The 115,343-nt window shown below is 30.8% G+C and carries 98 protein-coding genes and 1 tRNA gene (2 of these 99 only partly in view); 47 read left to right on the forward strand and 52 right to left on the reverse strand.

All coding sequences use genetic code 11. The features are described 5' to 3' along the window. Together MED152_RS08050 and MED152_RS08055 are read right to left on the reverse strand one after the other, a co-directional pair. Positions 1–1,033: the 5' portion of a DEAD/DEAH box helicase gene (locus MED152_RS08050; RefSeq protein ID WP_015481368.1), read on the reverse strand. The gene continues 284 nt to the left of window position 1, outside the view; the window shows 1,033 of its 1,317 coding nt (coding positions 1–1,033); the start codon lies at positions 1,031–1,033; its stop codon lies off the left edge, out of view. 165 nt (positions 1,034–1,198) lie between these two features. Continuing rightward, positions 1,199–1,465 (reverse strand): GlsB/YeaQ/YmgE family stress response membrane protein, encoded by a 267-nt coding sequence (locus tag MED152_RS08055; protein WP_015481369.1) that lies wholly within the window; start codon positions 1,463–1,465, stop codon positions 1,199–1,201. A 158-nt stretch (positions 1,466–1,623) separates the two neighbouring features. Between MED152_RS08055 and MED152_RS08060 the strand changes: the two genes are divergently transcribed. The 5 genes from MED152_RS08060 to MED152_RS08080 all read left to right on the forward strand — a co-directional run bounded on the left by MED152_RS08060 (position 1,624) and on the right by MED152_RS08080 (position 8,665). Further along, positions 1,624–4,455 (forward strand): glycosyl hydrolase, encoded by a 2,832-nt coding sequence (locus MED152_RS08060; RefSeq protein WP_015481370.1) that lies wholly within the window; start codon positions 1,624–1,626, stop codon positions 4,453–4,455. A gap of 47 nt (positions 4,456–4,502) precedes the next feature. Next, on the forward strand, positions 4,503–5,123 hold the full coding sequence (locus tag MED152_RS08065) for a hypothetical protein (protein ID WP_015481371.1): 621 nt from the start codon (positions 4,503–4,505) through the stop codon (positions 5,121–5,123). A gap of 106 nt (positions 5,124–5,229) precedes the next feature. After that, positions 5,230–5,904: a succinate dehydrogenase cytochrome b subunit gene (locus tag MED152_RS08070; RefSeq protein WP_041383497.1), complete on the forward strand. Its 675-nt coding sequence runs from the start codon at positions 5,230–5,232 to the stop codon at positions 5,902–5,904. A 12-nt stretch (positions 5,905–5,916) separates the two neighbouring features. Continuing rightward, on the forward strand, positions 5,917–7,914 hold the full coding sequence (locus MED152_RS08075) for a fumarate reductase/succinate dehydrogenase flavoprotein subunit (RefSeq protein ID WP_015481373.1): 1,998 nt from the start codon (positions 5,917–5,919) through the stop codon (positions 7,912–7,914). A gap of 10 nt (positions 7,915–7,924) precedes the next feature. After that, positions 7,925–8,665: a succinate dehydrogenase/fumarate reductase iron-sulfur subunit gene (locus MED152_RS08080; RefSeq protein WP_015481374.1), complete on the forward strand. Its 741-nt coding sequence runs from the start codon at positions 7,925–7,927 to the stop codon at positions 8,663–8,665. Positions 8,666–8,752: 87 nt separating this feature from the next. Here MED152_RS08080 and MED152_RS08085 read toward each other — a convergent pair whose 3' ends face one another. Continuing rightward, on the reverse strand, positions 8,753–9,040 hold the full coding sequence (locus MED152_RS08085; protein WP_041383500.1) for a helix-turn-helix domain-containing protein: 288 nt from the start codon (positions 9,038–9,040) through the stop codon (positions 8,753–8,755). An 827-nt stretch (positions 9,041–9,867) separates the two neighbouring features. Between MED152_RS08085 and MED152_RS08090 the strand changes: the two genes are divergently transcribed. From MED152_RS08090 to MED152_RS08100, 3 genes are all read left to right on the forward strand, one after another. Beyond that, positions 9,868–10,602: a GLPGLI family protein gene (locus MED152_RS08090; protein ID WP_015481376.1), complete on the forward strand. Its 735-nt coding sequence runs from the start codon at positions 9,868–9,870 to the stop codon at positions 10,600–10,602. A gap of 66 nt (positions 10,603–10,668) precedes the next feature. Beyond that, positions 10,669–11,397 (forward strand): GLPGLI family protein, encoded by a 729-nt coding sequence (locus tag MED152_RS08095; RefSeq protein WP_015481377.1) that lies wholly within the window; start codon positions 10,669–10,671, stop codon positions 11,395–11,397. A 10-nt stretch (positions 11,398–11,407) separates the two neighbouring features. Continuing rightward, positions 11,408–14,056 carry a carboxypeptidase-like regulatory domain-containing protein gene (locus tag MED152_RS08100; protein ID WP_015481378.1) on the forward strand — a complete coding sequence of 883 codons (2,649 nt, stop codon included), beginning with the start codon at positions 11,408–11,410 and terminating at the stop codon, positions 14,054–14,056. 4 nt (positions 14,057–14,060) lie between these two features. On the opposite strand, the gene MED152_RS08105 is transcribed toward MED152_RS08100, so the two are convergent. The 3 genes from MED152_RS08105 to purN all read right to left on the reverse strand — a co-directional run bounded on the left by MED152_RS08105 (position 14,061) and on the right by purN (position 18,576). Beyond that, positions 14,061–17,303, reverse strand: a complete 3,243-nt coding sequence (locus MED152_RS08105; protein ID WP_015481379.1) for a VCBS repeat-containing protein — start codon at positions 17,301–17,303, stop codon at positions 14,061–14,063. Positions 17,304–17,375: 72 nt separating this feature from the next. Continuing rightward, positions 17,376–18,011, reverse strand: a complete 636-nt coding sequence (locus MED152_RS08110) for a viroplasmin family protein (RefSeq protein ID WP_015481380.1) — start codon at positions 18,009–18,011, stop codon at positions 17,376–17,378. Continuing rightward, positions 18,004–18,576 carry a phosphoribosylglycinamide formyltransferase gene (gene purN / locus MED152_RS08115; protein WP_015481381.1) on the reverse strand — a complete coding sequence of 191 codons (573 nt, stop codon included), beginning with the start codon at positions 18,574–18,576 and terminating at the stop codon, positions 18,004–18,006. The genes MED152_RS08110 and purN overlap by 8 nt, the downstream gene beginning before the upstream one ends. A 173-nt stretch (positions 18,577–18,749) precedes the next feature. On the opposite strand from purN, the gene MED152_RS08120 reads away from it, so the two are divergent. The 6 genes from MED152_RS08120 (at position 18,750) to MED152_RS08145 (ending at position 24,048) form a co-directional block, all read left to right on the forward strand. Further along, positions 18,750–18,986 carry an acyl carrier protein gene (locus tag MED152_RS08120; RefSeq protein ID WP_004569249.1) on the forward strand — a complete coding sequence of 79 codons (237 nt, stop codon included), beginning with the start codon at positions 18,750–18,752 and terminating at the stop codon, positions 18,984–18,986. Between the two features lie 7 nt (positions 18,987–18,993). Continuing rightward, positions 18,994–20,247, forward strand: a complete 1,254-nt coding sequence (gene fabF, locus MED152_RS08125; RefSeq protein ID WP_015481382.1) for a beta-ketoacyl-ACP synthase II — start codon at positions 18,994–18,996, stop codon at positions 20,245–20,247. Between the two features lie 3 nt (positions 20,248–20,250). Next, positions 20,251–20,988, forward strand: a complete 738-nt coding sequence (rnc, locus tag MED152_RS08130; protein WP_015481383.1) for a ribonuclease III — start codon at positions 20,251–20,253, stop codon at positions 20,986–20,988. Between the two features lie 93 nt (positions 20,989–21,081). Beyond that, positions 21,082–21,549, forward strand: coding sequence for an IPExxxVDY family protein (locus MED152_RS08135; protein ID WP_041383504.1), 468 nt, complete (start codon positions 21,082–21,084; stop codon positions 21,547–21,549). Between the two features lie 3 nt (positions 21,550–21,552). Beyond that, positions 21,553–22,980: a pyruvate kinase gene (gene pyk / locus MED152_RS08140; protein WP_015481385.1), complete on the forward strand. Its 1,428-nt coding sequence runs from the start codon at positions 21,553–21,555 to the stop codon at positions 22,978–22,980. 27 nt (positions 22,981–23,007) lie between these two features. Then, complete coding sequence (locus MED152_RS08145) at positions 23,008–24,048, forward strand: aldo/keto reductase (RefSeq protein ID WP_015481386.1); 1,041 nt, start codon at positions 23,008–23,010, stop codon at positions 24,046–24,048. Between the two features lie 42 nt (positions 24,049–24,090). Here the strand turns inward: MED152_RS08145 and MED152_RS08150 are convergent, their stop codons facing one another. From MED152_RS08150 to MED152_RS08160, 3 genes are all read right to left on the reverse strand, one after another. Next, entirely contained in the window at positions 24,091–24,663 is a 573-nt protein-coding gene (locus MED152_RS08150) for an acyltransferase (RefSeq protein WP_015481387.1), read from the reverse strand. 94 nt (positions 24,664–24,757) lie between these two features. Next, positions 24,758–25,504, reverse strand: a complete 747-nt coding sequence (locus MED152_RS08155; RefSeq protein WP_015481388.1) for an energy transducer TonB — start codon at positions 25,502–25,504, stop codon at positions 24,758–24,760. A gap of 73 nt (positions 25,505–25,577) precedes the next feature. Further along, positions 25,578–26,150 (reverse strand): DUF3109 family protein, encoded by a 573-nt coding sequence (locus MED152_RS08160; protein WP_015481389.1) that lies wholly within the window; start codon positions 26,148–26,150, stop codon positions 25,578–25,580. A gap of 90 nt (positions 26,151–26,240) precedes the next feature. Between MED152_RS08160 and MED152_RS08165 the strand changes: the two genes are divergently transcribed. After that, entirely contained in the window at positions 26,241–26,825 is a 585-nt protein-coding gene (locus tag MED152_RS08165; RefSeq protein ID WP_041383507.1) for a MarC family protein, read from the forward strand. A gap of 1 nt (position 26,826) precedes the next feature. After that, the gene (locus MED152_RS08170; RefSeq protein ID WP_041383509.1) at positions 26,827–27,432 is read left to right on the forward strand and encodes an FAD-dependent oxidoreductase; all 606 of its coding nucleotides are present in this window, start codon (positions 26,827–26,829) and stop codon (positions 27,430–27,432) included. Positions 27,433–27,489: 57 nt separating this feature from the next. Here the strand turns inward: MED152_RS08170 and glmS are convergent, their stop codons facing one another. The 3 genes from glmS to MED152_RS08185 are packed head-to-tail and all read right to left on the reverse strand — an operon-like array spanning position 27,490 to position 31,758. Continuing rightward, a complete protein-coding gene (gene glmS / locus MED152_RS08175) occupies positions 27,490–29,346 on the reverse strand; it encodes a glutamine--fructose-6-phosphate transaminase (isomerizing) (protein WP_015481392.1) in 1,857 nt (618 codons plus the stop codon). A gap of 28 nt (positions 29,347–29,374) precedes the next feature. After that, on the reverse strand, positions 29,375–30,937 hold the full coding sequence (locus tag MED152_RS08180) for a DUF4270 domain-containing protein (protein WP_015481393.1): 1,563 nt from the start codon (positions 30,935–30,937) through the stop codon (positions 29,375–29,377). Positions 30,938–30,945: 8 nt separating this feature from the next. Further along, positions 30,946–31,758 carry a glycogen/starch synthase gene (locus MED152_RS08185; protein WP_015481394.1) on the reverse strand — a complete coding sequence of 271 codons (813 nt, stop codon included), beginning with the start codon at positions 31,756–31,758 and terminating at the stop codon, positions 30,946–30,948. Between the two features lie 97 nt (positions 31,759–31,855). On the opposite strand from MED152_RS08185, the gene panC reads away from it, so the two are divergent. From panC to radA, 4 genes are all read left to right on the forward strand, one after another. Next, positions 31,856–32,707, forward strand: a complete 852-nt coding sequence (gene panC / locus MED152_RS08190; RefSeq protein ID WP_015481395.1) for a pantoate--beta-alanine ligase — start codon at positions 31,856–31,858, stop codon at positions 32,705–32,707. A gap of 24 nt (positions 32,708–32,731) precedes the next feature. Next, positions 32,732–33,082 carry an aspartate 1-decarboxylase gene (panD, locus tag MED152_RS08195; RefSeq protein ID WP_015481396.1) on the forward strand — a complete coding sequence of 117 codons (351 nt, stop codon included), beginning with the start codon at positions 32,732–32,734 and terminating at the stop codon, positions 33,080–33,082. A gap of 5 nt (positions 33,083–33,087) precedes the next feature. Next, entirely contained in the window at positions 33,088–34,029 is a 942-nt protein-coding gene (locus tag MED152_RS08200) for a lysylphosphatidylglycerol synthase transmembrane domain-containing protein (RefSeq protein ID WP_041383512.1), read from the forward strand. A gap of 179 nt (positions 34,030–34,208) precedes the next feature. After that, positions 34,209–35,570 carry a DNA repair protein RadA gene (gene radA / locus MED152_RS08205; protein ID WP_015481398.1) on the forward strand — a complete coding sequence of 454 codons (1,362 nt, stop codon included), beginning with the start codon at positions 34,209–34,211 and terminating at the stop codon, positions 35,568–35,570. A gap of 47 nt (positions 35,571–35,617) precedes the next feature. On the opposite strand, the gene MED152_RS08210 is transcribed toward radA, so the two are convergent. Together MED152_RS08210 and MED152_RS08215 are read right to left on the reverse strand one after the other, a co-directional pair. Beyond that, positions 35,618–36,364 (reverse strand): uroporphyrinogen-III synthase, encoded by a 747-nt coding sequence (locus MED152_RS08210; protein ID WP_015481399.1) that lies wholly within the window; start codon positions 36,362–36,364, stop codon positions 35,618–35,620. A gap of 18 nt (positions 36,365–36,382) precedes the next feature. Beyond that, positions 36,383–36,949 carry a DUF4271 domain-containing protein gene (locus tag MED152_RS08215; protein WP_238559170.1) on the reverse strand — a complete coding sequence of 189 codons (567 nt, stop codon included), beginning with the start codon at positions 36,947–36,949 and terminating at the stop codon, positions 36,383–36,385. A 157-nt stretch (positions 36,950–37,106) separates the two neighbouring features. Here MED152_RS08215 and MED152_RS08220 point away from each other — a divergent pair, with 157 nt between their 5' ends. Genes MED152_RS08220 through MED152_RS08230 form a run of 3 tightly spaced genes read left to right on the forward strand, consistent with a single transcriptional unit; the run spans position 37,107 to position 39,637 of the window. Next, positions 37,107–37,826 (forward strand): polyprenol monophosphomannose synthase, encoded by a 720-nt coding sequence (locus MED152_RS08220; protein ID WP_015481401.1) that lies wholly within the window; start codon positions 37,107–37,109, stop codon positions 37,824–37,826. A gap of 7 nt (positions 37,827–37,833) precedes the next feature. Continuing rightward, a complete protein-coding gene (locus MED152_RS08225) occupies positions 37,834–39,171 on the forward strand; it encodes a dihydroorotase (RefSeq protein ID WP_015481402.1) in 1,338 nt (445 codons plus the stop codon). A gap of 1 nt (position 39,172) precedes the next feature. Further along, positions 39,173–39,637, forward strand: a complete 465-nt coding sequence (locus MED152_RS08230) for a DUF4296 domain-containing protein (RefSeq protein WP_015481403.1) — start codon at positions 39,173–39,175, stop codon at positions 39,635–39,637. Here the strand turns inward: MED152_RS08230 and MED152_RS08235 are convergent. Then, complete coding sequence (locus MED152_RS08235) at positions 39,627–40,628, reverse strand: SDR family oxidoreductase (RefSeq protein ID WP_015481404.1); 1,002 nt, start codon at positions 40,626–40,628, stop codon at positions 39,627–39,629. The genes MED152_RS08230 and MED152_RS08235 overlap by 11 nt on opposite strands. Positions 40,629–40,690: 62 nt before the next feature. Between MED152_RS08235 and tyrS the strand changes: the two genes are divergently transcribed. Next, on the forward strand, positions 40,691–41,983 hold the full coding sequence (tyrS, locus tag MED152_RS08240; RefSeq protein ID WP_015481405.1) for a tyrosine--tRNA ligase: 1,293 nt from the start codon (positions 40,691–40,693) through the stop codon (positions 41,981–41,983). 62 nt (positions 41,984–42,045) lie between these two features. Here tyrS and MED152_RS08245 read toward each other — a convergent pair whose 3' ends face one another. The 3 genes from MED152_RS08245 to MED152_RS08255 form a co-directional block, all read right to left on the reverse strand. After that, positions 42,046–42,495, reverse strand: coding sequence for a YHS domain-containing (seleno)protein (locus MED152_RS08245; protein WP_041383515.1), 450 nt, complete (start codon positions 42,493–42,495; stop codon positions 42,046–42,048). 115 nt (positions 42,496–42,610) lie between these two features. Next, positions 42,611–43,066, reverse strand: a complete 456-nt coding sequence (gene mscL / locus MED152_RS08250) for a large conductance mechanosensitive channel protein MscL (RefSeq protein WP_015481407.1) — start codon at positions 43,064–43,066, stop codon at positions 42,611–42,613. A 7-nt stretch (positions 43,067–43,073) separates the two neighbouring features. Beyond that, positions 43,074–44,048 carry an acyltransferase gene (locus MED152_RS08255; protein WP_015481408.1) on the reverse strand — a complete coding sequence of 325 codons (975 nt, stop codon included), beginning with the start codon at positions 44,046–44,048 and terminating at the stop codon, positions 43,074–43,076. 73 nt (positions 44,049–44,121) lie between these two features. On the opposite strand from MED152_RS08255, the gene MED152_RS08260 reads away from it, so the two are divergent. Together MED152_RS08260 and MED152_RS08265 are read left to right on the forward strand one after the other, a co-directional pair. Beyond that, the gene (locus MED152_RS08260) at positions 44,122–44,517 is read left to right on the forward strand and encodes a hypothetical protein (protein ID WP_015481409.1); all 396 of its coding nucleotides are present in this window, start codon (positions 44,122–44,124) and stop codon (positions 44,515–44,517) included. A gap of 77 nt (positions 44,518–44,594) precedes the next feature. Continuing rightward, positions 44,595–44,939: a hypothetical protein gene (locus MED152_RS08265; RefSeq protein WP_015481410.1), complete on the forward strand. Its 345-nt coding sequence runs from the start codon at positions 44,595–44,597 to the stop codon at positions 44,937–44,939. Here the strand turns inward: MED152_RS08265 and MED152_RS08270 are convergent. Next, a complete protein-coding gene (locus MED152_RS08270; RefSeq protein WP_015481411.1) occupies positions 44,927–46,003 on the reverse strand; it encodes an isoaspartyl peptidase/L-asparaginase family protein in 1,077 nt (358 codons plus the stop codon). The two genes, MED152_RS08265 and MED152_RS08270, sit on opposite strands and share 13 nt — an antisense overlap. Before the next feature lie 110 nt (positions 46,004–46,113). On the opposite strand from MED152_RS08270, the gene MED152_RS08275 reads away from it, so the two are divergent. Next, a complete protein-coding gene (locus MED152_RS08275; RefSeq protein WP_015481412.1) occupies positions 46,114–47,655 on the forward strand; it encodes an aldehyde dehydrogenase family protein in 1,542 nt (513 codons plus the stop codon). 67 nt (positions 47,656–47,722) lie between these two features. Here MED152_RS08275 and MED152_RS08280 read toward each other — a convergent pair whose 3' ends face one another. From MED152_RS08280 to trxA, 22 genes are all read right to left on the reverse strand, one after another. Further along, a complete protein-coding gene (locus MED152_RS08280) occupies positions 47,723–48,865 on the reverse strand; it encodes an ATP-binding protein (protein ID WP_015481413.1) in 1,143 nt (380 codons plus the stop codon). Positions 48,866–48,867: 2 nt separating this feature from the next. Further along, on the reverse strand, positions 48,868–49,734 hold the full coding sequence (locus MED152_RS08285; RefSeq protein ID WP_041383518.1) for an aldo/keto reductase family oxidoreductase: 867 nt from the start codon (positions 49,732–49,734) through the stop codon (positions 48,868–48,870). Between the two features lies 1 nt (position 49,735). Further along, positions 49,736–50,485, reverse strand: coding sequence for an SDR family NAD(P)-dependent oxidoreductase (locus MED152_RS08290; RefSeq protein ID WP_015481415.1), 750 nt, complete (start codon positions 50,483–50,485; stop codon positions 49,736–49,738). Positions 50,486–50,657: 172 nt separating this feature from the next. After that, a complete protein-coding gene (locus MED152_RS08295) occupies positions 50,658–51,584 on the reverse strand; it encodes a hypothetical protein (protein WP_015481416.1) in 927 nt (308 codons plus the stop codon). Between the two features lie 248 nt (positions 51,585–51,832). Next, positions 51,833–52,699, reverse strand: coding sequence for an ATP synthase F1 subunit gamma (gene atpG / locus MED152_RS08300; protein WP_015481417.1), 867 nt, complete (start codon positions 52,697–52,699; stop codon positions 51,833–51,835). Positions 52,700–52,766: 67 nt separating this feature from the next. After that, entirely contained in the window at positions 52,767–54,344 is a 1,578-nt protein-coding gene (atpA, locus tag MED152_RS08305) for a F0F1 ATP synthase subunit alpha (RefSeq protein ID WP_015481418.1), read from the reverse strand. 21 nt (positions 54,345–54,365) lie between these two features. Continuing rightward, complete coding sequence (gene atpH / locus MED152_RS08310) at positions 54,366–54,923, reverse strand: ATP synthase F1 subunit delta (protein WP_015481419.1); 558 nt, start codon at positions 54,921–54,923, stop codon at positions 54,366–54,368. Between the two features lie 4 nt (positions 54,924–54,927). Beyond that, positions 54,928–55,428 carry a F0F1 ATP synthase subunit B gene (locus MED152_RS08315; RefSeq protein WP_015481420.1) on the reverse strand — a complete coding sequence of 167 codons (501 nt, stop codon included), beginning with the start codon at positions 55,426–55,428 and terminating at the stop codon, positions 54,928–54,930. A 93-nt stretch (positions 55,429–55,521) separates the two neighbouring features. Next, positions 55,522–55,713, reverse strand: a complete 192-nt coding sequence (atpE, locus tag MED152_RS08320; RefSeq protein ID WP_015481421.1) for an ATP synthase F0 subunit C — start codon at positions 55,711–55,713, stop codon at positions 55,522–55,524. A gap of 35 nt (positions 55,714–55,748) precedes the next feature. Continuing rightward, positions 55,749–56,885, reverse strand: coding sequence for a F0F1 ATP synthase subunit A (gene atpB / locus MED152_RS08325; protein ID WP_015481422.1), 1,137 nt, complete (start codon positions 56,883–56,885; stop codon positions 55,749–55,751). Between the two features lie 65 nt (positions 56,886–56,950). Further along, positions 56,951–57,355, reverse strand: coding sequence for a DUF6168 family protein (locus MED152_RS08330; protein WP_015481423.1), 405 nt, complete (start codon positions 57,353–57,355; stop codon positions 56,951–56,953). Beyond that, the gene (locus MED152_RS08335) at positions 57,348–57,590 is read right to left on the reverse strand and encodes an AtpZ/AtpI family protein (RefSeq protein ID WP_015481424.1); all 243 of its coding nucleotides are present in this window, start codon (positions 57,588–57,590) and stop codon (positions 57,348–57,350) included. The genes MED152_RS08330 and MED152_RS08335 overlap by 8 nt, the downstream gene beginning before the upstream one ends. Further along, positions 57,529–57,927, reverse strand: coding sequence for a polymer-forming cytoskeletal protein (locus tag MED152_RS08340; protein ID WP_015481425.1), 399 nt, complete (start codon positions 57,925–57,927; stop codon positions 57,529–57,531). The genes MED152_RS08335 and MED152_RS08340 overlap by 62 nt, the downstream gene beginning before the upstream one ends. 43 nt (positions 57,928–57,970) lie before the next feature. Further along, on the reverse strand, positions 57,971–60,187 hold the full coding sequence (locus MED152_RS08345) for a hypothetical protein (protein WP_041383521.1): 2,217 nt from the start codon (positions 60,185–60,187) through the stop codon (positions 57,971–57,973). A gap of 121 nt (positions 60,188–60,308) precedes the next feature. Beyond that, positions 60,309–61,004, reverse strand: a complete 696-nt coding sequence (locus MED152_RS08350) for an ABC transporter ATP-binding protein (protein WP_015481427.1) — start codon at positions 61,002–61,004, stop codon at positions 60,309–60,311. A gap of 8 nt (positions 61,005–61,012) precedes the next feature. Next, a complete protein-coding gene (locus MED152_RS08355; RefSeq protein ID WP_015481428.1) occupies positions 61,013–62,479 on the reverse strand; it encodes a DUF5687 family protein in 1,467 nt (488 codons plus the stop codon). A gap of 48 nt (positions 62,480–62,527) precedes the next feature. Further along, positions 62,528–63,235 carry a hypothetical protein gene (locus MED152_RS08360; protein WP_015481429.1) on the reverse strand — a complete coding sequence of 236 codons (708 nt, stop codon included), beginning with the start codon at positions 63,233–63,235 and terminating at the stop codon, positions 62,528–62,530. A gap of 12 nt (positions 63,236–63,247) precedes the next feature. Then, the gene (locus MED152_RS08365) at positions 63,248–63,946 is read right to left on the reverse strand and encodes a hypothetical protein (protein ID WP_015481430.1); all 699 of its coding nucleotides are present in this window, start codon (positions 63,944–63,946) and stop codon (positions 63,248–63,250) included. Beyond that, a complete protein-coding gene (locus tag MED152_RS08370; RefSeq protein ID WP_015481431.1) occupies positions 63,943–64,599 on the reverse strand; it encodes a hypothetical protein in 657 nt (218 codons plus the stop codon). Before MED152_RS08370 ends, MED152_RS08365 begins: the two co-directional genes overlap by 4 nt. A 1-nt stretch (position 64,600) precedes the next feature. Beyond that, positions 64,601–65,269, reverse strand: coding sequence for a hypothetical protein (locus MED152_RS08375; protein WP_015481432.1), 669 nt, complete (start codon positions 65,267–65,269; stop codon positions 64,601–64,603). Positions 65,270–65,280: 11 nt separating this feature from the next. Next, on the reverse strand, positions 65,281–65,619 hold the full coding sequence (locus tag MED152_RS08380; protein WP_015481433.1) for a PadR family transcriptional regulator: 339 nt from the start codon (positions 65,617–65,619) through the stop codon (positions 65,281–65,283). Positions 65,620–65,755: 136 nt separating this feature from the next. Next, positions 65,756–66,115 (reverse strand): thioredoxin, encoded by a 360-nt coding sequence (gene trxA / locus MED152_RS08385; RefSeq protein ID WP_015481434.1) that lies wholly within the window; start codon positions 66,113–66,115, stop codon positions 65,756–65,758. 142 nt (positions 66,116–66,257) lie between these two features. Here trxA and MED152_RS08390 point away from each other — a divergent pair, with 142 nt between their 5' ends. From MED152_RS08390 to MED152_RS08410, 5 genes are all read left to right on the forward strand, one after another. Then, positions 66,258–68,336, forward strand: a complete 2,079-nt coding sequence (locus MED152_RS08390) for a M13 family metallopeptidase (protein ID WP_015481435.1) — start codon at positions 66,258–66,260, stop codon at positions 68,334–68,336. A gap of 187 nt (positions 68,337–68,523) precedes the next feature. Continuing rightward, on the forward strand, positions 68,524–72,228 hold the full coding sequence (locus MED152_RS08395; protein WP_015481436.1) for a gliding motility-associated C-terminal domain-containing protein: 3,705 nt from the start codon (positions 68,524–68,526) through the stop codon (positions 72,226–72,228). Beyond that, positions 72,229–73,881: a type IX secretion system membrane protein PorP/SprF gene (locus MED152_RS08400; protein ID WP_015481437.1), complete on the forward strand. Its 1,653-nt coding sequence runs from the start codon at positions 72,229–72,231 to the stop codon at positions 73,879–73,881. A 21-nt stretch (positions 73,882–73,902) separates the two neighbouring features. Next, the gene (locus tag MED152_RS08405; protein ID WP_015481438.1) at positions 73,903–85,014 is read left to right on the forward strand and encodes a T9SS type B sorting domain-containing protein; all 11,112 of its coding nucleotides are present in this window, start codon (positions 73,903–73,905) and stop codon (positions 85,012–85,014) included. Positions 85,015–85,018: 4 nt separating this feature from the next. After that, on the forward strand, positions 85,019–85,975 hold the full coding sequence (locus MED152_RS08410; protein ID WP_015481439.1) for a type IX secretion system membrane protein PorP/SprF: 957 nt from the start codon (positions 85,019–85,021) through the stop codon (positions 85,973–85,975). 1 nt (position 85,976) lies between these two features. Here MED152_RS08410 and MED152_RS08415 read toward each other — a convergent pair whose 3' ends face one another. The 4 genes from MED152_RS08415 to MED152_RS08430 form a co-directional block, all read right to left on the reverse strand. Beyond that, positions 85,977–86,864: an aldose 1-epimerase gene (locus MED152_RS08415; RefSeq protein WP_015481440.1), complete on the reverse strand. Its 888-nt coding sequence runs from the start codon at positions 86,862–86,864 to the stop codon at positions 85,977–85,979. 109 nt (positions 86,865–86,973) lie between these two features. Further along, a complete protein-coding gene (locus MED152_RS08420; protein ID WP_015481441.1) occupies positions 86,974–88,296 on the reverse strand; it encodes a sugar MFS transporter in 1,323 nt (440 codons plus the stop codon). Between the two features lie 36 nt (positions 88,297–88,332). Continuing rightward, positions 88,333–89,055, reverse strand: a complete 723-nt coding sequence (locus MED152_RS08425) for a LytTR family DNA-binding domain-containing protein (protein WP_015481442.1) — start codon at positions 89,053–89,055, stop codon at positions 88,333–88,335. Next, complete coding sequence (locus MED152_RS08430) at positions 89,052–90,044, reverse strand: sensor histidine kinase (RefSeq protein WP_015481443.1); 993 nt, start codon at positions 90,042–90,044, stop codon at positions 89,052–89,054. The genes MED152_RS08425 and MED152_RS08430 overlap by 4 nt, the downstream gene beginning before the upstream one ends. A gap of 283 nt (positions 90,045–90,327) precedes the next feature. On the opposite strand from MED152_RS08430, the gene MED152_RS08435 reads away from it, so the two are divergent. From MED152_RS08435 to MED152_RS08460, 6 genes are all read left to right on the forward strand, one after another. Then, the gene (locus tag MED152_RS08435) at positions 90,328–93,456 is read left to right on the forward strand and encodes a SusC/RagA family TonB-linked outer membrane protein (protein ID WP_015481444.1); all 3,129 of its coding nucleotides are present in this window, start codon (positions 90,328–90,330) and stop codon (positions 93,454–93,456) included. 12 nt (positions 93,457–93,468) lie between these two features. Beyond that, positions 93,469–94,995, forward strand: a complete 1,527-nt coding sequence (locus MED152_RS08440; RefSeq protein WP_015481445.1) for a SusD/RagB family nutrient-binding outer membrane lipoprotein — start codon at positions 93,469–93,471, stop codon at positions 94,993–94,995. Between the two features lie 90 nt (positions 94,996–95,085). Then, on the forward strand, positions 95,086–97,014 hold the full coding sequence (gene nagB, locus MED152_RS08445) for a glucosamine-6-phosphate deaminase (protein WP_041383530.1): 1,929 nt from the start codon (positions 95,086–95,088) through the stop codon (positions 97,012–97,014). Between the two features lie 183 nt (positions 97,015–97,197). Beyond that, positions 97,198–99,246 (forward strand): beta-N-acetylhexosaminidase, encoded by a 2,049-nt coding sequence (locus tag MED152_RS08450; RefSeq protein WP_015481447.1) that lies wholly within the window; start codon positions 97,198–97,200, stop codon positions 99,244–99,246. Positions 99,247–99,251: 5 nt separating this feature from the next. Continuing rightward, complete coding sequence (locus MED152_RS08455; protein WP_015481448.1) at positions 99,252–100,100, forward strand: N-acetylglucosamine kinase; 849 nt, start codon at positions 99,252–99,254, stop codon at positions 100,098–100,100. Further along, the gene (locus MED152_RS08460) at positions 100,097–100,390 is read left to right on the forward strand and encodes a hypothetical protein (RefSeq protein WP_015481449.1); all 294 of its coding nucleotides are present in this window, start codon (positions 100,097–100,099) and stop codon (positions 100,388–100,390) included. The genes MED152_RS08455 and MED152_RS08460 overlap by 4 nt, the downstream gene beginning before the upstream one ends. 68 nt (positions 100,391–100,458) lie before the next feature. Here the strand turns inward: MED152_RS08460 and MED152_RS08465 are convergent, their stop codons facing one another. The 3 genes from MED152_RS08465 to MED152_RS08475 form a co-directional block, all read right to left on the reverse strand. Then, on the reverse strand, positions 100,459–100,779 hold the full coding sequence (locus MED152_RS08465; protein ID WP_015481450.1) for a DUF2834 domain-containing protein: 321 nt from the start codon (positions 100,777–100,779) through the stop codon (positions 100,459–100,461). A gap of 279 nt (positions 100,780–101,058) precedes the next feature. Continuing rightward, a tRNA-Ile gene (locus MED152_RS08470) sits at positions 101,059–101,132 on the reverse strand. 63 nt (positions 101,133–101,195) lie between these two features. After that, a complete protein-coding gene (locus MED152_RS08475) occupies positions 101,196–102,167 on the reverse strand; it encodes a polyprenyl synthetase family protein (protein ID WP_015481451.1) in 972 nt (323 codons plus the stop codon). Between the two features lie 129 nt (positions 102,168–102,296). Here MED152_RS08475 and MED152_RS08480 point away from each other — a divergent pair, with 129 nt between their 5' ends. From MED152_RS08480 to MED152_RS08495, 4 genes are read left to right on the forward strand one after another with little or no spacing between them, the layout of a single operon-like run. Then, the gene (locus tag MED152_RS08480; protein WP_015481452.1) at positions 102,297–102,911 is read left to right on the forward strand and encodes a TetR/AcrR family transcriptional regulator; all 615 of its coding nucleotides are present in this window, start codon (positions 102,297–102,299) and stop codon (positions 102,909–102,911) included. Then, on the forward strand, positions 102,904–104,235 hold the full coding sequence (locus MED152_RS08485) for a TolC family protein (protein WP_015481453.1): 1,332 nt from the start codon (positions 102,904–102,906) through the stop codon (positions 104,233–104,235). The genes MED152_RS08480 and MED152_RS08485 overlap by 8 nt, the downstream gene beginning before the upstream one ends. A gap of 9 nt (positions 104,236–104,244) precedes the next feature. Continuing rightward, positions 104,245–105,414, forward strand: coding sequence for an efflux RND transporter periplasmic adaptor subunit (locus tag MED152_RS08490; RefSeq protein WP_015481454.1), 1,170 nt, complete (start codon positions 104,245–104,247; stop codon positions 105,412–105,414). An 11-nt stretch (positions 105,415–105,425) separates the two neighbouring features. Then, positions 105,426–108,962: an efflux RND transporter permease subunit gene (locus MED152_RS08495; RefSeq protein WP_015481455.1), complete on the forward strand. Its 3,537-nt coding sequence runs from the start codon at positions 105,426–105,428 to the stop codon at positions 108,960–108,962. Between the two features lie 51 nt (positions 108,963–109,013). Here the strand turns inward: MED152_RS08495 and MED152_RS08500 are convergent, their stop codons facing one another. Next, positions 109,014–109,661 (reverse strand): hypothetical protein, encoded by a 648-nt coding sequence (locus tag MED152_RS08500; protein ID WP_015481456.1) that lies wholly within the window; start codon positions 109,659–109,661, stop codon positions 109,014–109,016. Positions 109,662–109,743: 82 nt separating this feature from the next. Between MED152_RS08500 and MED152_RS08505 the strand changes: the two genes are divergently transcribed. Further along, positions 109,744–110,232 carry a regulatory protein RecX gene (locus MED152_RS08505; RefSeq protein ID WP_015481457.1) on the forward strand — a complete coding sequence of 163 codons (489 nt, stop codon included), beginning with the start codon at positions 109,744–109,746 and terminating at the stop codon, positions 110,230–110,232. Here MED152_RS08505 and MED152_RS08510 read toward each other — a convergent pair. After that, positions 110,225–110,746 carry a nuclear transport factor 2 family protein gene (locus tag MED152_RS08510; protein WP_015481458.1) on the reverse strand — a complete coding sequence of 174 codons (522 nt, stop codon included), beginning with the start codon at positions 110,744–110,746 and terminating at the stop codon, positions 110,225–110,227. The genes MED152_RS08505 and MED152_RS08510 overlap by 8 nt on opposite strands. Continuing rightward, complete coding sequence (locus MED152_RS08515; protein WP_015481459.1) at positions 110,743–111,348, reverse strand: hypothetical protein; 606 nt, start codon at positions 111,346–111,348, stop codon at positions 110,743–110,745. Before MED152_RS08515 ends, MED152_RS08510 begins: the two co-directional genes overlap by 4 nt. 177 nt (positions 111,349–111,525) lie before the next feature. On the opposite strand from MED152_RS08515, the gene MED152_RS08520 reads away from it, so the two are divergent. The 4 genes from MED152_RS08520 (at position 111,526) to MED152_RS08535 (ending at position 114,656) form a co-directional block, all read left to right on the forward strand. Next, complete coding sequence (locus MED152_RS08520) at positions 111,526–112,470, forward strand: NAD-dependent epimerase/dehydratase family protein (protein ID WP_015481460.1); 945 nt, start codon at positions 111,526–111,528, stop codon at positions 112,468–112,470. Between the two features lie 61 nt (positions 112,471–112,531). After that, the gene (locus MED152_RS08525; RefSeq protein ID WP_015481461.1) at positions 112,532–113,143 is read left to right on the forward strand and encodes a thioredoxin family protein; all 612 of its coding nucleotides are present in this window, start codon (positions 112,532–112,534) and stop codon (positions 113,141–113,143) included. Positions 113,144–113,217: 74 nt separating this feature from the next. Further along, complete coding sequence (locus MED152_RS08530) at positions 113,218–113,700, forward strand: hypothetical protein (RefSeq protein WP_015481462.1); 483 nt, start codon at positions 113,218–113,220, stop codon at positions 113,698–113,700. 5 nt (positions 113,701–113,705) lie between these two features. Beyond that, positions 113,706–114,656 carry an ABC transporter ATP-binding protein gene (locus MED152_RS08535; protein WP_015481463.1) on the forward strand — a complete coding sequence of 317 codons (951 nt, stop codon included), beginning with the start codon at positions 113,706–113,708 and terminating at the stop codon, positions 114,654–114,656. A gap of 163 nt (positions 114,657–114,819) precedes the next feature. Here MED152_RS08535 and MED152_RS08540 read toward each other — a convergent pair whose 3' ends face one another. Beyond that, positions 114,820–115,343 carry the 3' portion of an AraC family transcriptional regulator gene (locus MED152_RS08540; protein WP_015481464.1) on the reverse strand. Its footprint extends 349 nt past the window's final position, so only the last 524 of its 873 coding nucleotides appear in the window; its start codon lies off the right edge, out of view; its stop codon occupies positions 114,820–114,822.

Consider the following 115,343-nt stretch of genomic DNA (forward strand, 5'->3'; position numbering starts at 1 on the left):
AAATGGCTTCACCTTTTGCACCTGCTCTACCAGTTCTACCAATTCTATGTACATAATCTTCGGGTACATTTGGCAACTCATAATTTATTACATAAGGCAATAAAGGTATGTCTAAACCACGAGCTGCAATATCTGTAGCCACCAAAACTTTAATGGTATTGTCTTTAAAGTTTTTTAACGCTTTTGTTCTAGCACCCTGACTTTTATTACCATGAATAGCTGCTGCAGAAATTTTAGATTTAATTAAATTCTGAGTTAATCTATTTGCTCCATGTTTGGTTCTTGTAAAAATTAAAACCTGATTCCAATTATTGTCTTTAATCAACTTTATTGTGAATTCAGTTTTCTTCTTTTTATCAATTTGATAAACTTTATGCGATACTTTTTTAGCGGTAGAATTTTGGGGTGCAGTTTCTACTTCTACAGGATTTTTTAGAATACCACTAGCTAGCTTTTTAATTTCTTTAGAAAACGTAGCAGAAAACATCAAGTTTTGACGTTTTGCAGGCATATAACTAATAATTTTGTTAATGTCTCTAACAAAACCCATATCTAACATTCTGTCTGCTTCATCTAAGATAAAAACGTCAATTCGTTTAAATGAAACTGCTTTTTGGTCATGTAAATCAAGTAATCTTCCTGGTGTTGCCACTAGTATATCTACACCCCTTTTTAAGGTTGCAATTTGAGAAGCTGCTTTTACACCTCCAAAAACCACTGCAGATTTTATATTTACATATTTGCTATATTCTCTAACATTATCATGCACTTGAGCAGCCAATTCTCTAGTTGGTGTTAAAACCAAAGCTCTAATTGGCCTATATTTTGGGTGTTTCGTTTCTGATAAATATTGCAAAACTGGTAGTGTAAAACCTGCTGTTTTACCTGTACCTGTTTGTGCAGAAGCTAACACATCTTTACCTTCTAAGATATGAGGTATTGCTTTTTCTTGTATTGGAGATGGCTTTGTATATCCTTTTTCTTCCACTGCTTTTACAAAAGCATCTGATAAGCCTAATGATTTAAATGACATAGTTGTTGTTTAAGAAACAACTAGTTGTTGTTGGTTCTAAATTGCTACAAAGGTACACTGATTACTCTACTAAACGCAATTATTAGGTGCATATTTCATAAATAGAATATCAAATAAAAAAAGATGCTTAACAGCATCTTTTTATTTATATTTTTATCATAAAAATTACCTTCTTCTAGCCCTAGTTCCTCTAAGAACTCCTACTAAAAATAAAATAATAATTGCACCTGTTGCACCAACAACAATATCTTCTAACCAATAAGGATTAATGTTTAATTTTATACCCAATTCTCCATAAAGCCAGTCACCTACAAAACTTCCTGCAATACCTATAATAATATTAACAATAAGACCAAACCCATTGTCTCTCATTAAAACATCAGCTATATAACCACAAATGGCACCAATGATAATTGTGTACAAAATACCCATAATAATAATTTTTTATTGTTTAATTGATTTCTAGCTAAAATAAAAAAAATTAACAATATTTTACTAAAGGATATATTTTAAAACCAATATTTTAGTAAATTAATTCAATAATTAGCAATATTAATCGCAATTCAACATCAACAAATAACCTAACTATTATGAAAAAATTTATCTTTTTTTTCTTCTTATCAACCTCATTTTTATGTTTTGGCCAGCAAAGCGCAACAAGCGCTTCTAAAGTGGCTGAATCTCTAAAAATTAAAGAACAACTAGCTCAAAATTCTTTAGTTAAAAATGTAAGTTTTACAAATATTGGGCCAACAGTAATGAGTGGTAGAGTTGCAGATTTAGCTGTAAACCCTAACAATACTACAGAATTTTATGTGGGTTATGCTTCAGGTGGTTTATGGTATACAAATAATAATGGTACCACATTTACTCCAATTTTAGACAATTCTCCAACACAAAATATTGGTGATATTGCTGTAGACTGGAACTCAGGTACAATTTGGGTAGGTACAGGAGAAAAAAACTCTTCTAGATCTAGTTATGCAGGTATTGGTTTATTAAAATCTACAGACCAAGGTAAAACTTGGCAAAATATGGGTTTAACAGATTCTCATCATGTTAGTAGAATAGTTATAAATCCAAATAATGTTAACGAAGTTGTGGTTGGTGTTATAGGTCATTTGTATTCTTCAAATGCAGAAAGAGGAATTTTTAAAACTACAGATGGTGGTAAAACTTGGGCAAAAACGCTATTTGTAAATAATGATACTGGTATTATTGATGTAGCATTTGCACCAGAAAATTTTAATACTATGTATGCTGCATCTTGGGAAAGAGAACGTAAAGCCTGGAACTTTGATGGTGATGGCTCTAATTCTGCCATTTATAAAAGTACAGATGCAGGTAATACCTGGACTAAAGTTTCAGACAATTCTGGTTTTCCTACAGGAAATGGAGTGGGTAGAATTGGTTTAGCTGTGTTTAATGAAAACACAGTATATGCTTTGCATGACAGCCAATTTAGAAGACCAAAAGGCGCTGCAAGAAAAGCTTCTGATGCACTTACCAAAGAAGATTTTAAAACAATGTCTAATGCAGAATTTTTAAAATTAGACGATAAAAAAATAAATACATTTTTAAAAAATAACGGTTTTCAAGAAAAGTACAGAGCAGAAAATGTAAAACAAATGGTTAGAGTTGGTACAGTAAAACCAGCAGATTTAGCTAGTTACTTAGAAGACGCAAATGCTATGTTGTTTGATACTCAAGTTGTAGGTGCAGAAGTATTTAAAACTACCAATGGAGGAAAATCTTGGAAAAAAACACACAATAATTTCTTAGATGGTGTTTACAGTTCTTACGGTTATTATTTTGGTGAAATACGTGTTGACTTGCAAGATGAAAAAGCAATCTATGTTTTGGGTGTACCTATCATTAAATCGAAAGATGGTGGTAAAACCTTTACCTCAATTAGTAAAGAAAATGTGCATTCAGATCATCAAGCATTATGGGTAAATCCAAAAAAATCTGGTCATATTTTAAATGGTAATGATGGTGGTTTAAACCTTTCTTATGATGATGGTGCAAGCTGGATTAAATTAAATGATCCTGCAGTTGGACAATTCTACTCTGTATATGCAGACACTCAAAAGAATTATAAAGTTTATGGTGGTTTACAAGACAATGGTGTTTGGGTAGCTGCGAATAATGCAAGGGTAGATAAACGTTGGCAACAATCAGGTCAAAATCCTTACGAATCAATTATGGGTGGAGATGGTATGCAAGTACAAGTTGATGAAAGAAATCAAAATATTGTGTATACAGGTTATCAATTTGGAAATTATTTTAGAATTGATAGAGAAAAAGGCAAGCAAACTTATATTCAGCCAAAGCACACATTAGGTGAAACTCCTTATCGATTTAATTGGCAAACACCAATTTTATTGTCAAAACACAATCAAGATATTTTATATTTAGGAGGTAATAAATTACACAGATCTTTAAATCAGGGTGATGATTGGGAAACGATTTCTGACGATTTAACCACAGGTGGTAAAAAAGGTAATGTAGCTTATGGTACTTTAACCTCAATTTCAGAAAGTCCGTTTCAATTCGGATTAATTTATGTTGGTTCAGATGATGGTTACATCAACCTTACCAAAAACGGAGGTGGAAATTGGACACGTATTTCTAATAACTTACCCCAAAATTTATGGGTGTCTAGAGTTATAGCATCTGCACATAAAAAAGAGCGTGTTTACGCAACTTTAAACGGTTATAGATTTGATGATTTTACAACTTATGTTTACATGTCTAATGATTATGGACAAAGTTGGACAAACATTGGTAAAAACATACCAACTTCTGCTGTAAATGTGATTAAAGAAGATCCAGAAAACGAAAATATACTGTATTTAGGTACAGATAATGGTTTGTATATTTCTTTTAATCAAGGTACATCTTGGGAAGCATTTAGTAATAACTTACCAAATGTTGCAGTGCACGATTTGGTAATACAGCCAACTGCAAAGCATTTAATTGTTGCCACTCATGGGCGTAGTTTATACAAAGCAGATATTTCTGCCTTACAAAACATGAATTCTGATGTAATTGCTAAATCTACTCACATTTTCAAAGTAAATAACATTAGAAAAAACAGAAACTGGGGTCGTTCTTGGAGTCAGTGGAGAGATGCTTATGAACCAGAAATTACCATTCCTTTTTATGCTAATGCAAACAGAAAAAGTACACTTGCCATTTACCATGGAGATGCAAAAGTAAACGAAATGGAAATAGCTTCTTCTAAGGGTTATAATGAAGTAGATTTTGACTTAACTTTTTCTAAGAAAGGATTAAAAACTTATGAGAAAGCAAATAAAAATTCGAAAATTAGAGCTGCACAAAATGGCGTAAACTATCTACCAAAAGGTAAGTACACTATTAAAATTGATGATGAAACAAGCAGTTTCGAAATAAAATAATTGTAAAAAAGGGGCTTTAAAAGTCCCTTTTTTTATGACAAATATTTATGAAAAAAACACTATTTCTATTATTTTTTAGTCTTGTAAGTATTTCAAATGCGCAATCGAAATACACTGGTTTTTTTGAGCTTTCTACACCAAAAAAAGTCTGGGTAATTTTTCATCCTTTTAAGGCTAAAAAGGCATTTAGAATTTCTGAAGAAGCAAATAAAGTTTCAGACTCTATTAAAAAGACGAATGTCTTAGACAAAGACGCTTCAGGAGGCCAAGTTGATGCTTTTAGACATGCTTTTTGGATGGCACGTTTAAGACAGGAGTTAGGAAAATCGGCTGCACGTTCGTTAGGTAAAGCACATGAAAGAGAAAACTACAAAACCTTTAAAAAAAGAAAACTAGAAGATGGTAGTGTACCTGATGAAATATCTTCTATAATGGATTTGCATAACAATGAACAAGGTTTGGCACTAGTTGTTAAAGACGAAAAAGTATCGCAGAAAGAATTAATTATTAGAATAATTAATGCAATAAAAAGTGGTAAAATGAAAATTATCAAGAAAGATTCAAAAGGTAATTTTTTAACTTGTGAGGGTATTGTTATTTCACCAAAAAGTTTAAAAGGAAAATGGAAAAACAACAAATGCCTAATTGCTTCTAACCCTAAAACTTAAGATTTATTTAAAACTATTCTAAATACTAGCGAAAACGTTATAATTTCTTTGCTATGCATTTGTTTAAGCCTTATTTTTGTATATAATTATTAACTAATTTAAAAAAATGAGCGGATTTTTCAAATCTTCAATAGGTAAAAAAGTGTCTATGGCACTTTCTGCATTCTTCTTAATGGTTTTCCTTTTACAGCATCTATCAATAAATATGATGTCTGTATTTAGTGCAGATTTATTTAATGAAGTTTCACATTTTATGGGTACAAATCCAGTTGTACAATTTGCTTTACAGCCAATCTTAATTTTTGGTGTTGTATTTCACTTTATAATGGGTTTCATCTTAGAAATTCAAAACAGAAATGCAAGAAATGTATCTTACGCACAAAACAATGGTTCTGCCAATTCTAGTTGGATGAGTAGAAACATGATTTGGTCTGGTGCAGCTATTTTAGCATTTATAATTTTGCACTTTATCGATTTTTGGTTTCCAGAAATCAATACAAAATTTATTCAAGGTGATTGGTCTGGTTTGCATAATGGCGAATTTAGATATTACCATGAGTTACAAGAAAAGTTTGTAAACCCAATTAGAGTTGCTGGTTACTGTATTGCTTTTGTATTTTTAGGTTTACACTTAGCACACGGTTTTACCTCAGCATTTCAATCTGTAGGTGCAGCATCTTTACGTAAAAAATTAGGCGTATTAGGAAAAGTTTATGCTATTATAGTGCCTTTAGGCTTTATAATTATTGCGCTTTATCATCATTTAAATCATAACCATTAATCTTAAATAACTATGGCTTTAGATTCAAAAGTACCAAAGGGTCCAATTAAAGATAAATGGACTGAATATAAAAATCACATAAACTTGGTAAACCCAGCAAACAAGCGTCATATAGATGTTATTGTTGTAGGTACAGGTTTAGCAGGTGGTTCTGCTTCTGCAACTTTAGCAGAATTAGGCTACAATGTAAAAGCATTTGCGTATCAAGATTCTCCAAGAAGAGCGCACTCAATTGCAGCTCAAGGAGGTATTAACGCAGCAAAAAACTATCAAGGAGATGGAGACTCTACCTACAGATTATTTTATGATACTGTTAAAGGTGGAGATTACAGATCTCGTGAAGCAAACGTATATAGATTAGCAGAAGTTTCTGCAAACATTATAGATCAATGTGTTGCACAAGGTGTACCTTTTGCACGTGATTATGGTGGTTTGTTAGACAACCGTTCTTTTGGTGGGGTTTTAGTATCTAGAACTTTCTACGCAAAAGGGCAAACTGGTCAGCAATTATTATTAGGTGCATACTCTGCAATGAACAGACAAATAGCACGTGGTAAAATAGAAATGTTTAACAGACATGAAATGTTAGACGTTGTTATTGTTGATGGTAAAGCAAGAGGAATTATTGCACGTAACTTAGTTACAGGAGAAATAGAGCGTCATTCAGCACATGCAGTTGTAATAGCATCTGGTGGTTATGGTAACGTATATTTCTTATCTACAAATGCAATGGGTTCTAACGTAACTGCAAGTTGGAAAGTGCATAAAAAAGGAGCATATTTTGCAAACCCTTGTTATACACAAATACACCCAACATGTATTCCACGTTCTGGAGACTATCAATCTAAATTAACCTTAATGTCAGAATCATTAAGAAATGATGGTAGAATTTGGGTACCAAAAAATTTAGAAGATGTAAAATTAATTCGTGAAGGAAAGAAAAAACCTACAGAATTATCTGAAGACGAAAGAGATTACTATTTAGAAAGAAGATATCCTGCTTTTGGTAACTTAGTACCAAGAGATGTTGCTTCTAGAGCTGCAAAAGAGCGTTGTGATGCTGGTTATGGAGTAAATGCTACAGGTGAAGCTGTATACTTAGACTTTGCATCATCTTTTGTCAGGTATGGTACAGAACAAGCAAAAATTCAAGGTATTGTAAATCCTACAGATGCTAAAATAAAAGAATTAGGTCAAGAAATTGTAAAAGCCAAATATGGTAACCTATTTCAAATGTATGAGAAAATTGTAGATGAAAATCCATACGAAACACCAATGATGATTTACCCAGCTGTGCATTATACAATGGGTGGTGTTTGGGTTGATTATAACTTAATGACAACAATTCCTGGTTGTTATGCAATTGGTGAAGCCAACTTCTCAGATCATGGTGCAAACAGATTAGGAGCATCTGCACTAATGCAAGGTTTAGCAGATGGTTATTTTGTACTGCCATATACTATTGGAGATTATTTAGCTGATGATATTAGAACAGGTAAAATATCTACAGAAACTCCAGAATTTGAGGCTGCAGAAAAAGAAGTAAGAGAAAGAATTGAATTCTTTGTAAATAATAAAGGAACGCACTCTGTAGATTACTACCACAAGAAATTAGGAAAAATTATGTGGGACAAATGTGGAATGTCTAGAAACGCAGAAGGTTTAAAAACTGCAATTCAAGAAATTTCAGATTTAAGAAAAGATTTCTGGCAAAATGTAAATGTACCTGGTACAGATACAGAATTTAATGAGCAATTGGCTAAAGCTGGTAGAGTTGCAGATTTCTTAGAGTTAGGAGAGCTATTTGCTAAAGATGCTTTAGAAAGAGAAGAATCTGCAGGAGGACACTTCAGAGAAGAATATCAAACAGAAGAAGGAGAAGCAAAACGTTTAAAAGAATTCCAATTTGTTTCTGCTTGGGAATATAAAGGAGAACCTAAAGATGCTGTTTTACACAAAGAGCCTTTAGAGTATGAGAATATAGAAGTAAAAGAAAGAAGTTATAAATAAAAAAGATAGAATGAATTTAACACTTAAAATTTGGCGTCAAAAAGATGCTTCAACCAAAGGTAAAATGGTTGATTATAAAGTTACTGAAATTTCAGAACACATGTCTTTTTTAGAAATGATGGATGTTTTGAACGAACAATTGGTAAACTCTGGTGAAGAACCAGTTGCTTTTGACCATGATTGTAGAGAAGGTATCTGTGGTATGTGCTCTATGTATATTAATGGTGAAGCACATGGACCAGATAGAGGTGTTACTACCTGCCAATTACACATGCGTATGTTCAAAGATGGCGATACTATTACTATAGAACCTTGGAGAGCTGCAGCCTTTCCTGTAATCAAAGATTTAGCAGTAGATCGTTCTGCTTTTGATAGAATACAACATGCAGGAGGTTACATCTCTGTAAATACCTCTGGTAATACTCAAGATGCAAATGCAATACCAATTAAAAAGGAAGCAGCAGATACAGCAATGGATGCAGCAACCTGTATTGGTTGTGGTGCTTGTGTAGCAACTTGTAAAAATAGTTCTGCAATGTTATTTGTAGGTGCAAAAGTATCTCAATATGCTTTATTACCTCAAGGACAAGTAGAAGCAGCAGACAGAGTTAGAAATATGGTTGCTCAAATGGACTTAGAAGGTTTTGGAAACTGTACAAATACAGGTGCATGTGAAGTTGAGTGCCCTAAAGGAATTTCTTTAGACAACATTGCAAGAATGAATAGAGAATTAATGAAAGCCTCAGTTTAAGAACAAGGTTATTAACTCATTTAAATTTCTAAAATTTTAGAAAACAATCTAATAAACCCAAAATGAAAAATCATTTTGGGTTTTGTTTTATTGCTCAAAATCTTCAAAGAATTCCTTAGGTGTTATATTAAGCGTATCTAAAATTTCAAAGAGCCTATAAACATCTAACTTAGTCTTACCTGTTTCTACCTTAAAATAGCCACTGTATGTTAAGTTAAGTTGTTCAGATATATCCCATTGAGTTAAACCTAACTCTTTGCGCCTATCTACTATTTTCTTTAAAACTAATTGCCTATTTAACTCAGATTTTTCTATTTCTTTTTCTTTAGCTTTCTCCCCCATTATTTTTGTAATCCTTCTTTTTATTCCTAACAATAGCTCAAAAATAAGTTAAAAGTTTGATACAGTAATTTCCAATTTGGACTACCCATTTATGGGGATAAGGGTGTATCCCCATAAATGGGTAGTCCAAAATAGGAATTAAATTTTTTGTAGAAAAACTCTAACTTTATTAAATTAGAAGAAAATTGCTCAATTCTTACAACTTCTCCCATTGTAATAATTACACTAAATTAAATCACTTTTTTTACTGGTACATAAATTTTTAGTGCAATTGAACACTAATAAAAACAAAATATTATTAACCTAAAAAAACCTCCGCTTGCGGAAATAAGAAATATAAAAATCTTGCAAATAAATGTATCACTTAAAACCATTGCCTATGTAAATAAACAATAACAAACAGAGGAAGTGTTGCAAAAGTAAACCTTTTTCTACAAGTTTTTAGAGAATTTTAAACTTGTTGACTCATATAAAACTCAAAATATTTTTTAAATCAAAAAATCCCAATTAACGTTTGGGTTAAAAATTTTATATTATGAAAAAATTAATTTTAGCAATAATTTTTGTTTTTGCAACAGGAACTATTATGAATGCGAATACTTCTAACGAAGAAATAACTTAACCAACAACAGAAACTATTGAAGTAGTTGAAGATTTTGGTTGTAGAAGTGAGTGTAATGCAGATGCGAGGTATTGGGCTTTAGAATTATCAGAAGACCAAGAAGATAGAGGTGCAGGTGGTGAATTAATGACTAAGTGGGCAGAATATTATAGTTCATGTGTAGATGCTAGATGCTAATTTTTTTAACCATTAAATTTAATGTCTAGAGAATTTTCTCTAGGCATTTTAAAATATATTTATGAAACAACTAAAATTAAATTTCTTTTTATTTTTCTTCTGCTTAATATCAAATTTATCAAGTCAAAATAGCATATCAGGATTTATTAACTATGAATCAACTATAAGTAGTAAAAAATTAGACGATTATTTAACTAACAAAAGAAAGAAAATAAAAAATCAAAGAGAAAGTGTTCTTGAGTCATTAGATAAGGTTTATTTATATACAACTCCAATAAAATCCAAATTAACCTTTTCTAAAGGTGAAGGTTTATTTATTGTTGAAGATAAATTAAGTACAGATATACATAATTTAGGTCAAAGATATCAAAAAATAAGTGCTGGTGGCTCAAATGAGTATTATTACAATGAGCATACAAAAACGTATTTAATAAAAAATTGCGAAGCATTAGGCGAGTGTTTTATTTTTGATAATAAATATTTAGAATGGAAATTGACTCAAGAATCTAAAATAATAAATGGTTATAAATCTTACAAAGCAACAAGAAGTAATGGTAAAGTAATTGCTTGGTACACTCCTGCAATTCCTATTAATTATGGACCTAAAGGAGAATATGGCTTACCAGGTTTGATTTTAGAATTAGAAATAGGAAAAATAATTTTTAAAGCCACTAAAATTATATTAAACCCTAAAGAGAAAGTAAATGTACAAGAACCCAAAGGGGGTAAAAGGGTCTCTTATGAAGAATATAATAAAATTATGAAAAAAGCTAAAAAAAGTGTTTTTGGTAATTAATCTATTTCAACCTATCGACTTTGAAACTATGCAATATTATTTTCGTTCTTAAAAGAAAACATCGAGATGAAAAACTACTTTTTTACTTTATTATTAGTTATTTCATTAAATGGATTTTCTCAAAAAATCAGTGGAAAAGTAACGTATGTAGTTTCAATGGAATCTTACACAAAAGAGAAAATAGACTCAATTTCTAAATCTTTTAAAAAGAAAAATGTAAAAATGGACAAATGGATGAGAGATATTTTGGAAAACACTCCAGATGTAAAAGCATTTTTAGAATTCAACAATACTGAATCTTTATATTTTGTAGAAGATAAAATGCAAAATGATGGCAAACCAACCTATAACGTAAACAGAACTTCTGCTGGTGGAAATGATAAGTATTACAAAAACACCAAAACAGGAGAATATTTTAAAGAAAATAGCACTTTTGGAGAATTATTGCTCATAGAAATTGATACAAAAAAATGGGAAATAACACAAGAATCTAAAAAGATAGGAAACTATTTGTGTTATAAAGCCATAGATATTGCCTCTACAAATAGAAAAATGAAACCTGTAGTTTGGTTTACACCAGAAATACCTGTCAGTTTTGGACCTCTAAAATTTAATGGTTTGCCTGGCTTGGTTATTTTGGTAGAAATGTCAAAAAGAACAATTAGTACATCAGAAATAATTTTAAATCCAAAAGATAAAATTATCATTAATAAACCAACAAAAGGCGATAAAATTACTGCTGAAGAAGCTAGACAAAGAGGAGCTGCTATGTGGAAAAAAATAGAAAAACAATAAGTTATCATTTATGAAAAAGAAACTCCTAATTATTTTTGTACTTACAATTTCGTGTTTTAGTTATTCCCAAAAAGTAACGTTAACGGGTTTTGTAAAAGATAGCTTACAAAACCCTTTGCCTTATGCAAATGTAATTTCAAAACCCAAAGATGTTTCTAAAAATTTGCAATTTGCAATTACTGATAACGAAGGGTATTACAAGCTAATTTTACAAAAAGGAGATACGATTACTATTAGTATTTCTTATTTAGGTTACATACCTTTAGATTATGAGTTTGTTGCATTAAAAGACACAAAAAAAGATTTTATTTTACAACAAGCTTCAGAGCAATTAGATGAGGTGGTTATAGAAATGCCAGTAACTGTAAGAGGAGATACCACTACTTACAAAACCAGTAAATTTATAGATGGTTCAGAACGCAAATTAAAAAATGTGTTAAAAAAGCTACCAGGCGTTGAGGTAGATAAAAATGGTGGAGTTACTGTGCAAGGTAAAAAAGTAACCAAAATGTTAGTAGATGGCAAAAAATTTTTTGGTGGTAATTCTAAGTTAGCAGTAGAAAATATTCCAGCTGATGCTGTGGGTAATGTAGAGGTTATTGATAATTACAACGAAGTTTCCTTTTTAAAAGGCTTGTCAGATTCAGATGATATGGCTATGAACATCAAACTAAAAGAAGATAAAAAACGCTTTGTTTTTGGTGATATAGAAGCTGGTAAAGGCAATAAAGATTTTTACAAAGCAAGTGCTAATTTGTTTTATTATTCTCCGAAAACGAATGTTAATTTTATAGGGAACATTAATAATATTGGCGAAAAAACTTTCACGTTTAGAGATTATATGAGTTTTTCTGGTGGAGTAAATGCAGTTTTTAGCGGTAATTTTAGTTGGAAAGGTGGCGACTTTTCTCAGTTTATGCAAAGTAATGATATGTTGAGTAGTCAACATAAATTTGGAGCTTTAAACATAACCAAAGTAGCTACAAAAAAATTAGATGTTTCAGGTTATGCCATTGTTTCTAATTCAGAAACAGCAAGTTTCATAGAAAATTTAAATGAATACACTACGTTTTCAGAAAAAAGAACCAACACAACAAATGCAGATAACCTTTTAGGTATTGGTAATTTAAACTTAGAATACAACCCTAATTCTAAAGAAAAATGGTATGCCAGAAGTCAAGTAAAAAGAACCAATAATATCAATAATAACAGTTTAATTTCTTTGATTGATGGCAATACAAACACTATAAACACAGATAGAGATTTAACAGCAACCTACATCAACCAAAATATAGAATGGCATAAAAGACAAAATGATAAACACACGTTTTCTTCTGTTTTTAATTATGTGTTCGATAAAAGTGATAAAACTACTTTTTGGGACACACAAGATCCTATTTTACAAGGTTTAATTCCTGCTGATAATAACCAAACTTTATTACGAATTAATCAACTTAAAAATACACAAGAGCATAATTTTGATGGTGTTTTTAAACATTTTTGGGAAATTAATAACAACAATCATATTTATACAACTTTAGGTAACAAATTTAGTAATGAAAATTTTATAACTGATGATAGTCAACTTTTAGATGATGGTACTATAAACAACTTTGCACCAGATGGTTTTGGAAACGATGTAAACTTTAAATTAAACGACTTTTTTGTTGGTATGCATTATAAATTTAGAACAGGCATATTTACTGTAAAACAAGGTTTTGAAGCTCATAATTACAGTTGGTCTTTACAAAATCAAACCAATTTAGATAAAAATAAGTGGGTGGTTTTACCAGATTTTTTAGCAAAAATTGAGTTTACTAAATCTAAAAAAGTTACTATTAATTACAATTTAAAAACATCGTTTTCTGATGCCAGTAGATTTGCAAATCGTTTTTATTTACAATCGTACAATTCCGTTTTTAGAGGAAATGAAAATATAGAAAACAATTTATATCATGCTGCAAGAATTTATTACAGTAGATTTAGTTTGTTCAGAGGTTTAATGCTGTTTGCAAGTTTAAACTATAACAAACAAATAAGAGGTGTTAGAAATACAGTTGATTTTAATGACATCAACCAATTTTTAACGGTAAAAATGTTTGATAATCCTTCAGAAAATTGGCGTGGAAATATTCATTTAGAAAAATCCATAAAAAAACTAAAGTATAAGTTCGATATTGGTTTTAACAACTCAAAATACATACAAGAATTAAACAATAACATCCAAACCAACACAAATAACAATTACGATTATGAGTTAGGTATTCAAACCTTAATTGATAAATTTCCAACAATAGAAGTTGGTTTAAAGAGAACAATAGGTAATTTTACAGCAAGTACAAACACTTCTAAATTTGTAACTACAGAGCCTTTTATTACTATAGATTATGATTTTTTAGAAAGCTTCATTTTTAATTTTGATTACAGAAAAAGCAACTATCAAAATAAAACATTAGATCAAAAAAACACGTATGAAATTGCTAATGCAACGCTTTCTTATAAAAATGAAGATTCTGCTTGGAGTTATAAACTAACAGCACAAAACTTGTTTAATGCACAGTTTAAACAAAGCAACAGTTTTTCAGACTTTTTAATTTCAGATCGTAAAACCTTTATTTTACCAAGAATCATAATGTTGTCTATTGGGTATAATTTGTAAATCTCTACTTAAAACTATACGTTTTTAAACTATCATTATTTGCAAGTACAAGTAACAAGTTCTTATTTTTCATTTTAACAACTGCAGTTGTCTTGATTTGATTATGAAAAGGTTGCATACCATATTTAGAAACAGGTTCTACATTCTTTACATCACTCATAAAATAACCTTTTAAGGCTGTATAACCACCATGATATGTATTTACCTTTAAAGAATTACCAGATATTAATAGTTGATTTTTATTATTAATATTAACTTTTGTGAAAGAGGTAATTGGCCCCATTTGTAAACTGGCCTCAAAAGGTACAAAGTCGCTAAATTTGCCATTGTTATTTTCTAAGTAACCAGAAGACAATGTATTTATTTGACTTCTTTTAGCTTTAGCTATTATAGAATCATTAAATATTTTATTAAAAGGAGTTAGCGCAAAATTTGCATGATTTACAAACTTCTTACTCATCACATTCATTTGTGAAGCCAATTCATCTTTTGTGTTTAGAGGATAATATTCATCACCTACCTTATAGGTTATAATACTTTCCTTTTTTCCGTTTTTATCAAAGTCTCCAAAATAGAAATAAATAGGATTATCGATATACTTTGTAAACCTATTATTCTCTCCCCAATTTCCTAAAACAATGTCTTGATCTCCATCTAAATCCACATCAAAAGTGGCAATGCTTTGCCATAAACCATGTAAACTTTCTGGCAATTCTTGTAAGGTAAAATTACCATTGTTGTTGATGTAAATCTTAGGAGTGTCCCACTCTGAAGCAATCAATAAATCTTTTTGATCATCGTTATTCACATCAGCCCAAACAGCATCTGTAACTCTACTATTAAAATTAAATTTTAAGTGAATAGTATAGTTTCCTTTACCATCATTGTTTAAAATTGCAGAATTTACTGTGGCTCCAAAACTACCAGGATTGGATAAGTTACCAATAAAAATATCTTCATCTCCGTCTTTATTATGATCGTAAGCAATAATTGTAGAGGTGTTTAATGGATTGATTAACGTTTTATTTTCAGATCGTTTAAAGCTACCATTCGTATTAATGTACAAACGATCTATTTCATAATTCTGATTTCTTTTTTCATGAATACCAGAAGCTACATAAAGGTCTAAATCTCCATCTTTGTCAATATCTATAAAAGCAGCATCATTATCTTCAAAAGCCTTGTCTGTTTCAAATACTGCTGGTATATTTTTTTTGAATGATGTACCAGAATTCATATAAAGTGCAGCAGCATTTCCAGAAGAACCTCCTATAAAGATATCTTCAAAACCATTATTATCTATATCTGCAATGGTTAATGCTGGCCCAAGAGTAGAAACTTTATAAGGCAACAGTTTTTCGGAAAAAAAGTCGTTATAAGAATCTTCTTCGTGAACATAATCAATTAAATTTTCTTCTTCAAAAGTTTGATTAATACTGTTTTTTGCATCAGCTTTAAACAATCTTTTAGTTGATGAGTAGGTGATTTTTGTAAGCTGATTTGCAGAAATACCTTCAATTTTTTGAACTTCTAAATTTGGCCAAATAACCAAAACTGAGTCAATTTTAGCAATTGTATCTAAACCAAAATGAACCTTAGCTTCTGTAGAAGATAAAAAACCTCTCGATTTAAAAATTTGTTTGGTTTGCTTTTTACCATTAGAATATAAATGAACTTTAGCACCTATAGCTTCTTTATTATTGTCTTTATATGTTAATTGAAATGAAGCTGATTTTGTTGTAGCTGAACTCTTATTTTTAAAAATACCTGCAGGCGCATTTACGTTATTGGTTACCAAGTCTAAATCGCCATCTAAATCTAAATCTACATATACAGCCCCATTAGATAAAGAAGCTTCTTTGGCTAGCCAATTGCCTGTAGTTTCTTTAAATCTTGCAGAATTACCTTTAAATATTTGATTTGGAACACTTCCACTTGGCATTTCATTTATTGATTTATACAACCAATCTACTCCTTTCTTTTGACCATATTTTTTAAAGGTACTAGATACATATTTTTTAAAATCTAAACTGTTAGGTCTTCTTAGAATTCCGTTAGAAATAAATAAATCTTGATGACCATCGTTATTAAAATCAGCAAAAAGAGGAGACCAACTCCAATCTGTATCTGCAACCCCATTATACAAAGCAGTTTCGTTAAAGTATTCTCCATTTTGATTGATTTGAAGCATGTTTCTAGAGTATTGATCTCTGTACCCTAAATTTTTAAGATTGGCTTGCATGTTAAGCATAGCATCATCTCCTTCTGTTTCTTTTAGTACTTTTTCGTCATTTGGCAACATGTCTAAAGTAATGATGTCTTGATAACCATTGCCTGTAATATCTGCTGCATCACTTCCCATAGAAAAACGACTTATAGTAGAAAATTTAGAGGCTAATTCTTCTGAAAACGTACCGTTTTTATTGTTGATGTAATAGTAATCATCTTCATGAAAATCGTTACACACGTAAATATCATCCCAACCATCATTATTAAAATCTGCAATAGAAGCACTTAAACCATAACCATTTACACCACCAAAAATGTTAGCCTCTGTACTTACATCTATAAATTTACCATTGTTGTTCTGCAGTAAAACATCGCCAACCAAAGGCATTCTCTTATTTCGTTTAGAGGCTTTACCATGAGATAAGTTAGTATGCACTGCATGATTTACAATGTAAACATCTAAATCACCATCTTTATCATAATCAAAAAAGTAAGATTGTGTACTATACCCTTTAAAATCTAAACCATATTCTGTAGATTTTTCTGTGAATGTATTATCGCCATTATTTATATACAATTCGTTATGACCTTGAAAATCTAAAAGTTGAGAAACTGCACATACATAAATATCTAAATAGCCATCGTTATTAATATCAACCATGGTAACCCCAGTATTCCAATCAGCATTGCTCTTAATCTTAGATTTTTTGGTAATATCTTCAAATTTAAAATCGCCTTTATTTAAATAAAGCTTATTTTGATTTTGATTAGAAACAAAAAATAAATCTGGTAAACCATCATTATTAATATCGCCAGTTGCAACACCTCCACCATTGTAAAAATAGATGTAGTTTATAATGCTATGATTGGCATCTTCTGTAAGCTGATTCTTAAAATCTATGCCTGTTTCTGAGGCTGCAACTTGATTTAGAAGATAGTTTTCTGAAGGCTCTTTCTTACACTTGCTAAACGTAAATAGGACAATAAGGGCACCTAAAAGTAAATATTGCTTGGTCATTAAAATTATTTAAGGTGGTGTGTTTTACAAACATACAAAATTACCTTAACATAATTTTAACATTGGGGTATTCTATTTTCTACCAAAATCTGCAGGTATTTCACCCCAAGCTTTGGTTTGCCATTTTAAAATCGGGTTTTTAAAAGTGTTTTGTTTTAACCAATTTTCTGCTCTTTTAATTAAATCAAGTAAGTCTTTATTAGAAGCATCAAAATGTAAGTTGGTTTTGCATTTTTTCTGACGAACCCAACTCATAGCAATTTTAGAATCTGAGTAAATAGGCACCTCTTCTTTTTGTTTGCTTTTAAGTAAAGCAATACCATGTACCAAAGCCAAAAACTCGCCTATGTTATTCGTGCCTTTTTTAAAGGGGCCTTTTCTAAAGATTTCTTTTTTATTGTGCGTTAAAACCCCTCTATATTCCATTTTTCCAGGATTACCTGAACATGCAGCATCTACAGAGATACTTTCTAAATTGGGAGCTCCAAATTTCTGCAATTCTGATGCAGACATCTTTTTAGCAGTTGATTTTTTTCCTTTATAATCTTCAAACTTTTTTGTGAAGGCAAGTTCTGCTTCATCTAAGCTTAAGAAAGATTTGTATTGGGCTCCTTCAAAACCATCAATTTGTCTTTTACAAACATTCCATGATGAGAATATTCCAGGTTTACGCCCTTTCCAAACTACATAGAATTTCTTTTTACTCATTAACGTCTAAAATTACACCTTCAATAATTCTTGGAAAATAGGCTTGCTCTAATTTATGAATTTTATTCGCAATTTCTTCTGGAGAATCGTCAGGTTCAAGTGCTGTTTTTGCTTGATAGATAATAGCACCTTCATCATAATTTTCGTTCACAAAATGTATGGTAATTCCGGCTTCTGACTCATTATTTTCAGCAACTGCTTTATGTACATTCATTCCATACATACCTTTACCTCCATATTTTGGTAGCAAAGCAGGGTGAATATTTATAATTCTCTTTGGAAACGCATTTACAACCTTAGCAGGCACTCTCCATAAAAAACCTGCAAGAATAATAAAATCTGCCTTCTCTTTTAACAGCTCTAAAATAGTGTCTGTCTCAAAAAAATCATTTCTAGTAAAGTGTAAACAAGGTACATTTAGCTTTGAACATCGCTCAAAAACTTTGGCCTCTTTATTATTACATAAAACCTGTACAACCTTTGCAGTTTTAGTTTTGTTGAAAAATTTAATAATATTTTCGGCATTTGAACCTGAGCCAGAAGCAAAAACAATAATACGTTTCATATTTATATTTCTATTTTACAAAAAAAGGAATAATTATTAAGAAATCAAGCAATTATTAAAGGCTATTAAACATTTTTATTTATATTTAGTAATCATTTTTTAGGCAAAAGTTAGTTAGAATTAATAAGATTTGTATTTTTGCCCCGATTTAAATTTTAAAAAAACAAAAAATTATGTCAGACATTGCATCAAGAGTAAAAGCTATTATCGTAGATAAATTAGGCGTAGACGATAATGAAGTAACAACAGAAGCTAGCTTCACAAATGATTTAGGAGCAGATTCTTTAGATACTGTTGAGTTAATTATGGAATTCGAGAAAGAATTTGATATTCAAATTCCAGACGATCAAGCAGAAAACATTGGTACTGTAGGTCAAGCAGTTAGCTATATAGAAGAAGCAAAAAAGTAATATTTATATGCAGTTAAAACGAGTAGTAGTTACTGGACTTGGTGCTTTAACACCAATTGGTAATAATATAGAAGAATATTGGAATGCTTTAATTAACGGAGTTAGTGGAGCAGCACCTGTAACGTATTATGATGCTGCCAAGTTCAAAACTCGTTTTGCATGTGAATTAAAGAATTTTACAGCTACTGACTTTTTAGATAGAAAAGAAGCTCGTAAAATGGATAGATTTACGCAATATGCAATGGTTGCTTCAGATGAAGCTATTGCAGATTCAAAACTAAATCTAGACGAAGTTAACAAATTACGTGTGGGCGTAATTTGGGGAGCAGGAATTGGTGGTTTAGAAACTTTTCAAAATGAAGTTTTAAACTTTGCTGCAGGAGATGGTACTCCAAGGTTTAACCCTTTCTTTATCCCAAAAATGATTGCAGATATTGCTCCTGGAAATATTTCTATTAAAAATGGATTTATGGGGCCAAATTACACTACTGTATCTGCATGTGCATCATCTGCAAATGCGATGATAGATGCACTAAACTACATAAGATTAGGTCATTGTGATGTTATTGTTACTGGTGGTTCAGAAGCTGCTGTAACTATAGCTGGTATGGGTGGCTTTAACTCTATGCATGCATTATCAACCAGAAACGAAAGCCCAGAAACTGCATCAAGACCTTTTGATGCTGAAAGAGATGGATTTGTTTTAGGTGAAGGTGCAGGTGCTATTGTGTTAGAAGAATATGAACATGCAAAAGCTAGAGGCGCTAAAATTTACGCTGAAGTAATTGGTGGTGGTATGTCTTCTGATGCTTATCATATGACAGCTCCACATCCAGAAGGAATTGGAGTAATAGCAGTTATGAAAAACTGCTTGGAAAACTCTGGAATTAAGCCAGAAGATGTAGATCATATTAATACACATGGTACTTCTACTCCATTAGGAGACGTTGCTGAACTTAAAGCAATTTCTGAGGTTTTTGGAGAGCATGCTAAGAGTATTAATATCAATTCTACCAAATCTATGACAGGGCATTTATTAGGAGCTGCTGGTGCAATAGAGGCAATTGCGTCTATTTTATCAATACAAAACAGTATTATACCTCCTACTATAAATCACTCTACTCCAGATGAAAATATTAATCCAGAATTAAATCTTACGCTAAACAAAGCTCAAAAAAGAGAGGTGAATATAGCAATGAGTAATACATTTGGTTTTGGTGGTCATAATGCTTGTGTTGCCTTTAAGAAATTAGAGGAATAAACTATGAATTTTATTCGAAAAATAGTCAAATCTCAGTCTGATGAAGATAAAGAGTTATACTTCGAATTAAAAACCTTGCTCAATTTTTCACCAAAGAAAATTAGTAAATACAAAAAAGCGTTTACACACAGATCTGTGCAAATGACAGACAGTAAAGGAAACCCTATTAACTATGAACGTTTAGAGTTTTTAGGAGATTCTATTTTAGGCTCTGTTATTGCATCTTATTTGTACAAAAAAGTACCTACTGGTTCAGAAGGTTATTTAACCCAAATGCGATCTAAAATTGTTAGTAGAGAGCATTTAAATGAATTAGGTAAAGACTTAGAACTTATTCGTTTTGTAAAAAGTAATATTGATCAAAACACTGTAGGAGATAATATTCATGGAAATATTTTTGAAGCTTTAGTTGGTGCTATTTATTTAGATAGAGGATACAACTATGCCCAAAAATTTATTTATGAAAATGTAATATTACCTTATGTTAATATTGAGAGATTAGAGGGTAAAATTACAAGCTACAAAGGCTTAATTATAGAATGGTGCCAAAAACAGAAGAAAAAATATAAGTTTGAAACTTATGAGGATTCTGGAAACGAAGCCATTAAACACTTTAGTGTAAAAGTTAGTATTGATGGAGAGCAAGTTGCTAAAGGTAGAGCAACCTCTAAAAAGAAAGCAGAGGAACAAGCCTCAAAGAGAGTATATTACGCCTTTCAAAGTGAAATTTCTGCAGGCTAAACACGATAACGTTTTCGTGAAAATCTCAAAAAAACTCATAAACAATTAGTAAATTAGCAACTTATTAAGTGGAATTAAAGCTAATTGATATTTGTGCCTATTCATTCATTAAGTCTTGATGTTTTTGAAGAAGAATATTCCTTAATAGGAATACACACTACATTAGAAGATTATAAGCTAGCTTACCTGCTTAATAAGAAATTAGGAATAAATTTGTGCAAATCGAAAAACGATTTAAAGTTTAACGATACTTCACATAAAGCATCCTTTTCAATTTATAATTATTTAAATGAAGAGTTTGATTACGAATGGTTTTTAATAGCTAATAGCTCTAAAAGAGAAAATCAAACAGAATCGAACGAATTATTACTAACTTCTGAAACAAAAACATATTTAATTTCAGAAAAGAAAAAAGTAGATTTCTTTATCAAAATTTCGGGCAGTTTCGATTATAGTTTTACCCTAGAAGTTGTAGATAAAATAAAAGAAATTAATCACATTATTACATCCTATTCAATAGATAAAAACTCACTAAAGTCTAAAGACTTTTTAACTTTTTAAGATATGCCAAATAATAATAAAACTAAAATAGTTGCAACCTTAGGGCCAGCAACAGATACTAAAGAAATACTTACAGATTTAGCTAAAACTGGTGTAAATGTCTTTAGAATTAACTTTTCTCATGCAGATTATGAAGATGTAAAACGAAAAGTAAAAATCATTAGAGAGATTAATGAAGAAAATGGCTTTAACATAGCAATTTTAGGCGATTTACAAGGTCCTAAACTAAGAGTTGGAGTTATGGAAGAAGGTGTTGAATTAAATGATGGAGATACCTTTACATTCACAACTGAAAAATGTATAGGAACTAAAGAAAAAGCCTTTATGACCTATCAACGTTTTCCAAAAGACGTAAAAGTTGGTGAACAAATTTTAGTAGACGATGGTAAATTACTTTTCGAAGTAGTTTCTACAAATAAAGAAACCGAAGTTGTTGTAAAAGTAATTGTAGGAGGCCCTTTAAAATCTAAAAAAGGAGTAAACTTACCTAACACAGCTATTTCTTTACCTGCACTTACAGAAAAAGATATGGAAGATGCAGTCTTCGCAATAGAACAAGAAGTAGATTGGATTGCTTTATCTTTTGTAAGAACACCAGATGATTTAAGAATGTTACGCGATTTAATTGCACAACATTCAGAATATAGAATTCCTGTAATTGCCAAAATAGAAAAGCCAGAAGCCGTTAAAAATTTAGATGCTTTAATTCCTTATTGTGATGGATTAATGGTGGCTCGTGGAGATTTAGGTGTTGAAATACCAATGCAAGAAGTACCATTAATTCAGAAAAAATTAGTTAGACGTGCAAAAAGAGCAAGAATTCCTGTAATTATTGCAACACAAATGATGGAAACAATGATCGATAACTCTGTACCAACTAGAGCAGAAGTTAATGATGTTGCCAATTCTATTATGGATGGTGCAGATGCAGTAATGCTTTCTGGAGAAACTTCTGTAGGTAAACACCCAATTAGAGTAATTCAGAAAATGTCTGAAATTATTAAAAGTGTGGAAAACTCTAGAATGATTAAAGTACCACATGAAGCACCACATATTAGAACCAATAGATTTGTAACTAAATCAATTTGTTATCATGCAGCATTAATGGCAAATGACACCAATGCAGCTGCTATATGTACACTAACTAACAGTGGTTATACAGCATTCCAAATTTCTGCATGGAGACCTAGAACTCATGTTTTAGCCTTTTCTACAGACAGAAGAATACTTGGTAAATTAAATTTACTTTGGGGTGTAAGAGCGTATTACTACAATAAAAACTTTTCTACAGATGATACAGTAGAAGATGTAAACAGAATAGCAAAAGACAAAGGTTTTGTAAAAGCAGGAGATTTAATTATTAACTTAGCATCTATGCCAGCAGAAGCAAAAGGTATGGTAAATACTTTACGTGTTTCTGAGGTAGAATAAGTTAAAAATCATCTTTTTTTATAACAAATGAAATACACAAAATTACCAAATACTGATGTTGAAGTATCTAAAATTTGTTTAGGTACTATGACTTGGGGAAATCAGAATACAGAAGCTGAAGGCCATGCTCAAATGGATTATGCTTTAGAAAATGGTGTAAACTTTTTTGATGCAGCAGAACTATATCCAGTTCCTGCAAACCCAGAAACTTATGGAGGTACTGAAAGAATAATTGGTACTTGGTTTAAGAAGACAGGAAATAGAGAAAAGGTAATCTTAGCTAGTAAAATAGCTGGTGGAGGAGATTATACTGCTCATATTAGAAATGGAGGTATAAGTAAAGATAATATTATAGATGCTGTAGACAAAAGCTTACAGCGTTTACAAACAGACTATATAGATTTATATCAGTTGCACTGGCCAAATAGAGGTGTAAATTGTTTTGGAGTAAGAGATTTCCCTTTACAAGCAGCCAATGATGAAACTGAAAATTACCTAGAAATCTTAGAAACACTTCAAGATTTTATTAAACAAGGAAAAATAAAACACGTTGGTTTATCTAACGAAACTCCTTGGGGTACAATGAAATACCTGCAAGCTTCAGAACAATATAATTTACCAAGACCAGTTACTGTGCAAAACTCTTATTCTATGATTCATAGAGGTTATGAAGTTGGTATGAGCGAAGTTTCTTTAAGAGAAAATGTTGGTTTATTAGCATACTCACCTTTAGCTCAAGGCGTATTATCTGGAAAATATTTAAACGGAAATTTACCTGAAGGTGCAAGAGGAACTTTATTTCCTAGATTTATTGCAAGGTATAAAAACGATGCAAGTGAAAGAGCTGTAAAAAAATATTTACAAATTGCAGAAAAAAATAATTTAACCTTAACTGAATTGTCTCTGGCCTTTGTAAATCAATTGCCTTTTGTTACAAGTAACATTATTGGAGCCACTAAATTAGATCAATTAAAAGAGAATATTAATTCTATTAATGTTGAGTTATCTGAAGAAACTATTAAAGAAATTAATGCTGTGCATGCAGAAATTCCAAATCCTGCACCATAAATAAATCTCTTATCAAAATAGAAAAGGCTTAGTATTTATTTACTAAGCTTTTTTTGTGACCTTATTATTTTTTAATTCATATTCAACCTTACTTTCTTTACAAACTGCAATACCATCATTATTAAAATCTAAGGTATGCCCATGTTCACTAACCCAACCTATTTGTTTTGAAGGATTCCCAACAACCAATGCATAAGGTAAAACCTCTTTTGTAACTACAGTTCCAGCACCAATAAATGCATATTCTCCAATATGATTACCACACACTATAGTTGCGTTAGCACCAATACTTGCTCCTTTCTTAACCTTCGTTTTTAAATATCTATTTTTTCTATTAATGGCACTTCTAGGATTTATAACGTTTGTAAAAACCATAGATGGCCCTAAAAAAACATCATCTTCGCAAGTAACTCCTGAATAAATAGATACATTATTCTGCACTTTTACGTTTCTACCCAAAACAACATTTGGAGATACAACTACATTCTGACCCAAGTTACAGCTTTCACCAATTTTACTATTAGACATAATGTGACTAAAATGCCAAATTTTAGTGCCTTTTCCTATTTTACAATTATCATCTATAACAGCTGTTTCGTGAGCAAAGTATTCCATATCAATATTTAAGGTAATTTATTTTGTAAATGTACTAAATATAAAAACCCAACTAAATAGTTGGGTTTATTTTTTTACATATTTAGAGGTTTATTTAATCTACTAAAAAAGAAATAGGTAAAGTGTACCTAACCTTAACAGATTTTGAACCTTGTTTACCTGGTGTAAATTGAGGTAGTTTTTCTATCAATTCTTGAGTTTCTTGCTTCAACTTAATATGAGGTGCTCTAATTTTAATATCTACAACTTTACCAGTATTATCAATAATAAATTGAGTCTGAATTCTGTATTTACCAGATCTTAAACCAATTTCATTGGCCAACTGAGCGTCAAAATTTCGTTGTACAAATTTTAGCATCTTTTTGTCAAAACACTTTTTGTTTTCCTCTTTTGATAAGCCTTCACAGCCTTTAAATATTGGCGCGTTTTCTATTGAAATAAAAGGAACAGGATCTTCATCTTCTTCATCTACAGGTTCTGGTACTGTTTCAATTTTATCAATATCAAAATCAACTTTTTGCTTTTTAGGCTCTGTTAGAATAACCGATTCAGTTTTATCATCATCAACCTTATCAATTTTCTCATCTAAGATTAATCGATCTGGTTTTTGTAGTTCAACCTTAGGTTTAACAGTTGTTTCCTTGGTAAAGAAAACCTCTGTATTTGGCTCTAAGTAAATACCTTTGGAGACTTCTGGTTCATAGACTGCTAAAGATTTCTGTTTTGTTTCATGCTCTAATACAATGTAGACCACAAAAAGTACTAATACAAGTCCTAACTGAGTAAAAATGGTTGAGAACTTTTCTAATTGTTTGGTAGGTAGTTTTTTCACGTTTTTCATAATTAGAAAGTTTAAATGTTAAGACTATGTTAAAACAAACTTTATGCCAAAAAAAACATCCTTATAAAGGATGCTATTTATTATTATAATTTTCGGCGACTTTCTCTAATTCATCATACCAATTCTGACCAAACTTTCGAATTAACGCTTGTTTTACAAATTTATAAACTGGCACCTGTAACTCTTTACCTAAAGAGCAAGCATCATCACAAATTTCCCATTTATGATAATTCACAGCAGAAAACTCGCTATAATCTTTAACTCGAACTGGGTATAAATGGCAAGAAATAGGTTTTTTCCAGCTGATTTCTCCTTGATTATACGCTTCTTCAATACCACAAAGAGCGGTATTTTTATCATCAAAAATAACATAAGCACAGTCTGCACCATCAATTAAAGGTGTTTCTAATTCACCCCACTCACTTGTTACCCAAGCACCTTCTTTTTCTATAACCTCTATACCTTCTTTACGCAAAAAAGGCTTTACTTTCGGATAAATATTCTCTAAGATTTTTGTTTCTTCTTTTTCTAATGGAGCACCAGCTTCGCCATCTACACAGCAAGCACCTTTACATGCAGAAATATTACAGACAAATTCCTTTTCTATAATATCTTCAGAAACGATTGTTTTACCTAGTTGAAACATAATGGCAAAAATAAGTATATTTTTTACTGTATTTTTATAAATTGATAAAGTTAGTTGACTAATTTTGCACCAAAATTTAATTGATTTATGATGGATTTTAATTTAAAAGAAATTTTTACTGCTTTTATGGTACTTTTTGCAGTAATCGATATTATTGGTAACATACCAATTGTAATTGATTTACGTAAAAAAGTAGGTCATATTCAGTCTGAAAAAGCCTCTATTATAGCAGGTTGTATCATGGTTATTTTTCTTTTTTTAGGGCAGAGTTTACTAAGTTTAATTGGTATTGATGTAAACTCTTTTGCTGTAGCAGGTTCTTTTATTTTATTTTTCATTGCTTTAGAAATGATTTTAGGAATTACACTTTATAAAGATGATGGTGATTCTGGAACTATAACTGCTACTATATTTCCATTAGCTTTTCCTTTAATTGCAGGGCCAGGAAGTTTAACTACACTGCTTTCTTTACGAGCTGAATTTGCAATTCAAAACATTATTGTTGCAGTTTTCTTTAATGTTATTGTTATCTACATTGTCTTAAAAACATCTTCTAAAATAGAACGATTAATAGGACCTTCTGGAATACAAATTATTAGAAAAGTTTTTGGGGTAATCTTATTAGCAATCGCTGTGAAATTATTTGCTCAAAATATCAAAGCATTATTTATTTAATATGATGTTTGACTGTTTAATTATTGGTGGTGGAGTTTCTGGAATGCAATGTGCCTTAGTTTTAGGGTCTGCAAAAAACAAAGCTTTTGCTTCGGATAAAAAAATTGGCATTATTACCCACCAAAGAGCTTCTCATTTAGAAAATGCACTATTTAATAATGTTCTTGGTTTATCTGCAGGTACTCTTGGTAAAGACATTTTGAAACAAAGTAAGAGTCAATTAAATAGTTTATACGCTCATATAGCACAAATAGAGAAAGAAAAAGTACTATCTATAGACAAAATAGAGGATGTTTACAGCGTTAAAACTAATAAGAACACCTATAGCACTAAAATAGCAATCATAGCCTTAAACTATTCAAAACCATTTACAATAGATGGTTTAAACAGTTATTTGATTCCTCATAAAAAAGCAAATCCTGCAAAAGATAGAATTCAACTAGAGAACAAAGATCATTTTATAACAGATGGCTTATATTGTTGTGGAACTATAGCTGGACATCGAAGTCAATTTGCAATTGCTGCAGGTAGTGGAGCAGCTGTAGCTACAGATATTTTAACTCTGTGGAATGATGGAAATCATACAAAAGTACATGATAAGATATAACTAAAAAATCCAGCTAAATAGCTGGATTTTTTTAATTCTATATATTCAATTACCTAATTATTCTACAGTAACTGATTTCGCTAAATTTCTTGGCTGATCTACATTTTTACCTAACATTACTGCTATATGATAAGATAATAATTGTAAAGGTATTGTAGTTAACAATGGCGTTAATGCTTCTTCAGTATCAGGAATTTCAATCACATGATCTGCAATTTCTTTCACTTGAACATCGCCTTCTGTTACTACAGCAATAATTTTACCTGCTCTAGATTTAATTTCTTGAATGTTACTCACTACTTTTTCATAATGACCTTTATTTGTTGCAATAACAAATATTGGCATATTTTCATCAATCAAAGCAATTGGCCCATGCTTCATTTCAGCTGCAGGATACCCTTCAGCATGAATGTAAGAAATTTCTTTAAGTTTTAAAGCTCCTTCTAAAGCCACAGGAAAGTTGAATCCTCTACCTAAATATAAACAGTTTTTCGCATCTTTATAAACAGCTGCAATTTCTTTTACATGCTCATCAATATTCAATAATTCCTCTACTTGTCTAGGAATTAATTGCATTTTCTGGATGTAGTTTTTGAAAGTATGAGGAGCTAAAGAACCATTAGCTTTACCTAATTTTAAAGCAATTAATGTTAATACAGTAATTTGTGTTGTAAACGCTTTTGTAGAAGCTACACCTATTTCTGGACCAGCATGTGTATAAGCACCTGAATGTGTTTCTCTGGCAATAGAAGAACCTACCACATTACAAACTCCGTAAACAAAGGCACCTTTAGATTTGGCTAATTTAATTGCTGCAAGTGTATCTGCTGTTTCTCCTGATTGAGAAATGGCAATAACAACATCTTTATTTGTAATAATAGGGTTTCTATACCTAAATTCTGAAGCATATTCTACTTCTACAGGAATTCTAGCCATATCTTCAAACAGGTATTCACCTACTAAGCCTGCATGCCAAGAAGTACCACAAGCAATAATTACTATTCTGTTGGCATTTAAAAACTTGTCTAGATGATCATCAATACTAGACATTTTAATTCTGTTTTCTATTGGTAGCATTCTACCTCTAAAAGTATCTGTAATGGCTTTAGGCTGTTCATGTATTTCCTTAAGCATAAAATGATCATAACCTCCTTTTTCAATTTGGTCTAAGCTCATCTGTAACTTTTGAATTGTAGGGTCTACTTGCGAGTCATCATTAATTTTATGAACTTTTACACCTTTATTTAATTTAATGATGGCCATTTCTTCATCCTCAAGATAAATAGCATCTTTTGTGAATTCTACAAATGGTGAAGCATCAGAAGCTACGAAAAACTCTTTATTATCTTTACCAACACCAATAGCAATTGGACTTCCCAAACGTGCTACAACAATTTCATTAGGCTTATTTTTATCAAATACAGCAATAGCATAAGCTCCAACAACATTTGTTAATGCCAATTGAACAGCTTTACCTAATTTACAACCTTCAGTATTCTTAACCTCTTGAATTAAGTTTATTAAAACCTCTGTATCTGTATCACTTTTAAAAGTATACCCTCTTGTAATTAGTTCTTTTTTAATTGTATCATAATTTTCGATAATACCATTATGCACAATAACTAAATCTCCTGATTGAGATGCATGTGGATGTGAGTTTACATCATTTGGCACACCATGTGTTGCCCAACGTGTATGACCCATACCAATATTACCAACTTTTCTTTCTTCTTCTGCATCTGTAATTTTTTCAAGTTCAGAAACTTTCCCTTTTGTTTTAGAAAGTTGCATTTCTTCACCGTCAAAAATCATTACACCTGCACTATCATAACCTCTATATTCTAATCTTTTAAGACCATTTATTACAATAGGATAGGCATCTCTATGACCTATATAAGCTGATATTCCACACATTTTTGATTAATTTTTTTGGCTTGGTTAATTATTTTTTTTCTGAGTAAGATATTTTTAGAACTGCTTTTTTATCACCATTAATAGGGTCGTTATTCAATAAAGTTACGGCTCTAGGGTTCCAACTAAAGTTTCTAAAGATAGTATCTGTTGTTGGAATATCTGACGTATTAAATGCTTTTATTTTTAAAGTTGGATTATAATCTGTTAATCCTATAACTAAATCAGAAAGGTAATCTGTAATTTTAAACGTATACTTTTCTACTTTTCCATCTGAATCACGCACTAAATTACCATCAATTCCACCAAATGCAGCCTCTGATACTGCATCTTCAATTTGGCTAAATACTGGGCTAGTTGCATCTCCATCAGTCTTGTATAGATATAATCTTTCAGGCACAGAAGCTGTATCTGCAGATTGATTGATATAAAAAGTTAAGGAAGCATCGTTAATTAACCAATTATTGCTTCTTAATGTGCTTAAAACAGTTTCATCAAATAAAGTTACTTCTCCTTCACTACCAGCAGCACCTTGAATTTTTATCTCATTGTTGTCTGGATACGTTCTATCCTGCATGTCAAAAGTATTTACTCTATAACCTGACAATAAGAATGTATTGTTTTTTCGAACAGTTTTAATAGTATCAGTAGTTCCTGCTGTGTAAACAGTATTTGTGTAGTAAACTTCAATTGAAGGACTCAAATCTGTAATAGCAGTATCGAAATTATACGTAATTAATGAACCATCTGTACCTGTAGCTTCTAAAATAACTCCTCTAAAATAATCATTGAAAGCATCTTGTGAGCTAAACTCTGCATCTTCATATTTATCTAAAAATAATTGCTCAATTAAATCTTCATCTAAAGGAATTCTAGCAAAAGGAATTGGGTTAGTACTAGCTGCAGAACTGAATATTTTGATAGTATCCATTCCAACAACTGTATTATCAATCATTCTTCTTTTTACAACAAACATGGTATCATTTAAACTTGGTGATAAAGGATAATCTGTTTGCACATTTAAAGGGCTACCTACTTTTTCAAAGTCATCTTTTGAATTGTAACTGTTTAACTTTGTAGGATCTGAAGGATTAAAATTATTTAAAAAAGTATTTGACCTATAAACGTTTAAGGTATATGGGGTAGCAGGATTACCTACAATACCATCAAATTCAAAATCGCTAGTGGCATCAGAAACATCTTCTAAAGCAACAGGATAAGGTAACTTAAGGAAAACAGTATCAATTTTGGTTAAAACTGTAGTTGTGTCTGAAATATCTGCATCATCTACAACCTGTAAATTTGCTTCTAGATTTAATTGAGAAACAATAGAAGCCTCAATCTTTTCATAATCTGAACTTGCATAAACCCCTAATAAGTACTGATTAATTTGTCTAGAAATATTATCTGTTTGTAAAACCTCTAAAGGGCTATTACTTGCAGTAATATCTAGGGTAATTTCGTTTGTATCAAACTTTGTATTGGTAATTACATTGGTATCTATGTCTGTAAAATCAGACTCACAAGAAACAACTGCAAAACAAAAATATATAGCAGCTACTATATAAACACTCTTTTTTACGATATTTTTCACTTCAAAAATTATTGTTTATCTGACAATAAATCAGCATAAAAATTTAAATAAGCTTCTTTCAAATTCTCTACTTGATATCCTAAAACTGGCTTTTCTTTTTCTTCGATAAAATTTGTTAATTCTTCAGGTATGTCTTCACTTCCATGAATAATTGCATCAGAATTCTCAATAGCACTTTTTAAAATATTAGTATGATTTGGTGTTTGTATAGTCGATATTTTATCACTCTCATTTAAATCGAAAGTTATTTTGCTAGACATGTCTGCATTTAAATCGCCTTCAAAACCATTATTATAAAGCGAAGTAACAATTTTACTTTCGGTAAACAATGGTTCTTCTTTATAAAATTCTCTTAAATAAAGTGGTAACAAAGATGCCATCCAACCATGCACATGAATAATATCTGGTGCCCAGTTTAATTTCTTAACAGTTTCTACAACTCCTTTCGCAAAGAAAATTGCTCTTTCATCATTATCTGAAAACAACTTATCATCTTCATCTGTATAAACCGCTTTTCTTTTAAAATACTCTTCGTTATCAATAAAGTAAACTTGCATTCTTTCTTTAGGAATAGAGGCTACTTTTATTATTAGTGGCATATCTATATCATTAACAACCAAGTTCATACCAGATAAACGAATTACCTCATGTAGTTGGTGTCTTCTTTCATTGATAACACCATATCTTGGCATAAAAATACGGGTTTGTACTCCTTTTGAATGTGCATTTTTCGCAGCTAAAAACGCTGTAGAAGAAAGTTCTGTCTCTGGTAAATATGGAACAACTTCAGACGAAACAAATAATACTCTTTTGTCCTTCATTAATCAAACTCTTTTTATAAGAAGGGCAAAAATACAAATTTTTATGCTAATATCGTGTTAAAATGGTAAGTTTGCAGACAATTTACAGCCATTACCCATGAAAGTTTTTACTGAAAAACAACCTTTAAAAGCACACCTTTCTAACAAAAAAATAGAAAATAAAAGCATCGGTTTTGTACCAACAATGGGTGCATTGCATAAAGGTCATTTATCTTTAATTGAAGAAGCTAAGAAAAAAAATGATCTTGTTGTAGTTAGTATTTTTGTAAATCCAACTCAGTTTGACAAAGAAGAAGATCTTGTAAATTACCCTAAAACATTCGATAAAGACAAGCAAATGCTAGAAAGTATTGATTGCGATGCGTTATTCTATCCTTCTGTAAACGAAATTTACAACAACAATATTTCTTCTGATAGTTTTGATTTTGATGGCTTAGAATTTAAAATGGAAGGTAAGTTTAGAGATGGGCATTTTAACGGAGTTGGTACTATTGTAAAAACCCTTTTTGAGATTGTAAATCCTGATGTTGCTTACTTTGGTCAAAAAGATTTTCAACAATTACAAATCATTAAAAAAATGGTTAAAAAGCACAACTTAAAACTAAAAATTAAGGGGTGCCCAATTTACAGAGAAGATGATGGTTTAGCAATGAGTTCTAGAAATGTAAGATTAAACCCAAGTTTAAGAGAAGCAGCACCATTTATATACAAAACCCTAAAAAAAGCACGTAAAAAATTTAAAACTAAATCTGCAGAAAAAGTAGTTTATTGGGTAGAAAAAGAATTTAAAGAGCATCCTCTCTTAAAATTAGAATATTTTACAATTGCTGAAGAAAAAACATTAGAAACCATAATTACTAAAGAATCTGATAAAAAATATAGGGCTTTCATTGCAGTATTTGCAGGCGATATACGTTTAATAGACAACATTAAATTAAAACAATCCTAATTAAAAAATTCTTATTTTTGCAGCATGTTAGTACAAGTAGTAAAATCTAAAATCCATCGTGTAAAAGTTACAGGTGCAGATTTAAATTATATAGGAAGCATTACCATTGATGAAGACTTAATGGATGCTGCAGGAATTATTGAAGGTGAACGTGTACAAATTGTAAATAACAACAATGGTAATCGTTTAGAAACTTATGCAATTCCTGGTCCAAGAGGAAGTGGAGAAATTACACTCAATGGGGCTGCATCTAGATTGGTTGCAGTTGGCGATGTTTTAATTTTAATTGTTTACGCTTTTATGGAACTAGAAGAAGCTAAGAAATTTAAGCCTCAATTAGTTTTTCCAAACGAAAAAGACAACACACTTACCTAAGAATTTTGAATATCAAAAAAATTTTAAAACTAATATTACCTCTCATTTTGGGAGGTATTTTAGTTTGGTATTCCATCTCAAAAATATCTTTCGATGTTTTGTTAGCCTATTTTAAAGAAGCCAATTATAGTTGGATTTTTCTAGGCCTATTTTTTGGTATTTTAAGTCATTTATCTAGAGCTTATAGGTGGAAGTTTATGTTAGAACCTTTAGGTTACAAACCAAAGTTTACCAATAGTGTTTTAGCAGTATTAATAGGTTATTTAGTAAATTTAGCACTACCAAGAGCAGGCGAAGTTTCTAGAGCATATGCGTTATCCAACTATGAGAATGTACCCTTTGAAAAAGGATTTGGAACCATAGTTGCAGAACGAATTGCAGATCTTATTATGATGTTGCTAATTGTAGCATTAACCCTTTTTGTTCAGTTCGATTTTATCTACAACCTATTAACCGAAAATTTTAATCCCACCAAAATAATAATTGGTTTAGCTATTTTAATTATTGCCTTTTACATTTTTTCATCTTTTGTAAAAAAAGCAAAATCTGGTTTTTTATTAAAAATTAAAACCTTTGTAACTGGCTTAATAGAAGGTGCAACAAGCATCTTTAAAATGAAAAACAAGTGGGCTTTTATCTTTCATACTGTTTTTATTTGGGTAATGTATGTAGCCATGTTTTGGGCCACAATACCTGCAATAGATGGTCTAGAGGTTCCTTTTGGCGGAATTTTAATCGCATTTATAGCTGGAGGGTTTTCGATAGCTGCCACAAATGGCGGAATTGGCCTCTACCCAATTGCAGTAGCAGGTGCTTTAGCACTATTTGATATTCCAACAGAACCAGCAACCGCTTTTGGTTGGATTATGTGGACAGCACAAACAGCCATGATTATCGTCTTTGGTGGTTTAGCATTTGTGCTTTTACCAATTGTAAATAAAAAATAATTTTTACAGCGTTCCCTAAAGGTCGTGCTTTCATTACTCGCTTTTTTGTGAAAAACAAAAAGAGCTCAAACATGCCATTCAATCACTAACGCAACTATTTGCTAACGCTTTGCAAACACAAAACTCATTAAATTTATAATTTACTTTGTAACTTTACTATTCTAAAATTCGAACTATAAATGGCTAAAACCAAAACAACTTTTTTCTGTCAGAATTGTGGAACACAACATGCAAAATGGGTAGGTCAATGTGGTGCTTGTAAAGAATGGAACACCATTGTTGAAGAAGTAATTCAAAAAGAAGAAAAACGAGTTTGGAAACAATCTACAACTGCAAAACAAAGCATAAATAAGCCTCTAAAGATAGCCGACATTCAGCTAAATCCTGAAGAAAGAATAGTAACTAATAATAACGAATTAGATACTGTTTTAGGTGGTGGTTTAGTTAAAGGTTCTGTAACACTTTTGGGTGGTGAACCTGGTATAGGAAAATCGACATTATTATTGCAAGTGGCACTAAATATCAGCCAGAAAGTATTGTATGTATCAGGAGAAGAAAGTCAGTCTCAAATTAAAATGAGAGCAGAACGTTTAGAAGCTGTTAATTCGAATTGCTTAATATTAACTGAAACCAATACACAACAAATATTTAAAAATATAGAGGAAACAGAACCAGAGGTTTTGGTGATAGATTCTATACAAACTTTACATACAAATTCAATTGAAGCTTCACCAGGAAGTATATCTCAAATAAGAGAAACCTCTGCAGAGCTTATAAAATTTGCCAAAGAAACTGCAACACCAGTTTTGTTAATAGGCCACATCAACAAAGAAGGAAACATTGCAGGGCCAAAAATTTTAGAACACATGGTTGATGTTGTTTTACAATTCGAAGGCGATAGAAATCATACTTATAGAATATTAAGAAGCCAAAAAAACAGATTTGGTTCTACATCAGAATTAGGCATTTATGAAATGTTATCTGATGGTTTAAGAGAAATATCAAATCCGTCAGAAATTTTAATTTCTAAAAAAGATGCAGATTTAAGTGGTACAGCAATTGCATCTACTTTAGAAGGCATAAGGCCTTTAATGATAGAAATTCAAGCTTTGGTTTCTACTGCAGTTTACGGTACTCCACAAAGATCTACAACAGGCTACAATTTAAAAAGGTTAAATATGATTTTAGCTGTACTAGAAAAAAGAGCAGGTTTTAAATTGGGTGCAAAAGATGTGTTTTTGAATATTACTGGTGGTATTAACGTAGATGATCCTGCAATAGATTTGGCTGTTGTTGCTGCAATTTTATCTAGCAATCAAGATGTAGCCATAAATCCAAATGTTTGCTTTGCTGCAGAAGTTGGTTTGGCTGGAGAAATAAGACCCGTTTCTAAAATAGATCAACGAATTTTAGAGGCTGAAAAATTAGGCTACAAGAGTTTTGTTGCCTCTAAATACAATAAGATATCTTCTAAAAATCATTCAATTAGATTAATTTTAGTTGGTAAGATAGAGGAAGCGTTTGCTACTTTATTCGCATAAAAAAACCAAGCATTTCTGCTTGGTTTATGCTTTATATAAGATAAAAATTATTTTTTATTTGCTTCTTTAATATACTTTTCTAAAGCCATTGTCATAGATGGTGTTTCTTTAGATGGTGCAACAATATCACATTTAAAACCTGCAGTAGTTACAGCATTTACTGTAGAGTTACCAAAGGCAGCAATTCTTGTGTTATTTTGTTTAAAATCAGGGAAATTCTTTAAAAGAGATTCAATTCCTGAAGGGCTAAAGAATACTAAAATGTCGTAAAATACGTCTTCTAAGTCAGATAGATCACTAACTACAGTTCTGTAAAGATCTACTCTTGTCCAAGCAATTCCTAACTTGTCTAATTCAGCAGGAATTAAAGGCTTTAATTTATCTGAAGATGGTAATAAAAACTTTTCTGTTTTGTGCTTTTTAATAAGCTTTGTCAATTCAGGAAAAGTTCTGGCACCAACATAAATTTTACGTTTTCTGTACACTACATATTTTTGTAAGTAGTAAGCCACAGCTTCAGACTGACAAAAATATTTCATAGAATCTGGCACTTTAAAGCGCATTTCTTCAGCAATTCTAAAAAAATGATCAACAGCGTTTCTACTCGTTAAGATTATGGCAGTAAATTTACTTAAGTCTATTTTTTGAGCTCTAACTTCTTTTACAGAGATTCCTTCTACATGTATAAAAGACCTGAAATCTATTTTCACCTTTTGCTTATCAGACAAATCAAAATAAGGTGATGTTTCTGTCTTTGGGGCTGGCTGAGAAACCAATATAGTTTTCACTTTCATTCGATTTCAATTTTGGTTTTAAAACATCAAATTAAACAGTACAAATAGCGGTGCTATTTCGAAGGCGCAAATGTACAAAATAAAATAAAACAACTTGTTAAATATCAGCTTTTTATTTCTGAATATAAAAAATACAAACCTTAGTAAAAATAGAAATGCAGAAAAATAAAAAAGATATACACTCTTTACATTAGCATATTCATAAAGAATAAGAAGAATATATAATATAAATGAAATTGAATAGAGATAATTGGCCTTTGTAATAAGAAAAACACTAATCTGGTTTTTTAATAAAAATAGCCTAGTTAACGCAAATTCTAAAAGCTTTTTTAGAAAGAAAAAACAAAAAACAACCAAAAAGAGTGTAAAGAAAGTAGTAAAACTCTTTATAGTTTCTGGCTGATTGTAAATTTTAAAAAAATATACCAGCAAGGAAATTGTGCTTACCGAAAATAAAAACAAAACACTTTCAAAAGGACTTAGTAAAGTGTTGGGTTCAGAAGATTCATCTTCAATAAAACTAAAATTGAATAGTGCAAAAAAGCTCTCATTCAATTTTTTAGCATTTAATAGTTTTAAAAACACAATACAAACCAACAATAGTATAAAGATAATTGTAATCCAATTGTTTGAATATGTAATTTTATCTATTGCTTGCAATTAACTTTCATTTAAGATGATTAGCACAAAATTAGTAATTAAATAGTGTATATTTGTTCTCTTACTACATGAAAATTTATTTATGTCAGATGCTTTAGTAATTATACCTACTTATAACGAAAAAGAAAATATCGAAGCCATTATTAGAGCTACTTTTAGCCAACAAAAAGCCTTTCATATTTTAATAGTAGATGATAATTCTCCTGATGGAACTTCAGAAATAGTTCATCAATTAATTAAAGATTTTCCAGATCGATTGTTTATAGAAACCCGATACAAAAAAAACGGCTTAGGTAAAGCTTATATTCATGGTTTTAAATGGGCGCTTCAAAAAGGTTATGACTATATCATAGAAATGGATGCCGATTTTTCTCATAATCCAAAAGATTTAATTCGTTTATACAATGCTTGTAAAATTGAAGGCGCAGATGTTTCTGTAGGTTCAAGATACTCTAAAGGTGTAAATGTTGTAAACTGGCCTATGAAAAGAGTGCTACTATCTTACTTTGCATCAAAATATGTAAGGTTAATTACTAGAATTCCTGTTTTTGATACAACAGCTGGGTTTGTTTGTTGGAAAAGAAACGTTCTAGAGACCATTCAGTTAGATAAAATAAAGTTTGTGGGTTATGCTTTTCAAATAGAAATGAAATTTAAAGCCTGGAAACATAATTTTAATATAAAAGAAGTCTCTGTTATTTTTACAGACAGAACTTTAGGCGCTTCTAAAATGAGTAGTAATATAATATCAGAAGCACTATTTGGAGTGATAAAAATGAAGTTAAAAGGATTACCAAAATAAAATAAAAATGAGCACTTATTTAATTAAAAACGCAAACATTGTAAATGAGAACAACACTTTTATGGGTGATGTTTTAATTGAAAATGAAATTATTAAACAAATTGCGAAAGACATTTCAGCACCTGAAAATGCAGAGGTTATAGAAGCCAATGGTAAAACTTTAATTCCTGGTTTTATAGATGATCAAGTACATTTTAGAGAACCTGGTTTAACTCATAAAGCAAACATTGCTACAGAAAGTAAAGCAGCAGTTGCTGGCGGAATTACCACTTTTATAGAAATGCCAAATACAGTGCCACAAGCAACCACTCAAGAATTACTTGAAGATAAATTTAAAATCGCTTCAAAAGACTCTTATGCAAACTATTCTTTTATGTTTGGTGGAACTAATGATAATTTAGAAGAGTTGTTAAAAACAGATCCTAAAAAAGTAGCAGGAATTAAGTTATTTTTAGGTTCATCTACAGGAAATATGTTAGTAGATGATGAGGCAGTTTTAGAAAAAATATTTTCATCAACTAAGATGATTATCTCTGTGCATTGTGAAGATGAAGCAACCATTAGAAAAAATACAGCTGCTTATAAAGAGACGTTTGGAGATGATATTCCTATAAAATATCACCCAATAATTCGAAGTGAAGAAGCGTGTTATTTATCTTCCTCTAAAGCTATTGAATTGGCTAAAAAAACAGGAGCTCGTTTACATATTTTTCATCTATCTACAGAAAAGGAAACACATCTTTTTAGAAACGATATTCCTTTAGAAGAAAAACAAATTACTGCAGAAGTTTGTATTCACCATTTATGGTTTTCAGACAAAGATTATGCAGAAAAAGGTACTCACATTAAATGGAACCCAGCAGTAAAAACAGAAAAAGATAGGCAAGGGTTATGGAAAGCACTTTTAGATGACAGAATAGATGTTTTGGCTACAGATCATGCACCTCATACATTAGAAGAAAAAAATAATGTGTATACCAAAGCTCCAAGTGGAGGCCCATTAGTGCAGCATGCAGTAACAGCCATTTTAGAAAAAGTAAAAGAAGGTGTAATTCCTATTGAAAAGGCAGTTGAAAAGATGAGCCATAATCCTGCAAAACTATTTCAAATTGAAAAAAGAGGCTTTATAAAAGAGGGTTATTTTGCGGATTTAGTTTTAATTGACACCAACAAACCACAAACTGTTTCTAAAGATAATATATTGTATAAATGTGGTTGGTCTCCTTTCGAGGGTACCACTTTTTCATCTACAATTACCCATACTTTTGTAAATGGAAACTTAATGTATAATGAAGGCGTTTTTAACGAAGAAGTAAAAGGAAAACGAATTACTTTTAATAGATAATATGAAAAAACTAAGCTACCTATTAGCCTTTCTAATATTAAGTTCTTGTACTAGTAATACAATTTTTGAAAAGCCAAAAGATCTTATACCAAAAGACACTATGAGTCTTTTGGTACAAGAAATGATGTTGGCTTCTTCTGCAACTTATATTAAGAATAAAAATATGGAAAGGAATATTAATTATATGCCTTTAGTTTACGATAAATTTAAGATTGATAGTGTTCGTTTTCAAACCTCTAATTTATATTACATGTCTAAAATAGATGAGTATAAATTAATTTTTGAGGATGCAAAGAATAGCTTAAAAGAGCAGAAAGACTATTATGATAAAATTAAATCTACAAAAGATTCTTTAAGGCAAGATTCTATCAAAAAAAATAATCTTAAAAAAAGAGAACTAGATAGTATTGCTAAAAAATTAAAACTAACGGATTCTATTAAAGTTAAGATAAAAACTACTCCTTAATATAATTCTTACAAGTTCGTTGTATAGTTGCATCTATACTTTCGAACTTGTAATCTATGGCATCAATTACTTTTTGAGAAGAATATTTAGTTACATTGTGTGCACTTCTTGCTGAATACTTAGTTAACAAAGGTGCAACACCATTAATTTTAGATACAAACCAAGATATTCGCCAAGCAAGTTCTGTTTGCCAGGTTTTTACCAATTTATAAGGTCTCTTTTTATCAAAAGCATCAGCTATTTTATAAAAAATTTCTTTGAAAGATTTGTTCTCAGCCACTAAAATAAAGCGTTCATTTTTTAAAGAAGACTCCATAAGCTGAATCATTGGTTTTACAACATCTTGCACAGCAACAAAACCAGTTATGCCTTCTGTGTAATACTTAAAGCCATTAAAAACTTGTGTAAATAATTTTCCTGATCCAGATTTCCAAAAACCACTACCTAAAATTACTCCAGGATTTACAATAATTACATCTACACCTTCCTGGCTGGCTCTCCAAACTTCCATTTCTGCCCCAAACTTGGTAATAGAGTAACCACTATTATCTTGCTCTTTGTTCCACTCACAATCTTCATCTACCAAATTATCGTTTAAAGCATCACCAACAGCAGCAATAGAACTTACAAAACAAAACTTTTTAACCTTAGCGTCTATTGCTAAATTCACAAGTATTGCTGTTCCATGAATATTAACTTTTCGCATTTCTCTATAATCTTTAGAATTAAAAGAAATTAGAGCTGCACAATGAAAAACATGGGTAACATTTGCAAACGCAGGCTTCATAGATGGCACATCTGTAATATCTGCTTTAAACCATTTAATTTTAGAAAAAAGTTTTACATCTGAAGTGTAATAAGAAAAGACTTGCTTAACTTTTTTTAGAGAAGCTTCTGTTCTGTAGATTGCCCTTATTTTATCATTCTTTACACTTAAATGATACAACAAATGCGAACCAACTAAACCTGTGCCTCCAGTAACTAAAATCATACTACGAATTTAGCATATTTTGGTTGATAAAGTTATATTTGCCAACTGATAAATTGATTACAATGAAGAATTTTATTGAAGAGTTACAATGGAGAGGAATGTTACATGATAGCATGCCAGGAACTGAAGAACATTTGTTAGAAGAAATGCGAAGTGCGTATGTGGGTTTTGATCCTACAGCAGATTCTTTACATATTGGAAATTTAGTGCCTATAATGTTATTAGCTCACTACCAAAGATGTGGTCATAGGCCAATTGCTTTAGTAGGTGGTGCAACAGGTATGATTGGTGATCCTTCAGGAAAATCTGCAGAGCGTAACTTGTTAGATGAAACAACTTTAAGACACAATCAAGAATGTGTTAAAGCTCAATTGGGTCATTTTTTAGATTTCACATCTAATGAAAAAAATGCAGCCATTTTAGTAAATAACTACGATTGGATGAAAGACATTTCTTTCTTAGAGTTCATTAGAGATATTGGTAAACATATTACTGTAAATTATATGATGGCCAAAGATTCTGTTAAAAACAGAATTAGCTCTGAATCTAAAGATGGTATGTCTTTTACGGAATTTACTTATCAAATGGTACAAGGTTATGACTTTTTACATTTGTTTAGAGAGAATAGTACTACAATTCAAATGGGAGGATCAGATCAATGGGGAAATATAACTACTGGAACTGAACTTATTCGTAGAATTGGTAATGGAAAAGGTTATGCCATAACTTGCCCATTAATTACTAAATCTGATGGATCTAAGTTTGGAAAATCTGAAGGTGGTAATGTTTGGTTAGATGCCAATAGAACATCACCTTACAAATTTTATCAATATTGGTTAAATACTTCTGATGAAGATGCTGAAAAGTATATTAAAATATTTACGTTCTTAGACAAAGAAACTATAGATGCTTTAGTTGCAGAGCATAAAGAAGCACCTCATACAAGAATTCTACAAAAACGTTTAGGAGAAGAAGTTACAGTACTTGTGCATGGAAAAGATGAATATGAAAAAGCTATAAAAGCTTCTAATATTTTGTTTGGTAAATCTACAGCATCTGACCTGAAATCTTTAGATGAAAAAACCTTACTAGATATTTTTGATGGTGTACCTCAGGCAACAGTAACTGCTTCTTTGGTAGAAAATGGTTTAGACATGATAGCTGCATTGGCTGCAGAAACTAATTTCTTAAAATCTAATGGTGAAGCAAGGAGAGCATTAAAAGAAAATGCAATATCTGTAAACAAAGAAAAGGTTAAAGAAGATTTTGTGATTACAAAAGAAGATTTAATCGATAAGAAATACGTGCTTCTACAAAGAGGTAAAAAAACATATTACTTACTAATTGTAGCATAAATAAAAAAAAGAGCTAAAACTAGTTTTAGCTCTTTTAATACACAAGATATATAGAATCAACATTAATTGTTGATGAATTTTTGCCAATTTAAATCTGCCTTTTCAAGTAATTCTTCTGCACCTTGCTTTAACCAAAGTTGTAGCGTATTGGTTTTACCTTTATTATAAAATAAGTATAATTTGCCTTCTCTAATCTCAAAAGTATTAGGGTTTACACTTACTTTTTTTCCTTTAACAGCTATTGCATACGCACAATAACCTCCATATTTTGGAATATATTTTTCTGGATTCGATTTAAATAAAGCTAAATTTTCTTTGTTCGAAAATTTAAAATTAACAGTATCGTATGTAATAGAAAATTCTTTATTACCCTCTATAGCCTTGCTTTCTGTGAAATAAGCAACAACATCAAAACCCTCTGCTACATAGCCTTTTTTAGTATTATAATCTATACTTTGAGCGGAAATAACAGATGAAAATGTTAAGCATACTATTACTATAAACTGTTTCATCGAATTCATCTAAAGAATAGTCGATAAAAAGTAGGCTGCATTACAACTTCTATTAAAAAATTGCAAAAAAAATCCTGAAAAGAAAAGTGCTAAGATATTTAGATAAAACTAACTTTTATTTACGTTCTAGAGCCTTTTGTAAATACTCATTTTGCTTCTCTAAAAGCTCGTTAGTTTTATTCATTAATTCGATATTTTTAGGAGTTGTTACTGTTTTATTTTTAGGGTCTTCAGCTTTCTTTTTCATTGAGTTCATTACTCTAACTACTAAAAAAACAGTAAAAGAAATCACTAAAAAATCTACGCCTGCTTCAATTAATTTTCCATAACCAATGGCTACTTCTTCAATTTTAGGTTTCCCTTCTGCAACAATTGCTTCTCTAATAACGTATTTTCTATTTTCCCAATTTACACCATCTGTCATGTAAGTTAATGGTGGCATTAAAACTTCTTTAACCAAAACATTAACCACTTTATTAAAAGCAGTACCAATAATTACACCAATGGCAATATCAATCATATTACCTTTTACAGCAAAGTCTTTAAAATCTTGTAATAGCTTAAATTTCATATTTGTTTTATAATACCATTAAATTACAACCTCTAATATCAGAATTATCAAATCTTCCAATAATTTCGAAAGTATTGTTTTCATGAACTTTTCCTAAGTCTTGAGTGGCTATAAATGAACATGAATTATAATTTGCCAAATCAATTACGTTTATTCCACCTGTTTTGCCTTTTTCTAAAACGGTTAGTGCATCTTCTGTATCTCTTGTTAGAATTTTCATCCAAGGTGGCGTTTCAAAAATTCCATTCCCTTTAGAATATCCTTGGCTTAGCAATTCTGTCATTCCATATTCAGAATGAATTTCATTTACATTAAAGCCATTTTGTAAAAGCATATGTAATTCATTTCTAATCAACTCTTTTCTTCTACCTTTCATTCCACCAGTTTCCATAACAATGGTGTTTTTTAGATTAAAATTGTGTTTTTCAACCAAATCTAAAAGCGCAAAAGAAACCCCAATTAGTAAAATTTTCTGACCTTCATTATCTAATTTTACCAACTTTTGAGCTAAATCATCTAGATTATTAAGATAAAATCCACTGTGAATATTTTCACTTTTTTGAATTAAATCGTTTACCATATATACTAAAGAAGACCCTTTTCTCTCTAGATAATTGGGTAATAGCGCAAGAACCACATACTCCTTAATATCTCCATAAAAATGATGAAATCCTTTTAAGTAACTTTCTTCGTAAAGTGAAACGTCAGTTACATAATGTTTACTTGTAACACTTCCTGTAGTGCCAGAGCTCGTAAAAACTTCATCAATTTCTTCTAAAGAAGACAGTACTTTTCTGGATTTAAAAAACTGAATGGGCAAAAAAGGAATATCTTCAATTTTAGTAATATCTGAAGGATGAACATATAACAGATCGCAAAAAGATCGATATACCTTATTGTTTTTAAATTGATGTTTAAAAACATTTAAAGCATTTTTTGTAAATTGCTGTTCAGTTTTTATATTTAAGAGCTCGTTTTTCATTTTCTGAAAACAAAAATAGCACTTAAAGTAAAATTTGATGTTATTTTATAAAGAAACTTAAAAAGTAAAACCTATGAAAAAGTTTGCCCTAATAATTTTGAGTTTGTTCGTTTTAAGCTGTAGTGAAGAGGAACCTCTTTTTGAATTTAGCACTTTACCTATAGATGAGGCAAAAACTCCTGTAAGTTTTACCTACAAAACTTCAGACACAATTGTACTAAAATACACTTTACCTAATGCTTGTTTTTCATTCAATAATGTCTATTATGAATATGATAGAAATTCTAGAATTGTAGGAATTAACGTTATAAAAGATTTGGAAAAAACGTGTAATCAGGCAACTATAGAAAAAGAAATAAAATTGCCAATTCATGTTTTACAAGAAGAAGATTATATTTTTAAATTTTACAAAGGAAAAGATGCAAATGGCGACCTAATTTTTGAGGAAATTACAGTGCCCGTAAATTGATAAAAACACAAAAAAATAATTTTTATTTAAAGAAAAATTAATATTATTGCAAAGAAATAACATAAATCCCCTATATAATGCAATTAGAATATTCTACCTACAGAACGTTAAGTGGCGTTAAAGAAGTCTTAGAAATTCCAAGAAAAAAACCAACTCAATGGATAGTTTACTTGGATAATCAACCAAAATTTTACGTAGATTTTTTCGATTTAGCAAACGAATCTAATGCTATGATGAATAGTTTAGTTTTATGCGGAAAAAGAGATATTAGAGATGTTTTACAAGTTATTGGTAAACGTAACAATGTAAAATTATCTATACCTTCAATTTCCAGAATCGGAATTAAAAAGAAGATAAATTCTATTCGTAAAAATATTAACCTAGATCCTTTACCAGAAGAATGGTTAAGCTATTCTTTATAGATTTTAATTACCAAATCACCTTTATCATTCATTGATGCTCTATACATACCAGCTGTATTGAACTCAAATGACATGTAGCCATTTTTGTCTAGAGCAACAACACCACCTGTACCTCCTAATTTAGTGAGTTTGTTTTGAATAACATCTTGTGTGGCTTGTTTTAAGGTTTTTTGTTGATATTCCATTTGAGCAGAAATATCGTAAGCAACTTGGCTTCGAATAAAATACTCACCCCAACCTGTGGAAGAAACTCCACAGGTTGCGTTATTTGCATACGTACCAGAACCTATAATTGGTGCATCACCAATTCTACCCCATCTTTTATTAGTCATACCACCTGTAGAAGTACCAGCAGCAATATTTCCGTTTTTATCTAGAGCCACACAGCCAACTGTACCAAACTTTGCGTTTTTTATATCAGCGTCATAAAAAGCAGCAGTCTTATCATCATGATCTAACTCTGTCTTTTCTCTTTCCTTAATTCTTTCTAAAGACTTAAATCTTCTTTCGGTATAAAAATAGCTTGGATCTACAATTTCTAAACCTTTTTCTTTAGCAAATATACTTGCACCATTACCTGAAAGCATTACATGATCTGAATCTGTCATTACTTTTATAGCCAATTCTATTGGACTTTTAACATCTGTTACTCCAGCAACAGCTCCTGCATTTAGAGTGTTACCATCCATAAAAGAAGCATCCAATTCATTTGTGCCAAAATTTGTAAAAACAGCACCTTTACCAGCATTAAATAAAGGAGATTCCTCCATTACTTGAATGGTTTTCATAACAGCTTCTTGACTAGTTCCTCCATTTTTAAGAATGGTATGCCCAACCTTTATCGCTTCCTCTAATTTTGCTTTGTATTCAACCTCTTTTTCATCAGACATATTTTTCTTTAAAATCGTTCCTGCTCCTCCATGAATAATGATAGCAAAATCATTGATTTTTTCTTGAGAAGTAGCATCAATAGTAGATGTGACATCCTTTCCTGAATTTTGGGTTGATGTATTACAACCAATCAATAGCACTATTAAAGCAAATAGAATCGTAAATTTTTTCATTTAATTGTTATATTTTAAACAAATAACATTGTTTTTGTTAATTTTTTATATGTATCTTTTTATTCGTAAATTCGTTCTTCGAATTTAAACAACTAAAATTAGACTACAAAATGACAAATTTTGGAATAACTGAAGTATTGCAACAATTAGGTTTAAAAGATATAAATGAAGGTACATCTACTGGTTCAAATAACTTCTCGAATGGAGAAATTATTGAATCGTTTTCTCCTGTAGATGGTAAATTAATTGGTAAAGTAAAAACAACTACCAAAGAAGATTATGAAAAAGTAATTACAACTGCAACAAAAGCCTTTTTAACTTGGAGAGATAAACCTGCTCCTCAAAGAGGAGAAATTGTACGTCAGTTTGGAAATAAATTAAGGGATTTAAAAGAACCATTGGGTAAACTAGTTTCTTATGAAATGGGAAAATCTTTACAAGAAGGTTATGGTGAGGTACAAGAAATGATTGATATCTGCGATTTTGCAGTGGGTTTATCTCGCCAATTAAATGGGCAAACCATTCCTTCTGAAAGACCAGGCCATGTTATGAGAGAACAGTGGCATCCTATAGGCGTTGTTGGTATTATTTCTGCATTTAATTTTCCTGTTGCTGTTTGGGCTTGGAATACTGCTTTAGCTTGGATTTGTGGTGATGTTTGTATCTGGAAAGCTTCTGAAAAAGCACCTTTATGTGCGGTAGCTTGTCAAAATATAATTGCAGACATTTTAAAAGAAAATAATTTACCTGAAGGTATTTCTTGTATTATTAATGGTGATTATAAAGTTGGTGAAATGATGACTACAGATAGTAGAATTCCTTTAATTTCAGCCACAGGATCTACAAGAATGGGTAGAATTGTTGGTGCAACTGTTGCACAACGCTTTGGAAAATCTTTATTAGAATTGGGTGGTAATAACGCAATCATTATAACACCAACTGCAGATTTAAAAGTAGTTGTGCCTGGTGCAGTATTTGGTGCGGTTGGTACTTGTGGCCAAAGATGTACTTCTACAAGAAGACTTATTATACATGAATCTGTTTATGATAAAGTAAAAGATGCTATTGTTGGTGCTTACAAGCAAATTAAAATTGGTAATCCTTTAGATGAAAATAATCACGTTGGTCCTTTAATTGATAAAGACTCTGTGAATACCTATTTGGCTGCCATTGAAAAAGCGAAAGACGAAGGTGGAAATGTAATTGTAGAAGGTGGCGTTTTAGATGGCGAAGGTTACGAATCTGGATGCTATGTAAAACCTGCAATTATAGAAGCAGAAAATGATTATGAAATTGTTCAGCATGAAACTTTTGCACCAATTTTATACTTAATGAAATATTCTGATGGTGTAGAAAATGCAATTGCCAAACAAAATGGAGTAGCTCAAGGATTATCTTCTGCAATTATGACCAATGAAATGAAAGAAGCAGAGAAATTCTTGTCTTACGCAGGTTCTGATTGTGGAATTGCCAATGTTAATATTGGTACTTCTGGTGCTGAAATTGGTGGCGCTTTTGGTGGCGAAAAAGAAACTGGTGGAGGACGTGAATCTGGTTCTGATGCATGGAAAGTTTACATGCGTAGACAAACAAATACTATTAATTATTCAGACGAATTACCTTTAGCACAAGGAATTAAATTTGATTTATAAAAGTTAAACATTCCCCAACTTTTGAGACCAACTCTAATTGTATAGAGTTGGTTTTTTTAATTGATATTTAATTATACTTTACTTTTCGAATTACTCTCATTGCCTCTTTATATTTTACATAGGTTGTTTTATCCTGTAAATTTTTAATGTAATATTTAGCCTGTCTAAGCAATTCAGGTGCATCTAAATATCCATTTAAATAACACAATAAATAATTTGTTGGTAACCTAAAAACATCTTCATGCTCTGTAACCGACAATGAAATATTGTTAGCTATTTTAGCTACTATTTTATTACTATTAGTATAAATATGGGTAATAATTTCTGCATCATATTTAGGGGGTTCAAACAGAAATTCTTTGACAATATGATGTTTACCATTGTCTTTAAAATCAATAATTGTTTTCTCTAATGGGTAATGTGTTTCTACCTTATCTAAACCTAATAAAATATATTCTGTTACTATAAATGATTTTTGATTGTAAGAAATTTGAACATCATCTAATGCAGAAAAAAACAAACGAACTTGTTCATTAATAAGCTCTATATCTACCCTAGAATAATAGGTTTCTGAATTGATTGTTTTTTGCTCTCCTGCCCAACATAACACAAATTGTTCATTGAAAACTTTATATTGAGGATTGTACTTTTTCTTATGATTATTTATAAACTCAAAAACGCCATTTAAAGTAAGCTCTATATTATTTCTAGCATTTTTCTCTATAGATGCAACAATAGACCTGTTTGTATTTCTAAGTTCAAAAGAATCTCCTACAAAAGGCATAGAATTGCTTCCTCTTCTATAAAAAATGGTATCTCTTCTATATTTCCAAGCGTTTTTTAAAAGAGAAGTTATTGTATTATTAGCATAAATGGTAACCAAACCCACTACTTTATGACGTGGTAAGCTAGGAAAAGGAACATTTTCGTATTCAATTTTGGGCGGATTTCTTAAATACGCATTTACCAAATTTTGAATTTTACTATCATCAAAAAAATCGACACCAATTATCTTATTTTCTTCATCTTCAATACCAATAACAATGTAAGAATTGTTAGCAGGATTTGTATTAGACAAAGCACAAATGTGCTTTAAAAACTTGGCTTTACCTTCTTTTGAGCCTAAGGATAATTTTTGCTTTTTATCATAAAAACTATTCTCATCATTATGTGAGAGTAGATTTTTAATTAATAAGCGTTTATTTATCATTTTTAAGCTACTTCTTGTCCATTACTTGCTTCTAACAGTAAAAACCAATCTTCTAGTTCTAAATTGATTTCTAAGGCCTTATTTGCGTTTAAAATGCGCTGTTTATTTGTTGTACCTATTACTGGTGATACCTTAGCAGGATGTTTAAGAATCCATGCCAATAGTAAAGTATCTTCTGTACAATTGTATTTCTTAGAAAACCTTTTTAATAGTTCTTTTATACTTTTTGTTTGATACGTTTCTTCTCTAAAAACACTTCCTAAAGGACTCCAACTCATAGGTTGTATATAATTTTGAAGCATTTGGTCTAAAGTACCATTATTCATTGCTGAATTTTGCGTTAGAGAAAACTCAACCTGATTTACGTCTACAGAAACATGATCTGAAATAAAACTTACTTGAGAAGGTGTAAAATTAGAAACTCCAAAATTGACAATTTTTCCAGCATCTTTTAAAATTGTAATTGCTTCTGCAATTTCTGTAGGATTCATTAAAGGGCTTGGTCTGTGCAGCAAAAAAGTATCTAGATAATCTGTTTTTAAATTTTTTAAAGATTGTTCTGCACTCCAAATAATATAATCTTTAGCATAATTATAATGCTTCACCTTATTATTTCTGGTTTCTCCTGGATTCTGTATTCCACATTTTGTTATTAGCTCAATACTTTCTCTACTTACAGAACTTGCTTTAAAAGCAACTCCAAATTCGGCTTCTGTAGTATAATCGCCATACAAATCTGCGTGATCAAATAGTGTATTCTCATTTTCTACACAAAACTCAATCATATCTGCAGCTTCTTTGGTGGTAAAATTTTTACCCCATTTGCCCCAAGACATGCACCCAATAATTATTTTTGATGTTGGTTTCATACTAATTTTTATTAATCATTGTTGCACTGGCTTGTGCTGTTGGATACACTATTAAATCTTCTATATTTACATGATATGGCCTTGTAACTACAAAGTTGATAATATCTGCAATATCTTCTGCTTGTAAAGCTTTGTAGCCAGAATAAACGGTTTTAGCTCTCTCAGTATCTCCTTTAAAACGAACATCAGAAAATTCTGTTTCTACCAAACCAGGATGAATGGCAGATACTCTAATATTGTAATCGTTTAAATCTAACCTCATAGACTTATTTAAAGCGTTTACAGCAAATTTAGATGCACAATATACATTACCATTCTTATAAACATCTTTACCTGCTGTAGAGCCAATATTTACAATAAAACCACTATTATTTTTAATCATAGTTGGTAAAATTGCTTTGGTTACATACAGTAATCCTTTTACGTTAATGTCTAACATTGCATCCCAATCGTCTATACTACCTTCTTGAATGGTAGCTAAACCATGAGCATTCCCTGCATTATTTATTAAAATATCGATATTCTTAAAGTTCTCTGGTAAAGATGCTATTGCTGATTGTGCTTCTTCCTTTTTTGAAACATCAAATTGCAAAGTAGTAACTTCTGTTTGCTTACTTAATTCAGACTTTAATTCTTGAAGTCTTTCTGTTCTTCGTCCACAAAGAACTAATCTAATATTATTTTTAGCAAAAAGCTGAGCGGTTGCTTTACCTATACCTGAGGTTGCACCTGTTATAAAAGCTGTTTTCATGGGTTTAATTTGGTTCTTTAAAAATAGGAAATCTAGTGCTTAAGCACCTTTTTTAGTGGCTATAATTTTCATCAATTATTAACAAAGAAAAAGTCACCCTCCTCAGGGTGACTCCTCTTTCAATTGATTGTCGAGAAACAACCAATCAAAAATCAACTAACCAAACTTTATTTTAATTTCTTCTGTTCTTTACTTTTCTTTTTATAATAGTACGTTTTCTGTTGCTATTTCTTACAAGGTCTTTCGCACTTTTAACAGATTCTTCACTCTTTTTGAATTGTATAAATCCTCTTCCTGAAAAATCGTATGTTGTTTCTGAGTTATAGTGGAATAAACTTATTCTACCATCATTAACAACGCTTAATTCGAACTCTTCAATATCTCCATTATCATAATTCAATGTTAAAATTTTTAGGTCTTCAAAACCATTTACATCAAACACTTCATAGCCTCCAACAAAGTTCCAATTAATATCTGCAACTTGCATGCCAAAGTCATCTTGAGAACTCCTAAAAGTTGTTAAATTTTCTGGTGTAAATTCAAGATAATTTTCATCATCAAAAGTATTTGGTGTACCCCCTGTTGAACTTACTTTTTCCCAAGCTAAATACTCCTGTAAAAAGTATTCTATGTTTTCATAAAATAGTTTATCATAATCAAAAGTATTTACATTGTAACCTATTAAATAGTAACTTACATTTTGTCTAAAGTTGTACAATACAATTTCATTATCAGATAAAATACTTACTTCAAAATCGTTTGCACCATCTATATCATGATTAGTAGCCAGTAAACCATTAAAAGTACCATAAGTACCTACATCTATCCCTAAACCATTTCCTGTTCTTCCAATATCAACAATATTATTGTTTGCATATAAAATGCCATTTAAGAATGATAAAGTAAATGCTCTAGAAACATATGGAATATCTCCTGTTCCTGTTGTTCTGTGATAATCTACATACCATAAATCGTAGCTAGAAACAACTTCGTTTATTGTAGGTTGATAGTCTACAAAACCATCATCATAAATTGTTGTACAAGAACTTAATAAAGTACCTGTAATAATAACTGTGAATAGTAGTTTTAGCGTTTTCATAAGCCTTCTGTTTTATGGTTATGCTTAGTAATATTCAAATTGCGTGCCAAAAAATAAAAAGCATAATTAATTACATATAATCCATTAATAATCAAACACATAATAAATAGAGAAACTTTAAATAAAATTAAGAATCAAATTTCTTTGTAAAAGAAAAAACGAACTCAATGAGTTCGTTTTTTTATATTTCTAATAATTTGACTTCGTCTAATTATTTAATGCTTACTCTTTTAATAATTTGACTTCGTCTAATTATTTAATGCTTCAGCACCACCAACAATTTCTAAAATTTCGTTAGTAATTGCTGCTTGACGTGCTTTGTTATACGTTAATAATAATTCGTCACGTAAATCTTTTGCATTATCTGTCGCTTTATGCATAGCTGTCATTCTTGCTCCATGTTCAGAAGCAAAACTATCTCTAACAGCTTTATACAATTGAGTTTTTAAAGATTTCGGAATTAAAGCTTCTACAATTTCTTCTTTAGAAGGCTCAAAAATATAATCAGAATTTACAGCAGCTGCATCTCCACCTTCAATAGGTTTGATAGGTAAAAATTGCTCTACTTGTGGCAATTGTGTTGCAGCATTCTTAAATTGGTTGTACACCAATTCTATCTTATCATAAGTACCTTCTGTATACAAATTCATTAACTTCTCTGCAATTGCAGAAACATTATCAAAAGTTAATTCGTCATAAAGGTCGTTTCTACTTGCAACAATACTGCATGTTTTAGATAAAACATCTTCACCTTTTTTACCAATGGCAAAAATCTCTACATTTTTATCTGAATACTTTTCAGCGATTGTTTTATTAACAGTTTTAGTGATAGAAGAATTAAAACCCCCACATAAACCTCTGTTAGAGGTTACAACTACTAATAACACTTTAGAAACTTCTCTTTGAGTTGAATACGCTCCACCAGTATCACCTTCTAAAGTTGCACTTAAATTTTGCAACAACTCTGTTAATTTAGATGAATAAGGACGCATTGCAACAATTGCATCTTGCGCTTTTTTCAACTTTGCAGCAGATACCATTTTCATGGCAGATGTAATCTGCATTGTTGATTTAATAGAGGTTATTCTATTACGTATTTCTTTTAAATTCGCCATTCTTAACTTGTTACTTAGTAGTTAAAAGATTTTAGAGCCTAGTCTAAAATCTTTTAACTAAATATATTTATGCAAAATGCTTAGAAATTTCAGCAGCAGCCTCTTCTAAAGTTGCAGTAGCTTCTGGCGTTAATTTACCAGATTTTAATACATCTAAAGTATCTCTATGTTTTGCATTTAAATAATCGATATAATCTTTTTCGAATTTCTTAACTTGATCTACAGGAACATCTTTTAACAAGTTTTTAGAACCAGCATAGATAATTGCAATTTGATCTTCTACTGTAAAAGGATCATTCTGTGCTTGTTTTAAAATCTCAACGTTTCTTTGACCTTTAGAAATTACACTCATTGTAGCTGCATCTAAGTCTGAACCAAACTTAGCAAATGCTTCTAATTCTCTAAACTGAGCTTGATCTAATTTTAAAGTACCAGATACTTTTTTCATAGATTTAATCTGTGCATTACCTCCAACACGTGATACAGAAATACCTACGTTAATTGCTGGTCTTACACCTGAGTTAAATAAATCTCCATCTAAGAAAATTTGTCCATCAGTAATCGAAATTACGTTTGTTGGAATATATGCTGATACATCACCTGCTTGAGTTTCAATAATTGGTAATGCAGTTAAAGAACCTCCACCTTTAACGATTCCTTTTAAAGAGTCAGGTAAGTCGTTCATTTCACTAGCAATTACGTTATCATTAATAACCTTTGCAGCTCTTTCTAATAATCTTGAGTGTAAGTAAAATACATCTCCTGGATATGCCTCACGTCCTGGAGGTCTTCTTAATAATAAAGAAATTTCACGGTAAGCAACTGCTTGTTTTGATAAATCATCGTAAATGATTAATGCAGGTCTACCTGTATCTCTAAAATATTCTCCAATTGCTGCTCCTGCAAATGGTGCATAAACTTGCATTGCTGCAGGGTCTGATGCATTTGCTGCAACTATTGTTGTATACGCTAATGCGCCTCTTTCTTCTAACATGTTTGCAATTGCTGCAACTGTAGAAGCTTTTTGACCAATAGCTACATATATACAGTATACTGGATTACCAGCATCGTAAAATTCTTTTTGATTTAAGATGGTATCTAAAGCAACTGTAGATTTACCTGTTTGTCTGTCTCCAATAATCAACTCACGCTGTCCTCTACCAACGGGAATCATTGCATCAATAGATTTTATACCAGTTTGTAACGGTTCTGTTACTGGCTCTCTATAAATTACACCTGGTGCTCTTCTTTCTAATGGCATTTCGTAAGTAGTTCCTTCAATAGGTCCTTTCCCATCAATTGGGCTACCTAAAGTATCTACAACTCTACCAACAATACCTTCACCTGCTCTTAAAGAAGCAATTCTTTCAGTTCTTTTAACAGTAGAACCTTCTCTTACAGAAGTTGAAGCACCCAATAATACAACACCTGCATTATCTTCTTCTAAGTTTAATACAATACCTTCTAAGCCGTTTTCGAATTCTACTAACTCACCATATTGTACGTTAGACAATCCGTAAACACGAGCAATACCATCACCCACTTGTAATACAGTTCCTACCTCACTTAATGAAGCTTGAGCTTCAAAATTTGTAAGTTGTTCTTTTAAAATTGCTGATACTTCAGCTGGTTTAATACTTGCCATCTTTTCTAATTTGATGTATTATTAAATTTTTGGAATGTAATGACTATTGTCAAATTCCTTTTTCAATTCACTTAAATGATTAGAGATACTTGCATCATACTGCACATCTCCAACTCTTAAAATAAAACCACCTAGAATAGAAGGATTCACCTCGTTTTCTAAGTTTGCTTTTTCGCCTGTTAAAGCTACAATTTTAGCTAATACTTGTGCTTCAATTTCTGGGGAAATAGGCACAGCTGTTGTAACTTTAGCTACTTGTGTATTTTTATCAAAATCATAAATGATAGAGTATTGCTTAGCAATAGCTTCTAACATTGCAATTCTTTTGTTTTCTTGTAAAAGATTAAAAAGACCTAATGTGATGTTGTTTATTTTGCTAGAAAATGTAGCTTTTAAAACATTCATCTTGTCTGCAGATTTAATAACAGGACTTTCTAAAACTACAGAAAGCTCTTTACTATCATCTATAGTAGCTTCAATAAGCTGCATATCTTCATGCACAGCAGATTCATCATTAGAATCTTTAGCAAGATTTAAAATAGCTTTTGCGTAACGTAATGCTGCTCTTGCGTCTTTCATAAAATTAGTTTAAAGTTACGTCTTTTAAAATACCTTCTACTAAATCTAATTGGTCTTTCTTAGAAGATAATTCTTTCTTAATTACAGATTCTGCTATACCTATAGATAACTCTGCAACGTTTTTCTTTAACTCTGCTAAGGCTGCTTGCTTTTCTTGCTGAATTGATGCTTGTGCAGTTTCAATTAACTTAGTAGTTACCTCTTTTGCATCTTCCTTTGCATCTGCAATAATTTTATCGCTAATTTCTCTAGCTTCTTTCATCATTGCTTCTCTTTCAGCTCTTGCTTCTTTTGCTAACCTTTCATTATCTGCAGTTAAATTTTGCATTTCTTTACGTGCATTTTCTGCAGCAGCTAATGCGTTTTCAATTCCAGATTCTCTTTCTTCTAAAGAGTTTAAAATTGGTTTCCAAGCAAATTTTACCATCAATCCAATTAACACTAATAGTAATACTGTAAGTATTACAAATAATCCAATTGAAAAATCTTCTAATAAAGCTCCCATTCTGTAATATAATTTTTATTTTTTACTTGTTTAATTAAAACACAATTTATAACCAACCGTTATAAATTGTGTTTTGTTTGTTTTTGGATTTGATTAACCTTGACCTAAGATTAATGCACCAAATGCTAACCCTTCTAAAAGTGCTGCAACAATAATCATAGCTGTTTGAATCTTTCCAGCTGCTTCTGGTTGACGAGCAATACCTTCCATTGCTTTACCACCAATTTGACCTAAACCAATTCCAGCTCCGATTACTACTAATCCTGCTCCAATTAAATTGTACATAATGATTGTATTTATATTAAATTAAACAAATTTGATTAATGAGCTTCTTCATGTTCTTCTACAGCCATACCTATAAATAATGCAGAAAGCATTGTAAAGATATAAGCCTGTAAGAAAGCCACTAAAACCTCAATTAATATTATTAAAAATGATAACACTGAAGAAAGAAATGTTGCACCAGCAACACCAAAGCTTTCTTTAAGTGTAAACATAATTGCTATTAAACTCATAACTACAATGTGACCTGCAGTAATGTTTGCGAACAAACGAACCAATAATGAAAATGGCTTAATAATTAATGCACCTACTAATTCTATAATCGCCAAAAATGGTCTAATTAAAATTGGCACACCTGGCATCCAGATCATGTGCATCCAATATCCTTTGTTACCACTAAATGTGTAAACCACTAAAGTAAATATGGCTAATGCAGCAGTAACTGCTATTTGACCTGTAACATTAAATCCGAAAGGCAACATACCTAAAAGGTTTAATATCCAAATAAAGAAAAATACCGTCATTAAATAACCTGTAAATCTTCTGTAGTGCTTTTCGCCAATGTTTGGTTTTGCTATTTCGTCTCTTACATAAATAATTAACGGCTCTAATACTCTAGAAAAACCAGTTGGAATTTGTTTTGTTTTGTACTGTTTTGCCAATCTTGAAAACCAGAATAACATTAACAAACCAACTAATAAAATTCCGAAAACAGTTTTAGTAATAGAAAAATCTAAAACCTTGTGTGCATTTGTTGCATGATGTGTTTCATCAAAAGATACTTGAGTAGCACCTTCATCTAATTCATAAATCTTAGAGTGAATTTTGGCAAATTTTAAACCATCTTTCTCTACGATTACATGACCATCATCATTATGATGAAATTCAGAAGACATAAAAGTTACTAAACCTTCACTCGTCCAAATAATAACTGGTAAAGGAAAACCAAAATGCTTTCTTTCACCTTCATCATTGGTGTATGAGAATAATGAAAAATCATGAGAGTCTTTAACGTGATGTTTTATGTAAGCACCAACTTCTTCCTTAGTATTTACTCGACCACCATCGTTTTGATTGTCGTGTTTTTTATCTGAACTAGATGCAAAAATTGTAGCCGAAAAAAGAGCTATTAATGCAATTGTAAGAAATTTGATAGATTTTTGTGCAATCTTCATGGTAAAAATATGCTTTCTAAATTCGGCGCAAAAATAGGTAATAATTCAAAACTACAAACGCTTTTTTAAGATATTTTTTTATAATCTTTTTTCTGTAGTATTTGTGCCACGAAAAAAGCCTCTGTTAATAAAAAAATTATCATAGGAATGATGAGCGAAATTCTTGCTGCAAAACTTAAAGTTTCTTCGGTAAATATTGATTTATAAAAGATTAAACAAAATAAAACTGGTTTTAAAATAATTGTAGCTAAATAAATAAAACCCAACTGATCAGATATTTTATTAACAGTAGATAGTAAAAGGAAATTAGTACAAATGATAAGTGAAAATCCTAAATGAAATAGGTATATTTTTTTTAATGAAAAAGGCAATATTATTTCTTGTTTTTCTATAACATTTTGATGCAAAAAATGGCTTAAAAAGTAAAGAGCAAAGAAAACTGTAGTATAAAGAAATAAGTTTTTAATCATTTATTTTCTGTGCTTGTTTAATAAGTGCGTAAATAGCTAAGAAGATAGATAGTAAAGTAATTGTTTGCTCTAAATAAGTGGTTTGAAACTGCTTATCTAACCATTGGCCAAGTAAGTAGCCTAAATAAATGGTGGCACCCATTTGCAAACCTGCCCCTGAAAGATGTAACGCTTTATTTAAAGGCTTTTTTGGGTTTGGCTTCTTTTGAGTTGATTGGCTGTTTTTTTGTGTCATCTTCTTTATTACTTTCTTTAGAAGGTACTTTCATTGCACAAGATGCATTAAAAGTTGCACCTGGCTCTATAGATAATTTCCCAACAACAACATCTCCAGAAATGTTTGCTGCAGCTTTAACCGTAAGCGTTTTTTCTACCTTTAACTCACCAGAAAATTTACCTTCAATATCTGAATTAGATGCAGATACATTACCAATTAAAACACCTGTAGCTCCTAAAATTACTCTACCCTTAGTTGTTAAATTACCTTCTAAAGTACCATCAATTCTAAAATCACCTTCAGACAAAATATCTCCAGTAATTTTAGTGTTTTTGGCAATTACATTTCTTTCCATGGTGTAAACTTTCCTAATTTTATATGGGTTTTTCTCTTAAATTTTACTCTTTTAATTGAGCCAAAATTGCTTTGGCTTTTTCTGCTTCTTCTGTATTACCATAATTTACAACGATAAACTCTAAAGCTGCTTTGTATTCTTCTTTAGTTTTGTACTTGCCAATAGCTAAAACTCTCAACAACTCGAATTTTGGAAGTAACTCAGCATTCGGAATTGATGGCAGAAATTCATCAACTTGAGTAATTACTTCATCAAACTGATCATCTTTATACAAATAATACAGTTTTTTATACTTGACTTCCACTTCATTCACCTCAACTTCATCTTCAAAAACAACATTCGGATTTAAAATTACCTGGGCAAATTTGGTTTCTGGATAATCTGTAAGAATTACATTTTTGTAAGGTGCTGCTTTGCTTTCATCTCCTAAAGTGATATATAGTTGATACAAATGCCAATTAATAGGCAAAACAAGCGCTTCATCTTTATTTAACTCATTTACTCTTACAAGTCTTTGTTCTGCTAAATCAAAATTCTTAAACTGCTCTTTATATATTAAACCTAACTCATAAAGTGCTTCGTTTCTTATAACAACTAAACTGTCTATTACTGATTGTTCTGTAGGAATTGTGCTTAGGTAAGTATCTAAATCATACTTAGCATTTGCCTTTTTAGCAGATACTGAATCTTTGGCTGCAATACCAATACTTGCTTTTTCAGACCATCTCCAATTGTCTTCTAAACGTCTATTACCCCAAATTTTAAAGAATTCTGATTTTCCAAAACTTAACGACTGATTGTTGTAAAAATACCACTCGCCCTTTTTTGCAGATTGTATACCACTTATAGGGTTTGCAAAAGCCATTTGATTCAATCTTAATTGAGCAGCTGCTTCATCTGCCTCCTTAATTTTTTCGATATAATTTGTAAAGTAAGCAACTTGCTCGTCTTTTGTAAGTGTTGCAATTTTTACAATACTATCATTAGTTTGTACAACATCTTCAAACTTTATTAACGATGCTAAGTTTTTGTATTTACGCTTAATTCTTCTAATTCTAAGTTTTAGAGTGTCTTTGGTAAACTGCAAAACACTATCATAATAAGCACTTGCGTTTTGATATTCTGCTTCTTTAAATGCTAGGTTTCCTAAATTTTCATAGGTAAACGTTTTTTGCTTATCGCCTGCATTTGCTGCTCTTAATGAATTGTAATAATTGTTCTTGGCAAGCTGAATACTATCATTCTTTTCGTGTAAAACTGCTGTTTGATAATACAACTCATCTAAATAAGGTCTGTTTTCTCTATCCTTAATTAACTCTTGTAAAGTGTTTAAAACTACAACAGAAGTAGAATCGTTTGTAATGTTTCTTGCCAATTCTATATTAGCATGAATTTTATATTTGTAAGGCGATTTTTTAAAGTTTGCCAAACGATTAAATACCAAATTAGCAGAATCTTTCTTATTCTCTAAACTATAAATTTGCCCTAAAACAAATAAATTTCTAGCTCCTTGTGCTTTATTCTCTAAAGTTCTTGTGGCTAATTGTAAGTGCTTTTTTGCATTTTGTAAACTATCGCTTTTTACATATGCTATAGCCAATGCTGTATGTGCTTGTTCTTTAATTTTATTTGGTAAGTCTGACTCTAACGTGTCTTTTATAACCAACAATAATTTCATGGCTTCTATTGCAGTTTCTTCATTATCTAGCCTGATATTGGTTTTGGCTCTCCAAATTTTTGTTTCTGCAATTAAATCTGCATTCGGATAATTTGCAATAACATAATTAAAAGCCTCTACTGCAGGTATAAATCTTTGCTGATAATAACGTGATTTTCCTAAAAGTAAATACGCATTATCTATTTGCCTATTTCTTTCAATACCATCTATATTCATGCCATGCTTTTGAATGGCTTTTACTGCTTTTTCTTCTGCTCTTTCAAAAGTAGTGGTTGGTTTTTTGTCATCATCATCGTCATTATTGAAACCATTTCCTAAATTATTATTAAAGGTTGGTGCAATAATTTTATCTTCTTCGAACTCAATAGGCTCTATTGGTAATTGTAAAAACCAATCGTCTCTATAGCTATTGTTAATTTCGTCTATGCCTTTATCAAAAGCATTATTACCATTAAATAAAACGTTATATTTTGTAGTTAAAGCGTGGTAATTTCTACTAATTACAGAATCTTTTTTAGTGCTGCAAGAAGCAACTACAGCAATAAACGTAAACAAGAAAAGGTACTTAAATGTAATTTTCAAAACTGGCGATTCTAAAATTATTTCTTTAACAAAAGCTAAAAGCTGTAATTTACAACTATTTTCTAGCGAAAATAGTATAAATACAGCTTGTAAAAATAATAATTAATTAAAGATTGGCTAATTATACAGCAAAATAGCTTTCTAATTCTTGCAAGGTCTCTGCAGAAGTAACTATATCTTTTACTACATTTCCTTTATCTAGAACTACAATTCTTTCGCAAACTTCGGTTACATGTGTTAAATCATGACTAGAAATTAGCACTGTAACTTCTCTATTTTCTGTTAATTCTTTAATGATTTTTTTTAGCCTTATTTGTGTTGTTGGATCTAGATTTGCAAATGGCTCATCTAAAATTACAACTTGTGGGTTACCCATCATTGCAGCTACAATACCTACTTTTTTCTGGTTACCTTTACTAAGATCTCTTAGGTATTTCTTTTTACCTATAATTTCTTGGTTAAAAAATTCATCAAACTGATTAATAAATTTAGTAACATCTGCTTTATTCATGCCTCTTAAATCGCCAACAAACTCAAAGTATTCTTCTGCTGTTAAATAGCCAATTAAAAAAGATTCATCTATAAAAGAACCTGTAAATGATTTCCAGTCTTCACTTGTATTTACTTGAATATCATGATTTACAATAGCACCAGTTGTTGGCCTAATTAAATCTAGTAGAATGTTAAAATATGTGGTTTTACCTGCACCATTATTACCTACTAAACCAAAACTTTGGCCTGTTGGAATTTCTAATTCGTTAATATTTAAAACCTCTGCAGATCCGTATTTTTTTGAGAGTTGTGTAGTTTGTATCATGGCTTTGTTTAGTTTTCTTGATTAAATGCGTGAATCATTACATACTTGTTTGTAATGTATTTTTTTGTGATGGCTTTCATTATTTTTTTGTGTAATGCAATACCTATAAATCCTAAAACAGCTAAGGTTATACATGCAATTTCGAAGCTTACCAACCAATTAATTAGACCAAAAATTGCCATTGGTAACACCATTAAAGGCAAACCAATTAACCATTGTACAGCACCTGTACCTTGAAAATTAAAGGCCGCTTTTTCATCTAAATTAATTTTTTTTCTGTTGAAAGTTCCTCCAAATAAAATTACGTGCGTATTTACACCTACATTATAAATCATGGCTGCAAAGTGAACAACCAGAACTTTCCAACCAAAGTAAACATAAGGAATACCTAGCACAAAAAGAGCTACAACACTAATTGTCATTATTGTAAATTTCGATTCTAAATACCTTTCGTATTTAAAATTCTGACTCATTAACATCTTGTAATAGCTGCTATCCCAAGCAGGAATAAATTGCCCAAAGTTTATTAAGAAAGTTCCTGTAGAAAAAATACCAACCAATACATACATAAACTCCATGCCTTTATACATTGGGTTAGGATAAAATATTAAACCATATAATAATCCCACTAAAATCATCCATACTCCAGACTTTGTTCTTTTATTTCTCCACATTAAACGTAAATCGTTTTTAATAAAAGGAGCCAAATCACCCAACTTATCAGCAAAAGATAAATCTGCTGCATTTACTTCTTTGGTTTGCTCAGTAATAATAGCATCTAAATACACCTCATTTCTTAGCTGTTTGTAGTTTATACTGTATAGAAAGAAAAGTAATGCTGCAAAAGCAACTACCATAATTGGGTTTTCGTAAATAAAGTCGAAGCCTTTACCTATAAATCCTGGTAAATTGAACCAATTAAAATAATTTACGAGATAACCAGCTACCAAAAGCGTAACTAAACCTGCAAATATTTTGGTGTTTTTATTGATTAAAAAGTTTAAGTAATTTACAGACTGAATAATAAAAACCATTGTAAATAACCAACCTAAAACTCCAGCTACATTATAACCTTGCATTATTAAAACAACTGCAAATGGTATGTAGAAAAACAAACTCATAATATTAAAAAATGAGAATGACGATTTTATAAGTATAAAGTGAACAATTTTACTTTTAGGAATTGGCAGTGTTAACATTGGTTTTATATTCATTACTGGAAGCTTTTGCATGAGGTATCTAAAAATTAAATCGCCCACAATTGCAAAAAGTAAAAATGCATTAACCACCACTAAAGGATCTTGTTCTGGATACATTTCTTTCAAAATCCAATAACCTCCTACACCAATTATTAAAAAACTAACTACAAAGTATAGTGCAAAAAGCACCAATAGAATATTTAGAAAAACACTTTTTTGCCAATTTGCAGCTCTAAAATATTGTTTCCATTCTAGTTTAAGGAAATGTGAAATCATAAGTTTGGTGGTTTAGTTTGAGTATAAGTAGTTGATTTGCAGTTTTTGTTACAAGTTTTTTACCAATTTATATTCAGGATATGTTTCTTGCAACAATTCTTCTGCTTTTTGTGGTAGCACATAGTTTGCTACATAAAAGAATATGAATAGTAAAGTAACTGTTGCAGCTACTAATAATAACCAATATATATTTAAACCAGAAAAATCAAATTCTGTTAGGTTGATAAAATTAAATAAGTTGATGAAGGTAAAACCTGTAAAACTATTTTTTGTTGTACCAATCATGGCCTCCAAAAGAAAAATCTTCTCATCCGTTTTTTCTTTGGCTTTGTGCTCTTTTCTGATTCTATAGGCTGCAACCATTTCAAAAACAGCTAATATTAACAAAACACTTACTATTGCAATTTCTGCAAACGGAATTTGTATTAAACAAAAAACACCTAAAAATATAAGTAAAGTAGTAATTACTTTAGGTAAGGTAAACCATTCTTTTACAAAGCGAAGTAACAGATGCCAATAGCGTTTATTCATTTGTTTTTGCTTGGCTTCTATAACATCCATAAAACCAAAAACACCAAACTTCTTAAATGATTTATCTCTAGCTTCTTCAAAAGATATTTTAGGATTTTCTTCCCAAATTTTCTCTATATCATTAGCTAAATGATCTACCAGTTCTGTTTGTACATCATAATGATACACAAAGTGCTGTCTTGTAAACTTGTATAGATTATCTATTTGAATTTCTCTAAGTTTCATCAAAAAATAAAATTAAGTAATTTGATATTCTGGATAAGTTTGAACTAATAATTCTTCTGCTTTTTTAGGAATAACAACTAATGTGATGTAACTAATAATTAAAAATGCTGTAATTAAAAGTGCAGAATATGCTCTTTTAAAATCGCCCATAGCTAAAAATTCTTTGGCACTAGAAACTGGAAAATCAAAAAAATAGATAAATATAATCGCTGTATTTCCTAAACCTTGTATGTTTAAAACATGCTCAAAAAGCCATTTTTTTTGAGTTTGTCTTTGCCTTCGTTTTAATTTACGAGTATTATTAATAAGCATACTAAACTGAGTGATAGTGCTTGTAATGAATATTCCTAAATAAATCTGATATCCAAAAGAATATTGCTGCAGTTGATAAAAACCAAATAAAAGTAAAATTGTTAAAACGATTTTAGGCAAGCTTAACCATTCTTTCGCAAATTTTAAAACGAGTTTAAAATACTTTTTTGTCATTTGAAGTTCTTTACTTTCTACCACATTCATAAAGCCAAAAACACCAAATTTTTTGAATGATTTATCTCGAGCATCATTAAATGATAATTCAGGCTGCTGCTCCCAGATTTGTTCTATATCATTTGCTAAATGATCTACAAGTTCTACTTGCACATCGTAATATTCTACATAGTGCTGTCTTGTAAATTTGTATAAAGATTCTATTTGAATTTCTGTAAGTTTCATAAGCTAAGTTCTTTTTTAATTCTTTCTACTTTTTGTATAGATTCTTTAAAAAGTTGATACCCAGAAAATGTGGCTAACGTAAACAAAGGCAATAGTAAAATCAAAAATATTTTTTGATAAAAAACATCTAAATAGCCAGAAATTTGTAGTGGTAGATTTATCATTATTAATGCAAATCCGAAGTAAAAAATACCATAATCTAAATGTATAGATTTGCCATATTTTTTAAACCAAAGCTTAATGGTTAAAATAAAAAATGGAATAGAAACAATAACGTAACTAGAGAAATTAATTAGTTTAAAAGTTTTTAATGGTAAATAATCAAACAAAAAATAATTAATAATTATACCTAGAATTACCAAGAGTATAATAGTTGGACTTTTTAAATAGTTTTTAATGTTTTCAACATATTTTTTTCTGTAATACTTATTTACATTTTGCCAACCTTGTGTATTTAAATTGTACAAATTATTGTAACAACCAATTCGCTTTAACGAATTATTTAGTTCTTTTTTAAAATCGTTACTAATTGCATTTTCTTCCAAATCTGTGGCAATATGATCTATCATTTCTAGACGTAAATCCCAATACTTAATACCTCCAGATTTTAATCTTTTATCTATTAATTCTATTTGTTCTTTATTTAATTCCATGCTAAATAAAAATGTTTGGATATTGTTTTTCTACCATTAATTTATTCTGCTGATACACATATTCTCCAGACCAGAAAAAGAGAAATAGTAAAGTAAAACATGCAATAAATATGGTATTATGAGTTGTGTTTGCTAAACTTTCTAAAGATCTGCTATAACTAAACTGTAACATCATTACTAGAATATGAAACACTTGCATAAAACCTAAAGTTAAACTCAGGCTTAAAAACTGTTCTTGTTTGTTTCTTTTTCTAGCCCTAAAGCCAATAATTAACATTAGTAAAACAGAAAATAGCATAAGCGTTAAAAAGAAGTTTTCTTTATTAGAAAAAAACAATTGTGCTTTTAGTAAAACCACAAATAGTAAACCTGTAATTAAAATTTTTGGAATTTTAAAAAAGGACATTAAATGCTGTAAAGAATGTTTAAAAAACTTGTAAGTAACTGATTTTGTTTTTTGTTTTAGTAGTTTGCTAAAACCTCTATCAGAAAAATTTCTATGAATTTTTTCAATTTCAGCTTTAAAATTTAAATCAGGATTTTCAGCTAATCTTTGCTCTAATATATTTGCAAAATGATCTACCAATTCTGTTCTAACATCATAAAATTTAATGCCTGAAACATAAATATAATTATGTAATTGTAGCAGTTGCTCTTTCGTTAATTCCATAGCCATAAAATTTACTCTAAACTAAACTTTGGGTTTACCAAATGCTGCATCGTTTTTAAAAAATCTTGCATTTCTTCTAACTTATTCGCAGTTTCTTTAGTGCCATTTTCTGTTAATTTATAGTACTTACGCAATCTATTACCAACTTTAGCTACTTCAACATCTAACAAACCATCTGCTTCTAACTTGTGTAAAGCAGGGTACAGTGCACCTTCAGTAATTTTTAACTCACCCTTGGTTAATTCTTTCACTTTTTGGGTTATTTCATAACCATACATTTTAGTATTACTAGCTAGCAATTTTAAAATGATTGTTTGTAAAGAGCCTTTGTATAATTTCTGATTTCCCATAATTGAAATATTTAACTAAATAATTATTTCAAATATATACATAATTTTCTAATGCATAAAAAACTTATGTATATTTTTTAGAGCAAAAAAAAAGCCTAAAAATTAATTTTAGGCTTTACATTAAATTGTAATAATTTTATTTTTCTACTTTTAAAACTTCGCCAATTACTCTTTCTAAATCTGCTTTTGGTAAAGCTCCATTTGCCATTTGCGGTTCTCCTTCTGTAGGGCAAAATAGCATAGAAGGTATACTTCTAATTTCAAATGCAGCAGAAAGTTCTTGCTCTGCTTCTGTATCTATTTTATAAATATCGATTTTATCTCCATATTCTTCTGAAAGTTCTTCTAAAATTGGGGCTAACATTTTACATGGGCCACACCAATCTGCATAAAAATCTATCAATGCAGGTCTTTTACCTTCAAACTTCCACTCTTTATTTTCTTTAAAATTAAATACCTTTTCTAAAAACGTTTCTTTCGTTAAATTCTCTGTCATATTGTTTTGTAATTTAGTACAAATTTAGTCGAAGCATATTTAAAATTCTTACAAAACCACATAATTTGAAATTAAAATGTTAATTTGTTGTAACAATTTTAAAATTAGACAACTAATAATAAATTAATCAAAAATCGAAATAATGAAAAGCGTTCAAAAACTATTGTTTACAACTGCTATAGCTTCTATAGCATTTGTTTCTTGTAAAAACGATGCACCAGAAGAAGAAAAAGTAGCTGGTATTGTTTTAGAAAACATGGATACTTCTGTAAAACCTACAGATGATTTCTTTAGACACGTAAACGGATCTTGGCTAGACAACACCGAAATTCCTGATGACCAAACTTCTTGGGGTGGTTTTGGTGAATTACGTAAAAAAACAGATGCAGATGTTTTAAACATTTTAAATGAAGCTATAGAAGAAAGAGATTTTCCTAAAATTAAAGATGCACAAGGTAATGAGATAGACTCAGATCAAGAAAAAGCAGTAAACTATTATGAAACTATAATGGATACTGTTGCTAGAAACAAACAAGGTAAAGCACCTGTTATGCCTTATTTATCTAAAATTGATGAAATAGTTACTAAAGATGATGTAGAAACTTATTTAACAAACATGGCTCCTTATGGTGGAGGTGGCTTTTATGGTTTTGGCGTTTATAACGATTTAAAAAACAGTAGCGTTTATGCAGGTTATTTAGGTGGTGGTTCTTTAGGATTAACCAGAGATTATTATGTGGATGCTAAAGTGAAAGATAAATTAGAAAAATACGAAGTTTTTGTAGCCAAAATGTTACAAGAATTTGGTGATGATGAAGCTTCTGCAAAGCAAAATGCGGCTACCATTGTAGCTTTTGAAAAAAGCTTAGCAGAACCAATGATGACCAAAGAAGAAAGCAGAGATATTAGAAAATTATACAACCCAATGTCTGTGGAAGAACTTACAGAATTAGCACCAGCTATAGATTGGCAAGCGCATTTAGAAGGTATTGGAGTTGGAGATATTGAAACTGTAATTGTAACAGACTTAGGGTATTTTAAAGCCATGAGTACTATTTTCGAAAACAGATCTGTAGAAGATATTAAATTATTATTACGTTGGAACACAATCAACAGTGCTTTAAGTGCACTTTCTACAGATTTAGAAACTGCAAATTGGGAGTTTTATAGCAAAGAAATGCAAGGAGCTAAAAAACAACGTCCAAGAGATGAGCGTGCATTAAATAATTTAAATGGCGCAATTGGTGAGGCTTTAGGAAAATTATATGTAGAAAAAATGTTTCCACCAGAAGCTAAGAAAAAAGCAGAGGAAATGATTGATAATGTAATGCTAGGTTTCGAAAAAAGAATTGCACAATTACCTTGGATGAGTGAAATTACAAAAGAAAAAGCGCTAGAGAAACTGCATAAATTAACAGTTAAAATAGCGTATCCAGATGTTTGGAAGGATTACTCAGAACTTCAAGTAAAAGGTTTGGAAGATGGTGGTTCTTATTTCGAAAACGTAATTAATGTTACAAAATGGAACTATAATCAAAACATGAATAAATTAGGTAAAGAAGTTGATAGAACAGAATGGGGTATGTCTCCACAAACTGTAAACGCATACTTTAACCCTGTAAATAATGAGATTGTATTTCCTGCAGCAATTTTACAACCTCCTTTTTATGATTATCGAGCAGATGAAGCTGTAAATTATGGTGGAATTGGCGCTGTTATTGGTCATGAAATTTCTCATAGTTTTGATGATTCTGGTGCACGTTTTGATGGCGATGGAAATCTAAAAAATTGGTGGACAGATGAAGACTCTGAAGAGTTTAAAAAAGCAGGTAAAAAACTAATAGATCAGTACAGCAATATTATTGCAATAGACAGTATGCATTTAAATGGCGAATTTACACTTGGTGAAAATATTGGAGATTTAGGTGGTGTGCAAGCTGCTTACGAAGGTTTACAAATTTTCTTTGAGAAAAATGGAAGACCAGGTAAAATTGATGGTTATACTCCAGAACAACGTTTTTTCCTTTCTTGGGGTACAATTTGGAGAACCAAAATGAGAGATGATGCATTAAGAAATAGAATTATGACAGATACTCATGCTCCAGGAATGTACAGAGCTTATATGCCACTTAAAAATGTGGATGCTTTTTATGCCGCTTTTGATGTAAAAGAAGGTGATAAAATGTACTTGAAACCAGAGGACAGAGTTCGTATTTGGTAAAAAAATAGCATTTAAAAAATACCGAAAGCATTCAAGAATATTCTTGGATGCTTTTTTTGTGAAATAATACCAATCTTAAAAAATAAATTGTAACTTGTACCTCTAAACCCCTAGTCAAATACCTAGTGTTTGATTTTTAAATTTTATCGTTATTAGAAAAGGTGCCCCCTACATACTCCTTTTGCTATTGCTTAGTACCCAAGTTTTTGTATCTCAAGAACTATTAAAACCTGTCTTAAAATTTACTAACGCTTGTGCAAGTGATTCCTTTAATTCTTATGAATTAGAAGTTACTTTTATCAATGCTGTCTTTAATTCTGACAACGTTTTTACCCTTGAACTTTCTAATAAAGATGGTGATTTTTCATCGCCAACAGCTTTAAACACAATTTCTGATAAAAACAGTGCTTTCAGATTTACTTCAGAATTTAGTATACCAGATAATGTAGCTGGTACCAATTATAAAATTCGTGTCAAATCTTCATCGCCAGAAATAATTAGTCCAGAGTCTGATGTATTTGAAGCCTATTACATGTCTTTAGATGCTTTGGTATTAAATAATTTTGAAAACATTAGCCTTTGTGAAGCAGAACCTAAAGAAATTAGTGTTAATTACTCTGGTTCTAATCAATTACAATGGTATAAAGATGGCCAAGAATTTGTATTGGGAGGCTCATCTATTACTGTGAATGATCCTGGTTTATATTACTGTGAAATTTATTATGGTTCTTGTAATTCACCTGCAACATCAAACATCATAGAAGTTAGTATTAGCAGTGCTGTAGATGCAGAAATTTTAGGAAATTCTGAGGTTTATCTGTGTGAAAACGAAAGCTATGTTTTAGAAGCTAATGTAGACAACAATTTATATACCTACTCTTGGTTTAAAAATAATGAGAAACTAACCAATTTGCCTGCTTATTCACCAACCTTATCCATTTCTGACCTTGCAGATTTGGGTACTTATCGTTTAGAGATTACTAATGAAATTGGTTGTACATCAACCTCAAATGAAGTAAACATAAATAGCGTAAATACCGATTTTTCTGTTAGCATTGATAGTGCAACTCCTATCAATATTTTGGCTGGAGAAACAAGGGTAATTGCTATAACACATGATGCACAAAATGCCGAAATTACTTGGTATAGAAACAATGTTGAAATTCCGAATTCAAACTCACTTAGTTTAAATATAACAGAATCAGGAACCTATTTTGCTGCTGTAAAAAATACCGCAAACAGTTGTACAGAAACAAAAAACTCAGACAATATAGTTGTAAATTATTTTCAAGATTTTGAAACCATTATAAATATAAATTCAGATTATACTTCTTGTGTTTCTTCAGAAGCTCAATTATTCATAGAAACTATAAGAGGTATTGATGCCAACAATGTTGCTTATAATTTAACTGATGCTCAAATTGCCTTATTAAGTTTTGCATGGTTTAAAGATAATAACGCTGTAAATGGGGCTACAGAAAACCAAATTAGCATTTCTACTTTTACAAATAATGGGGTATATTTTGTACAGACCTCAAGTGGAAATGTTAGCTCAAACTCAAATACTTTAGAAGTAAAGTTAAAATTACCAACCTTTGAAATTTCTTCAAGCAGTGCATCAAACACATATTGTGATAATAAACAAATTGTTCTTTCTTCTGATGTGAATATTGGGCTAAATTATCAATGGTATTTAGACGATACTGCTATTGCTAATGCAACAAATGATACTTATGAAATTACTCAAACAGGAGTTTATTATTTAGTACAATCAGATGCAAATGGATGTACAACTAAATCTAACGAAATTGAATTTACGAATGTTAACAACAACTTTTCTGTAAATACAGTATCAGAGACAGAAAACTTTATCCTTTTTGGTGAAACAAAGGTTTTAGAGATTACACATACTGCTCAAAATGCCACTTTAAATTGGTTTAAAGATGGGGTTGTAATTCCGAATTCAACAACTACAACTCTAACAATTACTGAATCTGGAACCTATTATGCTGCAGTTAGCAATACTGTAGATGGTTGTTCAGAAACTAAAAAATCAGAAAATATCAATGTAAATGCTGTTGAAAGTTTTGATGTACTTATTAAGCCTCTACCAAATTATTCAGATTGTGTTTCTGAAAGAACTCAGTTACTTTTAGAAAGCGTAAAAGCCAAAGATGAAAATCAGAATATTTACGATTTAACCCATAGTCAAATTAGTTTATTAAATTTTAATTGGTACAAAGACAGTAACCTTCTAAATGGTTTTACAGACAACCAAATTACCATAGAAAATCATGTAGAAAATGGTAGTTATTTTTTAGAAGTTAGCAATGGTTCTATAAAATCTGAATCTAATGTTTTAGACGTTATTCTTGGTGTATTTGAACCTGTAATATCTTCTAATGATCAAACCAATATTTTTTGTAGCACTAAGCAAATTACATTAAGTAGTACCCAACAAAATGGAGTTACCTATCAATGGTTATTAAATGGATCTCCAATACCAAATGCCAATGAAACCACTCTTGAAATAACTGAAGCAGGAGTTTACCAAATAGAGGTTAAAAATGATGAAGGCTGCTTAAAAAAATCTACTGAAATTGTTATTGAGAATTTTGATAGCAACTTTACCATTTCATCAACTACAACTGCTGCAACTATAATTTTAGAGGGTGAGACTAGAGTACTTAATGTAACTCATAATGCGCAAAACGCAATTATTACTTGGTTTAAAGACAATGTAGAAATACCAAATTCTAACTCTAATAATTTAAATGTAACAGAACCAGGTGTTTATTTTGCTCAAGTAACCATAACCGCTAACGGATGCTCAGAAACAAAATCTATAGATGCTATCTCTGTAAGTGCAGTTAGTAGTTTAATTACAGTTATTAATGCTTCGCCTAACTACTCAGAATGTACATCTTTACAAACACAACTTACTTACAAAACCATAGAAGCTAGAGATGTTAATGGCACAACATACCAATTATCTGCAGCACAAATTCAGCTTTTAGAATTTCAATGGTATAAAGACAATAACATTTTAAACGGATATAATGAACCTGAAATTACCATTAATGATTATGAAGAAAATGGGACTTATTACCTTAAAATTAATAGTGGCTCTAAAACATCAACCTCGAATATTTTAGCTGTAAACCTAGGGTTGCCAGAAGTTAATGTTGCTTCTGTAGATGATATTTATGCGCTTTGTACAGACAAAGAAATTATTTTATCTACTCCAGAAATTAACGGATTAAGTTATCAGTGGTACCTCAATAATACAGCAATTGCAGGCGAAACAAATACAACATTAACAGTTGTTGAGGTTGGTAATTATACTGTTGAAGCTGTAGGTTATTCTTGTTCAAAAACCTCATCTGCAATTACTATTAATTCTTTTGATGGTAGTACTATTGAATTTGATTTTGATGATGAAATTACCATTCAAGAAGGAGAAACAAAAATCATTTCTGCAAATGGTGCAGATACTTATGAGTGGTTTGATGAAGATAACAATTTAATAGAAACCTCTTCTTCTTTAGAAATAACAAAAGCAGGTAATTATAGGGTAATTGCATATTTGAATGGTTGCTCAATAGAAAAATTCTTTACAGTTACAGTAATTTCTGGTAATATATATGTACCAAATGTTTTAACTCCAAATGGAGATGGAGTTAACGATTCTTGGAAAATTCCGTCAGAATTTGCTTTTAAACCCAATATTGAAGTAGAAATTATTTCGAATGCAGGACGAACTGTATTAAGACAAAAAAACTATCAAAATAACTGGCCAGATATTAATGTAAAAACAGCAAGTTTATATTTCTACATCATTAGAAGTGATGAAAATATTATAAAAAGAGGCACTATAAACATTATAAGATAAATGTGTAGGAAACAAAGACATATTATTATTTTATTATGTACAGTAACATCACTGTATTCTCAAGATTCTGTAGAAAAAATCTTCAATAGATTTTCTTCGCAAAGTTTTGTGAAACAGAACACTTATTTACTAAATCCTACGTTTACTGTGGTTAATGAAACAGGAAAATCAATTGCTATATTAAGTAGAAACAGTTTTATTGGTTTTGAAGGTTCTCCTGTTTTAAACATTCTTGGATTTTCTGGTAAAATTGATGATAATATTGGTGCTGGAGTTGGTATTTATAGACAAAGAATTGGCGTGTTTACCAATTTTGGAGCCATTGCCAACTATGCATATCAAATTAAATTAAATGCCAAAAGCAGTTTAACTTTAGGGTTTAATTTTATGTTTAGTCATTTTGATATTGATAGAACAAGAATTGTAGATCCTGCTTCAGATGCCGTTATTTTTAACTTTCAAGAAAAGACAAATATTATTTTACAAACTGGCTTAAATTACAATTATGGTAAATTTAATGTTGGTGTAAATTTAAGAGATGCAGTAGATTATAATTTAAAAGAAGGCGATTTTATTACACCTATTTCAGAAAAGTCTTTTTCTATTCATGCGCAATTTACAGAACCTATAAATAGTAATATCAAGCTACTTGAAGATGGACTTTTGCGTTTTTTTTATAGCGCTAATTACAATACCAACAGTGGTTCTACAGGAAATGTACTACTAGATTTACCTAAACTTGGTTGGGTGCAAGGTGGTTATGATGATTTTTTTGGAACATCTGTAGGTTTAGGAATTCGATTATCGCAAAAAGTAGCGGTTTCTTATGTTTATGAAACAGGAAAAAACGATTTAGGCCCTACAAGCGAATTAGGTATTGTGTATTCCTTTGCTAAAAAACCGAGCAACAACATCACCTACAATACTCCAATAAATAGTGAAATTGAAACCATTGACGAAGACCTAAAAAATACTGAACCTAAAATTATTGATGCTGAAAAAGTTAAAAAAGACAGTTTAAATGCGAAACAAATTAAAACAGCTACAACTTTAAATGATAGCATTTCTATTAACGAAAAAATTAAGGCGCTTCAAATTCAAATTGATAGTTTAAAAGCTATCAATAAATCAAAATCTATTCAAAACGATAAGGATAGTTTATCAATTAATGACAAAATTAAGACTAACCAAAGCAGGAAGGATAGCTTATCACTAAAAAACAAAAGAATAGCATCTAAGTATAAGAAAGACAGTTTATCAACAGAAAATAAAACCAAAATACCCCAAAATGAGAAAGATAGTTTATCAATAAAAGAAAAGATTAAATCTTTAGAAAATGAAAAGGATAGCTTACCTGTAGCTAAGAAAGTTTCTGATTTGCCTAAAATGGAAATCATTAAAAGAACTGATGATATAGAAGCAGGTTTCTATTTAATTGTAAATGTTTTCTCAAATGAAAACTATGCAAATTCATTTATGGAGAATTTAAAAAAGGATGATTTAAACCCTAACTATTTTATACATCCTACTAAAAAATATAGGTACGTATATATAGCATACGCAAAGAGTCAAAGAGAAATAATTAAATTAATTTATAACAATGTGAACGGAAAATATGTTCACGATAAATGGATCTTAAAAGTAGAAGACTAACATTCATAATACCCCCACAAGATGAATACCCAACAAACCCTAAAGAAGTGTATAATTGCATTGATTGTAATTATAAGTTTTGCAAACCAAACCTACTCGCAAACTTTCGTAGAATTTAAACAACGACTGCAAAATGGAGGTGTAAACCTTAAAGGAGACATCACTTTTATTGCCAATAGTATTGTAAGTAAAAATCAAGATGGTACTGTACCTAATGATGATTACAATGGAAGCCAAGGAAACAATAAATTAAATCTAGATTATATAGATATTGATAATGATCCTACCACATTTTCTTCCAGCAAAGCAGCCTTAAATTTACCTGGCTGTTCTAAAGTAGTTTTTGCAGGTTTATATTGGTCTGCAGTATATCCAAGAAAATATTGGAATGATGTTAACAGTACAAGAGATGTAGATGTAAATACCATTAAATTTAAATTACCAAACCAAGAATATCAAGATGTTACAGGTGATGTTATTTTTGATGGACCAACCATTTCTGGCACCAAAGAAAAAATTGTTTATACCTGTTTTAAAGATATCACAACAATTATAGATGCCCAAGATTCACCAAATGGAGATTATGTTGCTGCCAATATAAAAGCCACTGTTAGAGGTAAAAGCAACACAGGTTCATCTGCAGGTTGGATTATGGTTGTAATCTATGAAAACGAGTTAGAGCCTACAAGAAGGGTTTCTATTTTTGATGGATTTACAGCTGTAAAAGGGGGTTCTAATTCTGTAAATGCAGAGGTTTCATATTCTGGTTTTAAAACAATTCCTAATGGGCCTGTAAGAGCAAAAATGTTGGTAGCTGCTTTAGAAGGTGATAAATCTATTAAGGGAGATCGTTTTCAAATGAAAGACATTAACGGAACTTTTCAAACCCTTTCTACACCAAACACAAACCCTGCAACTAACTTTTTTAACGGTTCTATTACAGTTAATGATCAATTCTTAGCCAACAGAAGTCCAAGTAGTGAAAACACCTTAGGTTTTGATGCTGATATTTTTAATCTGAACAACGTAAACAATCAACTTATTGCAAACGATCAAACAGATGCAGATATAAAATTAACCACTAGTGGAGATGGTTATTGGGTATTTCTAAATGCCATGAGTGTAGAAATTATAGAACCAGATATTGAACTCGTAAAAACCATAGAAGATACAAATGGTAATGATATTTCTGGGGGTGAAGTTAATTTAGGAAACGAAATTTGGTACAATATTGCATTTAGAAATAAGGGTAATGACAATGCTACAAATACTACAATCATAGACAGGTTGCCTAAAAATGTTGACTTATTCGAAACCGAACTTATAATGCCTTTAGGAGTAACTTACACCTACCAAGCACCAACAATAGCCAATGAATTTAGAGGTGAACTTGTATTTACAATTCCAGACAATTTAGTAGAGTTAGGTGACCCTACTTATAATATCAGGTTAAAAGTTAAAGTAGTAGAATCTTGTAATGAGTTAAGAGACGTTTGTTCTAACATTATTCAAAATCAAGCGTTTGTAAATTTCACAGGAGAAATAAATGGAGTAACCACAAACAACACACCTAGTTATTTTGGTGTAGACGCTTGTAATAGAGGTTATGAAGGGCCATCTAATTTCTTAGCAGATGTAGATCAATGTACGTATGAAAGAGAAGAAGTACTTTGTACAGACACTGTAGATTTAACTGCTGGAGCAGGATTTTTATCTTACACTTGGAAAAATGCAAATGGAGATGTTATTGGAAATACACAAACCATTACAGTAGATAAAGTTGGCAGATATACCGTAGATAAAGTTGCACCTGTAGGATGTATTAGCAGTCAAGAAATTATAAATGTAGTATCATTTATTACGCAACCAAACCCGGTTATTGACTTTGCAGACGAAGTAAAAGTATGTTCAGATGATGGTTCTGAGCTATCAGAAATTTATTTATGTGGTACAGAAAGTAGTAAACTTATTAAAACAAATATTTACAACTCAAATACCATTTTATGGCAAAAGTTAGATGAAGATTCTTGCATTGATGATAGCAGTGCAGATTGTCCAAATACGAGCAACTCTTGTACTTGGAACACTGTTAAAACTGGTAACGATTACAATGCAAACGAACCAGGAAAATATAGGGTAGAAATTCGAGCTCAAGGTGGTTGTTTTAAGCGTTATTATTTTGATGTTTTTCAAGCAACTTTAGATCCTTTAGTAGATAAAACAGATTTAATTTGTGGTAACATTGGTAATATAACCATCAATAATATTCCTGCTAATTATCAATTTAGTTTAACAAACGATATCAATACTTTTCAAGACAGTAATTCTTTTGATATTACTGCAGCTGGAACTTACACAGTATTCATTAGAAAAAAAGGTGGTTCTGCAACTTCTTGTGTTTATGAATTACCCGCAATTGATGTCTTTGAAAAAAACATAGAAGTAGATTTAATTGTAGACCAGATTCATTGTTCAGATTCTGATGGTACCATTAGAGTTCAAGTAAATAACGTAGATGGTGAGTATGTATATCAACTATTTAAAGGCGGACAACTATTATCTGAAACATCACCAAAAATAGACAACGATCATACCTTTGTTGTATCTGAAGCTGGTATTTATACTGTTAAAGTTACTGCTCCTAACAATTGTTCTTTTGAGGGTGATGTAACCATTACAAAACCAGAACCACTAGCATTAACAGCTGTTACTACCAAAAATATTAGTTGTACAAATGGTAGAATAGATTTAACAACTATAGGTGGTACCCCAATTTATAATTATGCAATTTGGTCTATAGATGGTGTAGAATTGTATGCAAACCCTACAACCATTCCAATCATTGAATTCTTTACAGATAGTTATTTAGAAATAGCTCCAGGAGATGAAGGTGTATATCAATTTGTAATTGTTGATGGTAACAATTGTTTCACGTTTTCCAATCCTACTGAAGTGATAGCAGAACCAGCTTTTACTTTTACTGAATCAATTCAAAATGTAACTTGTAATGGAAATCAGAATGGAAGTTTTACTATTACTCCAGATCAAGATGTAAATAACTACACCTTAAATTATAGTATAAATAATGGTACAAATTATCAAACAGAAAATTTATTTAGCAATTTAAATGCTGGTAACTATAAGGTTTTAATAAGAGCTACTAAAGCTTTAGATACTTGTAATTACACCAAAGATATTGTTATTACTGAAGCTGCAAAAATTACTGGTAATGCATCAATCACCCAAAATTACACTTGTAATGCAGATGCAACCATAACTTTTGATTCGGTTTCTGGAGGTAATACTCCATATACTTATAGTATAGATGGTGTTAATTTCTTTGAGGAAACTAGTTTTCCAAACTTAAAAGAAGGCACTTATACACCCATTATAAAAGATGCTAACGATTGTACTTTGGCTCTTAATGATATTATCATAGATCCTTTACCTACAGTACCTATTTTTACTACCAATTTAAGTTACAGCTGTACAGGAAATGCTACCATAGAAATTTTACCAAACACGACAGGATATTTGTATAGTTTAGATGGAAATCCGTTTACGAATTCAAATATTTTTGCTGATGTTCCAGAAGGGAATCATACCATTTCTATAAACATAGGTAGTGAGTGTTTAGAAGAAGTTCAAGTAACTGTTTTACCAAATCAAGGGTTTAACAGTTTTGTAGCCAACTCAACAGATATTTCTTGTTTTGGTGATGCAAATGGAAGTATTACAATAGAAGCTAGCAATTACAATTCCTCATTTGAATATTCTTTAAATGGTGGTTCTTGGGTTACTGCAAATGCATCTCCATTAACCATAAACAACCTAGATAAAGGTGATTATAGCCTACGTGTACAATCTGATAGTTGTACACTAGACTTAGGAAGTGTAACCATTTCTGAACCTAATGAATTGCAAGTTACAGCAAGTATAGCTCAAGAAATTACCTGTACAAATGCAACTGCAGTTTTAGATGTAAATGCAATTGGTGGTAATCCTCCTTATCAATATTCAATAGATAATGGAGCAACTTGGGTAGATGATTTTACAAGTGTTGTTGCTGGTAATTACACCATTAAAGCTAGAGATAGCAAAGGTTGTGAAACAGCAATAGGTGCTTCTATTACTGTAAACCCTGCAAAATCGTTATTAATAGATACCAGTGTAACTAGTTGTTTTAATGGTACAAATGGTGAAATTAAAATTGATGTTACTCAAGGTAATGACAATTACGTTTTCCGTTTAAATAATGGTCCTTGGCAATCACCAAGTACTGCAAATCCAAACACCTTTACTTTTACAAATCTTCAACCCAACACGTATACTGTTGAAGTAAAAGACGGATTTTCATGTGAAGTTTTAGAGCAAAACATTGTATTAAACAATCAATTAAATGCTAGTATTGTTACTGCAGATATTGGTTGTAATCCTGGTTCAATAAACGTAACTGCAACAGGTGGTGATAGCAATTATGTATATGCCTTTATTAGTGCAAGTGCTACAATTACCAATGCAGATTTTAGCGCAAATAGTAGTCAAAATATTACAACAGCTGGCGATTATAAAGTATATGTAAGAGACAATAATGGAGCTACAGATTATTGCGAATATTTAGATACTGTAACTATAAATAAAGCTGCAGATGTAGATATTACAGCTTCTGTAATTCAGCCAAAATGTTTTGATGAAAAAGGTAATTTAACTTTAGATTTTTCTGGAGGTCTTGCACCATATACTATTAATGTTTCAAATACCTTAGGGTTTACAGAAACCTCTACAAACATTTACAATACGACAAAAGAGTATTATAATTTAGATGCAGATACTTATACCATTACTATTACTGATGCCAATAATTGTTCAAAAACAATTAGTTCGCTTATAGAAAATCCTGTTGAATTAACTGCAACTATCAATCCTATTCTACCAACTTGTGGAGTTACAGATTTAAATCAATTTGGAATAGAATTTATTACCTCAAACAGTTATGCTCCTTATACTTTAGAATATTCTATTGATAATGGTACAACTTGGTCTAATAACAACACATTTATGAGCATAAGCTCAGGTACAGTATTTACACCTGTGTTGCGATTATTAGAAACAGATGGAGTAACTGTTAGGTGTATAAAAGTTTTAGATAATTTTAGAATGCCATTTCATGTATCTAATTTAATTGTTAGCTCTTCAGCTACAGGAGATTGTAAAGATGGTTTCCAAGTTACTGTAGAAGCTCAAGATGGTGTTGCTCCTTACGAATTTGCTGTAAATTCTACTAGCAATTGGGTATCTCCAACTATTGTAAATGGTACAACTTATGTTTTTGAAAACTTAACTCCTGGTTTAGGATATTACTTTTATGTAAAAGATGCAACTGGTTGTATTAAAGAAAATAGTGTAGATATTTACGACTCATTTACACCAGAAGTAGAAATAGCAGCAAACGTTACTCAAGAGGCTTGTGCAACTTCAGATACTGGTGAATTAACATTTACCATTAACGATCCTAGTAATAATTTATCAGGCACTTTAAATTGGCAATTGTTTGATGTTGATACCAATTTACCTGTCAGAAATGGTTCTCAAAGTAATTTAAATGATATTGTAGTTTCTAATTTGCCTGCAGGTAATTTCTATTTGGTAATTACAAATAATGCTTGCTCTTGGGGAAGCAGAAATGCAAGAATTAATAGAGGTGCAGAGATAAATGGTTCAATATCAGTTTTAAGAGATATTACTTGTAACCAACCAGGTATTGTAAATATTGATGCCATTTCTGGCGGATTTGGTGATTATACATTCACCTTAACAAGTACCAATTTCATCAACCCAATTATAACTCAAGATAGAGCTGTAGAAATAGATGTAAATAATTTAGTTGATGCTACAATTGCATCAACCATTAATGTAGCTGTTTCTGATGAGTTTTCTTGTTTAAAAGACTTAGGTAATGTTGTCATCAACATTAGCGAAAAACCAGAAATACAAAACATAACAAGCAATTTATGTACACTAAATAATAGCATTACAATAAATGCTTCTAAAGGATTGGCTCCATATTTTTATTCGATTGATAATGGCGTAACTTTTCAATCAGATGCCAATTTTTACGATTTAGCTGCTGGTAATTATACAGCTATTGTTATGGATAGCAATGGTTGTTTAAGTCTGCCAGAAAATGTTATTATTTATCCTCCTCTAAACTTTGAGGCGACTATTACTAAAAATTTAGATTGTACTCTAAATGCAGACGCTAGCGTAGAAATAAATGTATTACAAGGTTCTAATAATTACGAATATGAAGTTGTAAATAGTGCTAGCACAAGTATAATTTCTAGAACTACCTTAGCTTCTGCCACTGAAACTATTCAATTATCAGATGCAGGTGTGTATACAATTACCGTATTTGATTTAGCGACCAATTGTAGTAAAAGCATCACTGTAGAAGTTTTATCAAAAGAAGAACCTACCTTTACATTCAGTGTAGATAATAGCACCTGTTCTGGCACTAATTCTGGTACCATTGCATTGCAAAATAGCAACTCTAGTTTAGACTATACGTATTCAATATCGCCAGTTTCTGGTAGTTTCGATGCAACCACTAACAGTTTTATAAATGTTGCTCCAGGTACTTATACAATTACAGCACTTGGTAATAACAATTGTACAATTGTAGAGGCAAATGTTACTGTAAATGAGTTTGATCCTATTCAAATTCCTACACCAACTATTACCGATTTTTCTTGTACTACAGGAAATACTTACAACAACGCAAGTATAACAATAGATACTGCTTTGATTATGGGTGGTAGTGGTAATTATACACAAATAGATTTCATTAACAATAAGGGTACAGCAACTACTACAGATGATGAAATTGTACAAACAGGTAATAATGATACTTACATTTTAAGTGATACAAATGGTGGCAATTTTACTATAGTTGTTTACGATGATGAAGGTTGTTCTGCTTCCATTCAAACCAATGTAAATGAATTTTTTGCTTTAACCGATATTTTTATCACAGAAGATGTAAGCGCAGATTGTAAAACAGGTGCTTCTATTTCTGTAACCACAAATACAGAAGTTAATGGTGCAAACAAATCTTATACAATTTCAAACAACACTGGTTTTACAGAAACAAATACTACTGGAATTTTTAAAGATATAGCAGAAGGTAGTTATACAATTAGAGTACTTAATTTAGACACTAATTGTTACCTAGAAACAAACTATACCATAGAAAACGTAAATGAATTTGACATAATTGTTCAAAAAAATAACGATTTAAGTTGTGCAAATAGTGCAACTGGTAGTGTGTCCTTTCAGTTTTCTAGTACAACCATTTATTCAGGAAATTACGATTATGTTCTATTTGATAAAATCACCAATTTACCAACAACATTTGTAGGTTCTGGTTCAGGTGAAACTATAATTAATAATTTAACAGAAGGCGAGTATTATATAAAAATAACACAATTAGATATCCCTTTTTGTGATGTAGAATCAGCACCTTTTTCTATAGAAGGCCCTGCAGAAACCTTAGATTTTGACTTTATTACAACACCTATAACCTGTGTTTCTGCAAATAGTGGAACCTTATTAATTGATGCTTTTGGTGGTTGGCAAGAGTATGAATACCAATTAGCAACAGCTACTGGTACTATTATACAAAGCTTCTCTACCAACAATTCAATAGATAATTTAGCTGCAGAAAATTATATTATTTCTGTAAGAGATAAATTTAATTGTGTTGTAGATAAATCTTTTACATTAGAAAATCCGTTAGAAATTACAGCAGATATTACTGTTGCAGATTTGGTTTGTTTTGATGAAAAAGATGGCGCAATTACAGTATCAAATGTAGCTGGTGGTCAAGGCAATCCTGTAAAATACTATTATCAAATTCAAAAAGATAGTGGCATTTTAAGTGTTAAACAAGAAAGCAATGTTTTCGATAATTTAACTGCTGGTAATTATACTGTTGTTATTTCAGACGAATATTCGTGTTCAAAGACCTACAATGTAGTCATTGATAATCCTGATGCTGTTTTAGTTACTGCAAATATTACTACAGGTATTACTTGTTCTTCTAATTTATCTGAAGTTACCTTAAGTGCAAGTGGTGGTTCTGGAAATTATACGTATAGTAAAGACGGAATTTCTTTTACCAATTCTCCAATTTTTGAAGTTGCAGTGGGTACACATCAATTTTATGCAAAAGATGACAATGGCTGTATCTCTGAGGCTTCTGCAATTGTAGAAATCGATGCTTTAAATCCGTTAACTGCAATCTTAGATACAAGTGCAGCTAATGTAAGTTGTGCTGCAGAAACAGGAGCTGTAATATCGGCAATTGCCAGTGGTGGTTTTGGAAACTATCAATATGAACTATTAAATGATGCAGATGTAATACTTAGAAACAGGCAAGATGAAGATACTTTTAGTGGTTTATCATCTGGTACTTATAAAATTAGAGTGTATAGTGAAGATTGTGTATTTACTACAGAAAGTTACACTATTACAGAACCTGTAGCTTTAGAAATACAAACTCCAGTTGTAGTTTCTAACATAAGCTGTTTTGGTAATTTAGATGGTAGTATTGTAATTAATGCAACTGGTGGAACAGGAGATTTAGTATACAGTATAGATCAAGTTAAGTATGAATCTATAAACGTATTTAATAATTTACCAGCAGGTATTTACAATGTTACTGTACAAGATGAAAGTGGTTGTTTTGTAAGTGAAACTGTAGAAATTACAGAACCAGACCAATTAACTTCTAATGCAATAAACGTTCAACAAGAATTATGTTTAGGTAGTAAAAATGCTGCTTTCGATTTAGAAATTACAGGTGGAAATCCTCCTTATAAAACAAGCTTAAATGGAGCCGCTTTTGTAGAAAATCAGCTTTCATTTAGCAATTTAGAAGGTGGTAAAACCTATGTAATTTTTATAGAAGATGCTAAAGGATGTGAAGATTTTCTTGTAGTGCCTTTAGAGGAGGCTGTAGAGGTTAATTTAACCACCAACACAACCTTAAGTTGTACCAATTACCTATCTACAATTGAGGCTTCTGTAAATGCATCTGCATCAAGCAAAGTGCAATATTCTATCAATAATGGTGCTTTACAAACGTCGGGTATTTTTAGTGATTTGGCTAGTGGTACGTATACTGTAACTGCCCTTCATGAAAATGGCTGTGAAGTGTCTGAACAAATTATAATTAATAATCCTAATCCACTTACAATAGAAGGGGTTTCAACACAAGATATACTTTGTTTTGGGGGAAACAATGGTAGTATTGTAGTTACCTCTTCAGGTGGACAAGGAGTGGTTAGTTATAGTATAGATGGCATTAACTTTCAAACTGATAATACATTTACAAACCTAAGCAAAGGCACTTATCAAGTTACCATAAAAGATGAGTTAGATTGTCAAGTTGTTTCTACTGCTGTAGTTATTGATGAAGTAGAAGAGCTGAAAGTAAGCTTAAAAGACATTCAGCATGCTACTTGTTTTGGAGAAAGTGATGCTGGTTTCGAAATAGAAATTGAAGGTGGTACTGCTCCTTATAATGTAAAATTAGACAATGGTGCTTCTGTGGAAAATCAGTTTATATTTTCTGATTTAGAAGGTGGTAAAACCTATCAAATTACTGTAGTTGATGCTAACAATTGTACTACCAATTTCTCTGTAGATATAGAAGCTGGAGTATCATTAAACTTAACTACAAACACTACTTTAAATTGTATTAATTACCTGTCTGAAATAGAAGCTACTGTTAATGCATCAGAAGCAAGCAAAGTGCAATATTCTATCAATAATGGTGCTTTACAAACGTCAGGTATTTTTAGTGATTTGGCTACTGGTAGCTATACAATAACAGCGGTTCATGAAAATGGCTGTGAAGTATCTGAACAAGTTATAATTAATAATCCTAATCCACTTACAATAGAAGAGGTTACATCAGAAAATATACTTTGTTTTGGGGGAAACAATGGTAGTATTGTAGTTACCTCTTCAGGTGGACAAGGAGTGGTTAGTTATAGCATAGATGGTACAAACTTTCAGACTGATAATACTTTTGCTAACCTAAGTCCTGGCACTTATCAAGTTACAATTAAAGATGAGTTGAACTGTGAAGTTAATTCTACAGAAGTAACTATTGATGAAATAGATGAACTTAAGGTAAGTGTAAAAGATATCCAGCAAGCCACGTGTGTTGGAGAAAGTGATGGTGGTTTCGAAATTGAAATTGAAGGTGGTACTGCTCCTTATAATGTAAAATTGGATAATGGTGCTTTTGTAGAAAATCAGTTTGCATATTCTAATTTAGAAGGTGGTAAAACCTATCAAATCATTGTGGTTGATGCTAACAATTGTACCACCAATTTCTCTGTAGATTTAGAATCTAGTGTTAACCTAGACTTGGTTTTATCTCCTGAATATACTTGTAATAATAATGCTACTGTTTTTGCTTTAGTAGATGATTTATATGAAGGTGATGTAACCTATACCATAAATGGTACAAATCCTCAGCAAGAAGGTATTTTTATAGAGTTAGTTCCTGGTAATTATACTATTACTGCTACTCATAAAAACGGTTGTTCTACAAGTGAAACTATTTCAATTAAAGAGAATCCTGAGTTAATTTTAGAAATAGATACCTCAGAAATAAATAAACTAATTGCCAACGCTTCTGGTGGTGTTCCTCCTTATACTTACAGCATAGATAATGGTTCGTTTACGCCAGAAAACACCTTTATAATTTCTGAAACTCGAATTTATAATATTGCTGTAAAAGACAGCAGAGGTTGTGTAGAATACATTGCTATTTTGGGTGAGTTTATAGATATCGAAATTCCGAATTTCTTTACACCAAATGGAAATGGAAAACACGATTGCTGGTATCCTACAAAAGTTAAAGACTATCATAATATAGAAGTTTTAATATATGATAGATACAGCAGATTACTTAAAACTTTTAAAGGCGTAAACAATTGTTGGGATGGTTTATACAACAACAAACCACTTCCTTCAGGTGATTATTGGTATGTAATTTATTACGATCAAAAACCAGGAGTGAGAAGAAGATTAATGGGCAACTTTACTTTATACAGATAAAAAAATGAGAAAAATATATATTCTACTACTTACCTTACTTTTTAGCGCAAATATTAATGCTCAAGAAGTAAATCTACCTCAATACTTAAATTATTTAGGAGACAATCCTTTTGCCATAACACCAGCTTATGTTGGTATTGGCTCTGGATTACGATTTAGATTAAATGGATTATCACAATGGGTAGGTATTAAAAACGCCCCAGAAACCCAATCTCTCTCTATAGAAAGTAGACTTGCAGATAGATTTGGAGGTGGCTTAACCATCTTTAAAGATGCAAATGGTAACACCTCACAACAAGGTTTTAAGGCCACTTTTGCAAGTCATTTAATTCTGAGTGATGTAAACCAAAGCTTTTTCTCCTTTGGTTTTACTTATAGTTTAGTGATGTTTAACATTAATGCAAATAGCTTTGAAGATTTAGATGCAGGCTTAGGAAACACCTTAAACTTTAATACCTCTAATTTTGATGTAAGTTTTTTATATCGATATAATGATTATGGAGTGAGTTTTAACGTATCTAATATTTTAGACAAAAAAGACCGATTTTTCTCTAATGGAGAACCAATTATTCTAAGACGATATTCACTCTACAATTACTATATTTTTACTCGTTTTTACGGTGATTATGAATTTGAACCTTCTATTCTAGTTGAGTATTTAGAAGGCGATCAAAGATCGAGAACCGATTTAAATTTAAAAATTAGAAAACGAACAGCAAGTGGCTATATTTGGGCAGGTTTCACCTATAATTTCTTAAATGACCAATTGTTTAATCCAAACACTTTTGCGCCTTTAGTGGGTATAAAATCGGGTAATTTGTATGCGTCCTATGGTTTTGGAATCAACATAAATAATACACAAAGTTTTAATGTAGGTTCACATATGATTACACTTGGCTTCGACTTTAAGAAAAGAGAAAGTTTAGCAAGATGTACTAAGAAATTTTACATGTTTCAATAACTTAATCAACAAGCTCTAAATCCCAATTTTGAACATAGGTCGCTTCTGGTTCTAATACTTGAAGCCCTATGTTATTATTAAAATTGTTAGCAACTCCTGTTAATGGCTCTATAGCAATTAATGGGAGTTTTTTTGGCGTAAAAACTTGATAGTAATTCTTATTAGCATCTGAGGTAATTTTTAAATGATAATCAGGCGTTTTTAAAATAGCCTTATTATCTTTTAATATAAAACAGTCATCTAAGTCTGCATCTTTTAATGCAATTTCACCATCAAAATTATAATCAGCTAACTTTTCAGCTACCATATTTTCATTGAACACTGCTTTTTTTTCACAAGAAAGTGCTAAAAAGCTTTCCTGAAAATTGGTAACTTTAAAATAAGGATGCCATCCTAAAGTAAAAGGAAAAGCTTTATCATCTATATTTTTAATAGTAACTCTTGTGTTTAAATGCGACTCAAATAAAGTGTAAGTAACCGATAAAAAATAAGTGAAAGGAAAGCCATCTACAGGGTTTTTCTCATAATAATTAAAGGTAACAGAACAATTATCTTGATGTTCTTCAGGCTCAAAAATTTCAAAGGTTTTGTTGTAAACTAAGCCATGAATTGCATTGTTTTTATTATTACAATCTAGTTGATAATCATCAAACTTAAATTGATAAGCACCATTTTCTATTCTACCTGCAAACGGAAATAAAATTGCTGAAGCATATGAGTTTTTATAGTCAAAATTGGCTTGTTCTTCAATTACAACTTTGTTGTTTAACGTTAAATCAACCAACCTTGCACCTTCATTTAAACCAATCTTTGCAATAGCTGTTTTGTCTTTATTAGACAGTTCTACAACAGTATTTTCCTTTTCTTTTAAAACATTAATTTTAAACACAGTATACTTTTAAAGAGTTATATATAATTGTGTTTGCCTAGCAAACTTTTCTTTAAAAATACAAGTTATCCTTTAATTTGAAAAAGAATTGAATCTAGTTTTTAAAATTTTAAGATTGCACCTTTTTTAAACCTACTTTATGACCCCAAAAAGCGTAGTAGAAAATAATTAAATAACAAGGTAACAAAATCCAATAACCAAAAGAGGCTGCTTCTGCCATTGCTGAAACTTCATTTGCCCCATCTACTATTAAACTTTCTTTCTTATTATCTACAAATGCACCATATAAAGGCGGAATAATTGCGCCACCAGAAATTGCCATAATTAAAAGCGCTGATGCTGTTTTGGTAAATTTACCCATACCTGTTAACGCTAAAGGCCAAATTGCTGGCCAAACCAAGGCATTTGCTATACCAAGAGCAGCAACAAATAATACTGATGTAAAGCCAGTAGTAAATACAATACAAAATGATAAAACAATACCTAAAATTGCACTTGCTTTTAATGCAAAAGCTTGGCTAATATATTTAGGAATTAAAATAACCCCTAAAGCATAAGTTGCAACCATAGCCATTAAAGTAAATAAGGTAAAAAACTTAGCTTGCTCAACAGGTATGTCTAAAGATATACCATAAGCAATTATGGTATCTCCAGCTACAACCTCTACACCTACATATACAAATAAGGCCAACACACCTAACCATAAATGTGGAAATTGAAATATACTAGATTTTGCTTTTTCACCTGAAGAAGATTCCTCAATTGGAGCTGCTTCTACATGTGGTAAAGGTGCTTTTCTAATTAAAATACCAAGTATAAAAAGAACAACAGCCATAGCTATATAAGGTGTTATAACACTATCAGCCATAGTATCTAATAAACTAGCTTTTTCAGTAGCATCTACAGTAGCTAGTTTATCTTTAATTTCATCTATTCCAGATAATAAAATAGCTCCAAATATTACAGATCCTAAAGAACCTGCTACTTTATTTGCAATACCCATAATTGCAATTCTTTTTGCTGCACTTTCTATTGGGCCTAAAATGGTAATGTATGGGTTTGATGCTGTTTGAAGCAAAGTCATTCCTGCTCCTTGAATAAAGATAGCAGTTAAAAACATCCAATATGTTCTAGCATTTGCTGCTGGTATAAAAACCAAAGCACCAATAGCCATAATTATTAAACCTAAAGACATTCCTTTTTTATATCCTATTTTATTTATGATAGATGATGCTGGTAATGCCATTACCACAAATGAAATGTAGGAAGCTGAGGCTACTAAATAAGATTCTGCATCTGTAAGTTCGTTAATGGTTTTCATAAACGGAATAAGTGCTCCATTGATCCAAGTAACAAATCCGAAGATAAAAAATAGCCCTGCAATAATTATAATTGGAACTAGTGTACTGTTTTTTTGTGCTGAATTAGCCATATGTTTTAGATTGTGATTGATTGATTTTACGTGAGCTTATTTTTCTTTATCGTCATTAATATTAAAAATGCGCTCTTTAGTTTGTTTTACATAGTTTCTACCAATAGGAATTTTTCTATTCGAAATTTCTACAGTATTGCCTTCTAAAGCAATTACCTTGTTTACAGAAATGGTGTAAGATCTATGAATACGTATAAAGTTAGATTGTGGTAATTCTTCTGTAATTGCAGTTAAAGATTTATGTACAACATAGTCTCCTATAGTTGTAATAACTTTAATGTAGTCTTTTAAGCTTTCTATGTAAAGAATATCATTAAGGTTAATTTTAATCAACTTTTTATTTACTTTTAAGAAGATATGTGGCTCTTGTTGTAAAGTAACATCTGCTTTTGCGTTGTTTAAATATACTTGTTGATATACCTTGTTAATGGTTTTTAAAAATCGATTAAATGGTATTGGTTTTACTAAATAATCTAAAATATTTAGTTCGTAACTTTTTACAGCATACTCTCTATAAGCGGTTGTAATTACAATTAGTGGTTTGTAAGTTAGGTTTTCTATAAAGGTAAAACCTGTCATTTTTGGCATGTTAATGTCTAGAAAAATAAGGTCTATTTTTTCTTGCTCCAAAACACGATATGCATTTAATGGATTATTAAATGTTTCTACGATTTCTATATGATCAAAATTTTTTAAATGATTTTCAATCACAGAAATTGCCAATGGTTCATCATCAATTATAATACACTTAATTTTCATTTAATGGGGATTTTTAAAAAAAGATTGTACGTATTTTCTTCAATTTGAGTCTCTAAAACATAATTATTAGAAAAGAGCAAATTTAATCGTCTTTTTGCATTTTCATTGCCAATTCCGTTGTTTGTTTTTAAAGAAATTTCTGGATTAAATGTATTGGAAATTGTAAACTCTAAATAATGGGTTGGTAAAATGGTAAAATTGATTTTTATTTCTAATTTATCTGTGCCTTTCATTCCATGTTTAAAGCAATTTTCTACAAAAGACAAAAACAATAATGGTGGTACATCTACATCTTCTATATCTCCTGTAATATCTACTTCTGCATCTACCCTGTTTTCAAAACGCAAGCGTTCTAAATCTATATAATTATTAATATGAATTATTTCTTCTAACAAATTGGCTTTAGTACTATTTACATCATACAAAATATACTGCATCATGTCAGATAATTTTATCACCAACCTTGGTGCATTATCGCTCTTTTTGAGGGTTAAAGCATACAAATTGTTTAACGTGTTAAAAAAGAAATGAGGCTGAATTTGGGTTCTTAAATATTTAAGCTCTGTACTTAATTGTAGTTTAGCTAGTTCTTCATTTCTTCTTCTTTCTATAGACCAATCTATAACCAGTTTAATAGCAGTTACAAAACCAATTACATACAATTCACCCAATACAACTGCTATAATATGATTTACTACCATAAACTGAGCTGGGCTATCTGCCTCTGGCCAAATATCTTTAGTAACCAATAAATAATTTAAACCTGTTCTTACTAAATAAACCAAGGCTAACATTGCCACTAAAGACATAATGTACGTCCAATACTTTTTTCGTAAAATAAATTTAGGAATTAGGTAGTAAATATTGATGTATACAAATATGATATGAATAGGAAATTCTACTAAATTCGATTTTATAGAATACCAATAATCATTAAAATAACTACCCCATCTTAAAACATTAAATAAAAAATATCCCAACCAAAACATCACGTGATATTTGATTGCAAAAGCGTTTCTCGGTTTTTTATTAAATGATATGATAATGGTTGTATTAAATGGTTTTTTTTGCTAAAAATGCATTAAGTTGCGACAATATTAATAATATATTTACTATTTGACAATAAAATTGCCAATACATTATTTTAAGAAAAACGCTAATAGATAAAACAAAGTTGTTTGTCTGTAAAAAGATGTTGTTTAGATATTTTTTTTTAAAACAAATTTGATAATGAATAGTTTGGCTCAACTTAAAACATAAAATAATTAAATTATGAAACACAATTTACGATTACTTTTCTTGTTTTCTTTTTTAGTGTTATTTGCTCAAACTTCTTTTGCGCAAACAAAAGAAATTTCAGGAACTGTAACTTCTAAAACCGATAACATTCCACTTCCAGGAGTAACAGTTATAATAGAAGGTACAACTGTAGGTACAGAAACTGATTTTGATGGAAAATATACATTGAAAGCAAATGTAGGAGACGTACTAGTTTACTCTTACTTAGGAATGAAAAGCCTAAAGAAAACAGTTGCAAACCAAACAACCATTAACGTAGCATTAGAAGATGATGCAGACCAATTAGACGAAGTTGTAATTACTGCTTTTGGCATAAAACGTGAAGCAAAAAAACTGGGTTATTTAGTTCAAGAAGTAAATAGTGAAGACTTAACAGTAGCTGCAGATCCAAATATGGCAACAGCTTTAAGAGGTAAAATTGCAGGGGTAGAAATTAGATCTGGAGCAACAGGCCCTGGTTCATCTACAAACATTACTATTAGAGGTATTAGCTCTTTAAGTGGTAGTAACCAACCCTTAATTGTTATTGATGGTGTTGTAGTTAGTAATACCAACATTGGTCAAGGAGATTTTGCTGGTGGGTTCGATTTTGGAGATGGTTTCTCTAACATAAACCCAGATGATATTGAAAGAATATCTGTTCTTAAATCAGGTAACGCAACTGCATTATATGGTTATAGAGGTGCAAATGGGGTAATCTTAATTACTACAAAATCTGGTAAATCTGGAAAAGTAAAAGTAGATGTTAGTTCTGCTGCTTCTTTCGATAATGTATTGGTTAGCCCTAAATTTCAAAACCAATATGGTCAAGGAAGATTTGATACTGCTACAAATACATTAGAATATAATATAATTGATGGTGGTAGTTGGGGTCCAAGATTAGATGGTACACAAAGAGAACGTTTTGACGGAGTTGGTACTGCAGAATATTCTGCAAATCCAGGAGACTTTAAAGACTTCTACAGCACAGGTACAACATTTACAAATAGTGTTATTGTATCTCAAGCAAAAAACGGAACAGACTTTAAATTATCTTATGGTAATTTATCAAATGAATCTATACAAAAAGGAGCTACTTTAAACAGACATAATTTTGGTTTAAAAGCCGGAATTGATGTTAACGAAAAAATTAGAGTTTCTGGTAAAATAGATTATACTAGACAAAAAGGAGAAAATAGACCAGAGCTAACAGATGGCCAGTCTAATACTATAAAGGCGCTTTCTACAAAGCCTAGAAATATCTCTAATAGTTTGCTAGCTAATAACTACTTAAAAGCAGATGGTACACCAAATAATTGGGCAGGTAGCTTTACCATGAACCCATATTATGCTACAAATACTTTATTAAATGAAGATGAAACTAACAGATATATAGGTTTAATCAGTTTAGATATAGACTTGTTAGAAGGTTTAAAATTAAATGCAAGAGCCTCTCAAGATTTATCTTTCACAAATGCTTTTATTTATAGAGAAAAAGGTGCTTTTGATATTGCTCCTAATGGTAAATTAGATGAGTTTAACACTACATCAAAAACTACAAGTTATGATTTACTTTTAAACTATAATACAGAACTTAGTGATGATTTTTCATTGACAGCTGCCTTTGGTTTAAACCAAATTAACAGTAGTTTTAAATCGATTGTAACTGTAGGAGAAACTTTTGTACAAGACAATTTCTTTTCTTTCAACAATTTTAAATCTAAAAACATCAATCCGTCTTTAGTAAGAAGTAAATCAAATTCTGTTTTTGGTTCTGCAACTTTTGGTTATAAAAATTATGCCTTCTTAGAAGTTACAGCACGTAATGATTGGTCTTCTACTTTACCTATAGATGATGCCTCGTTTTTCTACCCATCTGTTGGTGGTAGTGTAGTACTTAGTGATGCTATACCAAGTTTGGTAGATAATAATTTTCTTAGTTATTTAAAATTAAGAGCAGGTTATGCAAAAACAGGTAATGCTACAGACCCTTATAATTTACAGAATACTTATTTAATTTCTTCATCAGAATACAACAACCAATTGTTTTATTTCTTTGGCGTAAATGAAGAAGGTGCAGGTGCAGGTGCTTCTTTAAGAAACCCTAACTTAGTAGCAGAAATTTCTACCAATGTTGAGTTTGGTTTTGATACTCGTTTTTTTAATGATCGTCTAACATTCAATGCTACCTACTATAATATTGATACCAAAAATCAAATCTTAGAGCTTTCTTTACCACCATCAAGTGGTGCAAATCAGCAAGTAATTAATGCTGGTTTAATTAACAATAAAGGTTTTGAATTAGGTTTATCTGCAGAAGTTATTAAAAGCAAAGACTTTAACTGGACTACCAATGTTAATTTCTCTAAAAACATTAGTAAAATAGAAGAATTAGCTCAAGGTATAGAAGTTCAGGTAAGAGAGCGTCAATTTAATGATGTAGTACAAGTTGGAGGTAAATTAGGAGACCCACTTTGGTCTTTATTTGGCTCTACTTATGAAAGAGATACTAATGGCAACATTATGTACGATTCTAATGGTTTGCCAATGGTTGGTGGAATTGATAAAATAGGTTCTACAAATCCAGATGCATTAGCCAACTTAAGAAACACATTTACCTATAAAAACTTCTCATTATCTGTGTTATTAGATGCTAAGTTTGGTGGAGATGTATTCTCATTCTCAGATATGGTTCGTGCAACTTCAGGTACAGATGAAATTACTTTAGAAGGTAGAGAATATTTTACTGGAGGAAATGGAATTTTAGTACCAGATGGAGCTGTTATAGACGGAACTTTAGATCCTGATGTAGCTGCTAGAGGTGTAAATCCACAAGAATACTGGGGACGTTTAGGACAAATTTCAGAACGTTGGGTACAAGATGCAAGTTTTGTAAAACTAAGAGAGTTATCTATTAGTTACAACTTCCCTAACACAGTGTTAGACAAACTAAATATTTCTAGATTATCGTTAAGTTATTTTGGTAGAAATTTAGCAATCTTACATAAAAACACAGCAAATTTTGATCCAGAAACTGGGTTTAATAATAGCTTTAGTGGTGTTGAATATTTTGGATTCCCATCAACATCTAGTCATGGAATCAAATTAAATGTATCATTCTAAACTAATAAAAAGATGAAAATATTAAAATTTATAGCTATTAGTTTTATAGCATCAACACTTTTTTTGGGTTGTACAGATGGTTTTGAAGAAATCAACACAGACCCTTATAACCCAACAGAAGCACCTGTACAAGGAATAATGGCTGCTGTTCAGTATTACGAATTTGCAGAACCAAGGTTTCTTACTTGGAGAGGTAATTTAATTTACTCAAGTCAGTTTGCTAACCAATTTAGTTACAATTACGCTGGTGCTTGGTTTGGTGCAGATGCTTTTCAAAACAACCAAGGTTGGACAAATGCAATTTTTGACAACTCATATAAAAAGGTTACTCTAAGTAGTAGAAACCTTTTAAAGACCTACACAGAAACTAATGATGTTAATGGTGTAGCAGTTTCTAAAATTATGATGTCTTGGTTTTTTCAAAAAATGACAGACATTTATGGAGATATTCCTTACAGTGATGTAATTGGTGCAGAATTAATCTTAGAAAACCCTAAACCAACTTACGATTCTCAATCATCAATCTATAAAGGTATCATAGATGATTTAAAGGTTCAAATCGATGCAATTGGTAGTTCTACTACAATCATTGCAGGTGCAGAAGGAGATTATGTGTATCAAGGAGACCCTCAAAAATGGAAAACCTTTGCCAATACTTTAAGATTAAGAATGGCATTAAGAGGTAGAGATGCATTTATTGCTGATGGAGATCAGGCTTATATAGATCAAGTAATTTCAGAATGTTTAGCAAGCCCTTTAATTGACGAAACCAATCAAGCTCTTTTAAAGCGTTCAGAATCTGCTTTAATTTTATCATTCTTAGATGGTGGTTTTGAAGATGTGTATCATGGTTTTGGTGGTATTGGTTCCAAGTTTACCATCGCAAAAAGGTATCTAGATTTATTAGATAACAATAATGATCCAAGGTTAGAAAAAGTAGCAGTACCATCTGCTGTTGGTAATGCTTATCAAGGTTCAGCTATTGGTTCAAGAACTCAAATTGCCAGAGATGAATTGGTAACACCATCATCATTAATTATTGGGAATTCTACTACAGAAGTAGCAGATATTGTACCTGTAAAAGTATTATCTGCAAGTGAGTCTTATTTCTTACAGGCAGAAGCAGCAATGCTTGGTTATGGAGGTAATGCAAATACTTTATACCAAGAAGGAATTAGAGCTAGTATGAATTTTTGGCAAGTAAATGCTGCTGATGCATCAGACTTTATTACTAACGAACCTATTGCCAATTTATCTGGTTCTAATGAAGATCAACTTAAAATGATCTGGAACCAAAGATGGTTAAATTCTTTAATGAATGGTTATGAAGCATGGGCTCTTGTTAGAAGAACTAACTTAATTCCAGATTTAACAGACAACACTAACTTTTGGGTTACACAACCTAATAATGGCGCTATTCCTAAAAGGTTACCATATTCAAGTACAGAAGCAGTTTCTAATGCAGATAATGTAAATGCTGCAATTACTGCTCAAGGACCAGATGAAATGACCACTGCAATTTGGTGGGACAGAAACTAAAACAATTATAATTTGTCTTTATTGATTTAGCAAACGGAGGACAACGTTTTTCGTTTGCTTTTATTAAAAACGTATTACCTATAAAATAGAATTATTGTGAAAGTTACAGATTGTAAAAGTATAGCTTACACTCCTGCAGGAAAATTTGAGGAAACTCGTTTCGAAAAAATACACAATATTATTTTCGAAAGCTCTGATAAAGCATCTATTCTTGTAGCGCAAGAAATAGCCAATTTAATAAGAGCCAAGCAAAGCAAAAACAAACCTTGCGTTCTTGGTTTAGCTACTGGTTCATCACCAATTAAGGTGTATGAAGAGTTAATAAGAATGCATAATGAAGAAAGCTTAAGCTTTGCGAACGTTATCACTTTTAACCTAGACGAATATTATCCTATGGATAAAAGTAACATTCAAAGTTATTTTTATTTCATGCATGAACACCTTTTTAATCATATAGATATTCTACCAGAAAACATTAACATTCCAGATGGTAATGTAAGTACAGAAGATTTATACCAATCTTGCATAGATTACGAAATGAAAATTAAGGCTTATGGAGGGTTAGATTTTCAACTATTAGGTATTGGTAGAACAGGTCATATTGGTTTTAATGAACCAGGTTCTCATTTAAATTCTGGCACAAGAAGCATTACTTTAGATCATATTACACGTGTAGATGCAGCACCTGCTTTTTTAGGTATAGATAATGTGCCAAGAAAGGCAATAACTATGGGTATAGGTACTGTACTTGCAGCAAAAAGAATAGTTTTATTAGGTTGGGGTTCTAACAAAGCAAAAATTTTAAAAGAAACTATAGAAGGTGAAATTACCTCAGAAGTACCTGCAACTTACCTACAAAATCATAACAATACAACCTTCATTATAGATGAAGGTGCTTCATCTGAATTAACTCGTGTAAAAACACCTTGGTTGGTCACATCTTGTGTTTGGAATGATGCTTTAAAAATGAAAGCTGTGCTTTGGTTAGCAGAACTTTTAAATAAATCTATTTTAAAATTAACAGACAAAGATTATAATGATTATGGTATGTCTGGCCTTTTAACAGAAGAAGGTACATCTTACAACTTAAATATTAAGATGTTTAACAAGCTACAAAACACCATTACAGGTTGGCCAGGAGGAAAACCAAATGCAGACGATTCTAAAAGACCAGAACGTGCTAGTATTCCTAAAAAACGAGTAATTATCTTTAGTCCTCATCCAGATGATGATGTAATATCTATGGGAGGTACTTTTGATAGGTTAGTAACTCAAGGTCATGAAGTACATATTGCCTACCAAACCTCAGGTAATATTGCAGTTTCAGATGAAGAAGCTTTAAAGTTTGCAGAAGTAACACAAACTCTTTGCCCAGATTGTAAAGAAACACAGAGCATTATTAAATTTCTAAAGATTAAAACAGAAAATGATATCGATTCTGAAGAAGTTAGAAATTTAAAAGGCTTTATAAGAAGAAGCGAATCTTTGGCTGCTACCAGGTATTTAGGCTTAGAAGATAATAATGTACATTTTTTAGATCTTCCTTTTTACGAAACTGGTACTATTAAAAAGAAAAATATCTCAGAACAAGATATTAATATCATGTGTAATTTAATTGATGATATAAAACCTCATCAAATTTATGCTGCAGGAGATTTGGCAGATCCTCATGGCACACACAAGGTATGTTTAGATGCTATTTTTGAATCCCTAAACGTGCTAAAGCACCAGACATATATGAACGATTGTTGGGTTTGGTTATACAAAGGTGCTTGGCACGAATGGGAATCTTATCAAATTGATATGGCTGTGCCTATGAGTCCAGATCAAGTACTTAGAAAACGTCATGCCATATTTTTTCATCAATCACAAAAAGATGGAGTGATGTTTCAAGGAAGCGATTCTAGAGAGTTTTGGGTACGTGCAGAAGATAGAAATAGATTAACAGCCAAAAAATATAACGAACTAGGCTTGGCAGATTATGCTGCTATAGAAGCTTTTAAACGTTATCATTTTTAAATAAAAATCAGATGTTTTTGTTCTTGTTCAGTTTTTGAATTGTTGAATTATTAAATCATTGAATTAAGAGCAATTACATTCTGATGATTACCTAAAACTGCAAGTGCACTTTTAGACCATCACCAAAAAATTACATAAAAAGTGAACTTGATTTCAATTAAAATTAAGTTCAACAGCAATCATATGAAAAAATTTATCATTATACTTTTAATTGTACAGTGTTCAAATCTGTTTGTTCAGGCGCAAGATGTGCTCTCAAACAAATACGATTTAATGCCTTGGCCTAAAGAAATTACTGAGTACTCAGACCAATTTACAATAGATCAAAATTTGACCATTGCTATAAATTCAAAAAAATCTGAACGAGTTGATAAAGCTGCTGTTCGTTTTTTAAGAAGGTTGGCTCACAGAACTGGTGTTTTTTTAGATAAAGGCTTTCCTGTTTACAATCAAAAAGGAAATATAAATTTAATTTATGATACTGCAAGTGCTTTAAACTTAAACACAGACGAAAGTTATGTGTTAGAAATATCTAAGTCTAAAATAGATATAACAGCAAAATCTGACGTTGGAATTTTAAGAGGTTTAGAAACCTTATTACAGCTTACACAATTCAACAAAAAAACATATTATTTTCCAAATGTAACCATTAATGATGCTCCAAGATTTGTATGGAGAGGGTTAATGATAGATGTTTCTAGGCATTTTCAGCCTATTGATGTTATTAAAAGAAATTTGGAAGCTATGGCTTCTGTTAAAATGAACGTATTTCACTGGCATTTAACAGACGATCAAGGGTTTAGAATAGAATCTAAGGTATATCCAAAATTACAGGAGTTTGCTTCTGATGGTCTTTTTTATACCCAAAATCAAATTAAAGATGTTGTCGCTTTTGCCAACAATTTAGGAATTAGAGTAATACCAGAAATTGATGTTCCTGGACATGCATCTGCAATTTTAACAGCTTATCCTGAGTTAGGCAGTAAAGACAACTACACCTATTCTATAGAGCGTTTTGCTGGTGTTTTTGATCCAACTTTAGATCCTTCAAAAGAAATTACCTATACATTTTTAGAAAATTTATTTACAGAAATTACACCCCTATTTCCTGATGAATATTTTCATATTGGTGGTGATGAAAATGAAGGAAAACATTGGAGTGAAAATGAAGAAATTAAAAAGTTTAAAGAAAAACATCAACTTAAAAACAACCACGAACTACAAACTCATTTTAACATCCGATTAGAAAAAATTCTAAATAAACTAGGTAAAAAATTAATGGGTTGGGATGAAATTTTAACCCCTAACATGCCAACCACAGCAGTTATACATTCTTGGCGTGGAGAAAATGAAGGTGTTGCAAATGGCGGCTCTTTAATTGAGGCTGCAAAAAAAGGCTATCAAACAGTACTTTCAAACGGCTTTTACATAGATAGAATGTTGTCTGTTGAACATCATTATGCAGTAGATCCTATTGGTGATATTAAATTAAGCAAAGAAGAACTTTCTAAGATTTTAGGTGGTGAAGCTACAATGTGGAGCGAGCTTGTTACACCACAAACTATAGATTCTAGAATTTGGCCTAGAACTGCTGCAATTGCAGAGCGCCTTTGGTCTACAAAAGATGTGAAAGACATAGATAATATGAAAAAACGCCTTTCTGTAATCTCTTATCAATTAGAAGAATTAGGGCTAACTCATATTAAAAATAGAGATGTTATTTTAAGAAGTATTAGTCATAATCAAGACATTTCTTCTTTAGAAGATTTGGTTAAAATTTGCGAGCCTTTAAAAATTTACGCAAGAAATAAAGATGGTATAGAATACAAAACCTATTCTTCATTCAGCTTATTTGCTGATGCTTGTACTGCTGATGCAATAGATGCTACTACTTTTAATAAAAAAGTAGCGAACTTTCTAAAAGTACAAAACAGGTTAAACACAGCTAACATACTTGCTTTCTTAGAAAAATGGGCTAAAAACTACGATACTTTTTCTCAGTTAGAGAAGAATCCGAAAGTGAGTGTCTTAGAAGATTTGTCTAAAAACTTATCTATAGCCAGCACTATTCTTAAACAAGCTATTGAAAATAAAAAAATTAACAACGATAATCTGTTGGTACTTCAAAATGCAATTGCCTATTTAAAATTACCAGTTGCAGATACAGAAGTTGTTATTGTAACTGCTTTAGAACAACTTGAAAAGCACTGCAAAGAAAATTATAAAAAGTAATAAGTATGATTTTAGTTGCTGATAGTGGCTCTACAAAATGCGATTGGATTCTATACAACCACAAAGAAAGTAATCCTTTAAAAATTAGAACAAAAGGTTTAAATCCTGCTGTGCTTAATAAAAAGAATTTTCTAAAAATTGTGGCATCTAGCAAAGAATTAGAAAGCGTTAAAGATCGAGTTCAAGAAATTAAATTTTTTGGAGCTGGTTGTGGCTCTAAGACTAATCAGCAAAAAGTAAATGAAATTTTAACATCTTACTTTACAAATGCAAAATGCACTACCAAAGAAGATACAATGGCTGCTGTTTTAGCTACCACTAAAGAGCCTGCTGTGGTTTGTATTTTAGGTACAGGTTCTAATTGTTGTTATTTTGACGGACAAAATATACATATGAAAACCCCTGCTTTAGGCTATTTATTAATGGATGAAGCTAGTGGAAATTATTTTGGTAAAGAATTGCTTAAAAGCTATTACTATTTAACCATGCCAAAAGAATTGGCAAGCCTATTTAATACAGAGTATTCATTAAATGAAAAAGATGTTTTAAAAGGCTTGTATCAATCTAAAAGACCAAACAAATATTTGGCTGGTTTTGCCCCTTTTTTATTTAAATACCAAGAACATAAATTTATAAATGATTTACTGTTAGATGGCTTTAGAACATTTGTAAATCATCATGTTTTGAAACATAGAGAGGCTTTAAAACATGTGCCTGTGCATTTTGTTGGCTCTATAGCTTTCTATGGCCAAAAACAAATAAAACAAGTGTTAGCAGAAAGAGGAATTACAGGTGGTGTTTTTATAAAAAACCCTTTAGATCATATTGTGGAACATAAAATAAACATCCATTGAAAAAAGTAGAACCTCACTTTTTTACAACTCAAAAAACCTTTCAAAATAAAAGTGTTTATAAACGATTTTTAAATTGGTTGAGTGGTGAATTTGATTTGTATTTACAAGATAACTCAGATTGTTTTACAGTTTATTTTCCTTATAAAAAATTGTCTGTAACCCAACTAGAAAAGGCAGATAGCTCTTTTGTTGCTCAAATTAATGTAGAGGCAAAAATTAGTCAAGAAGGTGTAAAACTAATAAATGCAGTAGATTCTTTGTATTTGCATTTGTTAAAAATGAATAGCTAAACACAAAAGTTTAACTTTTTCAAGGACTAGAACTTCACTGCAAAACAGGAAGTGGATATACCCATCTTTTAATCATTCTTATTGTAATTATCATAGAGATATAATGGTAGTGCTAGAGAAAAGCCAACAATAAATAAAGAAACCAAATACTTTATAAATTGATTTTTTTTGATTGCTTTTACTCTTAATCTATAAATAAGAAAAATTAGAAAAGATGTAGCTGCAATAGTTAAATCCGCATTTAAAATATTCATTGCATAATTCTGGTTAATTTGCTCAAAAAATAGCGAAGTAGACCATTCCCAATTGTTTGTTTCAATAAATTTAAAAATGTAATAATATGGATAAACTATTCCTACAATACATAATAACGCAAAGACTTTTTTCATATAATAAATTATTTTTATAGGTTTAAATAAATTTGTGATATGAAAGATAAGCAATATTTAATTCTGAGTCATAGCTACTACTGTATATAAGGTTTATGTGTTTTTTTTTAATTTATCTCATGATAAAAAATCAGCATAGCAATATAACAATGGTTAACAAGCAACGATTAATAGAATTGTAAAGTTTCAAAAAAAGATTAAAAAAGGGGTTTTGTGGGAATAGATACCAAATAAAAAACCTTAAAAAGCTGATTAAAAGCTAATTAAGGTTTTTAAAAGTGGTCCCACATGGACTCGAACCATGGACCACCTGATTATGAGTCAGGTGCTCTAACCAACTGAGCTATAGGACCAATAATTTAGGGTGCAAATGTACTATTAATTTTAAATTATTCGCAAATAAAATTAAAGAATAATTACACTGTTCTATTCATTAACCAAGTACCAAAGTTTCTTAGGTTTGTTTTGTTTGCTTCAGAAATATCCATTTGATCTAAAGTGTCAAAAGCTTTTTGAGTGTATTTCTCTATTTCTTTAGACATCAAGTAAGGTATATCATTCATTTGATAAATTCGTGTAACCTCTACTACCTTAAAGCCATTATCTTTTAATTTTTTTCTGTAGAAATATTTTAATTTCTTTTTGGTATCCTTATCTGCAACTTCTAATGTTTTAAGATACAAGAAGGTTTTTTTGTTCTCCATGATATCTCCACCTATTTGTTTACCAAAAGTTTCTGGATCTCCAAAAGTGTCTAAATAATCATCTTGGAGTTGAAAAGCCAACCCTAAGTTTAAACCAAAATCATAAATAAGATCTGCATTTTTATCATCACTCTCAGCAACAATAGCTCCCATTTTTAAAGCTGCTGCAACCAATACAGACGTCTTTAAACAAATCATATTTAAATACTCATCTATGGTTACTTTTTTACGCGTTTCAAAATCAACATCCAATTGCTGACCATCACAAACTTCTAAAGCAGTTTTACTAAATAATTTGGCCAATTTTTGAAAAACTTCTGGCTTGTAATTTTCAAAATACTTGTAAGCCAAAATTAACATTGCATCTCCAGAAAGAATGGCTGTATTAATATCCCATTTTTCATGAACTGTAGCTTTACCCCTTCTAAGAGGTGCATCATCCATAATGTCATCATGAACTAAAGTAAAGTTATGAAAAACCTCTACTGCTAATGCAGCTGGTAACGCTTTATTATAATCTGCTCCAAAAATGTCTGCAGCCATTAAGGTTAAAACAGGTCTAATTCGTTTACCCCCTAATTTTAAAATATAATCTACTGGTTCGTATAAATTTTTAGGCTCTTGAACCCAATCTTTAGATTCTAAATAGGATAAAAATTCTTCTTGATAATGCTTAATGTCCAAATCTTTAAATTTTTATGTAAAAATAATGTAAAGAATTCGTAGAAATTAAATGTTATGTTAAAAAATCATTAAAACTTTGGAAACTATTTTTGTTTCTAAAGTTTCCTGTTGTACTTTTGCACCCACTTTATGAAAGATAAAATTTTAGAAAAATCGCAAGAACTGTTCTTAAACCTTGGTTTTAAGAGCGTTACTATGGATGAAATAGCCAACTCATTAGGTATTTCTAAAAAAACTTTATACAAGCATTACTCTAACAAAACGCAATTAGTAGAACAAGTTACAGATCATCTGTTTGATAATATTTGTTGTGAGATTGATAGTGTTTATGATTTAGTCCTAAACCCTATTGAAGAACTTTTTGAGATAAAAAAAGTGGTTTTACAGAATTTGAAAGATGAAAAATCGTCTCCTCAATATCAACTTCAAAAGTATTATCCAAAAATATATCTTGAGCTAAAGAACAAGCAATTTGGGGTTATGCAAGGTTCTATAAAAGAAAACTTAAGTACAGGCATAGAGCTTAATTTATATAGAAATGATATAGATATAGAGTTTATTTCTAGGTTATATTTTCATGGTTTAGTTGGGGTTAGAGATAGAGATTTATTTCCTCTTCAACAATACTCTATGAACGATTTAATTACCAACTACTTAGACTATCATTTAAGAGGAATTGCTACAGATAAAGGAATAGAAGAATTAGAAAATCAATTAAACAAACAATCCGTTATTTATGAATAAATATTTTTATGTATTCTGCTTATTAGTGTTTACATTAAATAGTAAAGCTCAGGAAGGCCCAATTAGCCTTTCTTTAGATAAAGCCATAGAATTGGCTTTAGAAAACAGCTATAATACAAGAGCAGCTGTAAACGATATTGCTTCTGCAGAGAAAAAAGTTTGGGAAACTACCACTATTGGTTTGCCTCAAATTAATGGAGCTATCGATTATCAAAACTTTTTAAAACAACCAATTACTGTTGCAGATATTAATGGTGATGGTGTAGATGAAGAGTTTGTTTTTGGTACAAAGCAGAATGTAAATGCGTCTGTTACCTTATCTCAACTTTTGTTTGATGGAACGTATTTAGTGGGTTTACAATCTGCCAAAACTTTCTTAAAAATATCTGAACAAGCCAAAGAAAAAACAGAATTGGTTACTAGAGAAGCTGTTATTAATGCGTATGGTAATGTTTTAATATCCGAAAACAGTATTTCTATTCTAAAAAACAACATTAAAATTCTTCAAAAAAATTACGATGATGCTAAAAAAATCTATGCAAATGGATTGAATGAAGAAGAGGATGTAGAACAGCTAGAAATAACTTTAGGAGATGTAAAAAATCAACTAAGTAGCGTATTAAGACTAAATGAAATTGCATATCAAATGCTAAACCTATCTCTAGGTAATTCTATTGATACTGAATTGGTTTTAACAGACACTTTAGATTCTTTAACCGAAGAAAACATCTCTATAAATTTAGTAGGTGAAACCTTCTTAATAGAAAATCATATTGATTATAGAATTGCCGAAAATGATAGAGAAGCAAAACGATTAATGATGAAATTAGAGCAAAGCAAAAACTTGCCAAGTTTAAGTGCTTTTGTAAACTATGGTACACAAGCTTTTTCTAACGAATTTAGTTTCTTTAGAGGCAGCCAAAGATGGTTTCAATCTTCATTATTGGGTGTTAGTTTAAAAGTGCCAATTTTTAGTAGTTTTGGTAGAAGCTCTAAAATTGCACAAGCAGAAATTGCTTTAAATACTGCAGATTTAAGGTTAGAAGAAACCAAACAGCGTTTAGAGTTACAAGCTAAAAAAGCAAAAAGCGATTACCAATTAAGTATAGAAAGCTACCAAACAGCAAAGAAAAATTTGGGATTAGCAGAAAGAATAGAAAAGAAACAGCGAATTAAGTTTTTCGAAGGTATTTCTTCTAGCTTTAACTTACTACAAGCACAAACGCAATTATACACACAACAACAAAATTACATTCAATCTATGCTTAACGTTATTACTAACAAAGCAGCATTAGAAAACGCATTAAACATACCTATTAAATAATTAACCAAGATGAAAAAAATATATTCATTAGTACTTACAACCCTAATTTTATTTTCTTGTGGAGATAAAAAAGAGCAATCTATAGATGATGTAATTGCAACCAAAGACATTAAGCAAATTCGTACTAAAAAGGCTGAATTAGATCAAAAAGTGCAAGCACTTTCTAATGATATTAAAAAACTAAACACAGAAATAGAAGCGTTAGATACTATTAAAAGAGTGCCTTTAGTTACAGCAATTACTATAAAAAATGAAGTATTTACACATTTCTTAGAATTACAAGGAAACGTAAAAACTAAACAAAATGTATTGATTTACCCAGAAATGCCAGGAACTTTAGAAACTGTTTTGGTAAAAGAAGGCCAAAAGGTGTATAAAGGACAAGTTTTAGCAAGAATCGATGATGGAGGTTTAGCACAACAAGTAGCACAGCTAGAAGCAACAACTGCATTAGCAAAAACTACCTATGAGCGTCAAGAGAAATTATGGAACCAAAAAATTGGTTCAGAAATTCAATTTTTACAAACTAAAACTAACTATGAAGCTACAAAAAGCCAGTTAGCACAATTAAAAAAGCAGCTAGGCAAATCTACAATTAGAGCACCTTTTGCAGGAGTTATAGATAACGTATTTAAAGATCAAGGAACTGTGGTTTCTCCTGGTCCTGGTTCAGAAGTTTTTAGAATTGTAAACTTAGGTAATATGTTTATTGAGGCTGATGTGCCAGAATCTTACATTTCAGATATTGTACCTGGTAAAGAAGTAGAAATAGAGTTTCCTGTTTTAGGAACTACATTAGATACTAAAGTACGTCAAACAGGTAATTTTATAAATCCCGCAAACAGAACTTTTAGAGTAGAAATTGGTGTGCCAAATCAAGATAGAAGCATAAAGCCAAACTTAACTGCAAAACTTAAAATAAACGATTATACTAGCCCAGAAGCTATATTAATTCCACAAAGTATTATTTCAGAAAATGCAGAAGGTGAGCAATATGTTTACAAAATAACAGACTTAAACAACGAATTTGGAACTGCAAAACAAGTAGTTGTAAAAACAGGGAAAACACAAGGTGATGTTATAGAGATTTTAGAAGGTATTACTGTTGGTGATAAGCTAATAAAAGCAGGTGCTAGAAGCGTTAAAGATGGACAAGAAGTTAAAATTTCTAAATCTTAATTAAAAAGAAGATGAATAAAAATCAACAAAATAAAACAGATAAAGAATTTAAGCTTTCTTCGTGGGCCATTAACAATAAAACCACAATGTATGTAGCTATTTTCTTGATTCTTGTGCTTGGTATCTCTGCCTACTTTAGTATGCCTAGAGAAGATTTTCCAGAAATTAAGGAAACAAAAATTTACATCAGTACTTTATATCCTGGAAATACAGCAGAGGATATAGAAAAGTTAATTACAGATCCGCTTGAAGACCAATTAAAAGGGTTAAGTGGTATTGTTGAAATAACCTCTACATCTCAAGAAGATTATTCTATGATCATTGTTGAGTTTGATGATGATATGGATGTAGAAGTTGCCAAGCAACGTGTAAAAGACAAGTTAGATACAGAAAAGGCTTCTGAAGATTGGCCAACGTTTAATGGTGCAAAAGTAGACCCGAATGCGTTTGATTTAAGTATGTCTGAAGAAATTCCATTTTTGAATATTAATATTTCAGGAGATTATCCACTTCAAAAATTAAAAGAATTTGCAGAGTATTTACAAGATGATATTGAAGATTTATCTGAGGTAAAACAAGCAGATATTAGAGGAGTACAAGACAAAGAAGTAGAAATTGCTGTAGACATCTATAAAATGATGGCTGTAGAAGTTAGTTTCGATGATATTACAAGTGCCATTCAAAGAGGTAATGTTACATCATCTGCAGGTAATTTAATTGCAAGTGGCCAAAGAAGAACTATTAGAATTCTAGGTGAGATTGATAAACCATCAGACTTAGAAAACTTCGTTATAAAATCTGAAAGAGGTAATTCTATTTACCTAAAAGATGTTGCAACTGTAACTTTTAGAGAAAAAGACAAAACTACGTTTGCCAGAAAAGAAGGGAAACAAGTAGTTATGTTAGATGTTAAAAAACGTGCTGGTAAAAACATGGTTGCTGCTGCAGAAGAAGTAAAAGTAATTGTAGAAGAAGCCAAAGCATCATATTTTCCTTCTAACTTAGATGTAACCATAACCAATGATTTATCTGATAAAACTATTGGTCAAGTAGATGATTTAGTAAACAACATCATTTTTGGGGTTATTCTAGTAGTTATCGTTTTAATGTTTTTCTTAGGCTTTAAAAATGCACTTTTCGTTGGTTTTGCAATACCTATGTCTATGTTTATGTCTCTTATGATTTTAGGAGCCTTAGGTTATACACTAAACACTATGATTCTTTTCGGATTAATTATGGGGCTAGGAATGTTGGTAGATAATGGTATTGTGGTTGTAGAAAACGTATATCGTTTAATGGATGAGGAAGGTATGAGCAGAGTTGAAGCTGCCAAAAAAGGTATTGGAGAAATTGCTTACCCTATTATTATTTCTACTGTAACAACAGTTGCAGCCTTTGTTCCTTTAGGTTTATGGCCAGGGTTATTTGGTCAATTCATGATATATTTTCCTATTACTTTATCAGTAGTTTTAGGTTCTTCTTTAGTAGTTGCAATTTTCTTTAACTCGGTTTTAGTATCACAATTCATGACTACTGAAGACAAAGAAATGCCACTAAATAAAATAATAAGAACCTCAGTAATAGTTGCAGGAATTGGAATTCTAATTTTAATTTTTGGTGGTGCTTATAGAGCTTTAGGTACAGTAATGATTTTTACTGCTATTATGCTTTGGGTATATAGATTAATTCTAAGAAAAGCTGCCAATTATTTTCAAAGAAACACCCTAGTTTGGCTAGAAAATTTTTACGAAAAAATGTTAAAAGGAGCTTTAAAAGGATGGAAACCTGGTTTAATTACAATTGGTACATTCTTACTATTATTTGCTGCTTTTGGTGGTTTTGGCTGGTCTCTTTCTACTCAAAGAACAAAAGTGGAATTCTTTCCAGATAACAAACCAAATCAGGTTGTTGTTTATATTGAATATCCAGAAGGAACAGATATTTACGAAACTAATAAAATTACCAAAGAAATTGAACAACGTGTATACAGTGTTCTAAATCAAGACATGTATATGGATGGTGATCGTAACTTTATGGTAGAAAGTTCGGTTTCTCAAGTGGGTGAAGGTGCAGGAAATCCTCAAACAGATGGTGGTTCTGCTGCAGAAATGCCACATAAAGGTAAAATTACGGCTTCAATGCGTCAGTACAAATACAGACGTGGTTTAGATAGTGAAGCATTGCGTCAAAAAGTACAAGAAGCACTAACAGGTATTTATCCTGGAGTATTAATTTCTGTAGAAAAAGATGCAAATGGTCCACCAACTGGTGCACCTATTAACATTGAATTAGAAGGTAACAATTATGAGGAATTAATTGCTACTGCAGAAAGAATGCGTGCCTTTGTAAATACTAGAAACGTACCTGGAATAGACGAATTAAAGATAGATGTGAATAAAGATAAACCATCTATGAAAGTAATTGTAGATCGTAAAAAAGCAGGTGAGCTAGGTGTTTCTACTGGGCAAGTTGGCCAACAATTACGTAATGCAATTTTTGGTGCAAAAGCTGGTATTTATAAAGAAGATGGAGATGATTACGATATTAACGTTCGTTTTGAGGAAGACATCAGGTATAACAAATCTGCATTATTCAATCAAAAAATAACGTTTAGAGATATGGCTTCTGGCCAGGTAAGAGCAATACCTGTATCTGCTGTAGCTTCGCAAACCAATAGTTCTGGATTTAGTGCTATTAAGCACAGAGATACCAAACGTGTTGTTACTGTTTACTCTCAATTAGCACCTGGTTATGTAGATGCTGCTGCTGTAGTAAATCAGATTAAAGAAGAAATGAAAAACTTTGAGGGTAAACCAGAAAACATCAATATAGATTATACAGGTCAAATTGAAGAACAAAATAAGCAACAAGCCTTTTTAGGTGGAGCATTCTTTAAAGGTTTAGCCTTAATTTTCTTTATTTTAATTTTCCAATTTAACTCGGTTTCAAAACCAGGAATCATTATGATTGCCATTTTCTTAAGCTTTATCGGAGTTTTTGGAGGTATTGTTTTAACAGGTTCTTCTTTTGTTATTATGATGACAATGATGGGTATTATATCTTTAGCTGGTATTGTAGTAAACAATGGAGTTGTACTATTAGATTATACACAACTTTTAATTGATAGGAGAAAAGAAAAACTAGGTTTAGAAGACAATGCTTACCTACCTAAAAAAGACTTGTTAGAAGCAGTAGTTAAAGCTGGTAAAGCAAGATTAAGACCAGTATTGTTAACAGCAATAACCACTATTTTAGGTTTAATTCCTTTAGCAATTGGTTTAAACATAGATTTCTTCTCGTTATTTAGCGAGTTTGATCCTAAAATTTATATGGGAGGTGATAATGTTATTTTCTGGGGACCATTAGCTTGGACAGTTATTTACGGTCTTTTTGTAGCAACCTTCTTAACATTAATTGTTGTTCCAATTTTATTCTACTTAATTACCCAATTTAAAATGTGGTTAAGAAAGAAAACAGCAAATAATGAAGAAAAGGCTGAATTGGCTTATACAGAAAATGTAAGAATTGATGAGAAAAATCAAATCTAAACACTTATAATATTACATAAAAAAGGGCTGAAGTTTAACTTCGGCCTTTTTTTATTTCCTTGTTTTACTACCAATCCAAATGTTGCCTATTTTTTGAAAGTAGGTAGTTTCTCCATCTTCATTTTCAGAAGTTCTATAAGACGATTTTATTCTGCGTTTAAACTGTTTTAATAATTCGTTACTATCTCCTTCATTCACAAATTCAATTTCTTCTTGTACATCTGTAGATGTAAAATAACCTTCTTCATGAGCATAAATCCAGTTAAAATCAACTAATTTATCCGTCAATTTCCCAAAATTTTGCAAGGGAATTTTTTTCTGTTTTTCTGGTCTGTAAAAAGAAATTTTATAAAAATCAAGTAAACCATCAATGGCACAAACTACTTGAGAGCGTTCTATATTATTCTCAAAAAGCCATAGCACTAAATGATAAGGTTTGTTTAGTGTTTTAAGTTGAGCATCCCAGGCATCAAAAATTTCTATAAAGCTTTCTATAATTTTACTACGAATTTTACCTTTTGGGGTTGGTATTTCTGAGCCAGTAACAGAAATATCACAAAAAGGACTAACATAAAACTTACTATAATTTCTTTTATGATGCTCTAATTGCTCTAAATCTAATTCTTTATGATAATCTTTCCATGCATCTATTTGCTTGAAAATTTTGGCATGCCCTCTAACCTTTCTGTATCTAATCATAACATCAAATCTGTGTCTTCATGTAAATATATTTATTAAATATTAAAATAAACACGATTTTGTTTTTCGTAATTTTGATACCATGTTTAAACCTCAAAAAAAATCGTTTACTGTAGATGAAATAAAGCGCAAAATCGAGCAATTTTGTGTTTATCAAGACAGGTGCCATAAAGAGGTTGAACAAAAAATGCGCGATTATGAGCTAATTCCTGAAGCTAGAGAAATGATTTTGCTTAGCCTTATGCAAGATAATTTTTTAAACGAAGAGCGTTTTGCAAAAAGTTTTGCTAGAGGTAAATTCAGAATAAAAAATTGGGGAAAACAACGTATAATTAGAGAACTTAAGTTTAGAGAAATTTCTGCCTACAACATAAAAACAGCGCTCAAAGAAATTGATGAGCAAGAATATTTAGATACAATTTATAGAATTACAGAAAAAAGAAGCCAGTCTGTTTTAGAGACAAATAGCTACAAAAAAAAGAAAAAACTTATCGATTTTTTAATGAGAAAGGGTTTTGAAAACGAGCTTATATTTAAAACCGTAAATGATGTTCTAGAAGAAACTAATTAAATGAACTCTGAAAAATAGAATCATTTTTTCTTTTAGCCATAATTACTTCTTTAATATCTTCATTAGGTATTGCAACAGACAAAACATAGTGTTTTAACGTCCATCCGTTTTCATTTCTTTCTAATACTCCAGAACCTCTACATGCACCCATCCAAGTTTTTAATAATTCATCAAACCAAGCAATAGAACCATCTTCATTAAAGTATACATTACGTTCTAAACTTTTAAAATCCCAAGCTTTACCTTTATCAAAATAAGGTTTACTAAACCCTTCAAACTCCTCTTTTGTCCAATTTTCTGAAGCATCTGTACCTATAAATATTGATGTAGAATCTAATTTAGAAAAGTAGTTTTCATAATTGGCCTCAGTTGCTGCCAAATGCCAATTGTCCATAAAAGTATTTACAGCTTGTTTATCCTTCGTAAAATTTTCTTCAGTAGTTGGTTTATCTTCATTGGTTTTACAAGCAAATAAAATTACAAATGCAACAAAGTAAAAAGCTAGTTTTCTCATTGGTTTTTGGTTTTTTCTTCTAATTTTCGCTGTAAATTTTCATTGATTGATTTTTTAGAAACACTATCTATTTTAGTAGAATCTAAGCCAATATATTTAACATCAATATCTATGGCATCCTCAAACCTCTTCTTAGATAAAATGGTGTTTATTTTATCGTTTACGGCAGAAAATGAATTTATTATTTTTTTAGTTTGTACATCAACTTCATTGGCTGTAATTGCAGGTATATCTCTCATATCTACAAGCCTTAAAGTTTCATTGTGCAAAATATTTAATCGAGCTTTAAAAGAAGGTATATTAAACATTTCTGGTTTCGATTCTTTTTTTAAGGAGGCAACCAAACCTTCTAACTCTATAGAATTACTCAAAATTTCTTTTGCAGAAACATTTTGAAATCGACCTAAAAATTCATCAACAGCCTTAAGTTCAGCCCAATCTTTGGTTTCTTCTTGGTAAATTGGAGATATTTTTTTTGCGGTGGCATATTTACGCACAATACTCATTGAAGGTTTGTCTTTATTTTCAACAATAGTATCTTCTTTAGTTTCATTACAAGAAATGATACAAAATAAGCCTAAAACGTAAATTATGTTTTTCAAAAGAATAAATTTGATTTGTAAAAATAAACAAATTTTAATGGTATAAATTATATAAAAATTAATAAAGTTGAGTTAAAATAATTGCGGATTTATCAGCACAATAAACGTTTAAGATATTCTATTTACGAATAACAAAATTAAGTACCTTTGTTGTTGAGAACTATTCAATTTTAAACAATGAGTACTGTAATTTTAGTTTTAGGTGCAAGTGGCCAAATTGGTACAGAATTAACGCAGAAATTGCGTAAAATTTATGGCAATACAAATGTTATTGCTTCGGATATTAGAAAAGGTAGTGATGAGCTGATGTCTTCTGGACCTTTTGAAATTATCGATGCTACAGACAAACAAACCATTTTAGAAACAGTTATTAAATACAAGGTTACTCAAGTGTATTTATTAGCTGCAATGCTATCTGCTACTGCAGAAAAAATGCCACAAAAAGCATGGAATCTAAACATGAATTCTCTTTTAGCTGTATTAGATTTAGCGAAAGAAAAACACATTGAGCAAGTATATTGGCCAAGTTCTATAGCTGTTTTTGGGCCATTAACCCCTAAAGAAAATACGCCTCAACAAACAGTAATGCAACCTTCTACAGTTTACGGTATAAGTAAAGTTTCTGGAGAGTTTTGGTGCAACTATTATCATGAAAAATTTGGGGTAGATGTAAGAAGTTTACGTTATCCAGGTATTATTTCTTGGAAAACAAAACCTGGAGGAGGAACCACAGATTATGCTGTAGACATTTATTTTAAAGCATTAGAAGAACAAAAGTTTGAGTGTTTCTTATCAGAAAATACACGTTTACCAATGATGTATATGAACGATGCTGTAGATGCAACCATACAATTAATGCAAGCAAAACCAGAAGATGTAAAAATTAGAACTGCTTATAATTTATCTGCCATAGATTTTACGCCTCAAGAAATTGCAGAAGAAATTAAAAAGCACATTCCTAATTTTGAAATCTCTTATAACCCTGACTTTAGACAAGCAATTGCTGATAGCTGGCCTTCATCTATAGATGATTCTGAAGCTAGAAAAGACTGGAATTGGAAACATAACTTCGACTTAAAATCTATGACAGAAGATATTCTTAACAACTTAAAAGAGCAGTAATTCTTTGCTGTAAGATTTAAAAGAAATTTCGTCTAAAAAAGTGAAATTAGCACAAAACGAAATGAAAGAAATTATAACAAAAAGTCTAGAAAATACATACACCTATTTAGAATATAAAAATTTGGTTAAACACCTTTTGGCAGAAGGTAAATCTACAGGTCCAAATCAATCTGAAGCGTTAACAAATTACAGTTTGTTAAACGATAAAAGAATGAAACGTTTAGATAAAACCATAAAACTTACAGAAAACACGCAATTAGAAATTGCTAAAGTTACAGCACCACAAACTTGGCTTGTAATTACAGAAGGTTGGTGTGGAGATGCAGCACAAAACTTACCAGTAATTGCTAAAATGGCTAGTTTAAACTCTAATATTGAGCTAAAACTTGTTTTAAGAGACGAAAACCTAGAGTTGATGGATTTATTCCTTACAAATGGTGGTAGGTCTATTCCTAAATTAATCATTTTAGACAACGATTTAAATGTATTGAACACTTGGGGTCCAAGGCCAAGTATTGCTACAAAAATGGTAGCAGACTATAAAGCAGAACATGGAGCTTTAGATGCCAATTTTAAACAAGACCTCCAGGTTTGGTATAATAAAGACAAAGGCCAAAGCACACAGAATGATTTTGTAGAAATGATACAAAAATTATTTGTAAAAGAAGCCTAACATTTTTAAAAGCCGCAAACTAAAATTAATAAGTTTGCGGTTTTTCTTTGCTTATCTTTGCAAAAAAAAGAACCATGTTTGTTGATTATACTGATATTTCTGATGATGCCAAGGTTTGGATATATCCTTCTAGTAGAAAATTTTACAACACAGAAATTGAAGAGCTTGAAAATAAAATAAAGTCTTTTATAGATAGCTGGCAAAAAGAAGATGAAAACTTTAAAGCCTCTTACCAATTTTTACACAATAGGTTTATTGTTTTGGTGGTTGAATGCAGTGAAACACCAATTTCTAACACAGCAATAGATGCTTCTGTTTCCTTTATATTAAAGCTTCAAGAAACCTACAAAGTAGATCTTTTAGACAAGATGAATGTGTGTTTTAAACAAGGTAAATTTGTACAGTATAAAGAGTTAAAAGACTTTAAAAAACTACTAAAAAATAAAGCTTTAACTGGTAAGTCAATAATTTTTGATAACCTAATTAACAATAATTACGATTTCAAAAATTTCTGGGAAATGCCAATTGAAGATAGTTGGTACAGTCGATTTTTATAACATTTATGCTATTAGTAAATCAAATCTCTTTCAGTTATTCTAAATCTAAAATAGTTTTAGATAAGTTTAATTTTACCCTAAAACAAGGAGAACATCTTTGTGTTATGGGAGAAAGTGGTTGTGGTAAATCTACCCTTTTAAAAGCTATTTATGGTTTGCTAGATTTAAATAAAGGCAACATTTATTGGAATAATGAACAAATTCTAGGGCCAGAATTTAATCTTGTGCCAGGTTTTGAGCTTTTTAAATACGTAGCCCAAGACTTTGATTTAATGCCTTATATTTCTGTATCAGAGAATATAAAAAAATACTTATCACGTTTCTATCCTGAAGAAAGCGAACGCAGAACGCAAGAGCTTTTAGAAGTGATAGAAATGAAAGCTTTCGAAAACACCAAGGTTAAAAATTTAAGTGGTGGGCAAAAGCAAAGAGTAGCTATTGCTAGAGCATTAGCTAAAGAACCCGTTCTTTTGTTGCTAGACGAACCTTTTAGTCAAATAGATAACTTTAAGAAAAACACGCTTCGTAGAAATTTATTTACCTATTTAAAAGAAAAAAATATTGCTTGTATTGTTGCTACACATGACAAAAATGATGCGCTCTCTTTTGCTGATTTTTTACTGGTAATTAAAAACAATACCATTTTAGTAAATAATAATCCAGAAGAAATTTATAAGAATCCGAAAGAGAAATATGTAGCTTCTCTGTTTGATGACGTAAATGAATTAACTATTAACAATAACAAACAGTTACTTTATCCTCATCAAATAAAAATTGTTGACAAATCTGACTTGTTAGCTGTAGTTGCCAATGCTTATTTTAAAGGAGAATTTTGGTTGATAGAAGTTGAACATAAGAACCAAACACTTTTTGTAAATCACTTACAATCAATTGCAAAAGGCACAACTGTTTATTTAGGCACAAAAAAAAGTCACCTAAATATAAAATTAAGGTGACAAAAATTATAAACGATTCCATAATGACCCCTTAAAAAATTTACACCTTATGAAAAAGTTGGGGGATTATAATTTTTTCAAATTGGTATTACTACAAAATTAATAGGTTTCCCTATTCAGAAAATGTAATTATCTGATTATTAACTGTAAAAATGGGAAAAAATTAAACTTTCTCTGTTTTTTTAAAGGTTTCTGGAGTGTAAGAAGTATGTTTTTTAAAGTACTTATAAAAGTTAGCAGGATCGTTAAAACCAAGCTTAAATGCCACCTCTTTTGCAGACATATTTGTATGAAGTATGTTCTTTTTAGCCTTTATAATAACTACCTCGTCTATGAATGCTTTTACTGGTTTGTTGCTAATAAAGTTAACAATGCTATTTAATTTTTTTGATGAAAAACCCATCATATCTGCATAATCTTCTACCTTTTTTGTTTTATGGTAATTCTTTTCCACCAAGTTTTGAAACTTGATAAACTCTTGTAAATTATTATTAAGCTCTACTTTGTTAAAACCTCTAGATTTAATTCTGTGCACTAGTGATAATAACACATGCAACAAACTTCTATTAATTCTATTTGAATATTCGTCTGAAATAAAGGTAGCTTCCATTTCTAAACCCTGAGCTAATTTTATAACTTCAACTAATTCTTGATTTTCAATTTGAGTTTTTGGCGATGTTAAAAGTT

The organism is Polaribacter sp. MED152, from assembly GCF_000152945.2.
Lineage (GTDB): Bacteria > Bacteroidota > Bacteroidia > Flavobacteriales > Flavobacteriaceae > Polaribacter.

Bases quoted from the DNA above. Each gene is read 5' to 3' on its own strand.
- MED152_RS08185 (WP_015481394.1), bottom strand. From the start codon at position 31,758: ATGAAGGACAAAAGAGTATTATTTGTTTCGTCTGAAGTTGTTCCATAT.
- MED152_RS08095 (WP_015481377.1), top strand. From the start codon at position 10,669: ATGAAAAACTACTTTTTTACTTTATTATTAGTTATTTCATTAAATGGA.
- MED152_RS08160 (WP_015481389.1), bottom strand. From the start codon at position 26,150: ATGTTTCAACTAGGTAAAACAATCGTTTCTGAAGATATTATAGAAAAG.
- radA (WP_015481398.1), top strand. From the start codon at position 34,209: ATGGCTAAAACCAAAACAACTTTTTTCTGTCAGAATTGTGGAACACAA.
- atpA (WP_015481418.1), bottom strand. From the start codon at position 54,344: ATGGCAAGTATTAAACCAGCTGAAGTATCAGCAATTTTAAAAGAACAA.
- MED152_RS08525 (WP_015481461.1), top strand. From the start codon at position 112,532: ATGAAAGAAATTATAACAAAAAGTCTAGAAAATACATACACCTATTTA.
- atpH (WP_015481419.1), bottom strand. From the start codon at position 54,923: ATGAAAGACGCAAGAGCAGCATTACGTTACGCAAAAGCTATTTTAAAT.
- MED152_RS08360 (WP_015481429.1), bottom strand. From the start codon at position 63,235: ATGAAACTTAGAGAAATTCAAATAGATAATCTATACAAGTTTACAAGA.
- MED152_RS08290 (WP_015481415.1), bottom strand. From the start codon at position 50,485: ATGAAAACAGCTTTTATAACAGGTGCAACCTCAGGTATAGGTAAAGCA.
- MED152_RS08080 (WP_015481374.1), top strand. From the start codon at position 7,925: ATGAATTTAACACTTAAAATTTGGCGTCAAAAAGATGCTTCAACCAAA.
- glmS (WP_015481392.1), bottom strand. From the start codon at position 29,346: ATGTGTGGAATATCAGCTTATATAGGTCATAGAGATGCCTATCCTATT.
- MED152_RS08350 (WP_015481427.1), bottom strand. From the start codon at position 61,004: ATGATACAAACTACACAACTCTCAAAAAAATACGGATCTGCAGAGGTT.
- MED152_RS08105 (WP_015481379.1), bottom strand. From the start codon at position 17,303: ATGACCAAGCAATATTTACTTTTAGGTGCCCTTATTGTCCTATTTACG.
- purN (WP_015481381.1), bottom strand. From the start codon at position 18,576: ATGAAACGTATTATTGTTTTTGCTTCTGGCTCAGGTTCAAATGCCGAA.
- MED152_RS08280 (WP_015481413.1), bottom strand. From the start codon at position 48,865: ATGATAAATAAACGCTTATTAATTAAAAATCTACTCTCACATAATGAT.
- MED152_RS08265 (WP_015481410.1), top strand. From the start codon at position 44,595: ATGCAATTAGAATATTCTACCTACAGAACGTTAAGTGGCGTTAAAGAA.
- MED152_RS08485 (WP_015481453.1), top strand. From the start codon at position 102,904: ATGAATAAATATTTTTATGTATTCTGCTTATTAGTGTTTACATTAAAT.
- MED152_RS08335 (WP_015481424.1), bottom strand. From the start codon at position 57,590: ATGACACAAAAAAACAGCCAATCAACTCAAAAGAAGCCAAACCCAAAA.
- MED152_RS08070 (WP_041383497.1), top strand. From the start codon at position 5,230: ATGAGCGGATTTTTCAAATCTTCAATAGGTAAAAAAGTGTCTATGGCA.
- MED152_RS08090 (WP_015481376.1), top strand. From the start codon at position 9,868: ATGAAACAACTAAAATTAAATTTCTTTTTATTTTTCTTCTGCTTAATA.
- MED152_RS08400 (WP_015481437.1), top strand. From the start codon at position 72,229: ATGTGTAGGAAACAAAGACATATTATTATTTTATTATGTACAGTAACA.
- atpB (WP_015481422.1), bottom strand. From the start codon at position 56,885: ATGAAGATTGCACAAAAATCTATCAAATTTCTTACAATTGCATTAATA.
- MED152_RS08060 (WP_015481370.1), top strand. From the start codon at position 1,624: ATGAAAAAATTTATCTTTTTTTTCTTCTTATCAACCTCATTTTTATGT.
- MED152_RS08220 (WP_015481401.1), top strand. From the start codon at position 37,107: ATGTCAGATGCTTTAGTAATTATACCTACTTATAACGAAAAAGAAAAT.
- MED152_RS08420 (WP_015481441.1), bottom strand. From the start codon at position 88,296: ATGGCTAATTCAGCACAAAAAAACAGTACACTAGTTCCAATTATAATT.
- MED152_RS08505 (WP_015481457.1), top strand. From the start codon at position 109,744: ATGTTTAAACCTCAAAAAAAATCGTTTACTGTAGATGAAATAAAGCGC.
- MED152_RS08520 (WP_015481460.1), top strand. From the start codon at position 111,526: ATGAGTACTGTAATTTTAGTTTTAGGTGCAAGTGGCCAAATTGGTACA.
- trxA (WP_015481434.1), bottom strand. From the start codon at position 66,115: ATGACAGAGAATTTAACGAAAGAAACGTTTTTAGAAAAGGTATTTAAT.
- MED152_RS08075 (WP_015481373.1), top strand. From the start codon at position 5,917: ATGGCTTTAGATTCAAAAGTACCAAAGGGTCCAATTAAAGATAAATGG.
- MED152_RS08455 (WP_015481448.1), top strand. From the start codon at position 99,252: ATGATTTTAGTTGCTGATAGTGGCTCTACAAAATGCGATTGGATTCTA.
- MED152_RS08490 (WP_015481454.1), top strand. From the start codon at position 104,245: ATGAAAAAAATATATTCATTAGTACTTACAACCCTAATTTTATTTTCT.
- MED152_RS08270 (WP_015481411.1), bottom strand. From the start codon at position 46,003: ATGAAAAAATTTACGATTCTATTTGCTTTAATAGTGCTATTGATTGGT.
- MED152_RS08295 (WP_015481416.1), bottom strand. From the start codon at position 51,584: ATGAAAACGCTAAAACTACTATTCACAGTTATTATTACAGGTACTTTA.
- rnc (WP_015481383.1), top strand. From the start codon at position 20,251: ATGAATTTTATTCGAAAAATAGTCAAATCTCAGTCTGATGAAGATAAA.
- MED152_RS08500 (WP_015481456.1), bottom strand. From the start codon at position 109,661: ATGATTAGATACAGAAAGGTTAGAGGGCATGCCAAAATTTTCAAGCAA.
- MED152_RS08425 (WP_015481442.1), bottom strand. From the start codon at position 89,055: ATGAAAATTAAGTGTATTATAATTGATGATGAACCATTGGCAATTTCT.
- MED152_RS08150 (WP_015481387.1), bottom strand. From the start codon at position 24,663: ATGGAATACTTTGCTCACGAAACAGCTGTTATAGATGATAATTGTAAA.
- MED152_RS08225 (WP_015481402.1), top strand. From the start codon at position 37,834: ATGAGCACTTATTTAATTAAAAACGCAAACATTGTAAATGAGAACAAC.
- MED152_RS08355 (WP_015481428.1), bottom strand. From the start codon at position 62,479: ATGATTTCACATTTCCTTAAACTAGAATGGAAACAATATTTTAGAGCT.
- MED152_RS08065 (WP_015481371.1), top strand. From the start codon at position 4,503: ATGAAAAAAACACTATTTCTATTATTTTTTAGTCTTGTAAGTATTTCA.
- panC (WP_015481395.1), top strand. From the start codon at position 31,856: ATGAAAGTTTTTACTGAAAAACAACCTTTAAAAGCACACCTTTCTAAC.
- MED152_RS08440 (WP_015481445.1), top strand. From the start codon at position 93,469: ATGAAAATATTAAAATTTATAGCTATTAGTTTTATAGCATCAACACTT.
- MED152_RS08370 (WP_015481431.1), bottom strand. From the start codon at position 64,599: ATGGAATTAAATAAAGAACAAATAGAATTAATAGATAAAAGATTAAAA.
- MED152_RS08285 (WP_041383518.1), bottom strand. From the start codon at position 49,734: ATGAAACCAACATCAAAAATAATTATTGGGTGCATGTCTTGGGGCAAA.
- MED152_RS08380 (WP_015481433.1), bottom strand. From the start codon at position 65,619: ATGGGAAATCAGAAATTATACAAAGGCTCTTTACAAACAATCATTTTA.
- MED152_RS08165 (WP_041383507.1), top strand. From the start codon at position 26,241: ATGGATTTTAATTTAAAAGAAATTTTTACTGCTTTTATGGTACTTTTT.
- MED152_RS08315 (WP_015481420.1), bottom strand. From the start codon at position 55,428: ATGGGAGCTTTATTAGAAGATTTTTCAATTGGATTATTTGTAATACTT.
- MED152_RS08530 (WP_015481462.1), top strand. From the start codon at position 113,218: ATGTTTGTTGATTATACTGATATTTCTGATGATGCCAAGGTTTGGATA.
- MED152_RS08100 (WP_015481378.1), top strand. From the start codon at position 11,408: ATGAAAAAGAAACTCCTAATTATTTTTGTACTTACAATTTCGTGTTTT.
- tyrS (WP_015481405.1), top strand. From the start codon at position 40,691: ATGAAGAATTTTATTGAAGAGTTACAATGGAGAGGAATGTTACATGAT.
- MED152_RS08170 (WP_041383509.1), top strand. From the start codon at position 26,827: ATGATGTTTGACTGTTTAATTATTGGTGGTGGAGTTTCTGGAATGCAA.
- MED152_RS08245 (WP_041383515.1), bottom strand. From the start codon at position 42,495: ATGAAACAGTTTATAGTAATAGTATGCTTAACATTTTCATCTGTTATT.
- MED152_RS08210 (WP_015481399.1), bottom strand. From the start codon at position 36,364: ATGAAAGTGAAAACTATATTGGTTTCTCAGCCAGCCCCAAAGACAGAA.
- MED152_RS08230 (WP_015481403.1), top strand. From the start codon at position 39,173: ATGAAAAAACTAAGCTACCTATTAGCCTTTCTAATATTAAGTTCTTGT.
- MED152_RS08120 (WP_004569249.1), top strand. From the start codon at position 18,750: ATGTCAGACATTGCATCAAGAGTAAAAGCTATTATCGTAGATAAATTA.
- MED152_RS08450 (WP_015481447.1), top strand. From the start codon at position 97,198: ATGAAAAAATTTATCATTATACTTTTAATTGTACAGTGTTCAAATCTG.
- MED152_RS08110 (WP_015481380.1), bottom strand. From the start codon at position 18,011: ATGAGTAAAAAGAAATTCTATGTAGTTTGGAAAGGGCGTAAACCTGGA.
- MED152_RS08340 (WP_015481425.1), bottom strand. From the start codon at position 57,927: ATGGAAAGAAATGTAATTGCCAAAAACACTAAAATTACTGGAGATATT.
- mscL (WP_015481407.1), bottom strand. From the start codon at position 43,066: ATGAAATTTAAGCTATTACAAGATTTTAAAGACTTTGCTGTAAAAGGT.
- atpE (WP_015481421.1), bottom strand. From the start codon at position 55,713: ATGTACAATTTAATTGGAGCAGGATTAGTAGTAATCGGAGCTGGAATT.
- MED152_RS08410 (WP_015481439.1), top strand. From the start codon at position 85,019: ATGAGAAAAATATATATTCTACTACTTACCTTACTTTTTAGCGCAAAT.
- MED152_RS08255 (WP_015481408.1), bottom strand. From the start codon at position 44,048: ATGAAAAACGAGCTCTTAAATATAAAAACTGAACAGCAATTTACAAAA.
- MED152_RS08465 (WP_015481450.1), bottom strand. From the start codon at position 100,779: ATGAAAAAAGTCTTTGCGTTATTATGTATTGTAGGAATAGTTTATCCA.
- atpG (WP_015481417.1), bottom strand. From the start codon at position 52,699: ATGGCGAATTTAAAAGAAATACGTAATAGAATAACCTCTATTAAATCA.
- MED152_RS08235 (WP_015481404.1), bottom strand. From the start codon at position 40,628: ATGATTTTAGTTACTGGAGGCACAGGTTTAGTTGGTTCGCATTTGTTG.
- MED152_RS08390 (WP_015481435.1), top strand. From the start codon at position 66,258: ATGAAAAGCGTTCAAAAACTATTGTTTACAACTGCTATAGCTTCTATA.
- panD (WP_015481396.1), top strand. From the start codon at position 32,732: ATGTTAGTACAAGTAGTAAAATCTAAAATCCATCGTGTAAAAGTTACA.
- MED152_RS08155 (WP_015481388.1), bottom strand. From the start codon at position 25,504: ATGAAAAACGTGAAAAAACTACCTACCAAACAATTAGAAAAGTTCTCA.
- MED152_RS08480 (WP_015481452.1), top strand. From the start codon at position 102,297: ATGAAAGATAAAATTTTAGAAAAATCGCAAGAACTGTTCTTAAACCTT.
- MED152_RS08275 (WP_015481412.1), top strand. From the start codon at position 46,114: ATGACAAATTTTGGAATAACTGAAGTATTGCAACAATTAGGTTTAAAA.
- MED152_RS08055 (WP_015481369.1), bottom strand. From the start codon at position 1,465: ATGGGTATTTTGTACACAATTATCATTGGTGCCATTTGTGGTTATATA.
- MED152_RS08495 (WP_015481455.1), top strand. From the start codon at position 105,426: ATGAATAAAAATCAACAAAATAAAACAGATAAAGAATTTAAGCTTTCT.
- fabF (WP_015481382.1), top strand. From the start codon at position 18,994: ATGCAGTTAAAACGAGTAGTAGTTACTGGACTTGGTGCTTTAACACCA.
- MED152_RS08260 (WP_015481409.1), top strand. From the start codon at position 44,122: ATGAAAAAGTTTGCCCTAATAATTTTGAGTTTGTTCGTTTTAAGCTGT.
- pyk (WP_015481385.1), top strand. From the start codon at position 21,553: ATGCCAAATAATAATAAAACTAAAATAGTTGCAACCTTAGGGCCAGCA.
- MED152_RS08430 (WP_015481443.1), bottom strand. From the start codon at position 90,044: ATGTTTTGGTTGGGATATTTTTTATTTAATGTTTTAAGATGGGGTAGT.
- MED152_RS08435 (WP_015481444.1), top strand. From the start codon at position 90,328: ATGAAACACAATTTACGATTACTTTTCTTGTTTTCTTTTTTAGTGTTA.
- MED152_RS08145 (WP_015481386.1), top strand. From the start codon at position 23,008: ATGAAATACACAAAATTACCAAATACTGATGTTGAAGTATCTAAAATT.
- MED152_RS08365 (WP_015481430.1), bottom strand. From the start codon at position 63,946: ATGAAACTTACAGAAATTCAAATAGAATCTTTATACAAATTTACAAGA.
- MED152_RS08510 (WP_015481458.1), bottom strand. From the start codon at position 110,746: ATGAGAAAACTAGCTTTTTACTTTGTTGCATTTGTAATTTTATTTGCT.
- MED152_RS08535 (WP_015481463.1), top strand. From the start codon at position 113,706: ATGCTATTAGTAAATCAAATCTCTTTCAGTTATTCTAAATCTAAAATA.
- MED152_RS08330 (WP_015481423.1), bottom strand. From the start codon at position 57,355: ATGATTAAAAACTTATTTCTTTATACTACAGTTTTCTTTGCTCTTTAC.
- MED152_RS08375 (WP_015481432.1), bottom strand. From the start codon at position 65,269: ATGGAATTAACGAAAGAGCAACTGCTACAATTACATAATTATATTTAT.
- MED152_RS08405 (WP_015481438.1), top strand. From the start codon at position 73,903: ATGAATACCCAACAAACCCTAAAGAAGTGTATAATTGCATTGATTGTA.